The sequence below is a fragment of the Halosimplex halobium genome (assembly GCF_051414055.1).
In the GTDB taxonomy this organism is placed as follows: Archaea; Halobacteriota; Halobacteria; order Halobacteriales; family Haloarculaceae; genus Halosimplex; species Halosimplex halobium.
Genome location: NZ_JBLKNX010000009.1, coordinates 55,046 through 164,468 on the forward strand (window position 1 = coordinate 55,046; position 109,423 = coordinate 164,468).

109 protein-coding genes, 2 tRNA genes and 2 pseudogenes (1 of these 113 only partly in view) are annotated in these 109,423 nt (G+C 69.9%); 56 read left to right on the plus strand and 57 right to left on the minus strand.

The annotated features are described in order from the left end of the window. Window positions 1-172 precede the first annotated feature (172 nt). Together ACMGFG_RS10640 and ACMGFG_RS10645 are read left to right on the plus strand one after the other, a co-directional pair. On the plus strand, window positions 173-1,039 hold the full coding sequence (locus ACMGFG_RS10640; RefSeq protein WP_436930318.1) for a COX15/CtaA family protein: 867 nt from the start codon (window positions 173-175) through the stop codon (window positions 1,037-1,039). Window positions 1,040-1,106: 67 nt separating this feature from the next. Then, on the plus strand, window positions 1,107-1,412 hold the full coding sequence (locus ACMGFG_RS10645; RefSeq protein ID WP_436930319.1) for a hypothetical protein: 306 nt from the start codon (window positions 1,107-1,109) through the stop codon (window positions 1,410-1,412). Window positions 1,413-1,430: 18 nt separating this feature from the next. Here ACMGFG_RS10645 and ACMGFG_RS10650 read toward each other — a convergent pair whose 3' ends face one another. Beyond that, a complete protein-coding gene (locus ACMGFG_RS10650; protein ID WP_436930320.1) occupies window positions 1,431-2,942 on the minus strand; it encodes a replication factor C large subunit in 1,512 nt (503 codons plus the stop codon). A 130-nt stretch (window positions 2,943-3,072) separates the two neighbouring features. On the opposite strand from ACMGFG_RS10650, the gene ACMGFG_RS10655 reads away from it, so the two are divergent. Continuing rightward, window positions 3,073-4,206: a YihY/virulence factor BrkB family protein gene (locus ACMGFG_RS10655; RefSeq protein ID WP_436930321.1), complete on the plus strand. Its 1,134-nt coding sequence runs from the start codon at window positions 3,073-3,075 to the stop codon at window positions 4,204-4,206. 51 nt (window positions 4,207-4,257) lie between these two features. Here the strand turns inward: ACMGFG_RS10655 and ACMGFG_RS10660 are convergent, their stop codons facing one another. Continuing rightward, window positions 4,258-5,205: a mechanosensitive ion channel family protein gene (locus ACMGFG_RS10660; RefSeq protein ID WP_436930322.1), complete on the minus strand. Its 948-nt coding sequence runs from the start codon at window positions 5,203-5,205 to the stop codon at window positions 4,258-4,260. Between the two features lie 173 nt (window positions 5,206-5,378). On the opposite strand from ACMGFG_RS10660, the gene ACMGFG_RS10665 reads away from it, so the two are divergent. From ACMGFG_RS10665 to ACMGFG_RS10680, 4 genes are all read left to right on the plus strand, one after another. After that, entirely contained in the window at window positions 5,379-5,936 is a 558-nt protein-coding gene (locus ACMGFG_RS10665) for a DUF7978 family protein (protein WP_436930323.1), read from the plus strand. A gap of 112 nt (window positions 5,937-6,048) precedes the next feature. Further along, window positions 6,049-6,750, plus strand: coding sequence for a helix-turn-helix domain-containing protein (locus tag ACMGFG_RS10670; RefSeq protein WP_135364150.1), 702 nt, complete (start codon window positions 6,049-6,051; stop codon window positions 6,748-6,750). A gap of 97 nt (window positions 6,751-6,847) precedes the next feature. Next, on the plus strand, window positions 6,848-7,372 hold the full coding sequence (locus ACMGFG_RS10675; RefSeq protein ID WP_436930324.1) for a GNAT family N-acetyltransferase: 525 nt from the start codon (window positions 6,848-6,850) through the stop codon (window positions 7,370-7,372). Window positions 7,373-7,375: 3 nt separating this feature from the next. After that, the gene (locus ACMGFG_RS10680; protein WP_436930325.1) at window positions 7,376-7,948 is read left to right on the plus strand and encodes a GNAT family N-acetyltransferase; all 573 of its coding nucleotides are present in this window, start codon (window positions 7,376-7,378) and stop codon (window positions 7,946-7,948) included. Window positions 7,949-7,977: 29 nt separating this feature from the next. Here the strand turns inward: ACMGFG_RS10680 and ACMGFG_RS10685 are convergent, their stop codons facing one another. The 3 genes from ACMGFG_RS10685 to ACMGFG_RS10695 form a co-directional block, all read right to left on the minus strand. Next, on the minus strand, window positions 7,978-9,117 hold the full coding sequence (locus ACMGFG_RS10685) for an acyl-CoA dehydrogenase family protein (protein WP_436930326.1): 1,140 nt from the start codon (window positions 9,115-9,117) through the stop codon (window positions 7,978-7,980). 723 nt (window positions 9,118-9,840) lie between these two features. Continuing rightward, the gene (locus tag ACMGFG_RS10690; RefSeq protein WP_436930327.1) at window positions 9,841-11,127 is read right to left on the minus strand and encodes a HEAT repeat domain-containing protein; all 1,287 of its coding nucleotides are present in this window, start codon (window positions 11,125-11,127) and stop codon (window positions 9,841-9,843) included. Between the two features lie 85 nt (window positions 11,128-11,212). Further along, window positions 11,213-12,121: a M48 family metalloprotease gene (locus ACMGFG_RS10695; RefSeq protein WP_436930328.1), complete on the minus strand. Its 909-nt coding sequence runs from the start codon at window positions 12,119-12,121 to the stop codon at window positions 11,213-11,215. Between the two features lie 144 nt (window positions 12,122-12,265). On the opposite strand from ACMGFG_RS10695, the gene ACMGFG_RS10700 reads away from it, so the two are divergent. Beyond that, on the plus strand, window positions 12,266-12,640 hold the full coding sequence (locus tag ACMGFG_RS10700; RefSeq protein WP_436930329.1) for a cupin domain-containing protein: 375 nt from the start codon (window positions 12,266-12,268) through the stop codon (window positions 12,638-12,640). 9 nt (window positions 12,641-12,649) lie between these two features. Here the strand turns inward: ACMGFG_RS10700 and ACMGFG_RS10705 are convergent, their stop codons facing one another. After that, window positions 12,650-12,946, minus strand: coding sequence for a hypothetical protein (locus tag ACMGFG_RS10705; protein WP_436930330.1), 297 nt, complete (start codon window positions 12,944-12,946; stop codon window positions 12,650-12,652). 94 nt (window positions 12,947-13,040) lie between these two features. On the opposite strand from ACMGFG_RS10705, the gene ACMGFG_RS10710 reads away from it, so the two are divergent. Continuing rightward, window positions 13,041-13,553: an MOSC domain-containing protein gene (locus tag ACMGFG_RS10710; protein WP_436930331.1), complete on the plus strand. Its 513-nt coding sequence runs from the start codon at window positions 13,041-13,043 to the stop codon at window positions 13,551-13,553. Between the two features lie 15 nt (window positions 13,554-13,568). Here ACMGFG_RS10710 and ACMGFG_RS10715 read toward each other — a convergent pair whose 3' ends face one another. The 3 genes from ACMGFG_RS10715 to ACMGFG_RS10725 form a co-directional block, all read right to left on the minus strand. Beyond that, window positions 13,569-14,975 (minus strand): dihydrolipoyl dehydrogenase family protein, encoded by a 1,407-nt coding sequence (locus ACMGFG_RS10715; protein ID WP_436930332.1) that lies wholly within the window; start codon window positions 14,973-14,975, stop codon window positions 13,569-13,571. Window positions 14,976-15,057: 82 nt separating this feature from the next. Further along, window positions 15,058-17,502 (minus strand): efflux RND transporter permease subunit, encoded by a 2,445-nt coding sequence (locus tag ACMGFG_RS10720; RefSeq protein WP_436930333.1) that lies wholly within the window; start codon window positions 17,500-17,502, stop codon window positions 15,058-15,060. Continuing rightward, entirely contained in the window at window positions 17,503-19,590 is a 2,088-nt protein-coding gene (locus ACMGFG_RS10725; protein ID WP_436930334.1) for a COG1361 S-layer family protein, read from the minus strand. It lies immediately after the preceding gene. Between the two features lie 254 nt (window positions 19,591-19,844). Here ACMGFG_RS10725 and ACMGFG_RS10730 point away from each other — a divergent pair, with 254 nt between their 5' ends. Continuing rightward, window positions 19,845-19,988, plus strand: coding sequence for a DUF7331 family protein (locus tag ACMGFG_RS10730; protein WP_167837346.1), 144 nt, complete (start codon window positions 19,845-19,847; stop codon window positions 19,986-19,988). A gap of 142 nt (window positions 19,989-20,130) precedes the next feature. Here ACMGFG_RS10730 and ACMGFG_RS10735 read toward each other — a convergent pair whose 3' ends face one another. The 3 genes from ACMGFG_RS10735 to ACMGFG_RS10745 all read right to left on the minus strand — a co-directional run bounded on the left by ACMGFG_RS10735 (window position 20,131) and on the right by ACMGFG_RS10745 (window position 22,959). Continuing rightward, the gene (locus ACMGFG_RS10735) at window positions 20,131-20,487 is read right to left on the minus strand and encodes a hypothetical protein (protein WP_436930335.1); all 357 of its coding nucleotides are present in this window, start codon (window positions 20,485-20,487) and stop codon (window positions 20,131-20,133) included. A 107-nt stretch (window positions 20,488-20,594) separates the two neighbouring features. After that, window positions 20,595-21,845 (minus strand): DNA repair protein NreA, encoded by a 1,251-nt coding sequence (gene nreA / locus ACMGFG_RS10740; protein ID WP_436930442.1) that lies wholly within the window; start codon window positions 21,843-21,845, stop codon window positions 20,595-20,597. Window positions 21,846-22,026: 181 nt separating this feature from the next. Next, window positions 22,027-22,959, minus strand: coding sequence for a M48 family metallopeptidase (locus tag ACMGFG_RS10745; RefSeq protein ID WP_436930336.1), 933 nt, complete (start codon window positions 22,957-22,959; stop codon window positions 22,027-22,029). 116 nt (window positions 22,960-23,075) lie between these two features. Here ACMGFG_RS10745 and rnhA point away from each other — a divergent pair, with 116 nt between their 5' ends. Together rnhA and ACMGFG_RS10755 are read left to right on the plus strand one after the other, a co-directional pair. Then, window positions 23,076-23,669 (plus strand): ribonuclease HI, encoded by a 594-nt coding sequence (gene rnhA / locus ACMGFG_RS10750; protein ID WP_436930337.1) that lies wholly within the window; start codon window positions 23,076-23,078, stop codon window positions 23,667-23,669. Between the two features lie 26 nt (window positions 23,670-23,695). After that, window positions 23,696-24,316, plus strand: coding sequence for a DUF7108 family protein (locus ACMGFG_RS10755; RefSeq protein ID WP_436930338.1), 621 nt, complete (start codon window positions 23,696-23,698; stop codon window positions 24,314-24,316). Window position 24,317: 1 nt separating this feature from the next. Here ACMGFG_RS10755 and ACMGFG_RS10760 read toward each other — a convergent pair whose 3' ends face one another. After that, the gene (locus ACMGFG_RS10760; protein ID WP_135364137.1) at window positions 24,318-24,680 is read right to left on the minus strand and encodes a PadR family transcriptional regulator; all 363 of its coding nucleotides are present in this window, start codon (window positions 24,678-24,680) and stop codon (window positions 24,318-24,320) included. A gap of 199 nt (window positions 24,681-24,879) precedes the next feature. Between ACMGFG_RS10760 and ACMGFG_RS10765 the strand changes: the two genes are divergently transcribed. Beyond that, window positions 24,880-25,413, plus strand: a complete 534-nt coding sequence (locus tag ACMGFG_RS10765; RefSeq protein WP_135364136.1) for an inorganic diphosphatase — start codon at window positions 24,880-24,882, stop codon at window positions 25,411-25,413. Window positions 25,414-25,434: 21 nt separating this feature from the next. On the opposite strand, the gene ACMGFG_RS10770 is transcribed toward ACMGFG_RS10765, so the two are convergent. Beyond that, window positions 25,435-26,244: a helix-turn-helix transcriptional regulator gene (locus ACMGFG_RS10770; RefSeq protein ID WP_436930339.1), complete on the minus strand. Its 810-nt coding sequence runs from the start codon at window positions 26,242-26,244 to the stop codon at window positions 25,435-25,437. A 511-nt stretch (window positions 26,245-26,755) separates the two neighbouring features. Here ACMGFG_RS10770 and ACMGFG_RS10775 point away from each other — a divergent pair. From ACMGFG_RS10775 to ACMGFG_RS10800, 6 genes and pseudogenes are all read left to right on the plus strand, one after another. After that, window positions 26,756-26,926 carry a DUF7331 family protein gene (locus tag ACMGFG_RS10775; RefSeq protein WP_436930340.1) on the plus strand — a complete coding sequence of 57 codons (171 nt, stop codon included), beginning with the start codon at window positions 26,756-26,758 and terminating at the stop codon, window positions 26,924-26,926. Window positions 26,927-27,313: 387 nt separating this feature from the next. Next, window positions 27,314-28,420, plus strand: a pseudogene (locus tag ACMGFG_RS10780) (alkaline phosphatase family protein); the annotation flags it as partial. A gap of 321 nt (window positions 28,421-28,741) precedes the next feature. Continuing rightward, window positions 28,742-29,227: pseudogene (locus ACMGFG_RS10785) on the plus strand (alkaline phosphatase family protein); the annotation flags it as partial. Between the two features lie 173 nt (window positions 29,228-29,400). Continuing rightward, on the plus strand, window positions 29,401-29,925 hold the full coding sequence (locus ACMGFG_RS10790) for a DoxX family membrane protein (RefSeq protein ID WP_436930341.1): 525 nt from the start codon (window positions 29,401-29,403) through the stop codon (window positions 29,923-29,925). Between the two features lie 13 nt (window positions 29,926-29,938). Next, on the plus strand, window positions 29,939-30,238 hold the full coding sequence (locus tag ACMGFG_RS10795) for a hypothetical protein (protein ID WP_436930342.1): 300 nt from the start codon (window positions 29,939-29,941) through the stop codon (window positions 30,236-30,238). Between the two features lie 164 nt (window positions 30,239-30,402). Beyond that, window positions 30,403-31,341 (plus strand): cell division protein CdpA domain-containing protein, encoded by a 939-nt coding sequence (locus ACMGFG_RS10800; protein ID WP_436930343.1) that lies wholly within the window; start codon window positions 30,403-30,405, stop codon window positions 31,339-31,341. A gap of 92 nt (window positions 31,342-31,433) precedes the next feature. Here the strand turns inward: ACMGFG_RS10800 and ACMGFG_RS10805 are convergent, their stop codons facing one another. After that, complete coding sequence (locus ACMGFG_RS10805) at window positions 31,434-31,727, minus strand: hypothetical protein (protein WP_436930344.1); 294 nt, start codon at window positions 31,725-31,727, stop codon at window positions 31,434-31,436. A 121-nt stretch (window positions 31,728-31,848) separates the two neighbouring features. On the opposite strand from ACMGFG_RS10805, the gene ACMGFG_RS10810 reads away from it, so the two are divergent. Both ACMGFG_RS10810 and ACMGFG_RS10815 read left to right on the plus strand, forming a co-directional pair. Further along, window positions 31,849-32,175, plus strand: coding sequence for a transcription factor S (locus tag ACMGFG_RS10810; RefSeq protein WP_436930345.1), 327 nt, complete (start codon window positions 31,849-31,851; stop codon window positions 32,173-32,175). 26 nt (window positions 32,176-32,201) lie between these two features. Further along, a complete protein-coding gene (locus ACMGFG_RS10815; protein WP_436930346.1) occupies window positions 32,202-32,828 on the plus strand; it encodes a DUF6517 family protein in 627 nt (208 codons plus the stop codon). Window positions 32,829-32,900: 72 nt separating this feature from the next. Here the strand turns inward: ACMGFG_RS10815 and ACMGFG_RS10820 are convergent, their stop codons facing one another. After that, window positions 32,901-33,629, minus strand: a complete 729-nt coding sequence (locus ACMGFG_RS10820) for a methyltransferase domain-containing protein (RefSeq protein ID WP_436930347.1) — start codon at window positions 33,627-33,629, stop codon at window positions 32,901-32,903. Continuing rightward, window positions 33,626-34,024 (minus strand): nascent polypeptide-associated complex protein, encoded by a 399-nt coding sequence (locus tag ACMGFG_RS10825; protein WP_436930348.1) that lies wholly within the window; start codon window positions 34,022-34,024, stop codon window positions 33,626-33,628. The genes ACMGFG_RS10820 and ACMGFG_RS10825 overlap by 4 nt, the downstream gene beginning before the upstream one ends. Before the next feature lie 402 nt (window positions 34,025-34,426). On the opposite strand from ACMGFG_RS10825, the gene ACMGFG_RS10830 reads away from it, so the two are divergent. Then, complete coding sequence (locus ACMGFG_RS10830; RefSeq protein ID WP_436930349.1) at window positions 34,427-34,744, plus strand: cupin domain-containing protein; 318 nt, start codon at window positions 34,427-34,429, stop codon at window positions 34,742-34,744. A 449-nt stretch (window positions 34,745-35,193) separates the two neighbouring features. Further along, window positions 35,194-35,457 carry a hypothetical protein gene (locus ACMGFG_RS10835; protein ID WP_436930350.1) on the plus strand — a complete coding sequence of 88 codons (264 nt, stop codon included), beginning with the start codon at window positions 35,194-35,196 and terminating at the stop codon, window positions 35,455-35,457. A 123-nt stretch (window positions 35,458-35,580) separates the two neighbouring features. Here ACMGFG_RS10835 and ACMGFG_RS10840 read toward each other — a convergent pair whose 3' ends face one another. Continuing rightward, window positions 35,581-37,797 (minus strand): archaea-specific SMC-related protein, encoded by a 2,217-nt coding sequence (locus ACMGFG_RS10840; protein ID WP_436930351.1) that lies wholly within the window; start codon window positions 37,795-37,797, stop codon window positions 35,581-35,583. 40 nt (window positions 37,798-37,837) lie between these two features. Then, complete coding sequence (gene rdfA / locus ACMGFG_RS10845; protein WP_436930352.1) at window positions 37,838-38,464, minus strand: rod-determining factor RdfA; 627 nt, start codon at window positions 38,462-38,464, stop codon at window positions 37,838-37,840. Window positions 38,465-39,203: 739 nt separating this feature from the next. Here rdfA and ACMGFG_RS10850 point away from each other — a divergent pair. Together ACMGFG_RS10850 and ACMGFG_RS10855 are read left to right on the plus strand one after the other, a co-directional pair. After that, window positions 39,204-40,391 (plus strand): alpha-D-ribose 1-methylphosphonate 5-triphosphate diphosphatase, encoded by a 1,188-nt coding sequence (locus ACMGFG_RS10850; RefSeq protein WP_436930353.1) that lies wholly within the window; start codon window positions 39,204-39,206, stop codon window positions 40,389-40,391. Window positions 40,392-40,561: 170 nt separating this feature from the next. Next, window positions 40,562-40,759, plus strand: coding sequence for a DUF7511 domain-containing protein (locus ACMGFG_RS10855; RefSeq protein WP_436930354.1), 198 nt, complete (start codon window positions 40,562-40,564; stop codon window positions 40,757-40,759). Window positions 40,760-40,942: 183 nt separating this feature from the next. Here the strand turns inward: ACMGFG_RS10855 and ACMGFG_RS10860 are convergent, their stop codons facing one another. After that, the gene (locus ACMGFG_RS10860; protein ID WP_436930355.1) at window positions 40,943-41,563 is read right to left on the minus strand and encodes a DUF7344 domain-containing protein; all 621 of its coding nucleotides are present in this window, start codon (window positions 41,561-41,563) and stop codon (window positions 40,943-40,945) included. A 710-nt stretch (window positions 41,564-42,273) separates the two neighbouring features. On the opposite strand from ACMGFG_RS10860, the gene ACMGFG_RS10865 reads away from it, so the two are divergent. Next, window positions 42,274-42,600 carry a HalOD1 output domain-containing protein gene (locus ACMGFG_RS10865; RefSeq protein ID WP_436930356.1) on the plus strand — a complete coding sequence of 109 codons (327 nt, stop codon included), beginning with the start codon at window positions 42,274-42,276 and terminating at the stop codon, window positions 42,598-42,600. A 21-nt stretch (window positions 42,601-42,621) separates the two neighbouring features. On the opposite strand, the gene ACMGFG_RS10870 is transcribed toward ACMGFG_RS10865, so the two are convergent. Both ACMGFG_RS10870 and ACMGFG_RS10875 read right to left on the minus strand, forming a co-directional pair. Continuing rightward, window positions 42,622-43,992, minus strand: a complete 1,371-nt coding sequence (locus ACMGFG_RS10870) for a nucleotide sugar dehydrogenase (RefSeq protein WP_436930357.1) — start codon at window positions 43,990-43,992, stop codon at window positions 42,622-42,624. Next, window positions 43,989-44,972 carry a Gfo/Idh/MocA family protein gene (locus ACMGFG_RS10875; RefSeq protein ID WP_436930358.1) on the minus strand — a complete coding sequence of 328 codons (984 nt, stop codon included), beginning with the start codon at window positions 44,970-44,972 and terminating at the stop codon, window positions 43,989-43,991. The genes ACMGFG_RS10870 and ACMGFG_RS10875 overlap by 4 nt, the downstream gene beginning before the upstream one ends. A 445-nt stretch (window positions 44,973-45,417) precedes the next feature. On the opposite strand from ACMGFG_RS10875, the gene ACMGFG_RS10880 reads away from it, so the two are divergent. Beyond that, a complete protein-coding gene (locus tag ACMGFG_RS10880; RefSeq protein WP_436930359.1) occupies window positions 45,418-45,963 on the plus strand; it encodes a DUF7344 domain-containing protein in 546 nt (181 codons plus the stop codon). 1,041 nt (window positions 45,964-47,004) lie between these two features. On the opposite strand, the gene ACMGFG_RS10885 is transcribed toward ACMGFG_RS10880, so the two are convergent. Further along, window positions 47,005-47,280: a winged helix-turn-helix domain-containing protein gene (locus ACMGFG_RS10885; RefSeq protein ID WP_436930360.1), complete on the minus strand. Its 276-nt coding sequence runs from the start codon at window positions 47,278-47,280 to the stop codon at window positions 47,005-47,007. 336 nt (window positions 47,281-47,616) lie between these two features. Between ACMGFG_RS10885 and ACMGFG_RS10890 the strand changes: the two genes are divergently transcribed. The 4 genes from ACMGFG_RS10890 to ACMGFG_RS10905 all read left to right on the plus strand — a co-directional run bounded on the left by ACMGFG_RS10890 (window position 47,617) and on the right by ACMGFG_RS10905 (window position 50,597). Then, a complete protein-coding gene (locus tag ACMGFG_RS10890; RefSeq protein WP_436930361.1) occupies window positions 47,617-48,186 on the plus strand; it encodes a metal-dependent hydrolase in 570 nt (189 codons plus the stop codon). 78 nt (window positions 48,187-48,264) lie between these two features. Then, entirely contained in the window at window positions 48,265-48,744 is a 480-nt protein-coding gene (locus ACMGFG_RS10895) for a DUF7344 domain-containing protein (protein ID WP_436930362.1), read from the plus strand. 156 nt (window positions 48,745-48,900) lie between these two features. After that, a complete protein-coding gene (locus ACMGFG_RS10900; protein ID WP_436930363.1) occupies window positions 48,901-49,497 on the plus strand; it encodes an acyltransferase in 597 nt (198 codons plus the stop codon). Next, window positions 49,494-50,597 (plus strand): DegT/DnrJ/EryC1/StrS family aminotransferase, encoded by a 1,104-nt coding sequence (locus tag ACMGFG_RS10905; protein WP_436930364.1) that lies wholly within the window; start codon window positions 49,494-49,496, stop codon window positions 50,595-50,597. Before ACMGFG_RS10900 ends, ACMGFG_RS10905 begins: the two co-directional genes overlap by 4 nt. Before the next feature lie 106 nt (window positions 50,598-50,703). Here ACMGFG_RS10905 and ACMGFG_RS10910 read toward each other — a convergent pair whose 3' ends face one another. After that, window positions 50,704-52,497 (minus strand): asparagine synthetase B family protein, encoded by a 1,794-nt coding sequence (locus ACMGFG_RS10910; protein ID WP_436930365.1) that lies wholly within the window; start codon window positions 52,495-52,497, stop codon window positions 50,704-50,706. 556 nt (window positions 52,498-53,053) lie between these two features. Here ACMGFG_RS10910 and ACMGFG_RS10915 point away from each other — a divergent pair. The 4 genes from ACMGFG_RS10915 (at window position 53,054) to ACMGFG_RS10930 (ending at window position 56,838) form a co-directional block, all read left to right on the plus strand. Further along, window positions 53,054-53,974, plus strand: a complete 921-nt coding sequence (locus ACMGFG_RS10915; protein WP_436930366.1) for a polysaccharide deacetylase family protein — start codon at window positions 53,054-53,056, stop codon at window positions 53,972-53,974. A 185-nt stretch (window positions 53,975-54,159) separates the two neighbouring features. Beyond that, on the plus strand, window positions 54,160-55,119 hold the full coding sequence (locus tag ACMGFG_RS10920) for an NAD-dependent epimerase/dehydratase family protein (RefSeq protein ID WP_436930367.1): 960 nt from the start codon (window positions 54,160-54,162) through the stop codon (window positions 55,117-55,119). Window positions 55,120-55,295: 176 nt separating this feature from the next. Further along, window positions 55,296-56,303: a glycosyltransferase family 2 protein gene (locus ACMGFG_RS10925; protein ID WP_436930368.1), complete on the plus strand. Its 1,008-nt coding sequence runs from the start codon at window positions 55,296-55,298 to the stop codon at window positions 56,301-56,303. A gap of 262 nt (window positions 56,304-56,565) precedes the next feature. Continuing rightward, complete coding sequence (locus ACMGFG_RS10930; protein WP_436930369.1) at window positions 56,566-56,838, plus strand: hypothetical protein; 273 nt, start codon at window positions 56,566-56,568, stop codon at window positions 56,836-56,838. Window positions 56,839-56,892: 54 nt separating this feature from the next. Here ACMGFG_RS10930 and glmS read toward each other — a convergent pair whose 3' ends face one another. Further along, window positions 56,893-58,701 (minus strand): glutamine--fructose-6-phosphate transaminase (isomerizing), encoded by a 1,809-nt coding sequence (gene glmS / locus ACMGFG_RS10935; RefSeq protein ID WP_436930370.1) that lies wholly within the window; start codon window positions 58,699-58,701, stop codon window positions 56,893-56,895. A 227-nt stretch (window positions 58,702-58,928) separates the two neighbouring features. Then, the gene (locus ACMGFG_RS10940) at window positions 58,929-59,426 is read right to left on the minus strand and encodes an HTH domain-containing protein (protein WP_436930371.1); all 498 of its coding nucleotides are present in this window, start codon (window positions 59,424-59,426) and stop codon (window positions 58,929-58,931) included. A 395-nt stretch (window positions 59,427-59,821) separates the two neighbouring features. On the opposite strand from ACMGFG_RS10940, the gene ACMGFG_RS10945 reads away from it, so the two are divergent. Beyond that, window positions 59,822-60,487: a DUF502 domain-containing protein gene (locus ACMGFG_RS10945; RefSeq protein ID WP_436930372.1), complete on the plus strand. Its 666-nt coding sequence runs from the start codon at window positions 59,822-59,824 to the stop codon at window positions 60,485-60,487. Between the two features lie 40 nt (window positions 60,488-60,527). On the opposite strand, the gene ACMGFG_RS10950 is transcribed toward ACMGFG_RS10945, so the two are convergent. The 4 genes from ACMGFG_RS10950 to ACMGFG_RS10965 form a co-directional block, all read right to left on the minus strand. Then, window positions 60,528-61,115: a hypothetical protein gene (locus ACMGFG_RS10950; RefSeq protein WP_436930373.1), complete on the minus strand. Its 588-nt coding sequence runs from the start codon at window positions 61,113-61,115 to the stop codon at window positions 60,528-60,530. An 82-nt stretch (window positions 61,116-61,197) separates the two neighbouring features. Continuing rightward, a complete protein-coding gene (locus ACMGFG_RS10955) occupies window positions 61,198-61,482 on the minus strand; it encodes a DNA-directed RNA polymerase subunit L (RefSeq protein ID WP_135364048.1) in 285 nt (94 codons plus the stop codon). Window positions 61,483-61,597: 115 nt separating this feature from the next. Then, window positions 61,598-61,927, minus strand: coding sequence for a DUF7410 domain-containing protein (locus tag ACMGFG_RS10960; RefSeq protein WP_436930374.1), 330 nt, complete (start codon window positions 61,925-61,927; stop codon window positions 61,598-61,600). Next, window positions 61,924-63,321, minus strand: a complete 1,398-nt coding sequence (locus ACMGFG_RS10965) for a hypothetical protein (RefSeq protein WP_436930375.1) — start codon at window positions 63,319-63,321, stop codon at window positions 61,924-61,926. Before ACMGFG_RS10965 ends, ACMGFG_RS10960 begins: the two co-directional genes overlap by 4 nt. 171 nt (window positions 63,322-63,492) lie before the next feature. Here ACMGFG_RS10965 and ACMGFG_RS10970 point away from each other — a divergent pair, with 171 nt between their 5' ends. Together ACMGFG_RS10970 and ACMGFG_RS10975 are read left to right on the plus strand one after the other, a co-directional pair. Next, the gene (locus tag ACMGFG_RS10970) at window positions 63,493-64,356 is read left to right on the plus strand and encodes a cytochrome c oxidase subunit 3 (RefSeq protein ID WP_436930376.1); all 864 of its coding nucleotides are present in this window, start codon (window positions 63,493-63,495) and stop codon (window positions 64,354-64,356) included. 32 nt (window positions 64,357-64,388) lie between these two features. After that, a complete protein-coding gene (locus ACMGFG_RS10975) occupies window positions 64,389-64,631 on the plus strand; it encodes a DUF7385 family protein (RefSeq protein ID WP_436930377.1) in 243 nt (80 codons plus the stop codon). A 52-nt stretch (window positions 64,632-64,683) separates the two neighbouring features. On the opposite strand, the gene ACMGFG_RS10980 is transcribed toward ACMGFG_RS10975, so the two are convergent. The 4 genes from ACMGFG_RS10980 to ACMGFG_RS10995 all read right to left on the minus strand — a co-directional run bounded on the left by ACMGFG_RS10980 (window position 64,684) and on the right by ACMGFG_RS10995 (window position 66,513). Further along, window positions 64,684-65,037 (minus strand): hypothetical protein, encoded by a 354-nt coding sequence (locus ACMGFG_RS10980; RefSeq protein WP_436930378.1) that lies wholly within the window; start codon window positions 65,035-65,037, stop codon window positions 64,684-64,686. Window positions 65,038-65,078: 41 nt separating this feature from the next. After that, the gene (locus ACMGFG_RS10985; protein ID WP_436910105.1) at window positions 65,079-65,255 is read right to left on the minus strand and encodes a hypothetical protein; all 177 of its coding nucleotides are present in this window, start codon (window positions 65,253-65,255) and stop codon (window positions 65,079-65,081) included. A 93-nt stretch (window positions 65,256-65,348) separates the two neighbouring features. Then, window positions 65,349-65,423, minus strand: a tRNA-Thr gene (locus tag ACMGFG_RS10990). Between the two features lie 103 nt (window positions 65,424-65,526). After that, the gene (locus ACMGFG_RS10995) at window positions 65,527-66,513 is read right to left on the minus strand and encodes a class I SAM-dependent methyltransferase (RefSeq protein WP_436930379.1); all 987 of its coding nucleotides are present in this window, start codon (window positions 66,511-66,513) and stop codon (window positions 65,527-65,529) included. A 151-nt stretch (window positions 66,514-66,664) separates the two neighbouring features. On the opposite strand from ACMGFG_RS10995, the gene dph5 reads away from it, so the two are divergent. Next, window positions 66,665-67,444: a diphthine synthase gene (dph5, locus tag ACMGFG_RS11000; protein ID WP_436930380.1), complete on the plus strand. Its 780-nt coding sequence runs from the start codon at window positions 66,665-66,667 to the stop codon at window positions 67,442-67,444. Here the strand turns inward: dph5 and artA are convergent. The 5 genes from artA to ACMGFG_RS11025 form a co-directional block, all read right to left on the minus strand. Beyond that, on the minus strand, window positions 67,433-68,470 hold the full coding sequence (gene artA, locus ACMGFG_RS11005) for an archaeosortase A (RefSeq protein ID WP_436930381.1): 1,038 nt from the start codon (window positions 68,468-68,470) through the stop codon (window positions 67,433-67,435). The genes dph5 and artA overlap by 12 nt on opposite strands. Window positions 68,471-68,676: 206 nt before the next feature. Further along, window positions 68,677-71,682, minus strand: coding sequence for a DUF7282 domain-containing protein (locus ACMGFG_RS11010; RefSeq protein ID WP_436930382.1), 3,006 nt, complete (start codon window positions 71,680-71,682; stop codon window positions 68,677-68,679). 545 nt (window positions 71,683-72,227) lie between these two features. Further along, window positions 72,228-72,980, minus strand: a complete 753-nt coding sequence (locus ACMGFG_RS11015; protein ID WP_436930383.1) for a VOC family protein — start codon at window positions 72,978-72,980, stop codon at window positions 72,228-72,230. A gap of 47 nt (window positions 72,981-73,027) precedes the next feature. Further along, window positions 73,028-73,486 carry a TIGR04206 family protein gene (locus ACMGFG_RS11020; RefSeq protein WP_436930384.1) on the minus strand — a complete coding sequence of 153 codons (459 nt, stop codon included), beginning with the start codon at window positions 73,484-73,486 and terminating at the stop codon, window positions 73,028-73,030. Further along, window positions 73,483-74,592, minus strand: coding sequence for an OBG GTPase family GTP-binding protein (locus ACMGFG_RS11025; protein WP_436930385.1), 1,110 nt, complete (start codon window positions 74,590-74,592; stop codon window positions 73,483-73,485). Before ACMGFG_RS11025 ends, ACMGFG_RS11020 begins: the two co-directional genes overlap by 4 nt. A 173-nt stretch (window positions 74,593-74,765) precedes the next feature. Between ACMGFG_RS11025 and ACMGFG_RS11030 the strand changes: the two genes are divergently transcribed. Continuing rightward, entirely contained in the window at window positions 74,766-74,966 is a 201-nt protein-coding gene (locus ACMGFG_RS11030) for a VNG_1110C family protein (protein WP_135364059.1), read from the plus strand. 59 nt (window positions 74,967-75,025) lie between these two features. Here the strand turns inward: ACMGFG_RS11030 and ACMGFG_RS11035 are convergent, their stop codons facing one another. Together ACMGFG_RS11035 and ACMGFG_RS11040 are read right to left on the minus strand one after the other, a co-directional pair. Continuing rightward, window positions 75,026-75,862 carry a TrmB family transcriptional regulator gene (locus tag ACMGFG_RS11035; RefSeq protein ID WP_436930386.1) on the minus strand — a complete coding sequence of 279 codons (837 nt, stop codon included), beginning with the start codon at window positions 75,860-75,862 and terminating at the stop codon, window positions 75,026-75,028. Between the two features lie 143 nt (window positions 75,863-76,005). After that, complete coding sequence (locus ACMGFG_RS11040; protein WP_436930387.1) at window positions 76,006-76,995, minus strand: transcription initiation factor IIB; 990 nt, start codon at window positions 76,993-76,995, stop codon at window positions 76,006-76,008. Between the two features lie 302 nt (window positions 76,996-77,297). Here ACMGFG_RS11040 and ACMGFG_RS11045 point away from each other — a divergent pair, with 302 nt between their 5' ends. The 4 genes from ACMGFG_RS11045 to rpl12p all read left to right on the plus strand — a co-directional run bounded on the left by ACMGFG_RS11045 (window position 77,298) and on the right by rpl12p (window position 80,120). Continuing rightward, entirely contained in the window at window positions 77,298-77,786 is a 489-nt protein-coding gene (locus ACMGFG_RS11045; protein ID WP_436930388.1) for a 50S ribosomal protein L11, read from the plus strand. Between the two features lie 300 nt (window positions 77,787-78,086). Further along, window positions 78,087-78,725, plus strand: a complete 639-nt coding sequence (locus ACMGFG_RS11050; RefSeq protein WP_135364068.1) for a 50S ribosomal protein L1 — start codon at window positions 78,087-78,089, stop codon at window positions 78,723-78,725. Between the two features lies 1 nt (window position 78,726). After that, window positions 78,727-79,767: a 50S ribosomal protein L10 gene (locus ACMGFG_RS11055; RefSeq protein ID WP_436930389.1), complete on the plus strand. Its 1,041-nt coding sequence runs from the start codon at window positions 78,727-78,729 to the stop codon at window positions 79,765-79,767. Between the two features lie 2 nt (window positions 79,768-79,769). After that, the gene (gene rpl12p / locus ACMGFG_RS11060; RefSeq protein ID WP_436930390.1) at window positions 79,770-80,120 is read left to right on the plus strand and encodes a 50S ribosomal protein P1; all 351 of its coding nucleotides are present in this window, start codon (window positions 79,770-79,772) and stop codon (window positions 80,118-80,120) included. 99 nt (window positions 80,121-80,219) lie between these two features. Here the strand turns inward: rpl12p and ACMGFG_RS11065 are convergent, their stop codons facing one another. After that, on the minus strand, window positions 80,220-81,926 hold the full coding sequence (locus tag ACMGFG_RS11065; protein WP_436930391.1) for an ABC transporter permease: 1,707 nt from the start codon (window positions 81,924-81,926) through the stop codon (window positions 80,220-80,222). Then, window positions 81,923-83,020 (minus strand): ABC transporter ATP-binding protein, encoded by a 1,098-nt coding sequence (locus ACMGFG_RS11070; protein ID WP_436930392.1) that lies wholly within the window; start codon window positions 83,018-83,020, stop codon window positions 81,923-81,925. The genes ACMGFG_RS11065 and ACMGFG_RS11070 overlap by 4 nt, the downstream gene beginning before the upstream one ends. A gap of 217 nt (window positions 83,021-83,237) precedes the next feature. Between ACMGFG_RS11070 and ACMGFG_RS11075 the strand changes: the two genes are divergently transcribed. Further along, entirely contained in the window at window positions 83,238-84,035 is a 798-nt protein-coding gene (locus tag ACMGFG_RS11075) for an RIO1 family regulatory kinase/ATPase domain-containing protein (RefSeq protein WP_436930393.1), read from the plus strand. 9 nt (window positions 84,036-84,044) lie between these two features. On the opposite strand, the gene ACMGFG_RS11080 is transcribed toward ACMGFG_RS11075, so the two are convergent. From ACMGFG_RS11080 to ACMGFG_RS11090, 3 genes are all read right to left on the minus strand, one after another. Then, a complete protein-coding gene (locus ACMGFG_RS11080) occupies window positions 84,045-84,959 on the minus strand; it encodes a DMT family transporter (RefSeq protein ID WP_436930394.1) in 915 nt (304 codons plus the stop codon). Window positions 84,960-85,667: 708 nt separating this feature from the next. Next, window positions 85,668-86,342: a rhomboid family intramembrane serine protease gene (locus ACMGFG_RS11085; protein ID WP_436930395.1), complete on the minus strand. Its 675-nt coding sequence runs from the start codon at window positions 86,340-86,342 to the stop codon at window positions 85,668-85,670. A gap of 5 nt (window positions 86,343-86,347) precedes the next feature. Next, window positions 86,348-89,548, minus strand: coding sequence for an adenosylcobalamin-dependent ribonucleoside-diphosphate reductase (locus ACMGFG_RS11090; RefSeq protein ID WP_436930396.1), 3,201 nt, complete (start codon window positions 89,546-89,548; stop codon window positions 86,348-86,350). Between the two features lie 764 nt (window positions 89,549-90,312). Here ACMGFG_RS11090 and ACMGFG_RS11095 point away from each other — a divergent pair. From ACMGFG_RS11095 to ACMGFG_RS11105, 3 genes are all read left to right on the plus strand, one after another. Further along, complete coding sequence (locus ACMGFG_RS11095; protein WP_436930397.1) at window positions 90,313-90,585, plus strand: type II toxin-antitoxin system HicB family antitoxin; 273 nt, start codon at window positions 90,313-90,315, stop codon at window positions 90,583-90,585. Continuing rightward, window positions 90,586-90,837: a type II toxin-antitoxin system HicA family toxin gene (locus ACMGFG_RS11100; RefSeq protein WP_436930398.1), complete on the plus strand. Its 252-nt coding sequence runs from the start codon at window positions 90,586-90,588 to the stop codon at window positions 90,835-90,837. 176 nt (window positions 90,838-91,013) lie between these two features. After that, window positions 91,014-92,129, plus strand: a complete 1,116-nt coding sequence (locus ACMGFG_RS11105; RefSeq protein ID WP_436930399.1) for a type I restriction enzyme HsdR N-terminal domain-containing protein — start codon at window positions 91,014-91,016, stop codon at window positions 92,127-92,129. A gap of 219 nt (window positions 92,130-92,348) precedes the next feature. On the opposite strand, the gene ACMGFG_RS11110 is transcribed toward ACMGFG_RS11105, so the two are convergent. The 5 genes from ACMGFG_RS11110 to ACMGFG_RS11130 form a co-directional block, all read right to left on the minus strand. Then, a tRNA-Ala gene (locus tag ACMGFG_RS11110) sits at window positions 92,349-92,420 on the minus strand. Window positions 92,421-92,542: 122 nt separating this feature from the next. Next, window positions 92,543-92,851 (minus strand): 30S ribosomal protein S10, encoded by a 309-nt coding sequence (gene rpsJ / locus ACMGFG_RS11115; protein WP_135364173.1) that lies wholly within the window; start codon window positions 92,849-92,851, stop codon window positions 92,543-92,545. A gap of 3 nt (window positions 92,852-92,854) precedes the next feature. Continuing rightward, a complete protein-coding gene (gene tuf, locus ACMGFG_RS11120; RefSeq protein WP_436930400.1) occupies window positions 92,855-94,126 on the minus strand; it encodes a translation elongation factor EF-1 subunit alpha in 1,272 nt (423 codons plus the stop codon). 205 nt (window positions 94,127-94,331) lie between these two features. Beyond that, on the minus strand, window positions 94,332-95,288 hold the full coding sequence (locus ACMGFG_RS11125) for a homoserine dehydrogenase (protein WP_436930401.1): 957 nt from the start codon (window positions 95,286-95,288) through the stop codon (window positions 94,332-94,334). Continuing rightward, entirely contained in the window at window positions 95,285-95,818 is a 534-nt protein-coding gene (locus tag ACMGFG_RS11130; RefSeq protein WP_436930402.1) for an amino acid-binding protein, read from the minus strand. Before ACMGFG_RS11130 ends, ACMGFG_RS11125 begins: the two co-directional genes overlap by 4 nt. A gap of 229 nt (window positions 95,819-96,047) precedes the next feature. On the opposite strand from ACMGFG_RS11130, the gene ACMGFG_RS11135 reads away from it, so the two are divergent. From ACMGFG_RS11135 to ACMGFG_RS11150, 4 genes are all read left to right on the plus strand, one after another. Continuing rightward, entirely contained in the window at window positions 96,048-97,277 is a 1,230-nt protein-coding gene (locus ACMGFG_RS11135; RefSeq protein WP_436930403.1) for a hypothetical protein, read from the plus strand. Window positions 97,278-97,304: 27 nt separating this feature from the next. After that, a complete protein-coding gene (locus tag ACMGFG_RS11140) occupies window positions 97,305-98,375 on the plus strand; it encodes an ABC transporter permease (RefSeq protein WP_436930404.1) in 1,071 nt (356 codons plus the stop codon). Further along, window positions 98,368-99,060 carry an ATP-binding cassette domain-containing protein gene (locus tag ACMGFG_RS11145; RefSeq protein WP_436930405.1) on the plus strand — a complete coding sequence of 231 codons (693 nt, stop codon included), beginning with the start codon at window positions 98,368-98,370 and terminating at the stop codon, window positions 99,058-99,060. The genes ACMGFG_RS11140 and ACMGFG_RS11145 overlap by 8 nt, the downstream gene beginning before the upstream one ends. Window positions 99,061-99,122: 62 nt before the next feature. Continuing rightward, entirely contained in the window at window positions 99,123-99,284 is a 162-nt protein-coding gene (locus tag ACMGFG_RS11150) for a hypothetical protein (protein WP_436930406.1), read from the plus strand. Between the two features lie 148 nt (window positions 99,285-99,432). Here ACMGFG_RS11150 and ACMGFG_RS11155 read toward each other — a convergent pair whose 3' ends face one another. Further along, window positions 99,433-101,622 carry an elongation factor EF-2 gene (locus ACMGFG_RS11155; RefSeq protein ID WP_436930407.1) on the minus strand — a complete coding sequence of 730 codons (2,190 nt, stop codon included), beginning with the start codon at window positions 101,620-101,622 and terminating at the stop codon, window positions 99,433-99,435. Window positions 101,623-102,226: 604 nt separating this feature from the next. On the opposite strand from ACMGFG_RS11155, the gene ACMGFG_RS11160 reads away from it, so the two are divergent. After that, window positions 102,227-102,976, plus strand: coding sequence for a DUF5781 family protein (locus ACMGFG_RS11160; RefSeq protein ID WP_436930408.1), 750 nt, complete (start codon window positions 102,227-102,229; stop codon window positions 102,974-102,976). Window positions 102,977-103,006: 30 nt separating this feature from the next. Here ACMGFG_RS11160 and ACMGFG_RS11165 read toward each other — a convergent pair whose 3' ends face one another. Genes ACMGFG_RS11165 through ACMGFG_RS11180 form a run of 4 tightly spaced genes read right to left on the minus strand, consistent with a single transcriptional unit; the run spans window position 103,007 to window position 106,502 of the window. Continuing rightward, window positions 103,007-104,476, minus strand: a complete 1,470-nt coding sequence (locus ACMGFG_RS11165; RefSeq protein ID WP_436930409.1) for a PQQ-dependent sugar dehydrogenase — start codon at window positions 104,474-104,476, stop codon at window positions 103,007-103,009. A gap of 12 nt (window positions 104,477-104,488) precedes the next feature. Next, window positions 104,489-105,226 carry an energy-coupling factor transporter transmembrane component T family protein gene (locus ACMGFG_RS11170; protein ID WP_436930410.1) on the minus strand — a complete coding sequence of 246 codons (738 nt, stop codon included), beginning with the start codon at window positions 105,224-105,226 and terminating at the stop codon, window positions 104,489-104,491. Beyond that, window positions 105,220-105,924, minus strand: coding sequence for an energy-coupling factor ABC transporter ATP-binding protein (locus ACMGFG_RS11175; protein WP_436930411.1), 705 nt, complete (start codon window positions 105,922-105,924; stop codon window positions 105,220-105,222). Before ACMGFG_RS11175 ends, ACMGFG_RS11170 begins: the two co-directional genes overlap by 7 nt. Further along, window positions 105,921-106,502 carry a biotin transporter BioY gene (locus tag ACMGFG_RS11180; RefSeq protein WP_436930412.1) on the minus strand — a complete coding sequence of 194 codons (582 nt, stop codon included), beginning with the start codon at window positions 106,500-106,502 and terminating at the stop codon, window positions 105,921-105,923. The genes ACMGFG_RS11175 and ACMGFG_RS11180 overlap by 4 nt, the downstream gene beginning before the upstream one ends. A gap of 244 nt (window positions 106,503-106,746) precedes the next feature. On the opposite strand from ACMGFG_RS11180, the gene tnpA reads away from it, so the two are divergent. Genes tnpA through ACMGFG_RS11195 form a run of 3 tightly spaced genes read left to right on the plus strand, consistent with a single transcriptional unit; the run spans window position 106,747 to window position 109,048 of the window. Then, entirely contained in the window at window positions 106,747-107,136 is a 390-nt protein-coding gene (gene tnpA / locus ACMGFG_RS11185; RefSeq protein WP_436930413.1) for an IS200/IS605 family transposase, read from the plus strand. A gap of 2 nt (window positions 107,137-107,138) precedes the next feature. Continuing rightward, entirely contained in the window at window positions 107,139-108,293 is a 1,155-nt protein-coding gene (locus tag ACMGFG_RS11190; RefSeq protein WP_436930414.1) for an RNA-guided endonuclease TnpB family protein, read from the plus strand. 2 nt (window positions 108,294-108,295) lie between these two features. After that, on the plus strand, window positions 108,296-109,048 hold the full coding sequence (locus ACMGFG_RS11195) for an aldo/keto reductase (RefSeq protein WP_436930415.1): 753 nt from the start codon (window positions 108,296-108,298) through the stop codon (window positions 109,046-109,048). Between the two features lie 351 nt (window positions 109,049-109,399). On the opposite strand, the gene ACMGFG_RS11200 is transcribed toward ACMGFG_RS11195, so the two are convergent. Further along, window positions 109,400-109,423 carry the end of a hypothetical protein gene (locus ACMGFG_RS11200; protein ID WP_436930416.1) on the minus strand. It continues 156 nt past the right edge of the window, so only the last 24 of its 180 coding nucleotides appear in the window; the start codon falls outside the window, past its right edge; the stop codon is at window positions 109,400-109,402.

Below are 109,423 nucleotides of genomic sequence, written 5' to 3' on the forward strand. Positions count from 1 at the left end.
ACCCCGGACGCGACGGTTTTCACCGTCGAGCGGCCCTGCGGAGGCGCTCGCAGGCGAGGATCCGTTCCGTGACGGGGAACGGAGCTGGCGGGACGTTCAGCGGGGCGAGCCGGCTCTGTCGTCCGCTCCCGGCGGGCGGAGGAGCGGCGACGAAATGAGGGGAGTAAAGTCCGTGGGGACCGAAACGGCGCGCATGACCCGTCGCCTCCGGACCCTCGCGGGCGTCACGACGGCGCTGACGTTCGTCCTCATCCTGCTCGGCCTGCACACCGGCTCGACCGGCGGCGGCCTCTCCTGCGGGACCCGGTGGCCGCTGTGCAACGGCTGGCTGGGGCTGTTCCCGGCCAACTGGGCGAGCTTCTTCGAGTGGTTCCACCGCTTCGTCGCGATGGTCGTCGGTTTCCTGTTGCTGGGCTGGCTCTACGGCGTCTGGCGCTGGCAGGACGACCGCCGCGTCCGCTACGCCGTCACTGCTGCCATCGCCATCCTCCCCGCTCAGATCGTCCTCGGCGGCGTCACCACGACCGCCGGCGGCATGTTCCCCCGCGGGTTCAACCCCGTGATCATGACTGCCCACTTCACCACCGCGACCGTCATCTTCGGGCTGCTCGTCTACGCGACCGCCCGGCTGTTCGGCGCCCCCGGCTCGCACGCCGTCCGGACCGTCGTCGGCCTCGGCGGCGGCCTCGTCGCCTTCCACGCGGTCTTCGAGTTCGTCCCCGTCTTCTCCCACCCGCCGACGAACCTGGTCGCCTACTACGCCGCATCGTTCGCCCTGCTTGCGGTCCTCGTCGCCCTGCTGACCTGGAGCGAGGCCGCCGTCGACCCCGCGAACCTCCTCCGGTTCCGCGCGGTCACCGCCCTCGCCGCGACGCTGCTGTACGTCGCCATGGTCCTGAGCCGCCAGAAGTGGGGCCTCCCCGACCTCTACGGCGACGCCGCGACGATGCTCGTCGCCGCCGCCGTCGCCGGGCTCGCGGTCCTCACCAACCGCGTCGTCGCCGATACGGGTGGCTTCGGCGCCCAGCGGGCGGACTGACGGCGCCGCACCCGGACTGTCCTTTCTTTCCACAGACATTTACCGACAGCCGACCGAGACCCGCTCGATGGTCCCCGAGATCGTCGACTGCGCGCTGGTCGTCGCGTACCTCCTCCTGCTCGGACTGCTCGCGGTCCGGTATCGGCGGGGCGAGATAGCGGGCCGAAAGCTCGCGATCTCCGTCGGGATGTGTCTCACGTGGCTCGCCTACGGACTGCTTCAGGTCTCCGATGCCGCTTCGGTCCCGGACGGAACGGCGCTGTACTTCGGCCTCGTGGGGATCGCGCTCCTCTGTCTCGTCGCCGGGATCTACGTCACGTACCGGGGCTGGCGCCGCGGGGACGACGCGGACGCGGACGCGGCGAGCGGGTGACTGCCCGGGCGCAGGCGCTCACATGAAATCGGTGAGCCCCGACTGCGAGTCGTCGTCCGTGTCGGCTTTCTCGGACGCCTCGTCGTCTCCGTCGTCCTCGCCGGCCGGCTCGTTTCCGTGGGCCCCATCCAGCGCCGCCTGCGTGGGTTCGCCGCCGGCCCCGTCGTCCCCGTCCGTTTCGCCGGTCCCGCCGCCGTCACCGGCGCCGGCCTCGCCGGCGTGGGCGTCGTCGAAGGCGCCGCCCGCGTTCTCGACGGCCCGCTGTTCGCGCAGGCGTTCGGCGTCCTCGACGATCGACTGGACCTTGTTGGTGTCCTCGCCGCTGCCGGTGATAAAGGAGACGTGCTCGGCGTCCAGCTCGTACTTCGCGGCCATCGCGACGGTCAGCTCGCGGTTCTTGCAGTGGTGGGTCATCACCGAGAGGTGCGGGAGGACCTCCCGGCGGGCGGTCGACATGCTGACGCCGCCGGCCTCGGCGATCCGCCGGGCGACGTAGTCGCGCTTGTTCCGGGTGCCCCGCGAGCGGCCGAGCTTCGACCAGTAGCTCGGCGGGCCGTAGCGGGTCCACCCGCCCTTGGGCTCGCGGCGGGCCGCGGCCACACCGGCGGTCATGTTGTCGGTCGCGTAGCGCCAGAACGTGTAGTTCTGCGTCGCGCGCACGCGGCCGAGCCAGCGGTCCGCGTTCGAGAGGAAGTCGTAGGCGACCGCCAGCTCCTCGCCCTCGTAGTCCTTGGGCATGTTGTCCTCGATCCAGTTGATCAGGTCGTCGGGCGTCTCGTCCACGTCGTAGGAGGCCTTCAGCGCCTCTTCCGCGCCGGCCTCCTTGATCACCGTGTCGAGGTAGTCGAACACGCCTTCCGTCTTGTCGCGCTCGCCGGTCACCACGTCGTCGGCGCCGATGCGGTCGCGGCCCTCGGCCATCGCCTGGAGGTCCTTGATCGCGCCCCGCAGGTCGCCGCTGTTCATCTCGGCGATCTGGTCGAGCGCTTCGTCGTCGTACTCGACGCCCTCCTTGCGACAGAGGTCCCGGAGAACGGGGACGATGGAGCGCTTGGACACGTCCCGGAACTCGATCTCCCGGCAGGCGTTGCGGAGGCCCGACGACATCTCGTAGAAGTCGTTGGCGATGAGGATCATCGGCTGGCTGGCCTCCTTGACCAGCGAGGTGATCGCCGCCGACCCGCCGCGGTCGACGTTGCCGTGGAGGTTGTCGGCCTCGTCTAAGATGACGACGCGGCGGCCGGCCTCGCCGGCGGTGAGCGTCCCCGACTTCGCGGCCTCGCCGGCGACCCGCTCGATCACGTCCTTGGTCCGCGAGTCCGAGGCGTTGAGTTCGATGGTCGCCCACCCCTTGTCGCTGGCCAGGGCGTGGGCCGCGGAAGTCTTGCCGATCCCGGGCGACCCGTGGAGCACGACCGCCTCGCGGTGGTCCTCCCAGGTGTCGGCCCACTCCTGCAGGGCGTCGCGGGCCTTGTCGTTGCCGCGGATCTCGTCGAGCGACGAGGGCCGGTACTTCTCCGTCCAGTCCATTGGGAGAGCGAAGGCGTGTGAGGGGGTTAGTGGTTTCGGAGCGGCCCGCCGACCCCGATACTGGTCGCCCGAGTGGTCAGCACGCGTCCGCCGGCGCGCCGGTTTTCCGGCCGCGGGCCCAACGGGCGACATGGTCACGTTCGGCGACGCGCGCGAGTTCGGGACCCGCGTGTATCGGGACTTCTCGGAGAAGAACGTGACGTTCATGGCCGCCGGGCTGGCGTACAACGCCTTCGTCTCGCTGGCGCCGCTGTTGCTCCTGCTCTTTGTCGTGCTCTCGGTCGTCGGCGGTGGGCTGGAGGAGCGGGTCGTCGAGGCCGCGGAGGCCTGGCTCCCCGGCCCCATCGCCGACATCGTCGCCCAGCTGTTCGCGGGCGACGCCGCGGCTGGCGGCGCGTCGGTCGTCGGGCTCGTCGTCCTCGTGTGGGGGGCGCTGAAGATCTTCCGCGGGCTCGACACCGCGTTCTCGGAGATCTACGAGACGGAGTCGGACAACGGCTTCACCGACAAACTGCGCGACGGCGTCGTCGTCATGGGGGCGCTGGTCGTGGCCGTCCTCGCGACGGTCGGCGTCAGCGCCGCCGTCGCCGTGTTCTCGGACACCGTCCCGCTCCTCGGGCTGGTGACGCCGCTGGTGCTGGTCGCCGGGCTCGTTCTCGCCTTCTTCCCGATGTACTACGTCTTCCCCGACACGGACCTCGGCTGGGAGGACGTGCTGCCGGGCACCGTCTTCGCCGCCGTCGGCTGGGCGGTCTTCCAGAGCCTCTTCCAGGTGTACCTCGCCTTCAGCGACCCCGGGTCGAGCAGCTTCTTCGGCGGCGTCATCGTCGTCGTCACGTACCTCTACTTCACCGCGCTGGTACTCCTGCTCGGTGCGGTGATAAACGCCGTGCGTGGCGGCCACGCCTCGGGCCGGCCCGGCGGCGTCGGCCGGAGTGCGGGCGGCTACGAGCAGAAGCGGCGGGACTCGCTGGACCGCGCGGAGCTCGACGCCTACCTCCGCGGGCTGGACGAACAGCTCACCGCCCGCTACGAGGCCGCCCGCGCGGACTCCGACGACGAGCGCCGGCCGAAACCGAGCGGTGAGGTCGACCTGGTGGAGTACGCGACGAGCGACGGCGACCAGCGCCGGTGGACGGTCGAGCTGAGCTGGCCGGCGCCGCGGACCGGGTCCGGCGACGACCGCCCCGGTGACGACCGATCCGTCGGCGACCGGGCGGGCGGCGACGGATACGGCGGTCGACCGGACCGGGCGGACGACTGAGCACCGGTCGGCGTCGGGGCGGTGGTCGGTGGGGCGGTGTCGTGGCCGTTCTCAGCGGTCGTCGTCGACCGCGATCCGCCCGCGGAGTTCGTGTTCCGACGCGGGGCTGACGGTGATGCCGGCCTCGTCGAACCGTCGTCTGACCCGCCGGGCGAACGCGGACCTGGCCTCGAACACCGCCGGCTGGCGGGCGTCTTCGAGCCAGAAGTGGGCGCGCAGGCGGACCACCCCGTCGCCGAGTTCGTCGACGAACGCGGTCGGCTCCGGCCGGTCGGCGACGCCGTCGAGGGCGCGGGCGGCGGACTCGAGGATCTCGGTCGCCCGCTCGGGGTTGTCGTCGTAGTCGATACCGACCCGCTCGACGACGCGGTAGCGGTCGCGGCCGAACGGGCGGGTGATCGCCCCGCCCGTCAGGACGGTGTTGGGGACGGTCACGAGCGCCCCGTCGGGATTCTCGACGCGGGTGACCCGGAGCGTGATCGCCTCGACCGTCCCTTCGCCGCCCTCCCACTCGATGTAGTTGCCGACGCTGAACTCGGGGTCGAACACGAGGACGAGCCCGCTGACGAGCGAGCCGACGATGGTCTGTGCGGCGACGCCGACCGCGAGCGTCGCCGCCGCGACGACCAGCGCCGAACTCGTGAGGACCGTCGTGAGCCCGGCCATCCCGGCGCCGACGACGGCCGCGACGACGAGGACGAACACGCGAACGTAGCTGGTGATCGCGTCCTGCAACGTGGGGTTGCCGCGGTTGCGACGCCGGACGGCGCGGCTGACCGCCGGTTCGACGAGGAACCACCCGACGATGACGACGACGGTCGCCCCGAGGAGGAACCAGGCGGCGCGGACGACCGTCGGCGCGAGTTCGGCGAGTTCCTCCGGGCCGACCCCCGGTGTCGGCGTCGGCGTTCCGGGCGTCGGTGTCGGCGTTCCGGGTGTCGGCGTTCCCGGTGTCGGCGTCTCGGCCTGGCGAGGTGCGGGCGCGGCGGGCGCGACCATGGCAGTCCCGCGCGCGCCACGCCCAAAGGTAGCCGCCGCGTACCGCGGTTCGCCCGCGAAACTCCAGCGGCGCAGGCGGTCGGGAGACGGTCCGCGGGCCGCCAGCGGATCGTCCGGACGGCCGCCGGTCGCTCCAGAAAGCATTTTCCGCGGGGCCCTGACGGTGACGGTGTATGGTAGACACGGATGCGAAACGAGCGGCCGGACGCGGGCTGGCAGGGGGAGTCGCCGCCTGGATACTGGGGTACCTGGCCGTGTACGTGCTACACGGCACCAACATCGAGAACTCGCTGGGGTCGCAGATCCTGGAGTTCCTGACCGGCGACGCCGTGACCTGGAAGCTCGTCGGCTGGCTGTTCTTCAACGCACACAACGTCACCGTGACCGTCCCGGGGTTCCTCGGCGAGAGCGCCTGGAACTTCGTCGCACAGTCCGACGAGGCGGCGCTGACCGCCCTGTTCGTCCTTCCGCCGGTCCTGCTGGTCCTGGCCGGGTTCGCGGCGGCCTGGAACGCCGCGGACGCGCCGACGACCGCGGCGCGGAACGGCGCGGCGGTCGTGCTCGGCTACTTCCCGCTGTCGGTCGCCGGCGCCGTCCTGTTCACGATCGGGAACGAGGACGCCACCGCCGGACCGACGCTGGTGACCGCCGTCCTGCTCGCCGGGACGGTGTATCCGCTGCTGTTCGGCGCGGCCGGCGGGCTCGCGGGCGGGCACCTCTCGGCCGACTAGGGGGACGGGCCGCCCGCGGAGTCGGTGACCGACCGCGGACGGCGTCGGCGACGGACGGGCCGCGTTCGCCGGTTCGACACGCTTTTATCGTCAGTCGTCGATGCTCGGGCAAATGGGAGAGCGCCGCGAACTGGCGGAGAAGATCGCGGGCGAGATCGCGCTGAGCGACGACCCCGGCGGCACCCTCCGGAAGTGGCGCACCGACTTCGAGGTGGCCCAGACGGAGCTGGCCGACGAGCTCGGCGTCTCGCCCTCGGTGGTGTCGGACTACGAGAGCGGCCGCCGCGAGAGCCCGGGCATCGGCGTCGTCAAGCGCACCGTCGAGGCGTTGCTCGACATCGACGAACGTCGCGGCGGCAGCCACATCCGCCAGCACGCCCGCGTTCTCTCGGCCGGGTTCGACGCCGACATCGTCCACGACCTCCGGGAGTACTCCGCCGCCGTCCCGATCGACGACTTCTACGAGGCCATCGGCGCCACCGAGATCGTCTCCGGCGCCCAGGAGAGCGTCGCCGGCCACACCGTCATCGACAGCATCCAGGCCATCTCCCGGCTGTCCTCCGAGGAGTTCTACCGCCTCTACGGCCAGTCGACCAACCGTGCGCTCGTGTTCACCAACGTCACCAGCGGCGAGGGTGCCATGGTCGCCCTCCGCGTGCTGAACCCGACGCCCAACGCCGTCGTCCTCCAGGGCCTCGACGACGAGAGCGTCTGGGAACACGCCGGTGACCTCGCCCGCATGGACGGCTACTCGCTGGCCGCCTGTCCGACCGACTTGGACGAGATGCTCGCCCGCGTGCGCGAACTGCCGTAGCGCGAACGTGCGGACCGTGCCCGTGAGTTCGAACGGGTGTGCCATCTACACTCATGCCGGAGGAACGCTGAAGGCGCTCGCCGGAGTCCCCGCAGGCATGAGCGGACCGGTGTTCATGGCGGCCGACCGGGTGACGTTCCACCCCGTCGAGGAGGCGGACCTGGAGTTCTTCCGCGACCTGATCAACCATCCCGAGGTGCGAGAGGGGCTGGCGGCGGCGGAGCCGCGCAACATGGCCGACGAGCGCGAGTGGTTCGAGTCGCTCGGCGACGACGGCGTCCAGTTCTGCCTGCGGGTCGAGGGCGAACGCGTCGGCACGGTCAGCTTCCGGCAGTTCAGCGAGCAGTGGGGGACGACCGAACTCGCCTACTTCCTCCACCCGGACCACTGGGGGAACGGCTACGCGACCGAGGCCGTCCGGCGGATGACGACCTACGGTTTCGAGGAGCGCCGCCTCGGGAAGGTCTGGGCGCGGGTGCTCGCGTTCAACGACGCCTCGACCCGCGTGCTGGAGAAGGCCGGCTTCGAGCACGAGGCCACCCTCCGCGACCAGGCGTTCGCCCGCGGCGAGCGCGTCGACGTCGAGCGGTACGGCGCGCTCGCCGACGAGTGGGAGGGGTGACCCGTGTCCGGGCCGGCCTTCCTCCGCGGCGACGGCGTGACCCTCCACCCGACCGAGGACGAGGACGCCGAGTTCTGCGTGAACCTGGTCAACGACCCGCGCGTCCGTCACGGCCTCTCGGTCGCCCGCCCGAAGTGGACGGACGAGGAGCGCGAGTTCCGGGTCGAGAGCGACGAGGACGTGATCCCGTTCGTCGTCCGCGCGGCGGACGACCGCGGCGGCGCGGGCGGCTCCGGCGACGAGGACAGCCACGGCGACGAGGGCGATCGGATCGGCGTCGTCGACCTGGTCGACGTCGACGAGCAGTTCGGGAAGGCCGAGGTCGGCTACTTCTTCGCGCCCGAAGCGTGGGGCAACGGGTACGCGACGGCCGCCCTCGAGCGGGTCGTCGAGTACGCCTTCCGGGAGTTGCGCCTGCACCGCGTCCACGCCCGTGTCTTCGCGTTCAACGAGGGGTCGGCCCGGGTGCTGGAGAGGGTCGGCTTCGAGCGCGAGGGCGTCCTCCGGGAGGCCGCGTACATGCACGGGGAGTACGTCGACGAACTCCGCTACGGCCTGCTCGAATCGGAGCGGTAGCGCGGGACAGACCGCCGACAGTCGGATCGCTACAGCCCGAGTTCCCGGCCGAGGACGAGCCGCTGGATCTCGCTGGTCCCTTCGCCGATCTCCATGAGCTTCGCGTCGCGGAAGAACCGCTGGGGCGCGAAGTCCGTGGTGTAGCCGTAGCCGCCGAGCACCTGGACGGCGTCCTCGGCGACCTCCCGCGAGATCTCGGAGGCGTCGAGCTTCGCCATCGACGAGAGGCGGGTCACGTCCTCGCCCTCGTCGTAGGCCACGGCCGCCTTGTGGGTCAGCAGCCGCGCCCGCTCGATCTTGCGGTCCATCGCGACGAGCATGTCCCGGACGGCGTCGAACTCGCCGATCGGCTGGCCGAACTGCTCGCGCTCCTTCGCGTACTCCAGGGCGGCCTCGAAGGCCCCCTGCGCGAGCCCCACGGAGAGGGCGGCGATGGAGATGCGGCCGCCGTCCAGCGTCTTCTTCGTCTGGTCCCAGCCGTCGCCGGGGTCGCCGAGCAGGCGGTCCTCGGGGACGCGCACGTCCGACAGCTGGAGTTCGCAGGTCGGCGAGGCGTTCAGGCCCATCTTGTCCCACACCGTCGTCACCTCGAAGCCGTCGTCCCCGGGGTCGACGACGAACGTCGAGATACCGTCGTAGCCCGCCCCCGGCTCCGTCACGGCCTTGACGAGCACCGAGCCGGCGACGTTCGCGTTCGTGATGAACTGCTTCGTCCCGTTCAGCACCCACTCGTCGCCCTCGCGCTCCGCGGTGGTGTCCATGTCCGAGGCGTCCGACCCTGATCCGGGCTCGGTCAGCGCCCACGCGCCCAGGTGTTCGCCGGTCGCGAGCGGTTCGAGCCACCGCTCCTTCTGGGCCTCGGTCCCGAACAGCTCGATGGGTTTGCTCCCCAGCGAGACGTGCGCGGCGTAGGAGAGCCCGATCGACCCCGACACTCGCCCCAGTTCCTCCGTGACGAGCGCGTACATCAGCTGGTCGCCGCCGAGGCCGCCGTACTCCTCGGAGACGGGGACGCCCATCACGTCCAGCTTCGCGAGTTCGTCGAACACCTCCGCCGGGAACCGGTGGTCGTCCTCGATCTCCTGGGCGATGGGTTCGATCTCCTCGTCGCAGAACTCCCGCACCGTCTCGCGGATCATCCGGTGCTCGTCCGGGAGGGTGAAGTCCATACGCAAATATTGCCGGCGGCGAGAATAAAGGCTGTGTCGGGGGGAGTGCGGTGTCCGTTCGATGTCGGGGTGCTGTTGCGGAACGCGGGCGCGGTGCGGTCGGCGCGCGCTGTCGCGAGTCTCGTCTCGCGACAGCATCGCGCGAGGTCTTCGTGAACGTGTGAACGAAGGCTTGTCAGAGCTTGCTCTGACAGTGGATGAGGGAGCGAGCGGAGCGAGTGAGCGAATCGGCTGGGGAGGTACGTGGCCGTCTGCGGTGCTGTGCGGGGCGGTGCGGTGTCGTGCGGTTGCGGTCCTGGCGTCCGCGCGAACGTGTGAGCGCGGGCTCGGGAGAGCTTGCTCTCCCGGTGGACTGAAAGGGCGAGGCGCGCTCGCGTTCATGTAGTCGTCTGAGCGGGCCACTATCCGCGCGGGCGGTGCCGAGAGCGCGGATATCCCGCTCAGCGACCGCGAGCGCGTCGAGGGCTTTCAGCGCTCACCGTCAAGTGCAGTTGCGCCTGCTACTAGCGAGCGGGCCGAGGGCTTTCAACGCCTGCTGTCGAGTGCTATCGATCCTCTTCAGAACGAGCGCGCCGAGGACGTTCAGCGCTCACCGTCGAGTGCGGTCGCTGTCGTGCCCGTTTCCCACACAGGAACAACCGGAAACAACTGACGCACTCGCACATCGAACAGAACGTCGACCTCCAACGGCAACGACACGGGAGAACGGAACGAACCCGGACCTCAGACGGCCTTCTCGGCCTCGGACTGGACGAGGTAGGCGCGGTCGTCGGTGTAGTCGGCGACCACGTCGAGCGCCCGTTCGGTGCCGATCTGGTTGAGCGCCCAGGCGGCGCTGGCCCGGACCTCGTTGGCCTCGTCGTCTTCGAGCACGTCGGCGAGCGGTTCGATGGCGCGGGTGTCGCCGAGCAGGCCGAGCGAGCGGGCCGCCGCCGAGCGGACCTCGTAGTTGTCGGCGTCGAGGCGCTGGGCGACCGGCTCGACCGACTCCTCGCTGCCGATCTCGCCGAGCGCGCGCAGCGTGACCTTCTGGAGGGCGGCGTCGCCGTCGCCGTCGATGAAGTCGTGGAGCGTCTCGGCGGCGTCCTCGTTACCGATCTTCCCGAGGATCTGGACCGGGCGCTTGTTGCGCTTCTGGGCGCGCTGGTGGACGGCGTCGTAGGCCTCCTCGGGGCCCATCCGCCAGAGCGTGTCGAGGACGTTCTCCTCCATGAAGTCGGAGTCGAACGTCTCCAGCGCCTTGACGATGGGCTCGACCTCGCCGAGCTCCTCGTAGACCTTCACCGCGTTCCACTCGGCGGGGAAGTCCTTGCGGTTCTCCGACTCGAGCACGTCGTAGAACCCCTCGGCGTCCAGCTGCTCCCGAACCGTCAGATCGTCCCACTCCTCGGCGGCCTCCAGGTCGTCCTGCAGGGTCTCGGCGCCGTCCAGAAGGGCGGCGATGGTCTCGGCGTCCTCGTCGGGGTCGAGCGCGCTGCCCTCGACGACCTGGGCGGCCTGGTCGACGGCGTCGGCCAGGGCCTCGGGGTCGTCGCTCTCGGCCGAGAGGTCGGTGTCGAGCTGCTCGGCCGTGGTGCCGAGATACGACTGGACCGCGGTGACCACGTCGGGCCGACCCGCTTCGGTCCAGCGGGTGTCGGTGATCGTCGACTGGGCCTCCTCGAGGGCGGCGACCACGTCGTCGGCGTAGGGCCCGCGCTGGTCCTCCAGCTGGTCGCGCAGGTCCGCGATGCGGTCTTCGAGTTCGGCCGCCGGGTCCTCCGCATCCTCGTCGTCCTCGTCGGGCTCGGGCAGGTCCGCGGCCTCCAGGTCGGCCTCGATCTCGTTCAGCTGTTCCTCGACCTCGTCGAGGTCGGCCTCGGTCTCGGCGGCCTCGAGGGCCTCCCCGGCGTCGTCGAGGCGCTGGTCGAGCGTGTCGGCCGACAGCGCCGTCTCCTCGCTTTCGCCCGCGTCGGCTTGCTCGTCGGCGGCCTCGGCGTCGTCGGCCGCTTCGTCGTCCCCGTTGCTCATACCCCGAAATGCGACTGTCCGGGCCAAAGGCGTTTCCATTCGGCGACTCGGGGCGTCCCGCCGTTCGCCCGGGGAACCCCGCCCGTCAGTCCTCGAACTCGCCGGCCAGCCGGGAGAGCCGCTCGACGCGCTTCTCGGGGTCGGGGTGGGTCTCCATGGCCTTCACGAGCCGCGATTTCGCCTCCGCCGGGACGATAAAGAGGGCGTTCAGGTCGGCGTGGTCGCGCAGGTCCCGCTCGGGCGTCGCGGCCATCTCCGCGGAGATGGTCTCGATGGCGGCGGCCATCGCCGCGGGCTTGCCCGTGATGACGGCGGCGCCGCGGTCGGCCGCGTACTCGCGGTGCCGGGAGATGGCCCGCGAGACGAGGTAGCCGCCGAGCCACGCGACCGCCGAGACGGCGACGAATGCCCAGAGCCAGGGCATCCCGCCGTCGCCGCCGCCGGCGTCGCCGCCGCCGTCGCCGAACCACCAGAAGTTCCGCACGACCATCGCGGCGACGGTCACGAGGAACGTGACGACCGACATCACGAGCGCGTCGCGGTGTTTCACGTGGGCGATCTCGTGGGCGAGCACGGCGTCGAGTTCCTCGCCCTGGAGCGTGTCGAGCAGTCCCTCCGTGACCGCGACGACCGCGTCGTCCCGTCCCTTCGCGGTCGCGAAGGCGTTGGGCTGGGACTGGGGCGCGACGGCCACGTCGGGCTCGGGCACGCCCGCCTGGTTGGCGAGGCGACCCACGCGTGCGTGGAGGTCGGGGCACTCGGCCTCCGTGACTCGGTCGGCGTCGAGCGCCTTCAGCGCGGCGTCGGGCGCGTACTTGTACTGGAGGGCGACGAGCACGCCCGCGACCCCGACGACGAGGAAGAGGCCGGCGCTCCCGAGGGCGTCGGTCGCCCACCACGCGGCGACGCCGACGAACGCGGCGTAGAGGGCGGCCATCCCGGCCATCGCCGCGAGCATCCGAACCCGGAGGGACCAGTCGGGCCTGGGCTGCATGTGCGACCCTAGCCGTCGCGGACCCATAGATGTTACTCCGACGCCATCTTCGTGGGGGCCTCCCGCGCGGTTCGCGCCCGCTCCATCCTCGTCCGCGACGGCGTCCGGCGAACGTTTACGACTCCGGCGGGCGACGGTCGACCCATGGGATACCACGTCGTCGACCCGGCGGACCTGGAGCCGGAACCGGACCGCCCGTCCGAGATGCGCTACGTCAGCGAGGCCGCGGGGATGGAGCGGCTCGGGCTGCGGACCTACGCGGTCGAACCGGGCAAGGAGATCCCCCTCTCGGGGATGCACTACCACGACGAACAGGAGGAGGCGTTCTACGTGATCTCGGGGACGCTCAGCGTCGAGACGCCCGACGAGACCTACCGGGTCGCGGCCGACCAGTTCTTCGTCGCCGAGCCGGGGAGCCCCCACCGCGCGCACGTGGCCGACGAGGCGGACGAAGCGGCCCGGGTGATCGGCGTCGGTGCCCCGCCGGTCAGCGACGGCCACAGCTACGAGGGGGAGTAACGGAGTCGGTCACGCCAGGACGTGATCGACCAGCAGCACTGTCCCGACGAATCCCACGCCGAGACCGCCGACGATCGACGCGTTCGAGACGAAACGGAGCAGACGCCCCTGTGTCGGCGTGACATCCAGCGGTATTCGACCCGATAGCTGGAGCGCACCCAGTGCGAACGAGGCCGCGGCCAGGAACGCCGTCGTCCACGCCCCCACCGGATCGGCGCCGGAACCGAGGTAGTTCGAGATCGCGAGCACCGCCTGACCGACGCCCAGCGAGCAGAGCCCGAGGCCGAACCGTCGTTCGAGAGACACGTTCCGAGTGGCGTCCGCTCGCCCTAAATCGGTTTCGCGGGACCCCCGGCCGGACCGACGGAACCGTTTTGCTCCTCTGGTCCGGAGCGCGCCCATGCCCAGCCTCGAACAGATCTGGACCGCGCCCGAGGGGGGCGCGCCGATGGAGGCCAGCGAACGCGTCCGTGCGGTCGCCGACGGCGGACTGGCCGGCGACCGCTACTGCCACGGCCGCGGCTACTACTCGCCGTACGACGTGTGCCAGGTCACGCTCGTCGATAGCGGGGCGCTCGAAACGGTCCGCGAGCGCTACGACATCGACCTCTCGGACGGCCGCCACCGCCGGAACCTCGTGGTCGACTGCGACGTGGTCGACCTGCTCGACACCCGCTTTTCGGTCGGCGAGGCCGTCTTCGAGGGGACCCGCCGACGGCCGCCCTGCGCCCACGTCGAGGAGGTGGCCGGCGAGGAGGGGCTTGCGGACGCGCTCTCCGAGGAACGCGGGGGGATCTGCGCCGACGTGGTCGAGGGCGGCGAAGTCGCCGTCGGCGACGAACTGGCAGTCGTCGAGCGGCTGGACGACCCCGACTCGCTGGCCGCCGCGATCCGCGAGCGACACGAGAGATGAGGACGAAACGATTCGCTACGCCGCCAGTTCGTCGGTCGCGTCCCGGAGCAGTCCGTCGATGATCTCTGGGGTCGTCGGGTGGTAGGCGCGGTCGGGCACCTCCCGCACGTCGAGTTCCATCTCGACGACGACCTGCATCGTCTTGGCCATCACGTCGGCGTGATAGTGCAGGCCCTGCCAGCCAAGCACCGTCGCCGACTCGCGGTCGACGACGAGTTTGGCGACGCCCTCGGGGGTGTCCTTGGCCTCGAACACGCCGTCGTCGCTGGCCCGCCGCTTCGCGACGGCCACGTCGTAGCCCGCGTCGCGGGCCTCCCGTTCGGTCATGCCGACGCGGGCGTAGGGGTAGACGCCCAGCCCGGAGAAGATGACGTGGTGGGTGACGTTCTCGTAGGCCTCCAGAGGTTCGCCCCGTTCGCGCCGGAGGATGTTCTCGGCGGCGGTGAACCCCTGCTCCTTGGCGACGTGGAGGATCGGCTCCTTGCCGTTGGCGTCGCCGACGACGAACACCCGGTCGTCGTCGCGGGCCTGCATCGTGTCGAGCACCCAGTCCGGCCCCGGCTCCAGCGCGGAGTTCTTCAGCCCGAGCCGCCCCAGGCACGGCCGCCGGCCGGTGAACAGGTAGAGCTCGTCGGCCTCGACCACCTCGTCGTCGCCGTCGGCGCCTTCGAGGTACAGGCGGACGCCGCCGTCGTCGGTCGGCTCGACGCGCTTCTCGTAGCACTCCGTGGGGATGGTCACGTCGAACGCCTCGCGGTAGAGGTCGAGGACCGTGTCGCCGAACTCCGGGTCGGCCTCGTCGATGGGCCGCTCGTCGTGCTCGACGACGGTCACGTCTGTCCCGCCCACCTCGCTGAGGTACGGGACCATCTCCAGGCCGATGTAGCCCAGCCCCATCACGACCGCCGAGTCCGGGAGCTCGGTGGCGTCGAGCAGGTCCGCGCTCGTCTGGTGGGGCACGTCGTCGATCCCGGGGAGGTCGGGGATGTTGACGGCCGACCCCGTCGCGATCACCACGTAGTCGCCGGTGATCTCGCGACCGCCCGCGACGACCGTGTGGTCGTCGACGAAGCGGGCGGTGTCGTGGACGAACTCCACGTCCGACCGCTCGGCGATCTCGTGGATCGACTCCCGGCGGTGTTCGGCCCACCCGAGCGTGTGGTCGTCCTTGCGCTCGATGGTGCGGTCGAGGTCGACCTCGTGGGGGTCGCCGAGCAACCGCTCGTCGTGGCGGGCCTGGAAGCGGTGGGCGCCGGCCGACAGCACCTCCTTGGAGGGCATACAGCCCCGCAGGATGCAGAGGCCCCCACCGGGGTCGCCGTCGTCGATCAGCGTCAGCTCCACGTCCGGTTCCTCGGCGAGCGAGTTCGCGACCGCCGCGCCGGCGCTGCCGTAGGCGCCGACGATGACCACGTGAACCATAGCCTCGATTTCGCGGACCAGCCCTAAAGCGTTCAGGGGGTGTGCGCGGAAGACGGGAGCGCGACGGCGACCGCCGACGCGGTCACTCCTCGACTGCTGTCTCCGGAGTGGGGTTGCTGCCGCGCCCGTAGAGCAACTTGGCCGCCCGCGAGTGGTTGACGACCCGGTCCCACAGCACCAGCGTCGACGGGAGGACGAGGATCGAGGCGATGTAGGCGTAGACGACCGACAGCGCGGTCAGGACGCCGAACGCGCCGATCGCGGGGTTGAGCGCGAAGACGAGCATGCCCATGCCGGCGACGGTGGTGAGCATGCTGCCGGTGAGCGCGCCGCCGGTGCCCCGGATCGCCCTGTCGAGGGCCGTCTCGATGCCGTGGTCCTCGAACTCGTCGGCGAAGCGGTGGACGACGTGGACGGAGTAGTCGATGCCGAGACCGATCGTCAGCGAGAGGATCACCCCGTTGATCGCGTTGAAGTCGATACCGAGATACCGCATCGACGCGACGACGAAGGTCACCGTCAGCGCGATCGGGACGACGTTGGCGACGCCGAGCGACGCGCGCCCCTCCAGCACGTGGTAGACGACGATCAGGAACGCCGACGCGCCGACGAGCGTGATGACCAGGCTGGTGATCACCGTGCTGAGGATGAGCTCGGAGGCCTCCTCGAAGATGATAGCGTTGCCCGTCGGCGTCGCGTCGAGCGAGGTCTCCGCGGCGATTGCCTCGGCGTCGGCCGCGATCTCGCCGTTGGTCGCGTCGGCGTCGACCGAGTAGGTGACGAGCGTGCTCCGCCGATCCTCGGAGAGGACGCCACTCACGCCGGAGGCCGGCGCGGATTCGAGCGAGTCGTACACCTCGCGGAGGTTCTGCTCGGGCACGCCGTCGTCGTCGGGGTCGTTACGCGCCACCAGGTCGGCGAACTCCGGGTTCCGGTCGGCGTACGACCGGACGACCGTGACGACCGACTGACTCTCGGCGTGGCGACCCTCGCGGAGGACGGTCGGCGGCGGGTCATCGCCCATCCGGTAGACCTGATCGAGCGCCGCCTCGCGGTGCATCCGCGTCTCGACGAACAGCAGGACCGAACTGCTCTGTGGGAAGTTGTCCTCGATGTAGTTGGTCTTCGAGACGTAGCTGTACTCCGGCGGGCTGAACGGCCCCGGAAGCTCCTTCTGCCAGTCGGGGATCTCCTCGTACTCCGGCGGCAGGAAGTCGTCCTGGCTGAAGCCGGTGCCGACGCCGGTCGCGTAGACGCCCGCGGCGCCGCTCGCGACCAGGATTACGAGCATGAACAGCGCCGGCGCGCGCTGGGCGATGACGACGCCGCCGCCGAGCGCGCGACCGAGCAGCGACCCCTCCGACCCGAGCGGGCGCTCGCTCATCGTCGGGATGGGGTACCTCGCGCGCAGGCGGTCGGTCTTGACCTTCGCGGCCGGGAGGAAGATCCCGAAGATCAGGAAGGTGAAACAGATGCCGATGGCCGCGACGAAGCCGAAGTCGCGGATGGGCGCGAGCGCGCTCGGCAGGTTCGACAGGAAGCCGATGACGGTCGTCCCCATCACGATGAAGAACGCGACCAGCAGCTGGTCGGTGGTGACCGCCATCGCCGTGCCGACGGGCTGGTCGCGCTCGCGCTCCTCGCGGTAGCGGTTGACGGCGTGGATCCCGAAGTCGATGCCGACCGCGATCAACAGCGGCGGCACCGCGACCAGCAACGGGTTGAACGCGATATCGGCCAGTCCGAGGAACCCGAACGTCCACAAAAGCGTCATCAGGATCGCGACGACGCCCAGGATCAGGTCGACCAGGTCGCGGTAGGCGACGACCAGGAAACCGACGATGAGGACGAACGCCGCCGGGAGCACGAGCGCCAGCGACGACCCGATCGTGTTCGGGGCGCTCCCGACGATGTCGATGTCGCCGCCGACGGTCCCGACCACCTGCTCGACGCGCTCCTCGCGGGCGTCCACGTCGCGGTCGTGGGTGACCGACGCCTGCGCCGCGCGCGCGGCCGCGCTCTCGGTGTCGAAGTCCTCGCTGACCTGCGAACGGAACCCGGGCGTCTCCGCCGCCCGCCGGACCGCCCGGTCGATCTCCGTCGCCGTGGCCGCCTCGACGGCGTCGATCTGCGCCTCGACCGTCGTCGCCTCCGGGTCGAGCTGCTGTGCGACGGTCCGGGCGGGGCTGGAGACGCCCGTCACGCGCAGGCCGTCGTGGTCCTGCAACCGCTCCTGGGCCCGCAACATCCGCAGCATGCTCGTCCGCGAGAGGACGTTCGCCTCGCGCTGGAGCAGCTGCGTGCTCGTCGAACCCCCGCCGAAGCCCGTGCTGAACTCCCGCTGGATGTCCTCGAACGCCTCGAACGAGTCGAGGTCCTCGACGAACTGGTTGCTCCCGCTCTCGGTCTCGACGTTGCCGAGACCGGCGACGAAGACGGCGGTCAGCAGGAGGAAGGCGAGGCTGATCCGCCCCGGGTAGGAGGCGATGGCGTCGCCGACTTCGTCGGTGAACCACTCGAAGACCATCTACCTGTACCAGAGGTATCCGGCGACGAGGGCGAGGGCGACGACGACTCCGGCGACGACGGGCACCGGGAGGCCGCCCCCGCCGCCGTCCTCGGGCTCGGTCACGTCGACGGCGAAGGTGTAGCCGCTGGAGAGGGTCGTGTCGCCGTCGGCCTCGTCGTACTGGAAGTCCATCTCGACGGGGTAGGACTTCGTCAAGGCGCCGGACCCGGTGCTGACCTCGAAGACGAGCGTCTCCGACTCGCCGGCCGGGATCTCGTCGGCGTAGGCCTCGGCGTCGTCGACGCTGATCGGGTCGTCGGCGTACATCGCCGCCGACACGTCGGTGACGGGCTCCTCGCCGACGTTCGTGACCGTCACTTCGAGGACGCGGCCGGCGCCGCGCTCGACGGTCCCGTTGGCGACCGACACGTCGAAGGCGTCGCGCTGCTGGCGGACGCGCAGACGTGTGTCGAAGCTCTCCGCCTGGCGGCGCTCGTCGTCGGCGTTCCGGTAGGTCGGCCGCAGCGTGAACTGCTTCGGGCCGGCCTCGCCCGCCTCGCTGACCTCCACGTCGAAGGTGAACTCCTTGGACTGGTTGACCCGGAGGTTGCCGACCGAGTACTCGCGTTCGAGCGGCGAGACGCTCTGGCTCTCGGACTCGAAGACGACCACGACGCTGTCGGCCCGCGCGTCGCCGACGTTGGTGATCGTGCCCGACAGCGTCCCCTCCTCGCCGACCCGCAGCGACGAGCTCAGGTTGCTCGCCGCGAACTCGTACTCGACCTCGGGGTCGGGGCGGACGCCGAACTGGAGCGTCCCGGACTCGCCGGGGTCGCCCTCGCTGTCCTCGTAGCTCACCGAGGCCTGCAGGGAGTAGCTGCGCGACTCGGCCTCCGGCGTCGCGGTCGCCTCGACGGTTATCTCCCGGGTCTCGTTCGCCGCCCAGACCCCGACGTACTCGCTGGCGGAGGTCGACCCGCCGAAGGTGAGCGCGGGGCTGGTCGAGCTGACTGACACCGACGCGTCGCGCACGTCGACCGGGCCGTCGTTACGGACGGTGAGGGTCACGGGCCCGTCGTCGTCGACGGCGAGGTCGCTCTCGGTGTCGACGATGGTGAACGTCTGCTCGCGGGCGGGCGTGACGCCCAGCGAGAGGCTGCTTGATTGCAGCGGCGTGCTGTCCTCGTCCTCGTAGTTGACGGTCGCGCCGAAGGCGTAGCGCTGCTGGCTCGCCGTCCCGGCGGCGCTGACGCGGTAGGAGACGGTCCGCGTCTCGCCGGGCGCCCAGGCGCCGCCGACGTAGCGGGTCGACGACGACGAGGCGCCGAACGTCAGGTCGGCGTTCTGCGAGGTGAGCGCGACCGAGGCGTTGCGGGCGACCGCCGTCCCGGTGTTGCGCACCGTCAGGTCGACGGTGCCGGTGGCGCCGATGCGGGCCGTCGACTCCACGTCGGTCACGCGGAACTGCGCGGCCTCCTCGATCGTCACGTCCACCGTGAAGTTCTTCGTCGTGCTCGTGCGGTTGTACTCGCTCGTCCGCGGGTTCACCGACTGCGTGTAGTTGTACGAGACGTTGATCGGCAGCTCGTAGGTGCCCGGCTGGGCGGACCGGTCGATATCGATCCGGAACTCGACCGGCGCGGAGGAGCCGTCGGGGAGGCGCGCGACGGCGCGCTCGTTGGTGTTGACCGTCAGCGGCGCGTCGTGCTCGCCGACGCTCGCCCGGACCGCCCGGGCGGTGGTCACCTCCTGTTCGAGCCCCGGGTTCGACAGCGACCCGTTCGTGACGTTGCCGTCGTTCAGCAGGACGACCCGCAGCGCGGTCTGTGTCCCGGGGGCGAAGTCGGTGTCGGGCACCGACACGTCGATCCCGGGGTTGCCGGTGACGTTGTCCTGCTGCTGTCGCTGCTGGGCCAGCGGCGTCGATACGTCTGCCGGTCCGGCCGCCCCCGTCGGACCGGGCGCGTCGGCCGAACCGGGTGCCTCCGCCGACGGCGCGTCCACTCCATCGGCGCCGACATCGTGGTCAGTGACCGCGCCGGCGACCGGCGACGCGGCGAACAACAGTGCGACTGCGGCGACTATCAGGACCTGTGTCCGTTGCATGGGTTCTCGTTGTCCACCCACCGTGCCGCGGGGACCAACGGCGGCGACGCAGGTGTCGTCGCGTGGTTGCCGCCCGAACCCTGTCAATCATTGTAAACAGGAAGGAACTTTCCGGGCGTTTATCGCGCCCGCACCGACCACCGTCGCCCGACCGGCGGTCAGTATCCGATCCATTGGTAACATTTAACAAGGTATAGGGCGTAGCTACCGATAGCGTCGAACCGACAGACAGCGACGGAACGTAGACCACAACAATGGCAACCAACGAAACTCGCTCCGAGACGAGCCGCTACGACGAACTCGAGATCGCGAACGGCGACATCGTGATCTACGACGTCGACAACCACCGGGCGTGGATCCAGTCGGACGAGACAGTAACCGGCGACGAGATAGCCTGAACGGCTCGGAGCGACCGCTCCACCCCTGGCCCCGGGGTGGTCGACCGCCCCCGCACCGCCCTCGCATCGATCTTTTCCGCATCCGCCGGCCAGCTCCGCGATCGCCGGTCAGCCGCGCTACCGACGCCACCCTGGGAGAGTCCTACCCGCCGTCGCGGTCGGCGGCACCGCCGCTGTCGCGGTCGGTGTGGCCGCCGTCGTCGTCGGACTCACCGTCGTCGTGCTCGGTCGAGCGGCCGCCGTCGGTCGGGCGGTCGCCGGTCGCGTCGGCGTCGGCGAACTCGTCGGCGGTGGCGCCGCCGTCGTCGCCGACCTGCGCCTGGAGGCGGGCGATCTCAGTCTCCAGCTCCCGGATGCGCTCGTCGTAGTCGTCGTCCGAGCGCAGCCACAGCGCGCCGACGACGGCGATGAGGACCAGCGGGAGTCCGAACACGATCAGCGCCACCACGAGGACGACGAGCAGTTCGATACCGCCGGGCATCCCCATCTGGGCGAGCATACCCGCGGTTACGTCCGTACGCGCGAAAACCCTTCCGACGTGACACTCCCGCGGTCACGCGGCTGCCCGTCGGGCGTCCCGCCGAGGTCCGTCCGGGCGGCCGCCGCTCAGAAGTCGGAGATCGACGTTTGCAGTCCCGCGACGAGGTTGGACTTGCGGCGGAGCCGGCCCAGCGGGACCGGGACCGCCGGGAGCACCGCGTCGAGCGCGTCCCGGAAGCTCTCGGCCACCCCGTGTTCCCCGTCGAAGGCGTGGCGGACCCCCTCCCGGACCTGCCAGACGCCCACCGGCGCCCAGTACTCGTCGGTGACCTCCCGCAACACGAGGGCCTTGGCCTGGCGCTCGCGCTCGTGGAGGTGCTCCAGAACCGCCAGCCGGGAGGCGTAGTAGGCGCCGGCGGTCTCCTCGACGTACCCCGTGCGACCCTCCCAGCCCTCGTGGGCGCTGGCGAGGTAGTAGTCGTCGGCCGCGGGGTTCCAGACGCTCTCGGGCGCCTTCATCTCGACGAGTTCGAACTCCCACTGGCCCGGGGCGAGGATCACCCAGTAGCGGTTGCCCATGTACTCGTTGGTCCACACCGACACCTCGTCGACGGTGTCGCTGTGCTGGAGGCCGCCCCGCAGGTACTTCCCGACGGTGTCGTCGACGGCGGTGATCGACCACCGCGTCGGAACGAGCCTGCGGTTGTGCCCCTGGCCCAGCGCGCCCGCTGAGAGGATCGTGTTGATGTCGTACACGTCGAACCCGCGCCGATACAGATAGGTCATCGCCCCCTCGGCGGCCCAGTCGTCGTCCTCCAGGGTCTTCTCGACCGGCCGGGGCACGTGGGGGTTCTCCGCCAGGTCGGCGTTCGTGGCGCGGGCCCGGGGCCCCGTCGGCGTCGAGATGTCGTCCAGCGAGAGGTCGATGTCCGGCGTCCCGTCGAGGCCGACCTCCACGTCGACGGGGTGGTCGGCGATGGCGACCTCCCGCTGGGTGCCGACGAACCCGTCCCACACGTCCGACACGTCCACTTTGGCCGACCGCGTGGAGTTGAGCATCCCCGTCCGCCGCTGGAGCACGTCGTCGATCCCGTAGCCCTGGCTGTACCAGTCGCCGCTGGTCGCGAAGTCGGCGGCGTCGGCGTCGCCGCCCATCGGCGAGAGCACACCCGTCGACACGTCCGGGTAGCCCGACCGCCCGACGAACACCTCTGGAGCTGTGGACCCGAACATCGAGTCGCCCTGCACCGCCTGCTGGAACTCCCGCTCGACGTCGTCGAGGTACTCCGTGATCTCGTAGGACTTCTCCTCGGCCAGCCGGCGCTTCTCCGCGGCCTCGTCGCGCTGGAAGTCCTCGATGAAGTCGTCGAGGCGCATGCCCGCCATTCGCCCGACCCTACCGTCCCCACGGGCTTGAATTGGTCGGTGCCGGAGCCCGTGACCGGGGTCGGGACCGGACCGACCGCGACGGGCCGGTCGGCCGCCGGTCGCTGCCCGCTGGTCGGCGGTCGGTCGCTGGCCGATCGTCCCCCGTCGCTGGCCGAGCGCCCGCCGTCCGTCAGTCGTCGGCCGCCCGTCCGGTCGGTGCGCGCTCGGCCACGTCGTCGGGGGCGAGCCCGAACCTGGCCAGTCTTGACTCGACGGTGGGATGGTCGGCCGTCACCCGTTCCAGCCGCGTCCGGCGCGCGCCGAACGGGGAGCGGCCGGCGACGGCGTCGTCGGCGTCGCCGAACTGTCCGACTGCGTAGAGCCCGGTGCAGAAGTCGGCCGCGCTCGTCGCCCGGACGGCAACGTCGTCGGCGTGGTACTCCTCCAGGCGGTTCGCGCGGGCCGCGAGCGCCCCGACGACGAGGACGGTCCCGGCGCTGGCGAGGACGTACAGCAGGCGGTTGAACTCGTTCGAGCGAGCGACGCCGGCGGCGAGGAAGGCGCCGCCGCAGAGCGCGGCGACCGCCGGGGGAAGGTGGCGGAGGGCCACGAGCCAGCAGGCCGCCAGGCCGACGGCGTGGGTGGCGCCCTCGCGGAGGGGCACCCGGCGGACGTGGCCCAGCGAGAGGTGGGCGAGTTCGTGGGCGACGACAGCCCGGAGCGCCGCGTTGTCGAGGCGCTCGGCCAGCGGCGCCGAGACGACGACGGCCGCGCGGTCGCCGTCGCCGAGGACCGACACGCCGCCGGCGCTCTCGCGGTCGACGACCACCGACGGCGTCGACACCCCCAGGTCGGCGGCCACCGCCGCAACGGTCCGGCGCAACCGCGGCGGCGCCTCGTCGGCCAGTTCGAGCCCGCGGAACAGGCCGTCGGTGACGACTCGCCCGACGGCGAACTCCAGCCCGAAGCTCGCGAGCGCGAGTGCCGCGACCGTCGCCGGCGCCATCCCGACCGCGTAGCAGGCGGCCAGCGCCGCGGCCAGGACGGCGAGCAGCGCCGCGTCGACCAGCCGGTAGGCCGCGGGCAGGCCGGCCTCGCGGGCGAGTCTGCGCGTCGGCGACACGATACCGGTCGTTCGGTCCGGTGGGTCAAAAGGAGTCGGTGCGGGGTGTAGCATCGGCCGCAGCCGGTCCGAGCGGATCCGAACCCATATGGCCGCCGGCCGGCGAGGTGTAGGCGATGCCGACAGTCGACTGTGACGTGGCGGCGGCGCGCGAGCGGCTGGAGGAGGCGGGCGTCGAGGTCGAGCCGGGCAACACCGACCACGAGCGCTGGCGCGCCGAGCGGGGCGACGCGACCGCCGTCGCCTACGACGACAAGGTCGTGATCCAGGGGGCCAACCCCGCGGACCTCGAAGGGTTGATCCGCGAGGGCGGCGGGCGCGCGCACGTCTACTTCGACGGCGCCTGCCGCGGCAACCCCGGCCCCTCGGCGGTGGGCTGGGTCGTCGTCAGCGGCGACGGGATCGTCGCCGAGGGCGGCCACACCATCGGGCGCGCCACCAACAACCAGGCCGAGTACGAGGCGCTCATCGAGGGGCTGCGCGTTGCGAGCGACTACGGCTTCGACGAGGTCGACGTGCGCGGCGACTCCGAGCTGATCGTCAAGCAGGTCCGCGGGGAGTGGGACACCAACGACCCCGACCTGCGGGAGTACCGCGTCACCGTCCGGGAGCTGCTGACCGGCTTCGACGAGTGGTCGCTCGAACACGTTCCGCGGGAGATAAACGACCGCGCCGACGAACTCGCCAACGAGGCGCTCGACGAGGCCTGACCGGGCCGCCGAGCCGGACATTCACCATGCCCGACGAGACACCCGACCCCAGCGAAGCGCCGGACGTACTGGCCGACGAGGAGAGCGACCCCGACGACCTCCCGCCCGAATCGGTCGTCGACGAGGCCGAACGGCTCACGAAACTGGCCAGGGAGGCCGCCGTCGACGCGGAGGCGGCCGCCTACCGGAGCGACCGCGACGAGCGGCTCGCCGACCACGACTACACCGCCCGCGTCCGCGAGGACGAGACCCGCGACGTGCTCGTGCTCCACCCCGAGGAGTGGGTCGAGGACGGCGAGATCCGGACCGAACGGATCGAGGAGATCGACCGGGGGATCGAGATCCCCCTCTCGGGCCCGGGAGAGGGCGACGACTGGGCGGAGATCGACGAGTACAACCGCGAGGTCGTCGCGGACGTGCGCGCGGAACACGGCGACGACCACGCGGCCAACGTCGCGGCGCTCGCCGACTTCATGGGCAACCACTACGCCAAGCCGGTCCACGACGCGACGGCCGACGAACTGGAGGAGTTCCTCGCGGACTACTACAAGCGTAACGCGTGGCCGACGGCTGCCCAGCGCGAGGTCGTCGAAAAATCGGTTCGGGTCGCGTTCGCGGTCGCGGACGAGCGCTGTCCGCTGGAATAACCTATTCCTGAACGGCGTCGACGAGTTCGCGGAGGTCGTCGGCGCGGTCCTCGCTCGTGACGAGCTTCGAGAACTCCCAGGAGAGCTGGTCGAGCACCGTCTCGTAGCCCTCGTCGGTCAGCGCGTACTGGTTGGTCCGCTTGTCGAGTTCGCTCTTCTCGACGAGACCCATCTCGACGAGGTCGTCGAGGTTCGGGTAGAGTCGACCGTGGTTGACTTCGTCGTCGTAGTAGTCCTCGAGTTCACGTTTGATAGCCAGTCCGTACCGGGGCTCCTCCCCGAGGATGACGAGGATGTTCTGCTGGAACGCGGTCAGTTCGCGTGCGATTCCGGGGCTGTCAGTCACCGATTGTGCCTCTGACATGGTTAGTGGAATGTCATCTGGCTATTTAACACTTGTTAACTTTCTTCCGTTATCCGTGAGGATACCCCCCGCGTCAGCCGCTTATCCGGGTGATATCACCCAATGATAATCCTACCGCTACCCGAGAGTTCGTCCGGATCCGGGCGGCGAGCGGACGAAACGGAAAGGCCTTTGCCGGCGCCAGGCGAACTCGCGGGTGATGTCGAACCTCTGGGAAGACCTCGAGACGGGGCCGAACCCGCCCGAGGAGATCTACGCAGTCGTCGAGTGCCTCAAAGGCGAGCGCAACAAGTACGAGTACGACAAGGACATCCCCGGCGTCGTCCTCGACCGCGTGCTCCACAGCAACGTCCACTACCCCTCCGACTACGGGTTCATCCCGCAGTCGTACTACGACGACGAGGACCCCTTCGACGTGCTCGTGCTCGTCGAGGACCAGACGTTCCCCGGCTGCGTCATCGAGGCCCGCCCCGTCGCGCTCATGAAGATGGACGACGACGGCGAGCAGGACGACAAGGTCATCGCCGTCCCCAGCGAGGACCCCCGCTGGGACCATATCGAGGACCTCGAGGACATCCCCCAGCAGACCCTCGACGAGATCGACGAGTTCTTCGCGACCTACAAGAACCTCGAGGAGGGCAAGGAGGTCGAGACGCTGGGCTGGGAGGACCGCCAATCCGCCTACGACGCCATCGAGCACGCGCAGGACCTCTACGACGAGGAGTTCGCCTGACGCTCCGACCGGTTTTCGCGGTCAGCCGTCGATCCGCTCGGCCCGCTCCACGTAGCGGCCGATGTAGGACTCGGCCCACTCGCGGACGACCGGGTCGTCCGTCTCGAGGACCGCGTCCGGGCGCCCGTCCATGCCGCCCGAGACGAGCGCCACCGTCTCGTCCATCACGCTCACGGGGAGTTCGAACGGCTCGGGCGTCAGGTACAGGGCGACCTCCTCCGCGGCGGCGACCGCCTCGTGGGCGGCCGCGTACTGGTCCTCGGACTCGGCGGTCTCCAGCGACGCCGGCGTGAGGACGACCTCGATCTCGACGTCCTCGCCGGCCTCGACGCGGTCGGCGATCTGCTCGACGCTGCGGCGCTCGACGCCGGGGGCGAGTTCGCGGATCCGCGACGCCCCCCGCCGGAGTTCGAGCGTCCGGTCGAGCGGGGCGTAGGAGCCGCCGGGCGTCGCCGCCGTCACCTCGGCGTCGGCGAGCCGCGCGAGGTCGAAGTCGACGACGCCCGCCGGGACCGCCGCGAGGAACGACGCGACCGGCGCCACGGCGTCCAGTCCGTCGACGGCCGCGGCGTACTGGTCGTGGACGTGCGCGCCGAGCGCGGTGAGGCGGTAGCCGTCGTCGGTCTCGCGGAGGTAGCCGCGGTCGGACAGCTCGTTCACGACGCGCAACACCGTCCGCCGCGACGCGTCGACGGCCGACTCCAGGTCGTAGCGGTCCCGCGGGGCGCCGTCGGACAGTGCCGCCAGCACTCCCACGCGGTTCTCGGACTGGGAGAGAAACGCGAGAGCGCCGTGCGGACCGTCCCCAGACTCGTCGGTACCCGGGTACATCGTCCCCCACACTCGACGCCAGCGGCAAAAATCCTCGCCGACCCGCGGAGACGCGCGGCTGTCGACGCCGCGAGGGGGAGGGGCGCTTCGGGGAGCGCCCGCGCCCGTCCGAACTGACAGGCCCGCGGCCGCCGGACCGCCACCGCGCCCGCCGCGCCAGCCCGGACCCGTTCGGCCCGCGCGTCCACCCACCCGAGCCGGCTGTCAGAGGCTGTCGGTCACACGTCCCTGTCGGTCGCGAGCACCGCGGTCGCCGGTCGTCCGGTCCGGCGGCCCTGGTTGCCTGTCGCCCGATCGATCCGCGCGATGGGTAATAGTGTCACGCGCCGTCGGGACGACACGCCGTGTCGTGGCGCGGCCGGCAGGTGGGGGCGCGTAAAGCGTTTAATCGCGGGACAGCGAGGCGGTATGAACGGTCGTGAAACGACCTGAAGCGGGGTGAACTCACGTACGAGGTCGACCCCCTATATGGCCCGTCGGGTCCAAGTCGTACCCGTCCGAGGTGACCCCGATGCAGAACTCAGACCCTCCCTCCGCGGAAGCGTTGCGCGAACAGGTCTCGGCCGTCTCCGAACGCTACGTCGCCGTCGAGTGCGACGACGAGACGGTCGTCTTCGACACCAGCGAACCCGACGGCTGGATCGTCTCCGACAGCGCCGTCGACCGCGAGGCGATGCGCTGAGCCGTCGACGACCGTCGCTCCGGTCCGCCGGGCCTCGCCGTCTTCCGCCGACGGGCCACCCCGCCGATATGCCTCCCGCGCATCCGACCCCGCTCGCCCCATGAATTATGAGCATGGGTAATTACTTGGGGACGGCGCGCGTACGTCGACGTGTATGGCGACCAGAACACCGACGTCCGGGATGGCGCACCTGACGGTCGTGCCCGAGAACTTCGCGGCCGGCGACGAGCCCGAGGAGCGCGGCGAGCGCGACGAGGCGACGGTCGACCGGTCGGTCGGCGACAGCGCGGAGTGACGGCCGGAAGCGGCGGCTGAGCGCGTCACCGACGCCCCCCGAGCCTGTCCGCGAAAAGAAGCTTCTTGTGCCCCACCGCGGTATCGGGAGGTATGGGACTGTTCGACCGTATCCGCGGCGGCGACGACGAGCCGCGGGTCGCTTTCTTCGGCATCGACGGCGTGCCGTATAGCCTCATCGCCGACAACCGGGAGAAATTCCCGAACCTCTCGCGGCTCGTCGACGAGGGGTCCGCCGGCGCCATCGACAGCATCGTCCCGCCCGAGTCCTCGGCCTGCTGGCCGGCGCTGACCTCGGGGAAGAACCCCGGCGAGACGGGCGTCTACGGCTTCCAGGACCGCGAGAACGGCTCCTACGAGACGTACGTCCCGATGCGCCGGGACGTCCAGACGAAGCGGGTCTGGGACCGCGTCCACGAGGCGGGCCGCGACGCCACCGTCATGAACGTCGTCACCACGTTCCCGCCCCAGCGCGACGTTCAGCGGATGGTCTCGGGGTTCCTCTCGCCAGGCGTCGAGAAGTCCGCCTACCCCGACGACTTTCGCGACTACCTCCAGTCGATCGACTACCGCATCGACACCAACGCCAGCCTCGGCCACACCGACAAGGGCGAGTTCATGGAGGACGCCCACGCGACGCTCGACGCCCGCCAGGAGGCGTTCAGACACTACGTCGAGGAGGACGACTGGGACCTCTTTTTCGGCGTCTTCATGGCGACCGACCGGGTCAACCACTTCCTGTTCCGCGACTACGAAGAGGACGGCGAGTACAGCGAGGAGTTCGTCGAGTTCTACCAGAAGGTCGACGAGTACCTCGGCGAACTGCGCGAGCTGCTGCCCGACGACGTGACCATGATGGTCGCCTCCGACCACGGGTTCACCTCCCTCGACTACGAGGTCAACTGCAACGCCTGGCTGCGCGAGAACGGCTGGCTGTCCTACGAGGGGGACAGCGACTACACGTTCCAGCTGGGCGCCTGGCTCCGCGAGGGCGACCACCTGGAGTTCGACGCCGACTACGCCGGCGACCTCGACGAACTGGTCGACCCCGCGACGCTGGCGGCCGAACTCGAGGACGGCCGGCTGGTCGCCGACGACGAGGACGCCCGCGACGAGGCCGTCGCCGCCATCCACGACGCTACCCCCGCCGTGGTCGACGAGGGCGAGGAACGCGCCGTCGTCGTCGACGCCGACGACGTGGACGTCGACACCCACGTCGTCGACGAGGGCGAGGACGAACAGTTCCACGTCGAGGCGGACCTGGTCCGCGCCGAGGGCGACGCCTACCCGCAGGACGGGTCCGTCGTCGCGCTCACCGAGGACGCCCGCGAGTACGTCCTCGAGGAGCTCTCCGGGGTGACCCCCAAGTCGCTCGGCGCCGACAAGGCCGACACCACCGAACTCTTCGAGGACGTGTCCGTCGACGACTCGGACGGTGGGTTCCGTATCTCCGTCACCGCCGCCGAGGGCGTCGACCTCGGGACGGACCTGGACCCCGACCGCGAGGTGCTGGAGTACACCCACACCGAACTCCCGGACATCGCCGACGACGCGAAAGCGTACTCACTGATCCCCGGTCGCTTCTATCTCAACCTCGAAGGCCGCGAGCCCCGTGGGACCGTCCCCGACGAGGAGTACGAGGAGGTCCGTGCCGAGCTGAAAGAGGAGCTCGAGCAGCTCGAGGGGCCGAACGGCGAGCCCGTCGCCGACCGCGTGGTCACCAAGGAGGACGCCTTCCGCGGCGACCACGACGACATCGCGCCGGACCTGACCATCGTCCCGAACCACGGCTTCGACCTGAAGGCCGGCTTCAAGGGCCGCAAGGACCCCTTCGTCGAGTTCGGAGCCCGCAACGGGATGCACAGCTTCGACAACGCCACCCTCCTGATCGACGACGAGGAGGCCCGCATCTCCGACGTGGATCTCTTCGACATCGCGCCGACCATCCTCGACCTGATGGACATCGACTACGAGCGCGGCGAGTTCGACGGCTCCTCGCTGGTCTGAGCTGACTCGCGGCCGTCCCGAGGACTGACCGGCCGCTTTCGACCTCCGTTCGACGGGGTCTTTATCCGTCGTCTCCCACCGTAGCCGCGCCGTCCCGGAATTTTCAGACCCCGGGAACGCGCTCCCGTTTATATGCACTCTCACCCGCAAGCTGCACATGTGAGGTGACGACCATGGCAACCAACACGGCGAACCCGCTGGGCGAGGAGTTCGCGTTCGACATCGGTGGCCCGGTCGCGAAGTACTGGGTCGCGATGCTCAGAGTCATCGTCGGCTGGTGGTTCTTCCACGCCGGCGTGACGAAGCTCATCGAGCACGGGCTGGCCTACGGCTACGGGCCGGCGTACCTGCAGGAGATGACCGGCACGGCGCTGGGTCCCATCCCGGTGTTGATGGGCGAGCACCTCGCGTGGCTGATCAAGCCGGGCGTCCCGCTGTTCGAGATGCTCATCGGCCTCGGGATCATGTTCGGGGTCCTCACCCGGCTGGCCGCCTTCGGCGGGGCCTTCTTCATGACCCTGTTCTGGGTCGGCAACGCCGGCTACGGCCACGGGCTCGTGACGGGCGACTTCATGGGCCTGCTGCTGATGATCACGATGGCCGCGCTGGCCGCCGGCCGGTACTACGGCGGCGACGCCATCATCGAACAGACCGGGTTCGTCGAACGGCACCCGAAGCTCAAGTACATCCTCGGCTGACGAGGTGAGACCAATGAGAGAAACCATCATCACCACGGTCGACAGAGCGGCGATGGCACTCGGTGCCGGGCTGATCCTGCTGGGGGTCGTCGGCCTCGGCATCGTCGAGATACTCGCGGGGCCACCCTACGGCGCGGCGCCCACGACCAACGACGCCGGTGAAGTGATCGCGACGCCGATGGTCGACGCCAACCTCAGGGTCCTGCTGGTCGTCACCGGCCTGGCGGTCCTGCTGCTCTGGCAGGTCTACCGCATGGCCGCCGTGCCCGGGGGTACGGACACCGCCCAGCGCGTCGAGATGACCGCGGACTAGCTCCCCCCGTTCCCCCGCTCCGTTTCTGCGCGAGCCCTTCACGGTTTCCCGTTCACGTCTCCGCGTAGGTTCCCGGCGCCGGCCAGTTGCCACACCGGCCGACGACTCCCCCGTCGGACGCGCGTCTGACGGGTCGTTATGGTCTCTCACGGAGACGGTCACGTATGGCAAGCCTGACCGAAGTGTACGAGGGGCACCTGCGGACGGTGACGACCTCTCGTCGGTTCTACGCGGGGGCGACGCTCTTCGGGGCGGGCGCGGCGATGGTCGTCGCGAGCATCGTCGTCGCGACGACGGACGTGGGGGCAACGCTGGGACTCGACCGCATCGCGGCGCGCACGCTCGCCGGCACGCTCGCCGGCCTCGGCCTCCCGGCCACCTTCCTCGGCGTGTTCGCCGTCCTCCCGGCCGGGCGGGCGACCCGCGCGGCCTCGGTCATCGGCGCCAGCGTCGCCGTCCTCGGCGTCGCCCTGTTCCGGGTCGCCTACCCGGACCAGTGGTTCGGCGCCGGCGACCCGCTCGGGCTCGCGGCCGTCGTCGTCTACTTCGCCGGCGCGCTGGTGTCGCTCACCTGCCTGTTCGCCGGCCTCGCCACGTTCAAGACGCGCAACGACCCCGGCGGCACCGCGCGCATGGAGATCACCGAAGAGGGCAACATCCGCCTCGTCGACGACGCCGAGCCCGCCGGCGGCTTCGGCTCCGTCGGCCTGTTCGGGAAAGAACCCCAGGGCGAGGTCCGCACCCAGACCAACCGCGACCAGCCGCCGAGTTCCGAGCCGACCGGCCACGGCCGGGACGCCGAGATCCTCGCCGACGCCACGGGCGACCGGTCCGGTCCCGCCGGCCAGTCCGGCGCCGCCGCCGACGGTGGCTCCGCGACCGTCGAGAACGGCGGCGGGGACGCCGGCCCCCAGGACGGCGAGTTCACCGACGCCGAGTTCGTCGAGGCCGCGAGCGAACGGGGTCGTCCCGACGCCTACTGCGGCAACTGCGCCCACTTCGAGTACGTCAAGGTCGACGGGAAGATCACCCCCTACTGCGGGCTCAGCGACGAACTCATGGAGGACATGGACGCCTGCGACGAGTGGTCCGAAGCGAACTGAGAGCCGGACCGGCGCGCGAACCCCGCGGTGTGTCACTGCTTCTCCGTATCGTTGCTTCCCCGTATCGCTCCCGTCCGGGGACGAGCCGGGCGTCACCCAAACGCGAGGAACGAGGCGACGCCGACCGCGAGCATCACGAGCCCCAGCGCGACCGCGAGGACCGCACCGCCCCAGTTGCCCAGGCGGTACGCCAGCGAGTGGTCACGGTCGAAGTCCTCCCGGTCGAAGAGATTGACGAGGCCGAGGACGAGGCCGATCGTCGACGCGAGTGCGACACCGCCCGTCGCCGGTGAGCCGGCGAGCGCCAGGCCGGCGGCGGTCGCAACGCTCCCGACCAGCCCCAGTCCGATGCCGACCGCGTACACGTGGCGGACGCCCGTCGTCACACTGAACCGACAGTACGGCGATCGGCCGGATGTATCTGTCGGCCGGCCCCACCGTCGTCGCGCCGGGCGTCCGATACCGCGAAACGGGGGATTTTTCAGTCGGTGGCCCGCTACGGCGGGTATGAAGTTCTGCGACGAATGCGGCTCGATGATGAAGACGGAGGGGGACGCCTGGGTCTGTGGCAGTTGCGGCTACGAGGAACTGCGCGACGAGGCCGAAGAGGCCGAGACCGCCGTCACGACGCAGGGCCAGGAGGAGACCGAGGTCATCGACACCTCCGAGGTCGACGCCGAGGACATGGGCGCGACCACGGAGATCCGGTGTCCCGAGTGCGGGAACGACCGCGCGTTCTGGGAGATGAAACAGATCCGCGCGGCCGACGAGAGCGAGACGCGCTTTTTCACCTGCACCGAGTGCGAGCACAAGTGGCGCGAGGACGACCACTGAAGTACCCCCGGTTCTGAGGGGCGGACGTGCCACGCGCTCCCGACGACGGCGACGAGGTGCCCGCGCCCGCCGTCCCCGTCGACCGCCTCGACGGGGCCTGGGAGCGCGTCGAGGACGCGACGGAGACGCTGTTCGGCGTCGAGGGCGCCGACGTACGCGGCCACACGGTCGTCTACGAGGACACCGCCCTCCGGGCGGCCGTCCGCGAGGCGACCGGCGGCGGCGTCGACCAGTCCTGGCGGTTCTTCTTCGCGACGCGGCTCGCCTTCCGCCCGCCGCTGGCGCCGGGGATCGGCCCCGCGATGGTGCTCCCGTCGGTGAAGACCGAAGCAGTCCGGCGGTTCGCCGACGACCTGGCCGACCGCGGCGTCGTCGGCGTCGAGCGGGGCCGCCGCGAGCGGATCCGCACCGAGGACCGCTCCCGGATCGCGCTCCGACAGGTTACCGGCGAGGTGCCGCTGCCCGAGAACGACCCCGTCCCCGTCGAAGGGTGGGTCGGCGCCTGGGCCGACGACGCCATCCGCCTCGCCGGCGGTGCCTACCCCCGTTCGTCGCTCGCCCGCCGGCTCCCGGACGCCGCGGACCCAACGCTCGACGGATCGACCGGCGACTACCGCGAAGAACTGTTCGACCTCGTGCGAGCGACCGGATGACCGCCGGTCGACGACGACCCGTCTGCCGACCGGCGGGTCGTGAAAAGGGAGTCGTCGACCCCCGGCCGCCCGCTACACCCGCCGCGCGAAGGTGAGGTAGCCGGTGTGGCCGACGCCCGCGGTCGACGGCCGCGAGCCGCGGTCGTCGAAGTCCATCTCGCGCTGGATCGTCTCCAGCGTCTCGACCTCACCGAGCCCGACCTCGTGGGCGGCCGAGACGGCCTCGCGAGTCGCCTCGACGAACGGCGAGTACACCGCGACGTAGCCGCCGTCGCGGAGCAGGTTGGGCGTCCGCTCGACCATCGTCGGCGCGTCCTCGGTGTCGAGCGTCACCACGTCGTACCGGTCGAGGTCGCCCAGCTGGTCGGTCACGTCGCCGGTCCGCACGTCCACGCGGTCGCCCACGCCGGCCAGTTCCATGTTCTCCCGGGCCACCTCGGCGAACTCCGGGTCCCGTTCGTAGGTGGTCACCGACGCGCCGCAGCGGCCGAGATACGCCGCCAGCACGCCCGTCCCGGTGCCGGCGTCGAGCACGTCGTCCGCGCCGGAGACGCCCGTGTGGCCCACGATGAGCCCGATGTCGCGTGGCATCATCGGCGCGCCGGTCCGCTCGAAGTGGTTGAAGAGATCCGGCCCGCGCAGCTTCCGCGCGGTGAACGCCTCGCCGATGTGGGTCTCGACGACCTCGCCGGGCTCCACGTCGTCGGGCACCTCCAGCACGCCGAGGTCGCACTCCAGCGTCTCGCCCGGCGACAGCAGGTACTCGCGGCCCTCCGCCTCGTGGACGAACAGCAGGCTCACTCTAACCGCTCGATGGCCGCCGCCAGGTCGCCGCTGGTCTCCTCCAGCGCCTCGCGGGCCTCGTCCTCGCTCGCGCCCGCTCGCGTCGCGACCAGTTCCACGTCCTCGTCGGGGATCTCCGCTGGTCCGCCGTCGCCCTCGCTCTCCTCGATGGCCGGCTCGTCGCTCCCGCCGCCGCCCTCGCCGCGCTCGTGGGACTCGGGCTCGCCGACGATGGTGTAGGTCTGCTGGCCCTGGGCGTCCATCCGCTGGACGTCCGCGTCGGTGAAGACGAGCTCCTCGTCGGGCGTCCGGATGACGACCTCCTCGGCGTCGAGGTCGGTCATGTCGATGCCCATCTGCTTCATCATCTGCTGCATCTTGCGGTCGTCCATGCCGCCGCCTCCTGGGAACATACCCCCACCTCCGTCGCCCGGCGCAAAAAGCCTTAACAACCACCTTTTTGCCGACCGGGGTTCCTCGCGCGTCGAAGGCGCGCTGCGGGGACCCCGGCCGGCAAGAACGTAGGCAAAAAAGGCCGGACGACTCGGTCGCTCCGCTCCCTCGCGTCCGGTGTCTGCGGGAGTGAGCCCCGCGAACGACCCCGGGCTCGTCAGAGCTGTGCTCTCGCCCGATCCCGGAAACCTTCGATTTCCGGTGACAGAGTCCCTGAGCGCGGCGAGAGGTTTCAGCGCTTGCTGTCCTCCGGGTGCTGACCCCAACTAGCGCGCCCTCCCGTTTCAACGCTCACAATCGGGGACAGCGATTCCGGACGAGCGGCACAGAGAACTTGAGGACGGTGGCCGTACGTACCGGCGATGTCGACGAAAGTCAACTACGAGGAGGTGGAGGCCGTCGGCGGCGGGCTCCACTTCCTCCGCGACGAACTGGACTGCGAGAACCTCGGGGTGTCCGTCCTGGAGTGCGAACCGGGCTGGACCGGCAAACCGCACGACCACGCCGACGACGGACAGGAGGAGGTGTACGTCCTCGTCGAGGGCGCGGCCACCGTCACCGTCGCCGGCGACGAGGTCCCGATGGAGCCCGGCGACGCCCTCCGCATCGACCCCGACGAGCGCCGACAGATCGAGAACGGCGACGCCGAGAGCACGTTCGTCCTGGTCGGCGCACCCTGAACGCACCCCGACCGAAACCAATTCGGTATTTCTACCGTTTTCGAATGTATACCAGATATTGAATCATAGTTCCTACGTTATTATAGGAGCTCAAAATAATCCGGTTTGAGCGATTGAGAACTAATTCTATAGAAGCCGAAGATCTTGAACAACCGGATATCATCCGTAAAATCCGGCACGAAGCCACTCTAACCGCATTTATCTCCGAACAGGGGCAGAAATATAAATATAAATATAAAGACTGGATACTATACAGAATATAGTAAATAGACGAACCGAGCGCGACCGTCGGGCCAGCCGGTGACGGCCGCCGCGGTAGGCGGGTCTTACCGGCGGGGTCGTCGAGCGGGACGGTCGCAACGGTGGGGGTGCCGCGGCGGGACGGGGTTCCGGATTTATACTCGGACCGCGGCTAGAGGGAAGCGCATCCTCACGGGTGGCCGACACACATGAGACGGAACTTCCAGGGAACCGACAGGGGAAAGCGAGTCGTGGCCGACGACGGGACGGCGGTCGGGACGATCGTGCGGACCGACGGCGACCGCGCGCACGTCCTCCTGGACCCCGGCCGGTCGAAACCGGGCGACCCGACCGCCGAGGCCGGGTCGCGGACGACCGTCACGATCGACCGCAGGGGCGTCGCCGAGAGCACGAACGACCGCGTCCAGCTCTCGGAGGGGATCGACCCGACCGACGCACGGAAGCACGCGTGACGGACCCGGACCGTCCCTCGGAGACGCGCCTGGCGGACTCTCACTGATCCCAGCGGGCGCGTGGGGCCGACTCCAGCGGACACACGGACGACGAAGCCTATCGACCACCGTGGGACGGGCCGTCTAGATCCCCGTGACGCGGTCGTGGGCCGTCTCGACGGCGGCCGCGTCCTCCTCCAGCAGCGCGACGACGAGGTAGTCGGCGTAGTCGGCGAAGTAGTCGACCAGGTCGGCGATCCGCTCGGCGTCGATGGCCTCCAGCGAGTCCAGCAGGAGGAACGGACACTGCCGGTGGACGTCGTGGACGAGGTAGCCGGCCAGCGCCAGGACCAGCCCGACCACCTCCCGCTCGCTCTCGCTCAGGTTGGCCGGCGAGTCTTCGAAGCCGCCAGCCTCCCCGTCGCGGACGACGCGGAGCTCGAAGGTTCCCACGTCGGCGCCCGACCGGTCGGTGCCGGTCGTCCGCGTCAGGCGCACGCGGGCGACGTTCCCGTAATCGAGCGCGTCGACGAGGGCGTCGGCGTGCTCGTTGAACGTCTCGACCGCCTCGGCCGCCGTCCGGTCGAGCCGCGTCCGGCACTCGACGAGGTCGGACTGCAGCTCCTCGCGGCGTGCCTCGAGGCGGTCGCGCTCCTCGCGGCACTCGTCGAGGGCGGCCAGCTCGGACTCGACGGCCGCCAGGTCCGACCGCCGCTGTTCGAGTTCGACCTGGCGCTCGTTGGCCCGCCGGTGGAGGTCGAGCAGGTCCGCGTAGTCGTCGGTCCGCAGGTCCTCGACCGCCGCCTCCAGCTCCTGGACGCGCTCGTTGAGCTCCCGGCGGCGCCGTTCGAGGTCGCCGATCCGACCCTCGCGGCGCTGGAGTTCCGACTCGACGCGGTCGCGTTCGGTGCGCAGGTCCGCCCGCCGCGACCGCCGCTCCTCCAGGCGCTCGCGGCGGGCGTCGAGCCTGTCGATCCGCTCGGTGAGGTCGCGCCGCCGCGCGAGCGTCCGCTCCCTGAGGTCGCGCAACCGGTCGAGCGTCCCCTCGATCGCCGCCCGGTCGACCGTCGACCCGCACGTCCAGCAGGTGACCCGCTCGGCCCCGGACAGCTGGTCGGTCAGGTGTCCCTCCTCGTCGCCCTCCACAGGGCTCCCGACTGAGTCGTCGACCTGACCGCCGCTCCCCTCGCCTCCGTCCCCGTCCCGGGGCTCCCCGCCCTGTGCCAGTTCGTCCCGGTCGACCCCGGCGAGTTCGTCGAGGCGGCCCTCCTCGAGCTGTTGCTCGTTGAACCGGACGATCCCCTGGAGGGCGCTCACGTCGCCGTCGAGCCGGCGCTTGCGCTCGCGCAGCGCGCCCACGTCCTCTGCGAGGGCCTCGATCTCGGCCTCGTCGACCGGCGACACCCCCGCGAGGTCCGCCTCGATCTCGTCGCGCTCGCGCTCGACCGCCGCGAGCGTGTCCCGCTCGGCGTTCAGGTCCTCGATCACCGACTCGAGCTCCGTCCGCGCCTCGCGCAGCTCGTCGAGCCGCGCCTCCAGGCGCTCGTCGCGCTCGATGCCGTCCGCCAGCGATGCGTCGGCCGCCTCGATCCGGTCCTCCAGGTCGGCGAGCTCCGATTCGAGCTCGTCGATCTCCCCCTCGAGGCGGCGCCGCTCGCCCGCGAGCTCCGCCCGCTCGTCGTCGACGCCGTCCAGCTCGCGCAGCTCCTCGTCGACCCGCCGCTTCTCGGCGGTCAGCCGCTCGATCTCCGCCTCGACCGCGTCGGTGTCGACCGGCCGCATGACCACGTCGGCGAGGTCGCCGCCGGCCCTGACCGCCCGACGGGCGTCGTTGTCCTCGAGCAGGACGGCGTAGGTCTCCGCCGGCACCGGGTCGTCGAGGTACGGGTCGCCCGACGCGACCACGCCGCCGTCCGTCCGTTCGAGGTGTCTGGTGTAGGTCTCCCCGCCGAGCGACAGCTCGACGCTCCCCGTGTCGGCCCCGCGTCGCAGCGGTGTCGCGTCGCCGCCCAGCACCGCCCGGACCGCCCGGAGGAACGATGTCCTGTTCGTCGCGTTGCGCCCGGCCAGCACCGTCACGCCGCGGTCGAGTGCGACCGTCGTCTCGCGGATGCCACCGACGTTCCTCACCGAGACCGTCGCGGTCCCTGCCCCTGGGTCGTCCCCTGGGCCGTCGCCGGTCGCCGAGCCGTCGCGGTCGACCAGTTCCTCGTTCGCCGGGTCGTCCGCCGGACCGTCGCAGTCCGCGTCGTTCCCCCCGGCCGACTCCCGGGCGCCGGGGCCGCCGCTGTCGAAGGCGGCGCCGTCGGGGTCGGCACCGTCGAGGTCAGCGTCGTCCGAGTCGTCCGCCCCACCGTCCATGTTCGACCCCGGGAGCGGCGGCCCTAAATGCGTTCGTGTGTCACCGAGCGCGGTCGTCGTCGCACGCACAGCCCCCGTCGCGGAGCAGCGAGACCGCGTCCCGGTCGGCGCCGCAGTCGTGACAGAGCACGCGCAGGTCGAGGAACACGTCGAACTCCCCGAGGGTCACGCGGTCGGCGTCGCGGTGGCGGGCGAGCGTGCCCTGCGCGACGGTGGTCGTCCGCCCGACGAGCCGCTGGAGCGTCTCCACGTCGGTCGCGACCGGGTCGGTCGTCGACTCCGGCGGGGTCGCGTCCCTGACCTCCGTGAGGTAGGTGTGGACCGCCTGGTGGGAGACGAAGTCGTCGCGGAGCGCGTCCACGTCGACGCCGGCCCGCGAGAGGTCGTTGCGCAACTCGGCCTTGCGCCCCTCGCTCGCGTCGTCGTCGGCCAGCGTCTCGTAGGCCTCGGCGACCGCGTGTTCGGTCGGGTTGCGGCCGGCCCGCCGCAGCGCCGCCCGCAGGAGCGCCCTGTTGAACTCGTCGGCCAGGTCCCTGAGACTCGTCCGCGACCCCTCCGGGCCCGTCCAGCTGTCGACGAGCTCGTCGCCCATCCCGTCGAGCCCGTACGCCGCGACCAGCCGTTCGACTTTGGACCGCCGACCCTCGACCGCGTCCTCCGAACCCATGGGCGGCCCTCGTCGGCCGGGACCGTATACCTGTCGGTGGTCGGAGAATACTCGTAACGCGGTCACACCGGGCGTGCCGCCGGCCCTCGGGTCACGGGCTGGGTAGCCGGCGGCGCGCCGCGGACCGCTGGTAGACGAAGCCGTCTTCCCGCGTAGCGCCCCGGGCGGGGGCACCACACCGAAGGAGCGGCCGACCGGTGGGCTGGAAGCCGACGGGAACGGGAGCCGCGTCGGCGATGCACAGGGGTTCGGGCGTGTCAGGTGGTGCCGGTCGATGGGTCGACGGCAACCGGAGAGTGGGGTGTGAGACTGTTAAACGGGTCCAATCGTTCACGGCGGTACGCACCGGGTAACCGCCCGAGACGGCCGGTAACCGGCGAGTTCGACCCTCGACCGAGGAACGACCTGCTTCCCCGCGCCCGCGGCCGACCGCCGAACCGCACGGGGCGAGCGCCGCCGCTCCGTTCGGGTGGTGGGGGCGGTCGAGATGCCGACGGTGTCGACCGTATCGGACCCGAAACCGGTCGTATGGGGAGTATAACCAAGTGTGATCCGTCGCTGCCGCCACGTGGGGGTCGGGGGAAGACCCTGCCACCGCCGATTCGCCGCGCGGACGCCCGCGGGCCCGGTGCCCGTCCCGGACGCCCGCGGGCCCTCGCCTGATTCCCCGCTCCATTCTTTGGCGCCGCCGGCGTAGCCGACCCATTACTATCCGGTCCGCCGCCCTGACGGACTGGCAATGAGCGAACGGACCGAGCGACTCGTCGTCGAGGGCGGGACCGTCGTCACGCCCGACAGCACGCTCGACGGCGGCCGCGTCGTCGTCGAGGGCGAGCGGATCACCGCGGTCGAACCGACCGATCCCCCCGACGGCGCCGACGACCGGGGAACCGACGGCGCCGGGAGCGCGGCCGAACGGCGGATCGACGCCGGCGGCCGGGTCGTTCTCCCGGGGCTGGTCGACCTGCACGGCGACGAGGTCGAGCGCTACCGCTTCCCGCGGTCGGGCGAGCGCGTCGACGCGGCGACCGCGCTGGCGACGGCCGACCGGCTGGCGCTGGCCGCGGGCGTGACCACCAAGTTCGACGCCATCGCCTTCGAGGACGCCCCGGAGAAGAACAGGTCGATCGAGGGGGCGACCGAGCTCCTGGAGGCCGTCGCCGCGGGCGCGGACCTGGTGGCCGACCACCGCGTCCACGCCCGCTGCGAGCTCACCGACCCCGCCTCCGTCGCGGCGGTCGGCGACCTCGTCGAGCGGCCGGTCGTCGATATCGCGTCGCTGATGGCCCACGCGCCCGGCCGCGGCCAGTTCGAGGACGAGGAGGCGTTCGCCAGCCGCTACGCCGACGGGCGCGGGGCCGCCGCCGACGAGGCCGCCCGCGCCGGACGCGAGCGACGGGGCGTCCCCGAGACGACCGTCCGCGAGCGGGTCGCGGACCTGGCCGAGGAGCTGTCGGCGGCGGACGTACTGGTCGCCTCCCACGACGACGCGGACCCCGCGGCCGTCGACCACGCCGTCGAGCACGGCGTCGATCTGTGCGAGTACCCCGTCTCGCTCGCGGCCGCCCGCCGTGCGCACGAGCGCGGCGCCGCGACCGCGATGGGCGCGCCGAACCTCGTCCGCGGCGGGAGCCTCTGGGGCAACCTCGACGCGCGCGAGGCCGTCGACGCCGGCGTCGTCGACCTGCTGTGTTCGGACTACCGCCCCCAGGCCCTGCTGGCCTCGGTGTTCGTCGACACCGGCGAGCCGCTCGCCCGCCGCGTCGCCCGCGTGACCAGCGAGCCCGCCCGCGTCGCCGGCCTCGACGACCGCGGGCGACTCGCGCCCGGCGCCCGCGCCGACCTGGTCGTCGTCGACCCCGACCCGACGCCGACGGTGACCCGCGCCGTCGTCGCCGGCCGGGAGGTCTACCGCTGCGGGCGGTAGCCGTTCGGGCGGTCTATCCTGCGGGGGAGACCGCCGCGAGCGCCGACCCGTCACCGAACGTGACGGTTGCGACCGTTTCCGACATTTCTGCGGTTTTAACTTCTCTATACGGGATTTTCCGCCCCTGTAGACGACCAATTACAATAGGTCGGGGAGCCGTCCGGGACGATATGTCGACGGACACGACGCCGCGGAGTCAGGGCGAGCCCGAGGCGCCGACCCGGGAGCTGCGTGCGGTCGTCGAGCGCTACGAGGACGCCCCCGACGAGTGCACCATCTACCCGAGGGGAGTCGACGAACACACGCGCATGGCGACCTGGATCTCGGCGACCGCGCCCGCGTTCGTCGAACTGGACGCGGTCCGCTAGGACCGGCTCGCCGGCCCGCCGACCCGGTCCGAACCGGTCCCGTTTTTCGACGCGTGTCCGGCGGACTCGACCGATAGCCGCCGCTGTCGACCGTCGATCCGACTTCTCACGGCCGCGCGACCGACGACTCGCTCGGAGAGCCGTCGCTTGTCGGCGCGAAAGAACGGAGAAGATGGACGCGACTCAGTCGTCGCGGTGGTCGAGCGTCTGTGCGGCGGCGACGCCGGCGATCCCGAGGAGCGCGACCGTCGCGACGACGGTCGGCGTCAGGCCGACGGCGGCGGCGCCGAGCTGGCTCGCGACCAGCCCGAGGACGCCGGCGCCCGTGAGCGACCCGTAGTAGAGCGGCCACGGACGGTCGGTGCCGTCGGACTCCTCCAGGTACTCGTACAGCTGGACCGCGTTGGGGCCCAGCGAGATCCGGCCGCGGTTCTGGTTGAACTCGACGATGTCCATGTCGTCCATCTTCGGCAGGTGGCACTGGTAGAGTCCGACGTACACGCACTTGCGCTCGTTGGACGTCACCTGTGCGACGGTCGTGCCGTTCTCGACGGCGGCGACGTGCTCCGCGAGCTCCCCCAGCGAGACAGTCCCCCCGTGTTCCTGCAGGTAGTGGAGCACCGTGCGGCGCCGTTCGTTCTTGAGGATCTCGAAGACGTGGTCGAGCGGCAGGTCGGCGACCGCCTCGGAGTCGGCCTCCTCCTCCGGGACGGATTCGGTCTCGTCGACCGCCTCCGGCTCGGGGTCGTCGGCCTCCTCGGAGAGGAGGTCGCCTTCGCTCGCGCGCTGTGACGACGACGCCATCAGGCGTTCACCTCCCGATACCCGCGTCTCCGGTCCCCGGACACGCCCCGGGCGACGGGCGCTCGTGAGCGGTCACTCATGAGTCGCCCGCCGGCGCGTGTCCGTGGCAGTTCGCGTTCGATTCGTGATTCCGTGGGATATGTCGGCGTTCATGTGTCCGTACCCCCGGCGCTGGAGACCCCTCCACAGAGTGCGTTGCGCCGTGTGTGCGTGATGGCGTACGCCCACTTAATCTTTCTTGATTGAACAATCAGCAGCGGGCGCATAACGCGGCGATTACTCCGGTCGGTCACGGGGCCCCGCGAGTACGGAGGGGATTACGAACGAACCGGCGACGGTATGGGTCTCGTTCGTATCGTAAGGGGGTGGTTTCCGCGTGTCTCAGCGCGTGAGACTGATGAATCGGAACCGTTCGAGCGTGCGAGGGTGAGCGCCGGGGACCGGCCGGCCCGCCGTCGTTCGGGAGGGGTTACGCCCTGCGTCCCCCCCGCTTACCCCGGTCGCGGCTCCGGGCGCGATTTTCTGTCCGGTACGCGACCATTTTTCGGCGGCCCCGTCCGGACGGAACCGACGCGTGGGTCCGCGGGTGACGGCGTCGCCCGGGTCGAAGCGCCCTGATCCCGAAGATTCTTTGTGAAGGGGCCGAAGATTCAGGGCAGTACTGGAATGGTGTCCGAAACGACTGCTGGACGACGCAGGGAGGGGTGAGGATGGCGGAACGAACCACCGACAGAGAGGGCGGCGCGACCGCTCCGGAAGGGGGTGCCAGCGTGGTCCACTCCAGGGCCGCCGACAGGCCGGCCGGGACGGACCTGAGTATCGCCGTGGTCGAGGCGGTCGCCGAGGCGAAGGGCGTCGCGCCGACCGAGATGGAGGAGACGCTGTACGACGCCGTCGACCCGGACGCGCTCGACCGGCTGTTCACGGACCGCGAGACCGGCGAGCTCGCCGGGCGCGTCGTGTTCGAACTCGACGCCCACGAGGTCACGGTACAGTCCAACGGGGATATCCTCGTCAGGCAGACCGGGCCGCGATAATCGTCCGCCGCCCGACCCGCGCTAGTTCTCCGCCGACCCGTCGCCCAGCCGGGCGACCGGGTGCGGGACGGTTTCGGGGTCCAGTTGCCGCCGACCGTCGAGGACGACCAGGTCGTCGAACGCCGCCCAGGGCACCGACTCGAAGGCCTCGTGGGCCGTGGCGATCACCGCCAGGTCGAGCTCCCGCGCGCCGATGTCGTCCAGCCCGACGCGCTCGACGCCCGCCGGCGGCGAGTCCGTACAGACCGGGTCGACCGCGTACACCGTCTCCGCGCGGTCTGCCAGCAGCTCGGCCACGTCGACCCCCGGGGAGGCGCGCGTCTCGTCGACGCCCGGGCGGTAGGTAAGCCCGAACACCGCCGCGGTGGCCCCGGCCAGGTTCCGCCCCTCGGCGGCCAGCGCGTCGGCCGACCGCTCGACGGTGTACTCCGGCATGGACTCGTTGACGCCGCGGGCCGTCTCCAGCAGCGGCGTCGCCCCGTCGACCTCGGAGATGACGAAGTACGGGTAGTAGGGGATGCAGTGGCCGCCGACGCCCGGCCCGGGGTCGTGGATGTCACAGAACGGCTGGGTGTTGGCCACCCCGATGGCCTCGGGCACGTCTACCCCGAACTCCCCCGCCAGCGTCGCCAGTTCGTTCGCCAGCGCGATGTTCACGTCGCGGTACAGCCCCTCGAACACCTTCACGCACTCCGCCGTCGTGGGGTCGCTCACCGCGTAGATCTCCGCGTCTGTGACCTCCCCGTAGACCAGCTCGGCGACCCGCCGGCTCTCGGCGTCGGCGCCGCCGACGACCTTCGGGTGGGCGCCCCGGATGTCCTCGAGCGCGCGGCCGCTCATCGTCCGCTCGGGGCAGAACGCGAGGCCGAACTCCCCGGGTTCGAGGCCGCTCTCGGCCTCGAGCCACGGGACCACGCGGTCGCGACAGGTCCGCGGGGGCACCGTCGACTCGACGACCACGGTGTCCCCGGGGTCGAGCCCCTCGCCGACCGACCGGACAGCCGCCTCCAGCGCCGACAGGTCCGGCCGGTCGTCCGCGACGAGCGTCGGGACGATGATAACGTGGACGCTCGCGTCGGCGGCGGCGCCGGCCGCGTCGGTCGTCGCCGACAGGGACCCGTCGGCGACCAGCCGCTCGACGAGCGCCGGGAGTCCGGGTTCGCCCCCGACGTGGCACTCGCCGGCGTCGACGGCGCGGGCGACCTCGGGGTCGATGTCGACGCCCGTCACCGCCCCGGTCACGTCGGCGTAGACGGCCGCGAGCGGCAGTCCCATCTTCCCGAGGCCGTAGACGGCCACGGGGACGGATCCCCCGGTGAACGCGCGGCGCTGGTCGGATTCGCCGGCCTCAGCACCGTAGAGAGCGGTCGGTTCGGGGCGCTGGCTGCTCACGGGCTGGACACCTCCGCGGGCGTCACGTCGGCGTCGCGCGCGATGGCCGCCTCGATCCGTTCGGCCAGTTCGACCGCGCGGATGCCGTCCTCGCCGGTCGTCTCCGGCTCGGTCCGCTCGCGGACCGCGTCGGCGAACGAGGACAGCTCGTTTTTCAGCGGCTCGCCCGTCTCGACGGTCGGCCGCTCGATGACGCTCTCGTGGCGGTAGCGCACGTCGCCGTCGGCCGCGACGTACTCCGGCAGCGAGTGGCGGTGGATCTCGACGGACTGGTCGATGTAGTCGACCTCGACGTGGCAGTCCTCGGCGGTCACCGCCAGGTCGCGGACCCGCTCCTGGGTGACGCGGCTGGCGGTCAGCGACGCGACGCGGCCGTCGGCGAACTGGAGCTGCGCGACGACGTGGCCGCCGTCGGCCGCGCCGGCTGCCGCCACGTCGGTCACGGGCTCGTCGGTCAGCGAGCAGATCACGTCGATGTCGTGGATCATCAGGTCGAAGACGACGCTGTCGACGCTGTCGCGGTCGACCGGCGGCCCCTGGCGGCGGGCGGCGAAGGCGATCGGGTCGGCCTCGACCATCACGTCCCGCAGGGCGACGACCGCGGGGTTGTACCGCTCGACGTGCCCGACGCCGACGAGGCAGTCGGCCTCGCGTGCGTCGGCGAGGATGTCCCGGCCCACCTCGGGGTCGGTGACGAACGGTTTCTCGACGAGGATGTCGGTCCCGGCGTCGATGGCCGCCCGCGCGACCGCCTCGTGGAACCGCGTCGGGACCGCCACGGAGACGGCGTCCGCCCGGGCGAGCAGCGCGTCGCGGTCGCGGGCCGTCGTGTCGAACTCCGCGGCGACCTCGGCGGCGCGGTCGGGGTCGGCGTCGGCGACGCCCACCAGCTCGACCCCGGGGAGCTCGCTGTAGACCCGCGCGTGGTGGCGCCCCATGTTCCCGACGCCGACGACGCCGGCGCGGACCCGCTCGCTCATGACTGCCCTCCGTCCCCGGCGCCGACGCTGCGACGCGGCGGGAACGGCGCGGCCGGCCCCGACCGCCGCTGGACCTGCGCGAGGGCGTCGTTCGACCCGCTCCGACCGTGATTACACAACGGGGACCTGACCGCCGGCGGCGACCGTCCGTGCTTCATGAATCACCCGGGGGTAGCGCCGAGCGTCGGCTTTGTTATGCGTTTCCTTTGACTGGTAGCCGGTCGATACGGGTCAACCCGGGGGACGAGCCGCCCCCGGTATCCCCGGAACGGACGGTAGATCGGCCCCATCGGGCGATCCGTGGCACCCGGGCGGGCGGGGTCGAAGTAACCGGTTCGTAACAAAGTGAGACCCACTAAACTCCCCGGTTGTGTCGAGATACGACAATGGGGTGGCTGCCAGTAGTGCCAGTACCCCGACAGACCGACGCGGGGGTTGCTGATGGATGTCGACGGACGAGGAGACGCTCACCCAGGACGTCGTCTTCGACATCCTCAGTAGCGCCAGACGCCGCTACGTGCTCTACCTGCTCCGCACCGAGGACGCGCCGGTCGAACTGACGGAGCTCGCGGAGGACGTGGCGGCCTGGGAGAACGACACGACTGTCGAAGAACTGACGAAACAACAGCGCAAGCGGGTCTACGTCTCGCTGTATCAGACCCACGTCCCCAAACTCGAGGACGCCGGGCTGGTCCGGTACGACCAGGACACCGGCGAGGTCGAGCTGACGCCGGCGGCCAACGACGTCGACCAGTACCTGAACCCGGGCGAGCGGGAGGTGCCCTGGCAGTACCTGTACCTCCCGCTCGCGCTGCTCGGGATCGCCCTGGTCGCCCTGTCGAACCTGAACGTGTGGATCTTCGCGGACATGACCGAGGTCACCCTCGGGGTCATCATCTTCTCGGGCTTCCTCCTCACGGTCAGCGCGCACGTCGTCGTGTGGACCATGAACCGCCGGCAGGTCCCCGACGACCTCCGCCGGCACCCCTGAGTTCGGGGAGCCACCGTCCGGCCGAGTTGCCGCGGACGGCCAGTGTCCGTCGTCGCCCGGAGCCGAACCGCTGTTCGTCACGGTCGGTGACCACCGGGCCCGACCTCCGTCGTGGTCGGGCCGCGCTCGCGAGCGCACACGTGCGCCTCGACGGCGACAGCGAACCGGGAAGGCCGCCGGTGACCGGCCGACGCACGCCTGCACAGAGCCGCCGGTCCGGTGCGTCGGCCGGCACAGCACCGGCCGGGGTCGGTCCGGCCGCGCCGCCGGTCGAACGGCAGTCCGGCCGCGCCGCTGGTCGAGCGGAACGAGGCCGGCAGAAGACGGCGGTCACGTGACGAGGACCCGGCTGCGACGGCCGGTGGCTACCCCTCCTCGATGTCCTCGGGCAGCAGCTGCTCGGGTTCGCGCTCGTAGGCCGGCGTATCCACGAACTGGGCGATCCGCTCCAGGTCGCTGTCGGAGAGGTGTTCTGTCATCGGCTGTGATCCCGTCCTATCGACCGATAGTAATCCGGGCCCTAAAGCCACTTCGCGCCGCGTGACCGTCGGACGGCGTCGTGGCACGCGACCCGCAGGCACTCGCTAGCCACCGGGTCGCCACGCCGCGAGACCGCGGAGCCGACCCGCACGGTGTCCGCATCCAGCACGCACGGACTCGACACGCGGTGCGGTTCGCGCGCGCTCGACGCCGCCGAACGGTCGACCGGGCCGTCACCGAAACGGCTCCGAATGGACCGTATTCCGACCCGCCCGCCGCCGAACGGATCCCCTACCGGCGGGGTATCCATTACAAACCTATGTCTGTAAAGCCAGTCGCGATCACAGAGATTCACGGACGCGAAACGGGGCGGTAGCGTGCGAACGGGACGGGAATAAGGTGACCGTACTCGGCGGTCGGACGAACGACCGAGGGAGATGCAGCAGGACGAACGAGCGTCCCCGGATGTGACGGGGACGGACCGCTCCGGACGGGACGGCGGAGAGCGGCGGCCTGTCAGCGGCCGACAGCTGCGCCGCGGGCCGGCGGGCGGCGGGGGTGTCAGACCATGTTCTCGGCCTCGATCTTCTCCCACACGTCGCGGCCCTGTTCCGTGAGACCGTAGACGCGGCCTTTCTTGCGGTCGTCGGAGACCAGGAGATCCACGAGCGACCGTTCCCGGAGGCGCTGGAGCGCCCGCGAGACGTGTGCGATGCCCACGTCCTCGTCGGAGGCGATCTGCGACGGCGTCGAGGGGCCGTCTGCGAGTCGCTTGAGGACCGCGACGCGATACCGCGAACTGATGACGAAGCTGACGTCGTCCCAATCTGTGCTCATTGTTGCGATGTAGTGTCGGACGGGTGCGTCCTGCTGCCGGTCTGTGACCGGGAACTCACGCGGAGATTGCCGTCGGGACCCGCTTGTGTCCCACTTTCCGCTGTACTCACACCGAGTCGGCTACCACGTAAAGAGGTTTCGACGCTCCAGAAATTTCGCTCTCCGTACTGCGATTCCGTCGGTTCGAACGGTCGGCCTGATCCGCGAGTCCTGGCCGTAACCTCGCCATAACAATCCCGCTGGCTCGCGCGGCCCCGCGCATGAACGGTTCACCCAGAGTGTCGCTCGCCCCGCGCCCGCCGGACGACCGCGCCCGACCGGCCGGCGGGCGATAGCATGTGGCCGTGGGAACACCTCGCCGTCGGCTACCTCGCCTACGCCGTCGTCGGGCGGTTCGTCTGGCGCGAGCCGCCGACGGGGGCGACCGCCGCCGCCGTCACCCTCGGGACGCAGTTCCCCGACCTCGTCGACAAGCCGCTGGGCTGGTGGCTCGGCGTGCTCCCCGGCGGGACGACGCTCGCCCACTCGCTTCTGACCGCGGTCCCGCTCTCGCTGGCCGTCCTGGCGGTCGGCGCCGCTGTCGGCCGCGAGCGACCCGCCCTCGCGTTCGCCGTCGGCTACCTGAGCCACCTCCCCGGCGACGTGGTCTACCCGATAGTCCTCGGCGGGGACGCCAAACTGTGGTTCCTGCTGTGGCCCCTCCGGGCCGCGCCCGGCGACGGCCCCGCACACACCGCGGCGTACGTGCTGGCGCTCGTCGAGCAGTTCGTCGCCTTCCTCGCGACGCCGCTGGGACTGGCGTACCTGGTCGCCGAGCTCCTCCTGCTGGCCCTCGCGGGGTGGGTCTGGACGGTCGACGGGCGGCCGGGTCTCCCCCGTCCGCCCCGGCCCGACCGCGCACGGTGACCGCGCGTCCAGCTATCGGGCCGACAACCCCGTGGTAGGGGGCGAGAATATATAACAGCGGGGTGAGAAGTAGTGAGTATGGGGTCAGAGCAGCCACCGGAGAGCCGGTCGAGTGACAACCACCGGGGAGCCGGCGATCCGAGCGAATCCCGGGGGGAGAGTGAGGCGTCCGGCGGGGGCGCGCCAGATACGACACCCGAACGGGGGGACAGTGACGCCGCCCGCGAGAGCGACGTCTCGGTCGACGACCTGTTCGAGTTGCTGGCCCGGCCCGGCAACCGCTACGCGCTAGCGTACCTGCACCGGGCCGACGGGCCGGTCCCCTTCGAGGAGCTCGTCGAGAACGTCGTCGACGGGGCGGCGGTGCCGGACGGCCTCTCGACGGCGGAGTTCCGCGACCGCGTCGCGACCAGGCTCGTCCACTCGAACCTCCCGAAGCTCGACGACGCGGGGCTCGTCGAGTACGACCGCGAGGCGGGGCTCGTCCGCCCGACCGGGGCGACCGCGGTCGCGGTCCCGTACCTCGAACTCGCGATGGACCAGTTCTCCGCGGAGTGACGGGAGCCGACGGACCGACCGGCACGACGCGCGGCGACCGGCGACTGGCGACGTTCGGCGGCCACAGCCACGCGGTGCCCGGGAGCGTGTCGCGACGACGGCCCCCCGCAAGCGCTCCATAACAAAGGTCGCACGGTGCCGACCGTCGACCGTCACATGAGCGAGCACGACCTCCCGACCGTCCGGACCGGCGACGACTGCGAGATCGCCGAGACGGCGGTCGTCGGCGAGCCCGGGGGCCCGGGCGACGCACCGACCCGCATCGGCGACGGCGCGACGGTCCGCGGCGGCACCGTCGTCTACACCGACGTCGAGATCGGCGACGGCTTCTCGACCGGCCACCACGCGCTGGTCCGCGGCGGGACCACCGTCGGCGACGACGTTCTCGTCGGGAGCCACGCGGTCCTCGACGGCGACGTGGCCCTCGGGTCGCGGGTCAGCTGCCAGACCGGCGTCTACCTCCCGCCGGAGACCGTCGTCGGCGACGACGTGTTCCTCGGCCCCCACGCGGTCGTCACGAACGACCCGTACCCGGTCCGCGAGACGAGCGAACTCGTCGGAGCCACCCTCGAATCCGACGTTTCGGTCGGCGCGAACGCGACGATCCTCCCCGGCGTGACCGTCGGCGAGGGGTCGTTCGTCGCCGCCGGCGCGGTCGTCACCGAGGACGTGCCGCCCGGGACGCTGGCGATGGGCAACCCCGTGCGCCACGAACCCCTGCCCGACGAGCTGGACGGGGGGAACGAGCTGTGAGCCTCGAGGACCACCGACAGATCCCCATCGCCGAGCCCGCCCTGGGCGCCGAGGAGCGCGAACGGGTCGGGGAAGTGCTGGACAGCGGGATGATCGCCGACGGCGAGGAGGTCCGCGCGTTCGAGCGGGAGTTCGCCACCGCCTGCCACGTCGACCACGGCGTCGCCACCTCGAACGGGACGACGGCGCTGCACACCGCCCTGCGCGCCTGCGGGGTCGGCGAGGGCGACACCGTCGTCACGACGCCGTTCTCGTTCGTCGCGACCGCCAACGCCGTCCGCTTCTGCGGCGCCGAACCCGTCTTCGCCGACATCGAGCCCGAGACCTACAACCTCGACCCCGCGGCCGTCCGTGAGACCATTGAGGTCCGGAACGGTGACGTGGACGCCATCCTCCCGGTCCACCTCTACGGCCTGCCCGCGCCGATGGAGGAGCTGACGGCGATCGCCGCGGAGTACGACGCCGCCGTCGTCGAGGACGCGGCCCAGGCCCACGGCGCCCGCTACCGCGGCGAGCCGGTCGGGTCGCTGGGCGACGCCGCCGCCTTCTCGTTCTACCCGACGAAGAACATGACCACCGGCGAGGGCGGGATGGTCGTCACCGACGACGAGTCGGTCGCCGACCGCGCCGCGCGGTTCGTCAACCACGGCCGGAACGACCAGTACGACCACGTCGAACTCGGCCACAACTTCCGGATGACCAACATCGCCGCCGCCATCGGGCGCGTCCAGCTCAAGCGCCTCTCGCGGTTCGTCCGGGCTCGCCGGGACAACGCCGCCGCGCTCACCGGGGCGCTGGCCGACGCGCCCGTCGACCCGCCGACGGTCCCCGACGGCGTCGAGCACGCCTTCCACCAGTACACCGTCCGGACGCCCGACCGCGAGCGGCTGGTCGCCCACCTCGACGACCACGGGGTCGATACCGGCGTCTACTACCCGACGCCGATCCACGAACAGCCGGCCTACGACGGCGTCGACGAGCGGTTCCCCGTCGCCGAGCGCGCCGCCGACGAGGTCGTCTCCCTGCCCGTCCACCCCGGCGTCTCGGAGGGCGACCGCGAGGCGATCGCCGACGCGCTCGCGCTCTACCAGCCCCAGTAGCGAGAAGGAGTCCCGACCGCGACCGACCGCTTCCTTTCGGATACCGACCGCCGACCGACCGTTCTCAGTCCTCGACCGACCGCCGACTCGGGTTTCGACCGCCGACTCAGGCCTCGACCGTCGACCGCTCGCGAGTAGCGGCGTCGTCGAGGTGCCGACGCGCCCACAGTTCCAGCCCCGTCAGCGCCGCGACCGGCGTGAACGTCGCCAGTTCGCCCGCCGCGAGGCGGTCCCGGAGCGCAGCCACGGCCTCGCCGTCGAGCGGGTTGCGGTCGGCGACGCCGTCGAGGAGGTCGTCGACGAACCGCCGGAAGCGGTCGTCGGTCGCGTACCGGCGGACGTAGGCGTCACCGGTCGTCACGTCGGGCGTCGCGTCGGGTACCTCCCCGGAGCCGTCGCTCCCGGGCGCGGACCCGTCCGCCGGTCCGGCACCGACCGGGCCGGCCGGGAGCCCCGCCAGGTCGGCGTCGAGCCGCTCGACGACCGCCCGCCGGATGGGTGGGGCGCCCGCGCCGACCGGCGCCGAGATGGGGCGCGTCCCGACCCGGTAGGCGGCGGGCATCCGCGCGGCGGTGTCCAGTAGCGGGCCGCTCGCGAGCGACCTGGTCCCGACCTGCGCGCGCTGGACCGCACGACCCCGCAGTTCGGTCGCCGCCCGCACGCGCGCGGCGGCGTCGACCGCCGTCCGCTCGGGCGGGCCGTCGACGCTGGTCTCGACGAGCGCGTCGACGGCGGCCAGCGGATCCACGTCGGCGGCGAGCAGGTCCCGCACCGCGTCGGCGGGGCAGACGCGCTCGTTCTCGTAGAGCGCGCCGGCGACCGAATCGTCGGCGCCGACCGCGCCGGCCCACGTCGCCGCGTCGAGTGCGGCGTCGCCGTGGACGAGCACGTCGGCGTCCGCGTGGAGCCGGTCGGTCACGTACGGGAGCGCGTCGACCGTCGACCACGCGACCATCGCGTCGGTCGCCGCCACCGCGTCCGCGACGGCGTCGACGAGGTGGTGGTCCGGGTCGCCGTGGGCCTGCGTGTTCGGCGCCCCGAGCGACGCGGCGACCTGTGCGGCCGCCTCCCTGTCCCCCCTCGACTGGGTCCCCGCGGTCAGCGTCCGGACCGGCGGCGACCGGTCGGCCAGCACCGCCGCTGCGATCCGGCTGTCGGCGTCGCCGGGGAACCACAGCGAGGGGTCGCCGGCCGTCGTCACGGCGTCCGCGAGCGCGCGCCGGTAGTCGCCGAGCCACCGGTCGGGGTACCCGGACGGCGCCAGCCCCGGCGACGCCGGCTCCCAGTAGCGCTCGGTCGACACCCCGTCGTCGACGGTCACCCGTGTCGCCGGCGGGAGGCTCCCGACCCCCTCGACGAGCGTCCGCTCGCCGACGACGCCGCCGAACAGCAGCAGGTCGCTCACCGCGCGGGCGTCGAGCGCCGGCTCCGCCCGCTCGGTGACCAGCGGGCCGAGTTCCGAGGCGAAGGTGACCGCGGGTGCGTCGGTGTCGTCGTTGACCTCCCCTCTGTCGTCGACCGCGTAGTAGAGCGGGCGCGTCCCGGCCCTGTCGGTCGCCAGGTGGACCGCGCCCGCGCGGGTGTCGATACAGGCGAGCGCGAACGGCCCGTCGAGCCGGGAGAGGGTGTCCCGCGAGTCGTCGGCGACCCCCCGGAAGAGGTCCGCCCACGACAGCGCGAGCCGGTCGCGGTTCGACACGACGCCGTAGACGACGCCCAGCAGGCCGTCGCCCCGCCAGACGACGTTCGCGTCCGGGTCCCGGGTCCCGTGTTCGAGCACGCCGGCGGCCGCCGCTCCCTCCCGTACGCTGTCGAGTTCGTACCAGTCCTCGCTCGCCATCGTCCCGGCCAGCTCGTCCAGCCGTTCGCCGCCGGCCGACCGTCCGATGAGTCCCGTCATGGCCCCGACGTGACCGCATCCGGGTATTGTTATGTGGCCCCTGAACGCCCCCGTCCGTCGATATCGGTCGCGATACCGGTCCCCGGCGTCCGGGAACCGAACTTCGACTCCGCACTTCCGGCGCCTCCGTAAAACATCAGAATCACGTGTCGAAACTCGAAAGATAAGAATTAGTATATTTACCAGGCCTCGATCGGCAATTCGGACTGAGTATCCGATATAACCCACTAAACTCTCTTTCAGCGGGTATCTACGCTCGGACCGGCGCTCCCCAGGTGAAACGAATCAGCCACTGCTCCACGAATGGAATCGCAGTATTTGGGCCATTAGAGACGAAAAACCGCGATCTCCGGGAGGTACTGAGTCGAGGTCAACTATCGTAGATTCACTTGTATATTTTTTCTATTATAAATACTGAAACGGTATATCGGTGCGTCGGCGTAGTGGTCGCGCCGGCGAGCGCTCGGTGGGTCCGGACGGGAGTTCGGCGGGGTAGTCGTGCCATTACAATCAGCGTGTGGGGCCTCCGGAGGGGCATGAAGGGGAGTCGAGACGCGTGGGATCGGTAGTCCTGTCCGTGGACGCGGAGCTGGCCTGGGGGTTCGTCGACTACGACGAGCCGCCGGGCGACAGGGTCGAGAGCGGCCGGTCGGGGTGGCGGACTCTCCGGCGGCTCTGCGAGACCTACGACGTGCCGGCGACCTGGGCGGTCGTCACCCACCTCCTCGAGGACGACTGCGACGGGCGCCACGCCGACCACCCGGTCGGCCCCGGCTGGTTCGCCCGCGAGCGCGGTGAGTGGGCCGACCGGCCGGACCTGACGCGAGGCCCCGAGCTCGTCGAGGAGCTCCGTGACTCGCCCGTCGACCACGATATCGGCTGTCACACGTACGCGCACGTCGAGTTCGGCGCGCCGGGGACGACCCGCGCGATGGCGGCCGGCGAACTCGCGCGCAGCCGGGCGCTGCTGGACGAGTGGGGGATCGACGGCCGGTCGTTCGTCTTCCCGCGGAACAACGTCGGCCACGCCGACCTCCTGCCCGAGTACGGCTTCGATGTCTACCGCGGCCGTCGCCCCGTCGAGCGGCGGTCGCTCCCGGAGAAGCTGCGGACCGTCGCCCTCGGGGACGGGCGCCCGCCGCTCGTCCAGCCGACGGTCGAAGCGAACGGCCTCGTGAACCTGCCCGCGTCGCTGTTCCTCTACAGTTTCGAGGGGCTGGCGCTGCGGGCGACGAAGCGGTTCGTCGGCGACCCCGTCGTCGAACTCGTCGAGCGTGGGCTGGACGCCGCGGCGGAGGGCGAGGGCGTGCTCCACCTCTGGCTGCACCCGAACAACCTGGTCGACGACGCGGCGGTCGACCGGATCGAGGCGGTCCTGCGGGCGATCGACGACCGCCGCGACGCCGTCCCCGTCGAGACGATGGCGGAGGTCGCGGCCCGGCGCCGCCCGCGGGTGGAGTCGGGAACCGACGACTGAACTCGCGAAGGCGGTGGATAACCGCCGGTTCAGGCGACGTATAACTATGCGGACGGCGCGTCGACACGGGGCAATGCGTCTCAGTCACGGACCGGGCGGGCCGGGCGTCGCGGCCCCGCACAGCGGGGAACGGTATCGAATCGGCGGGTCGACCGAACGGATCCACGGCGCGGGGGTGACCCGGCGTGGGGAGTGACCCGGCGAGCGGCCTCGACGGGGCGTCGGTCCTCGTAACGGGCGGGGCGGGCTTCGTCGGGAGCCACCTCGCGGCCGCGCTGACCGACCGCTGCGAGGTCACTGTGCTGGACGACTGCTCGACGGGCGACCCGGCGCGCGTGCCCGATGGCGCGGACCTTCTCAGGGGCGACGTGCGCGACCCGACCGACCTCGGGCCGGCGATGCGCGGTGTCGACGTGGTCTTCCACCAGGCGGCGCTCTCCGACCCCCGCGCGTCGGCCCGGTCGCCGGTCGAGGGCCACCGCCGGACGGCGTCGGGGACGGTGAAGGTCCTCGACGCGGCCCGACGCGAGGGCGCCCGCGTCGTCACCGCCTCCGACGCCGCGGTGTACGGCCGGCCCGACACGCTCCCGGTCCGCGAGTCCGACCGGAAGACGCCCCTGTCGCCGTACGGGATCGACAGACTGGCCGCCGACCAGTACACCCGCCAGTTCGCCGACCGCTACGGGATGGAGACGGTCGCACTCCGGTACTTCGAGGTCTACGGGCCGGACCTGACGGACGACCGCGGCGACACGACCGGGGCCGACGGGGTCGTCGGCACCTTCCTGGACCGTGCGCGCTCGGGGCGCGTGCTCCCGGTCGAGGGCGACGGGACGCGGACGCGCGATCTCGTCCACGTCGACGACGTGGTCCGGGCCAACCTCCTGGCGGCGACGACCGACGCGACCGGGCGGGCCTACAACGTCGGGACCGGGACCGGGATCCCCGTCGGGGAGGTCGCCCAGCGGGTCGTCGATCTTGTCGATTCGGACAGCGAAGTCGTCCACGTCGACCCGCGGGAGGACGCGGTCACACACAGGCGAGCGGCGCTCGGCCGCGCGCGGAGTCGGCTGGGGTACGAGCCGACCTGCGACTTCTCGGAAGGGCTGGCGACGCTGGTCGACCGGGCGGCCGTCCCGAGCTGACCGGCCGTCTGCTCCGAGCCGGCCAGCCGACTCCCCCCGAGGGACCAGCCGACTGTTCCGAACTGGCCGGGCGTCCGCCTGGGGCTCGCCCGCCGGTTCCGGCCGCCTCGGGCGCCGTATGAGAACCATAACAAAACCCGCGGTTCGCCTAGGACCGACCGGCGACACCCACGCACATGTATCAGGACACGACAATCGGCGTCGTCGTGCCGGCGTACAACGAGGCGGGCTTCGTCGGCGACGTCATCGACTCGATCCCGGCGTTCGTCGACCGCATCTACCCCGTCGACGACGCCTCCACGGACGGGACCTGGGCGGAGATCCGCGAACACGCACAGCGACAGAACGCGCCGACGCCCGAGCTGGTCGGCGACGGCGGGACCATGCGGCGCGTCGTCCCGATCCAGCACAGCGAGAACAGGGGCGTCGGCGGCGCGATCAAGACCGGCTACCAGCGCGCGGTGGCCGACGGGGTCGAGGTCGTCACCGTCATGGGCGGCGACGGCCAGATGGACCCCGACATCATCGAGCGCATCATCGACCCGGTCGTCGACGGCCGGGCCGACTACGCCAAGGGCAACCGCCTCCTGCTGGGCGACCACGCCGACTCGATGCCCGCCTTCCGCTACGTCGGCAACGTCACGCTCACCTACCTCACGCGCATCGCCAGCGGCTACTGGGAGATCGGCGACCCCCAGAACGGCTACACCGCCATCTCGGCCGCGGCCATCGAGGCCGCCGGCGTCGACGAGATGTACGAGTTCTACGGCTACTGCAACGACCTGCTCGTCCGACTCAACGTCGCCGACATGCGCGTCGTGGACGTGCCGACCCCCGCCGTCTACGGCGACGAGGAGAGCCACATCGACTACTCGACGTACATCCCCCGGGTGTCGGGCATGCTGCTGCGGAACTTCCTGTGGCGGCTGCGCGCCAAGTACCTCTCCGGCCGCCCCCACCCGGTCGCCCTGTGTTACCTGCTCGGGGCCGGCGGCGTCGCGACCGGCGTCGGCGCCGGCCTCCTGGCCCTCCTCGGGGGAGCGGTCGTCCCCGCCGTCGCCGCGGTCGTGTTCGGACTGCTCTTTCTCGTCCTCGCGATGGTTCTGGACAGGCGGTCGAACGATCACCTCACGAACGTCGTCTCGCCGACACGCGCCGACGCCCCCGGCCCGACAGCGGAGTAAGCGACACCTACAGCTCGGAGCGGTCGCTGCGAGCGAGGCCTGATTCGGCGGGTCCACCGGTTCCGCGCCGGTAGCCTCGGTCTATGGTAGCAGTTCTCAGTGTTACCACGTGGTACGTATCCCGCAGTTGACCCGCAACCGTCTCTCGGACAAGTCATCTCAAACGGACAGTAGCGTTATACGAGTAGGTGGGCACTACCGCAAGTGTGACCCCCGAGTCGTGGCGGGCGCGGCCGCCACCGGGACGAGCCACGGAGCAAGCATGACCGAAGACAACGAGAACGCAGACGTGTGGACGGACGGACAGACCAAGTCGCGGGGCGAGCGGTCCCTCCCGACCGACTGGCTCGACCAGCCGGTCGACCCCGACCTCGAAGAGAACCTCGGCTACGAGCTGGTCGCGTGGGAGAAGATCAACGTCGTCGACGACCCGGACCAGGTCATCTTCCTGCCGGATTCAGAAGAGCAGCTGCGGGACGACGCCTTTATCGTCTCCTCGGAGAGTGCGGTGTGTGACCTGACGGACAAGCGATGAGCCGCCGGGCGACGATGGCTCGCGGCTTCGGTCAGCGCGACGAGTAGCGACGGGTCACTCCACCGTGACGCTCTTGGCCAGGTTGCGCGGTTTGTCGACGGGTCGGTCCAGCAAGGTCGCGGTGTGATAGGACAGCAGCTGGAGCTGGACGTTCGCCAGGACGCCGACGAGCTCGGGATGGGTTTCTGGCACCCACAGCACGTCGTCGGCGGCCTCGGCGACCGCCCGCTCCGAGCGCGGGGCCACCGCCACGACCGGCGCGCCCCGCGCGCTCACTTCCTCGATGCTCCCGACGAGTTTCTCGGTGTGTTGCCCGGTGCAGACCGCGAACACCGGGGTCGACGGCGTCACGAGCGCGAGCGGCCCGTGTTTGAGTTCGCCGGCGGGGAACCCCTCGGCGTGTTCGTAGGAGATCTCCTTGAGTTTCAGCGCGCCCTCCAGCGCGACCGGGTGGGCCGTCCCGCGGCCGATGAAGAAGTACGCGTCGCTGTCGTCGTAGCGGTCGGCCAGCGCGCTCGCCGAGGAGTCGGCCAGGATCGTCTCGACCCCGTCGGGCACGTCCTCGAGCGCCGCCGGCAGGCCAGGGGGCGCCGAGCCCGACCCACCGGTCTCCGTCGCGATCCGCTCGGCGAGCAGGCCGAGCGTCGCCACCTGCGAGGAGAAGGTCTTCGTCGCGGCGACGCCGATCTCCGGGCCCGCCCGGATCAGGACGGTGTCGTCGCACTCGCGGGCTGCCGTCGACCCGACGACGTTCGTGACTGCGAGCGTCCGCAGACCCTCCGAGGCCCCCTCGCGCAGCGCCGCGAGCGTGTCGGCGGTCTCGCCGCTCTGGGTGACCCCCACGAGGACTGTCCCGTCCTCCGTCGGCGGCGCCGTCACCGCGTACTCGCTGGCGAGGTACGCCCGCGCGGGGACGCCCCGCTCGCGCAGCAGTTGCGCGCCGTACAGCGCCGCGTGGTAGGAGGTCCCGCAGGCGACGAAGTGGACCCGGTCCACGTCGGCGAAGGCCCCGTCGGACAGCGACTCGAAGGTCACCTCGTCGCCGTCGGCGCGGCCCCGCACCGCCTGGGCGATGGCCGTCGGCTGCTCGTCGATCTCCTTGCGCATGTAGTGGTCGAACGCCCCCTTCTCCACGTCCTCGGAGGTCCACTCGACCGTCTCGACGGGGCGGTCGACGGCCCGGCCGTCGGTGTCGGTGACCTCGTAGCCGTCGGGCGTGACCCGGACCACGTCGCCGTCCTCGAGGTACACCACGTCGTCGGTGAACTCCAGGAACGCGGGCACGTCGCTGGCGAGGTAGTAGGCGTCCTCGCCGACACCGAAGACCAGCGGCGAGCCCTGGCGGGCGGCGTAGACGGTCTCCTCGTCCTCGTGGACCATGGCGATCGCGTAGCTCCCCGAGAGGTCGTCGACGGCCTGCCGGAAGGCGGTTTCGACGCTCGCCCCCTCGTCGACGTAGGCCTCGACGAGGTGGGGGACCACCTCCGTGTCCGTGTCGCTGGAGAAGGTGTGACCCATCTCGGCGAGGCGGTCGCGCAGCTCGCCGTGGTTCTCGATGATCCCGTTGTGGACGACAGCCAGGTCGCCGTAGCAGTCGGTGTGAGGGTGGGCGTTAGCGTTCGTGGGCGGGCCGTGCGTGCTCCAGCGGGTGTGTCCGAGCCCGACGCGGCCGGCGACCGAGCTGCGCGAGAGCAGGTCGGCGAGCTCTTCGACCTTCCCCTCGCGCTTGACGACCTCGACCCCGGCGCCGTTCGCGACGGCGACCCCCGCCGAGTCGTACCCTCTGTATTCGAGGTTCTCGAGGCCAGTCAACAGGGTCGACACCGCGTCGTCGGCGCCGACCGCGGCGGTGATCCCGCACATCAGGACCACCCCGCCGAGGGCGGCGCTGCTCCGTCGGTTCCGGTCCGGTCGGTTCGGGCGACAGGCGACTCTGCCATGCCTCCGCGTAACCGAGAACGTGACATTGTTATGTATCGACTTGCGCACGCCTGCGCGGGGTAGGCGGTCGATACGCACGTCGGCCGACGAGGCGCCGGATCCGGTGACGGCCCGGCGATAGCTCTCTACGGGTCGGCGACGGTCCGGCGTCAGCGCTCGACGACGAGCTGGCGCTCCCCGGCGAAGCTGTCGAGCGCGTCGACGAGGTCGGTGACCGCGCACTCGCGGCCCCCGATCCGGCAGGGGAAGACGCCGGCGAGCGCGTCGTCGCAGTAGAGCGCGGCGCTCACCCGCGGCGGGACGAGCGCGCGGGCGGTCTCGCCGGCGATCGAGGAGTCGAGTTCCCGCGTCTCGAAGAAGGGGCTGGCGGTCGCGTCGTACTCGTCGCCCCACTCGTCGAGCTCGGCGACCCGGTCGATGAGGTCGCCGCCGGCGTCGGTCGCCGAGCAGGTGTCACACAGACAGAGGCGGTTCCCGGTGACCGTCAGGGAGACGGCGTCGAGCGCCGATCCCTCGGCCAGTTCGTCGAGCCGCGCGATCAGCTCCTCCTGTCGCGACTTGGCGCCCAGCGGCGGGAGCATCGACCGGACGAACACCTCCACCCGGCGCTCGTCGGCGGCCGCGAACCGGTCGGCCGTCGCGTCCATCCACGCCCGGAACCCGGGACGAGCGGTCGGCTCCGCTGTCTCCGTCGAATGCGTGCGGTCTCGTGTCACAGTCGAGTCGGACAAGCCGCCGGACCCCCTTGAACGGCCCCGACTGTTCACTCCGGAACGCCGAGTAAGCGGCACGAACGGCGCGGTAACGGCCTCTGGATGGGCGAGTAACCGGACCAGTATCGCTCGACCGCCACGCCGTTTCGACCGTTCGCGCGCTCCCGGGACCGACCGCCGACGCGCCCCACGGACGCCGACCGCTCGGTCACGCCCGGGTCGAGGCCGGAGGGACGGGCCCGAAGGGCCGGTATCGACCGGCTACCGTCCGGTAACGCTCTCCTTCCCGACCCCACATAGCTTTCCGTCCGGACGCCCCACCGGAGCGTATGCCACTGACCAGCCGTCTGAAGGAGAGCTTCGTGGCCGGGCTCATCCTCGTCGCGCCGCTGGCGATCACCCTCTACATTCTGCAGATCCTCGTCTCCTTCTCCCTGCAGTTCGTCAACCCGCTGGTCGACAGGTTCGGCCTCATCGAGACGGCCGCGAACGTCGAACTCGCCGCACAGGTGCTCGCAGTCGTCCTGATCGTCGCGGTGGTGACCGGGCTCGGCCTGGTCGCCCAGTGGTCGATCGGGCGCCACCTGTTCGGCAACCTCGGGCGGACGATCAACATCGTCCCCCTGGTCAGCACCATCTACGGCGGCGTCCGGCAGGTCGCGACCTCCCTGGTCGACACCGGCTCGCAGTTCGAGCGGACGGTGCTGGTCGAGTACCCCCGCGAGGACCTCTACTCGATCGGCTTCGTCACCGGCGAGGGCGCCGAGGCCTTCGACGAGGCCACCGGCGACCGGGCCCACTCGGTGTTTCTCCCCAACAGTCCCAACCCCACCGCCGGCCGGCTCGTGATGGTCCCCGAGTCGGAGATCCACGAGACGGACATGAGCGTCCGCCAGGGGATGCGGATGATCGTCACCACCGGCATCGGCAGCGAGGCCGAACAGGTCGACGCCTACGACGACTACGCCGTCCCGGAGCCCGAGCGGGCGGACTGACCGCCCGACGGGCCGATACCCCCACTGCTCCCGCGACTTGCTACTCCGGCAACACGTCGCCCAGCGACGCGCCGACGGCCATCACGACCGCGGTCACGAGACACTGGGCGGCGGCCACGTCCGGCTGGCTCCAGTCGACCCGGCGCCACAGCGTCATGAGTCCGACGGCCATCCCCGCGGAGATGCCGAGGATGCCGACCAGCCGCCGCGGGACGACGCCGGCGATCAGGTCCGCCTCGACCGCCTCGAACCGGGCGGCGTGGAGGATCCCCAGCACGACGAGGAAGCCGAGGGCGGCGGTCAGCGCGACGGCGACCGGCGAGTCCTCGATGGCCACGCCGATCTCCTGGGTGCCGCCCTCGACGACCATGGGGATCCCAAAGAGGAAGGCGCCGACGACCGCCTCGCCGGCGTCCCGCAGGTCGAAGGCGTCGCGGATGCGCCCGACGACGCGGGGCCTGTTCGCCCGGCGGGCCGTGCGCATCGCCTCGCGGACCCGCTCGCGCTCCTCCGGCCGGTCGACCAGGTCCTCCAGTTCCTCCAGGTCGTCGAGCACGTCGTCGATATCCGGGTCCGGGTCGCGGTCCCGGTCCGGGTCGTCGCCCGCGGCCCCGTCGCGGTCGGTCATGACTCGGCCATCGGCGGACCGCTTCAAAAGCGTGTGGCCGCGGCTGTCGGGTCGCGTCGACGGGAGAGGAGGAGGTCCGCGCTCAGGCGGCGGCCTCGAAGGCCTCGCGGAAGTCGTCGGACTTCTCGATGACCCGCTCGGCGCCGGTCTCCAGGGCGTCCAGCGCGTCGGTGTTCTCGTCGGTCTTGATGGTCAGCACAGGGTCGGTCTGGCCCCCGGACTGCTCGGGGTTGACGTCGTAGGTCGCCGCCGTGATCCCCTCGGTCTCCAGCAGCGCGCCCTTCAGCACGTTCATGAACGTGTGGTCCTCGCCCGCGATCTCGATAGAGATCATCGTCGGCTCTTTCTCGATGACCCGCAGTTCCATACACGTGTCCAGCCCCCTCGCGCGCATGAAACTTACGTTCCGGGCGCCCGAGCCCCGCTCCCGCCACCTCGGGAGGAGCCCGAACACACGTTCCCGGCCCCGCCGACGGGAGCGGTCAGACCACAGCGTACACCATCAGCAGGCCGAAGTACAGCAACACCAGGATCGCCAGCGCCTTCAGCCGGAAGCGCCCGAGCTGACCGGACTCGGCCTCGTAGGCCTCCTCGTAGGCCGCCCGTTCGTCGTCGGTGATCGCCGCCTCGTGGGCTCGCCCGCGGTGCAGCGCGAGCAGCCCCTCGGACTCGAAGGGGCGCCCGCAGTACTCGCACTCGGCGGCCGTCTCGTCCGGCGGCACCTCGTATGCGATATCGTCGGCTTCGGGACCGTCCGGTACCTGGGTATCATCGCTCGCCCCGGCGGCGTCGGTGGGTGGTTGCTCGGTCATGTGAGGTAGGGGAGCGGCACGTCCGGTCGGGTGACGATCCAGAGGCTGGCCATCGTGTAGAAGACCATGACGGCGATGAACGGGTACTGGCTGCGGATCGCCTGCAGGCGACCCGGGAACAGGTCGAAGGCGGTGACGTGGGCGGCGAGGATGGCCAGGAGGTGACCGCCGAGCACGCCGGCGATGGCGACGCCGCCGAACCAGCCGGGGACGACGACCAGCGGGGGGTTCACCGTCGCCGTCGGCGCGGTCACCGCTGCCACCAGAGCGGGGATCAGCGAGAGGAAATAACCCAGGAAGTGCGCGACGTGGTAGCCGGCGGCGATGGCCAGCAGCGGCGGGGCGAACCGGCGAGCGAGCGTCTCGCTCGCGACGTACGTGGGCGCCGTGCGGCGGGCCAGCCGGGCGGCGAGCAGGTAGACGCCGAGGAAGAGGACGAACCCGACGACCATCGCGCCGGGGTACAGCAGCGGGATGGGGTAGCCCAGGTTCACCAGCGAGCGGGCGAGCCACCGCCAGGCCGGCGTCGCGACGAAGCCGTCGAAGGTGGTCACCCAGAGGACGGCGACGACGAACGCCGCCTCGTCGACGCCCGCCAGCCGGTCGCTCGTCAGCGCCGCGCCGGGGACGCGCAGGGAGAGCGACCCGTCGGCGTCCCGGCCGACCGGCGCGACGGCGCCGTAGTAGCGGAACACCCGCGAGACGGGGTCGGCCTCGCGGAACCACGTCTCGGTCCCGTAGACGACCGCACCCGCGAGCGTCACGACGGAGTAGGCGACGACCGTAATCGCGAGGACGCGCGGCTCGTCGGCCAGCGGGCTCACGACCTCGACCCAGACGAGCGCGAGCAGGCCCGCGACGCTCGGCCAGGCGCCCAGCGTCCAGCGGTACTCCCGACCCAGGTCCGGCAGCGGCCCGGCGATCGCCCGCCAGGGGTTGACGGCCGGCCAGGTGTTGCCGACGAGGTACGTGCTCATCGCGAAGCCGGCCCACCACCCCGCCCAGACGATCACCACCGCGGGGTTCGAGAGGGGGTCGGTCGGGCCGACGAACCCGGTGACGACGATCCCGGCCAGCGCCGCGACGCCCAGCGCCCCGGCGGCCCACCGGAGCGCGGTCGGCGCCGGGAGCGCGAACCGCTTGCGGGTGTCGACCAGCCAGTCCAGCGCCGACCGGTCGGTCGCGAACGACGCTAGCAGGAACGAGGCGCCGACGACCGCGCCGCCGGTCGCCAGCATCAGCCACGTCGGCACGGTCAGCGACTCGCGGGCCGACCCGCCCAGCGACCCGCCGTGGGCCAGCACCGGCCGCGCAGCGAGCGCCACCGCGAGCGCGCCGGCCAGCGCGAGCGCGGCCGCACGGACGGCATCGGTCGTCGGAGTCCGTCGGTCCATCCGTCGGGAGTTAGACCCCCCTCCCGGTCAAAGTATCGAAGCCCGGCCGGGCGGGCGGCCCTGCCCGCGACCCGCGACGAACACGTTCGGAGGGCGCGTGAGATCCGCTGGACGCCGGTGGGCTGGGACGGTTTGGGAGGCTTTTTGGTGCTGCTGGCGCAAGCCGGTAGTATGAGTCTCGCGGACGATACGTCAGAGGACCACGGGGACCACGGCGGGCACCACCTGCCGGCGGTCGAGGACTGGCCGCGCGGGTTCGGCGAGGCCAGCTGGTGGCCGTTCGTCACCGCCGTCGGCGCGGCGGGCATCTACGTCGCCGCCGCGCTGTTCGTCCTCGGTCGCGGTCAGGAACCGCTCGTCGACCCGATCTACGGCCCGGCGGCCACCGTCGCCAGCGTCGGCCTGTTCCTCGTCGGTCTCTACGGCTGGCTGTACCACGCGTTCGTCGTCAACTTCTGGGAGAAGGGGACGGACGAACACGGCGCCGGGACGCTCCGGCTCGCGATGATACTGTTCCTCGGGTCGGAGATCGCCACCTTCGGCGCCGGGTTCGTCTACTACTTCTTCATCCGCGTCGGCACCTGGTCGACGGACACCTTCCCCGACCTGGTCGGGAGCCTCGTCCTGGTCAACACGGCCATCCTGATCGTCAGCAGCTTCACGCTGCACTTCGCACACACCGCGCTCCGGAAGGGCAACCGGACCCGGTTCCTGCAGCTGCTGGGGCTGACCCTGCTTCTGGGCGTCGTGTTCATCGGCGGCCAGGTCTACGAGTACTACGAGTTCATCGTCCACAAGGGCTTCACCCTCACCGGCGGCGCCTTCGGTTCGGCGTTCTACGGACTGACCGGCCTCCACGGCCTCCACGTCTCGCTCGGGGCCGTCCTGCTGGGCATCGTCTTCGTCCGCGCGCTCAAGGGCCAGTACTCCGCCGATCGACACACCTCCGTCAGCACCGCCTCGATGTACTGGCACTTCGTCGACGTGGTCTGGATCTTCCTCGTCGTCGTCCTCTACGTCGGCGCCGAGATCTAGAGTTTCAAGACCGTTTCTCCCCATCACGGGATATGGAGCCGCTCGACGTCGAGGACAGTTTCGACGTACACGAGTACCGCCACGGCCTGAAACTGAAGAGTCAGGACCGGGCGACGATGCACCTCGAAAACCGCGAGGGGTTCGCCTGCCCGGCCTGCGGCGACGCCTTCGAGGCGCTGTTCGTCTCCGAGAAGCGCGAGAACACGTTCGGGAACCCCGGCGGCCCGTTCTGCGTCGTCCGCACCGACGACCAGGTGCTGTTGCTCACGCACTGACGGCGGTGTGGTTCGTCCCCGGCTACGCTGACGCCGGTGTGTCTGGTCCCGGCTACGCCGGCTTCGGCTCCCAGACGCCAGCGACCAGCAGCGCCAGCAGGACGAAGTACGTCGCCAGTCCCCAGCAGGCCGCCGCGACGAGCCACGCGCCGGCGGTCCACACCGCGAGCGCGGCGCCGGCGACGAGCGCGAGGGCGCTGCCGACCTGCACCGCGGGCCGCTCCCACAGGTCCGTGGCGGGCGTGTCGGCGACGAACAGCGCTTCGACGGCCAGCGCAGCACCGATACCCGTCGCGACGGCTGCAGGTCGAGTCAGCAGCGGCAGCGACCCCGTAGCCGCGAGGACGGCGAGCAGGACGGCGGCGCTCGCCGCGGCGAGCAACGCGTCGCGTGTCGTCGACTGCACGGGCGATCCGCGGGGTCGGGGAGAGATAGGGATTGCGCCGCTCAGGTCGTGAACCCGGACTCGGCGTCGTGTTCTTCGAGCACCCACTCCAGTTCCTCGATGGCCCGGAGGATCGCGACCTCCGCCTCGTCCTCCAGCTCCGAGGTCGGCGGGTCCGTCCTGTCGTACGCCTCTTCGAGTTCGGCGATCCGTTCCCGGATGTCGTCCTCTGACCGCATATCCCGATCCACCGACCCTACCCGCTTGATGCTACCGGTCGATCGGTCCGACCCGGCGGAGTCACGACTCGCCGGCCTGCGTCCGAGAGAAAGAGCCGGTGGAGGGATTTGAACCCTCGACCTAATCCTTACGAAGGATTCGCTCTAGCCAGTCTGAGCTACACCGGCGCGTTCGGTGGCTCCGTTTCAACGTACCGCCGATAACCGCAATAAGGATTGCGAATCGGGCCGGCTCTGTGAGGCAGTCACTCGGGCCGGCTCTGTGAGGCAGTCACTCGGGGCGGCGCAGTCGCACGTCCAGACAGATGTTCAGCTCGTGCGGGGCGTACGACCGCACCGTGTGGCGCCGCTCGACGGTCACCTCGTACTCCGGTTCGGCCGCCTCGCGGACGGCGCGCTCGCCGGGGCCGTAGGGGTCGTCCTCGTGCTGGATGTCGTAGTAGTGGACCACGCAGTCGTCGCCGGCCAGTTCGACGGCGGTGTCCAGAAACTCGTCGGCGCTGTGGGGCAGGTTCATGACGAGCCGGTCGGCCCAGTCCGCGTACTCGCCCGCCACCTCGCGCACGTCCCCGCAGATCGCCGTCACGCGGTCCGCGACGCCGTTGCGGCGGGCGTTCTCACGCAGGTACTCGATAGCGTCCTCGTTGATATCGACGCCCACCGCGGTCGCGCCGCGCTTCGCGAAGGGGACGACGAAGGGGCCGACCCCGGCGAACATGTCGAGGGCCCGTTCCCCCTCCCGGACCTGTTCGGCGACGCGGTGGCGCTCGGTCGCCAGCCGCGGCGAGAAGTACACCGTCGCCAGGTCCAGGGCGAACTCGCAGCCGTACTCGCGGTGGACTGCCTCGGTGCTCTCGCCGGCCAGGACCTCCCAGTCGCGGACCCGCTCGGTCCCCTTGACCTTCGAGGCGCGATTCACGACCGTCTTCACCGGCAGCGCCGACTCGACGACGGCGTCGGCCAGCGCCCGCGCGCGCTCGGGGTCGTCCTCGTCGACGATGACCACGTCGCCCAGCCGCTCGTATGAGGGGTCGAACGCCAGCAGGTCGGCGGGCATCGTCTGCGTCTCCCGCGCCTCGACCTCCCGCGTGACGACTTCGAACTCCTCCGGGACTGCCGCGGCGTCGGTGACCGGCACGTAGAGGGAGCCGTCGGCGACCTCGATCTCGTAGTCCTCGGCGACCAGGTCGGCATCGGCCAGCCGGCGGCGCGTCGCCTCGCCGTCCTCGCGCGGGACCCGAACGCAGGGGACTTCCATACCCCCGGTAGGTCGCCGTCGCGCGGTAAGCCTGACGCTTCCGTCGTCGCCGTCCGCCGTCCCGGGCCGCCGGGACCGTCCGCCGCGGGGGTCGCCGGCTCGCCCCGCGCCGCTTCGCGGGACTTAATCGGTTCGCCGCCGGAGGGGCCGTATGCTCACCTTCGTCGGACTCGGCCTCTACGACGAGCGGTCGGTCACCGTCGCGGGCCGCGACGCCATCCGGTCGGCCGACCGCGTCGTCGCCGAGTTCTACACCAGCAAGCTCGCCGGGGCCACGATCGAGGCCCTCGAAGCCGCCCACGACACCGAGATCGAAGTGCGGGACCGCGCCGGCGTCGAGCAGTCGCCCGACGACATTCTCGACGACGCCGCCGACTCCGAGGTGGTGTTCTGCACTGCCGGCGACACGATGATCTCGACGACCCACACGGACCTGCGGCTGCGCGCCCACGAGCGGGACATCGAGACGCGCGTCGTCCACGGGACGACCGCCCAGGCGGCCGCGAGTTCGCTCACCGGGCTCCAGAACTACCGCTTCGGCAAGGCGACGACGCTCCCTTTCGAGCGTTCCCACGCCGGCGACGACCTCCCGGCGAGCGTCGTCGACACGGTCGAGGCGAACCGCGAGCGGGGACTCCACACGCTCGTCTTCCTCGACATCGACGCCGCGAACGAGGACTACATGCCCGCCGACCGGGCGGCCGCCCGCCTGGCCGACGCCTACGAGGACACGCTCGGCGTCGTCGTCGCCCGCGCGGGCAGTCCCGACCCCGTCGTCCGCGCCGACCGGCTCTCGACGCTCGCCGGGGAGTCGTTCGGCGACCCGCTGCACCTGCTGGTCGTTCCCGGCGACCTCCACCTCATGGAACGGGACGCCCTCGCCGCGGTCGGCGGCGCGCCCGACGCGCTTCTCGAAGAACTAGTCGTCTGAGCGGGTGCCCGCCCCCGCACCGACCTCCGGGTCCCCCTCGGCGACGGCCGGGTCGAGGTCCAGCGCGGCCCGCAGGTCGTACTCCGACCCCGTCACGACGAACAGCAGGTCCTCGACGACGGTCAGCACCTCCGGGAGCTCGCGGACGACGAGGTAGGTGATCCCGACCAGCGCGACCACCGACAGGCTCTGGGCGACGATGCGGTCGATGACGATGTACGAGACCTGCCGCGGGTCCGACAGCCCGAAGACCGACATGATCAGCTCCGGGAACAGGTGGAAGCGCTGTTCGCCGAACCCGACGGCGATCATGACGTTGCGGCCCAGGTTCAGGGCGTAGATGACCGGCAGCGACACCGCGAGCGCGCGGAGTTTCCGGGCCAGCGGCGCCTCGACGGCCGCGATCAGTCCGGCGAAGATCGCCATGCTCCCGATCCCCGTGCAGGCGATGACGATCGTGTAGAAGATCGGGCTCTCCCCGTCCGCGAAGACGAACGTGTTCTCGTAGAGGTGATGCTTCTCGCCGACGATGTAGCCGTCGTACGCGATGACCTGCTGCCCGTCGACGACTGTCTCGTATCCCGTGACGAGCTCCGGGTTCGATCCGACCAGCGAGATCAGGACCGCCGTCTGGTCGGTGACCGTCTCGACCAGGAACTGCCGCAGTACGGGGATCGACTCGAACGGGAAGAAGACCACCCCCATCAGGAGGATGGCCCGCGAGAGGACAAAGAGCGAGTCGCGGCCGGACCACAGCAGGTAGCCGACGTAGAGGGAGGCGGGGACGGCGACGAGCGTCCCGACCCCCTCGATGACGCTCCGCTGGACGACGGCGAAGTGGTAGATGAGCGTGAACCAGAAGACGCCGAACAGCACCCAGGCCGCGACCCCCGCCAGCCGGGCGTGCTCGCGCCGGTCGGTCGCCTCCAGGACGGCCGTCACGAGAAACGCCCCGAGGACGAGCCACGCGAGCGGGTCCGAGAAGCGCGTGGCCCAGTCCAGCCCCGAGAGAACGGCGTCGAGCATCGGTTGCTCCAACGTAACGGTATCGGGAGTATATGCTTTGTCGTTGCGTGCCCGGCGCGCACACGGGCGGTCGCGGGCTCGGAGTGTGCCCGGAGCGTCTGCGACGGACTCCAGACCGGCGAGCGGGACGGAGCTGTCGCTGACCGGGTAGCGTCCGAAAAAATGTCGAGCGGTTAGGGGTCGGGCGTCAGCCCGATAGTGCTACCTTATTCGCGACGGCGCGCCGCGAGGAGCGCAGCCGCGAGCAGGGCGATGAGCGAGACGGCGACACCGAAGCCAGCACCGTCACCGGTGGTGGTCGGCGACGGGGTGTCCTCACCGTCACCGCCGTCGGCCGGCTCGTCCGTCGGCGTGGCCGTCGGCGTGGCCGTCGGCGTAGCCGTCGGCGTCGGCGTGGCCGTCGGCGTGGCCGTCGGCGTAGCCGTCGGCGTCGGCGTAGCCGTCGGCGTGGCCGTCGGCGTAGCCGTCTCGATGTCCAGCGAGACCTCGGCGCTGTCGGTCACTGCGCTACCGTCGGCAGTGTACGGCGCGTCGGCCTCGGGGAAGTCGTACAGGTTGTTGGAGTTGTCGTCGAGGTGCGGCATCGCGACCAGCGTGGTGGTCCCGTTGACCGGCTCCTCGAGGTCGACCCGCACGTCGGAGTGCTGGCCGGCCTGGAGGTAGCCGCTCACGCCGATCACGTCGCCGCTGGCACTACCCTCGTGGATGGCGATGAAGCCACCGTCCGAGAGCGTGACGGAGTCGACGACGACTTCCTGGTTGCCCTCAGCGACGGCCTGGTCACTGAAGGTGACCGAGGCGGTCGGCTGGGCCAGGATGACACCGCTGTAGGTGCCGTCACTGATGCGCTCGCCACCGCGGCGGACCGCGACAGTGAAGTTGATGTCCGAACCGCGCTCGCTGAAGTCACCCGTCGCCGCGAACGTGCGGTCCTCGGTGACGTGGGTGTTCAGCGTGGTCAGGAACGGACTCGTGTCCGACTGACTGTTGATGCGGAGGCCGAGCTCCGTGCCCGGGGCGACGTTCGTGTCGCCGCGGATGGTCTGACCGACCTGGTTGCGGATGACGACCTCGTCGTCCGCGTTGGTGTCGAGCGTCGCCTCGGCGAGCTCGTACGTCCAGTCGGAGCCGACGGTGCCGGAACCGTCGCCGCCGATCTGCGGACCGACCGAGCTGTAGCTCCGGAAGCGGAACGAGGCGTTGTACTCGATACCGTCCTCGAGCTTGTTCTCGTCGACACCGCTCAGATCGACTGCGATGTAGTAGGTGTCGTTCTGGTAGTCCGGGAGGACGACCGTGTTAGTCGTATCCAGGTCGAACCGTTCGCGCGGCTGGTTCGGGCCGGGGTTCAGCTCGGCGAAGCTGGCGTTGAAGACGCCGTCAGGGCCGACCTCGCTGAGGAAGGCGGCCGTCTCGTTCGCACCACCGGCGGTGCGGTTCTTGAGGACGCCTTCCAGACCGGACGCGCTGATCTGGTGGACGATCAGCTCGTTGCTGGCCACCAGGTCGGACTGCGTGAGGTTCCCGTCGATCGGGTCCTCGTTGTTGTCGGTGTTCTCGTCGATGAACGTGAGGTCGACCTCGTCCTTCTTGCCGGACGGGACGACCCACACGTTGCTGCTCTCGGTCGCGCGGGCGTTGATCGACACCGCGCCGACCGCGTCAGCGTCGACTTCGGTGAAGTTGAACTCGCCGTCGTTGATGAGTTCGGACTGGTCCTCGTCGTTCGCGACGACCGAAAGGTCGTACGACGCGGGGTCGAGGATGCCGTTACCCGCGAACTCGAGGCTGGAAGCGTTGGGCGCTTCCGTATCGTTCTCGAAGACACGGACGGCCTCGACGAAGGAGCCACTCTCGCCACCGAAGTTGGTGACGTTGTCATCACCCTGCGCGGTGAAGATGTGGTCGCTCTCGCCGGTGCCGGCCATGTAGGTGTTCCATTCGAGGACGACCTCACCGTCACCGTCCTCGTCGGCGACCGTCACGTTCGTGACGTAGCCGGTCTCGGATTTGTCACCGATGGCGACCGTCGCCAGAGCGCCCTCCTGACTGTCGCTCAGCTGGATGGGGATCTCGACGACGTCACCGCGTTCCTCCTCGAAGACGCCGCCACCGAAGGAGGCGGAGTCAGCGGTCGGGAACTCGTCGACGGAGAACTCGCCGGCGGTGACGTCGATGCCGGTCTGGACGTCGGTGACCGTCACCGTGTAGTCACCGGCGTCGAGGGAACCGGCGTCGTAGCTGTAGTCGGCGTTGACGATCTCGCCAGCGTTGTCGAGGCTGGCGCTCTGGTACTGGGTCGAGGGACCGTCGACGGTGACGGCCAGTCGCGAGTTACCGCGGATGGCGTCACCGCTGACGTCGACCTCGACGTCCTCGTTGTGCTCGAAGAGGTTACCGTCCTGCTCGAGCGATGCCGAGAGGTCGAGCGAGTCGATCGTGATGTACCGGACCTTGCGGTCGCCGGTGGCCGGGACGTTCTGAGCCTGGCTGGTCGGGTTGTACACCAGTCGGTAGGTGGTACCCGAAGACAGGCGGTCCGTGTTGAAGACGTACCGCGAAGTGTCCTCACCGGTCGACCCTTCCAGGATCGTCTGGTTCGTGTCGGCGTTCTGGAAGAGGAACGGCGTGTTCTCGCCGGAGTTCGAGGCGTCGATGGTTATCGGCGTCCCGGCGTAGACACGCTGGGCGGTGTCCTCGGAGTTGTAGGCGTTCCCGCTGTGCTGGAGAACGGCCGCCGAGAGGTCAACCGTGATGTTCCCGGTGTCGTACCGGAGGTCGTCCGATTCCGGACTCGAGAGGTTCTGGATGTTGACCTTCACCTCGTCGGCGGGACTGAGGTCCTCCCATCCGTTACTGGCGGGGAGGACGATCTCGCCGGCGGTACTGCTGTCGACCGTGGCGAGGTCGTTGTCAGCGGCCGAGTCCGTGCTGTAGTTGACGAACTCGGAGTCACCGGCCGTCCGGACGTAGACTTCGACGTCCTCCGGTCGGATGGCACCGGTGGAGTTGTCCGCTCGAACCGTTTCTATCGTGCTACTCGTGTTGAACTCGACTGTGATGTCGTCGAGGGACTCCGTAGCGCTCGTTACGCCAGGGTCCGTATTCGCCGCAGCAGCCGTTCCCGCGAACGCGATGGAGCCTCCGAACACGGAGACGACCATCAGCATCGTCAGGAACAAGCTACGCAGCTTGTCGTTGGTTCCTGTCATAGTTTGTTGGATCTTCTGTCAGCGGCCACAGCAGCTTTCCGACCACGCGGACACGCGACCATCAGTCGGCCGCGCCGAACCGCCAGTGGTGTACTCAATACTGCAGCCATGGGTAGGGGTACGGTAGGAACCACCGGCGGATGTAATAAATGCTTTGTGGTCATAGCCGAGGGAGGAACGACCCCCTCACGCCGCATATCGGCCCGCAGAACCCGTTTGTGACTGTTTCACGTGCCCTCGGCACGTGTCAGACGCCTGTCCCACAGGCCGCCGACGAGGGGGTGTATTAAATACCGAAATACGGGAGTACGCCGTGCTTACCGCGCCGGAGCGCGGCGCGGTCGCCGCCGCTGTCGGCCGACGGGTCCCTGCGACGTGACGATCTCGACTTCGTGACCGTCCGGATCCTTCGTGAACGCGTAGTTGTCGTGCGCCCACCTTTTCCCCTCGGGTGTCCTCGCTCGCGCGGCTCGCTCCGGGCACCGCTCGCGGCAAAAGATGGGGCAAAAAGCGGCCGATCACTCCGTTCGCGGCCGTACTGCCGTCTACGACGTGACGATCTCGACCTCGTGACCGTCCGGATCCTTCGTGAACGCGTAGTTGTTGTCGCAGCTCTCGGGGTCGCGGTAGTCCTCGGCCTCGCGGGTCATCAGCTGGTCCCACCCCTCGTCAAGGTCGTCGACGCGGACGGCGAGGTGCCCCCAGGCGTCGCCCAGTTCGTACGTGCGCCCGTCGTAGTTGTAGGTGAGTTCGACGGCCATCGCCTCCTCGGCGGCGCCCTCGGGCTTGACGAAGTAGTTGGCGAAGCTGTCGGCCTCCCAGCGGCCGGTGTGCTCGTACTCGAACTTCCGGGTCCACCAGCCGAGGTGTTCGTCGGCGTCCTCGACGCGGATCATCGTGTGGTCGATGCTCCAGCGGGCGCCGAAGTCGCGCTCGACGATCTCGATCTCGTGGCCGTCCGGGTCTTTCACGAAGGCGTAGCCGGGGTTGTCCTCCGGCCGGCGGTAGTCCTCGACGCCCTCGTCCATCAGCTCGTAGTAGGCGTCGTGGACGTCCTCGACGCGGACGGCGATGTGGCCCCAGCCGTCGCCCATCGTGTACGAGCGGCCGTCGTGGTTGTAGGTGAGTTCCAGCAGCGCGCCCTCCTCGTGTACGTCCACGGGGCCGAGGAAGACGTTGGTGAACGTGTCGGCCTCCCAGCGGCCCTTCTCCTCGTAGTCGAGGTGTGTGGTGTACCACTCGAGTGACTCCTCCAGGTCTTCGACGCGCATCATCGTGTGATCGAGCGTTCCGTCCATACGCGATCGGTGGGAAGCCAGCTAGAAGAGGATACCGAACCCGGCACTCAGGGCCGACTCGTCCAGGCCGCGAGCGCGAGGAACGCGGCCCCGAGCGGGTAGGCGACCGTCCGCAGCCGCGGCGAGGAGAACCCGACTGCGGCGTAGCACACGTCGAACGCCGCCAGCGCGAACAGCCCCGCGGTGACGCGGCGGTCCTCCCGGTCGATCCGGGCGAGCGCGGCGCTCGCGACCCCGGTACCGTACAGGAGCGAGGCCGTCGGCCAGGCCAGCAGCGCGGTCGGGATGTCGCGCGTGTACACGAAGACGTAGTGGTAGACCGACGTGACGGCGCCGGTCCCGGGGGAGACCAGCGCGAGGGAGTGGACGAGGCTGACGCCGCCCTCGTAGGGGATCACGAGCCACGGGACGAGCCCGGCGGCCAGGACGGCGAGCCCGCGGCGGTACCGGAGGAGCGCGCGCCGGTGGCGGGCGAACGGCGCGACAGCCCCGGTGCGTTCGGTCATCGCGTGGTGAGGATGCGGAGCACGTCCTCGTCGGCGAGTTCGTGGTCCTTGCCGACCTGCTGGTCGTCGTGTTTGGCGCTGGAGCCGGAGACGCGGGCGAAGCGGAACCGCTCCTCGAACTCGCCGCCGAGCTTCTCGCAGGCGTCCGCGACGGTGTCGCCCTCCCGGAGGATGAGCGGCTCCTCGTAGTCGACGCCGCGGCCCGGTTTGTCCATGTAGATCCGGATGAGTCCCAGCTCCTCCCAGATCGTTTCCTTGAGCGCGTCGAGGCCCTTCCCCTCCTCGGCGCTGATGAAGATCGCCTCCTCGGGGTCGATGTCGTACTCGCGCAGCTGGTCGTGGACGGTGTCGAGGTAGTCGGGCTCGATGAGGTCCGCCTTGTTGACGGTGACCAGGGAGGGGAGGTACTCGCGGTTGTCCATCACGCCGTCGAGCAGGCGGTCGATGTCGACCTGCTCGCCGATGTTGACGTTGGCGTTGACGTACCCGCGCTCGCGCAGGACGCTCTTGATGGTCTGCTCGTCGAGGTCCAGGTCGACGCTGGACGTGACGCTGATGCCGTCCTTGTGTTTCTTCCGGACGGAGACGTTGGGGGGCTCGGTGTCGAGGCGGACCTTGTTGTTGTACAGTTCGTCGTAGAGACGCTGGTACTGGTCGATCTCGAACACCGAGAGAACGAACACGACCAGGTCGGCGGTCCGGACGACCGAGAGGACGGCCTGGCCGCCGCCGCGCCCGTCGGCGGCGCCCTCGATGAGCCCGGGCACGTCGAGGATCTGGATGTTCGCGCCGTTGTACTTGAGCATCCCCGGGTTCACGTCGAGCGTGGTGAACTCGTAGGAGCCGACCTCGCTCTCGGCGTTGGTGAGGGCGTTCAGCAGCGTCGACTTGCCGACGCTGGGGAAGCCGACCAGCGCGACGGTGGCGTCGCCGGTCTTCTCGACGGCGTAGCCCCCGCCGCCGCCGGCGGAGGTCTGGTTCTCCAGCTTCTCCTTTTTCTCCGCGAGCTTGGCCTTCAGCCGACCGATGTGCTCCTCCGTCGACTTGTTGTAGGGCGTCTCGGCGATCTCCTCCTCGATCTCGCGGATCTCCTCTTCGAGCCCCATTACCTGTGGGTCGGCAACCGGAACCGAAAAAGGTGTTCTTCCGCCCCGGTGGCGACCGGCCGGCGACGACGTGCAAGTCGAGCCGCCGGGTCCCTGTCATATATAAATGTTCACGGTCCGGAATGAATCGTGTTTCGACACACTAATACCGCGAGCGTCGAACAACATCGATCATGTCCGAACCGGCCCGACTCCGTGACAGTACGGAGATCCTCCTGCCAGCGGACGCCATCGAGGGGGTCCGCGAGGACCTCGAACGGCAGTTCACCGTCACTATCCGACGGGAGGAGTGCCGGGTGCGGATCATCGGCAGTCCGGTCGAGATCAAAAGCGCCAGCGACTTCCTCGCGCGCAACGGGATCTCCGTCGCCTGACGGCGACACCGGAAGCAGAACAGCGGTCGGTCCTCGACGATATCGGATTCTCGCCGGAACTACGCCGACCCGCGAGCGGACGGCCCCGAGCGGATCGCCTCGGCGAGCAGCGGTCGCATCAGCCCGACGAGGGGGGCGCGTTCGTCGTCGGTCCAGACGGCGCTGTGGCGGTCGACGCCCGGGAGGTCGGTCTCCAGGTCGGAGCTGACGATCAGTTCGCGGCCGTCGGCCATGAGGATCGAGCTGATCTCGCCGGCGCGGATGGGGTAGTCCTCCCACCAGGTCCAGGTCTCGACGACGGCGGCGTCGGGCGCGGCGTCGGCGACGGCCGCGCGGATCTCGGGGCTCGGCGAGCCGACGGTGACGTCGACGCCGCGGTCGGTCGCCTCGGCCAGCGCCGCGCGGACCTCCCCGGTGAGCAGGCTCTCGACGGCGACGACGACGAGCAGTTCCTCGCCGGCGTCGTCGGCCAGCGCGGCCAGCCGATCGCTGACGGCGTCGTCGCCCTCGACGACCCAGACGCCGGCCCGCTCCTCGCGGGGTTCGGGCGACTGGAGCCGCGGGAGCAGCCCCTCCAGGCGGTCGAGCCGTTCGCCGTACTCGCGGCGGATGGTCTCGACGGCGTCGCGCGGTTCGGGGGCGCGAAAGCGGCGCGGCTGGGCGTCCTGTACGTCGGCGAGTCCGCGCTCGGCCAGCGACTCGACGCTGTCGTAGACCCGGGGGCGGGGCACGTCGGCCACCTCCGCGATCTCGCGGGCGGTGCCGTGGCCGATCCGGGTCAGCGCGACGAAACACTTCGCCTCGTAGCTCGTCAGCCCGAACGTCTCCAGCAGCGACGCGGTCTCGGCGACCAGGTCGTCTTCGTCGGGACCGACGGCGGACTCGTCGTTGGACATGCGGGTTCTCTCAGAGGACATTGCGCGGTCGAGGGTATAACGGTGGTCGTTCGCGACGCCGCGCTGTGAGCCATCTCTCGGTCGGCGGACGGTCAGGATATCGAGCGGCGTCGGATCGGGCGCCTGTCGGCACGGTCGTCACCTCAGGCGACCTGGTCGTCGGCGTCGAGCAGTTCCGTGTAGCGGTCGCGGATAGTCACCGCCGACACGTCGGCGGCGTCGGCGACCTCGTGTTGGGTCACCTCGACGTTGGTGAGCCGGCCGGCCGCGTAGATGGCCGCCGCGGCGAGGCCGACCGGGTTCTTCCCGGAGTGGACCGCCTCGCGCTTGCCGGCCTCCAGCAGCTCGACCGCCCGCTGTTTGGTCTCCTCGGGCAGGTCCAGGTCCGAGACCAGCCGCGGGACGTACTGCTCGGGGTCGGTCGGCTCCATCGCGAGTTCGAGCTCGCGGGCGATGTATCTGTACGCGCGCGCGAACTCCTTGCGGTCGACGCGACTGACGGTCGCCAGCTCGTCGAGCGTGCGCGGGACGCCCGCCTGGCGGGCGCCGGCGTACAGCGACCCGGTGGCCATCGCCTCGATGGACCGGCCGGGGATGAGCTCCTCGTCGAGCGCCCGCCGGTAGATGACGCTCGCCGTCTCGCGGGCGTCCTTCGGGATGCCCAGCGCGCTCGCCATGCGGTCGATCTCGCCGAGCGCCTGTTTGAGATTGCGGTCCTGGGCGCTCTGGGAGCGGAACCGCTCGTCCCAGGTGCGCAGCCGGGACATCTGCTCGCGCTTCTTCGCCGAGAGGGTCTGGCCGTGGGCGTCCTTGTTCTGCCAGTCGATGACCGACGACAGCCCCTTGTCGTGGAGCATCTCCGTCGTCGGCGAGCCGACGCGGCTCTTCTCGGCCTTGTCGCGGGCGTCGAACGACCGCCACTCGGGGCCGCGGTCGACGACGTCCTCCTCCAGCACGACGCCGCACTCCTGGCAGACCGTCTCTCCCCGTTTCTCGTCGGTGACCCCCGACGCGCCGCACTCCGGGCACTCGTCGCGCTCGCGCTCCGACTCGGTCTCCGGGTCGGTCTCCTCGTCCGTGCGTTCGATGGGCTGGACGTGACGGCCCGTGACTCGCTGGTTCGTGCTTGTCATTGTGTTTCCGGACCGACGGTGTGTCGCCGCCGACCCGTGGTTCGCATCCGATCCTTCGTGCTACTAACGTAAATAGTTACTGCTGCGTTGTTACTGTAGTAGTTACAGAATGGAGCGGGTTGCTCTCCGGTGATCTCGGGCGACCGCCGGGAGCGGAGTCGGGTCCGGATCCGGAGGGGTGCGTGACACTGGACTGACGTTGTGGGGGCGTGGGCTTGGGTACCGTACCCAACATGTGTCGGTCCCGCACGCGTCGTCCGGGAAAAGCAATTCTTAAACCCGCCCCGCCGGTTTCGTCGTGTATGGCTGGAACTATCGAAGTGCTCGTCCCGGGCGGGCAGGCCGACCCTGGCCCGCCGCTGGGGCCGGAGCTGGGCCCGACGCCCGTCGACGTGCAGGCAGTCGTCCAGGAGATCAACGACCAGACCGCGGCCTTCGACGGCACCGAGGTCCCCGTCACCGTCGAGTACGACGACGACGGGAGCTTCGAGATCGAGGTCGGCGTCCCGCCGACGGCCGAGCTCATCAAGGACGAGGCCGGCTTCGAGACGGGCAGCGGCGAACCCCAGGAGACGTTCGTCGCCGACCTCTCGGTCGACCAGATCAAGCAGATCGCCGAGCAGAAACACCCCGACCTGCTCGCCTACGACCTGAAGAACGCCGCGAAGGAGGTCGTCGGCACCTGCACCTCGCTGGGCGTCACCATCGAGGGCAACGACCCCCGCGAGTTCAAGGAGCGCATCGACGAGGGCGAGTACGACGACGTATTTGCCGAGGAAGCGACGGCGTAAGCCGTCGCAACGAGGCGAAGGCTCGTCAGAGCGTCTCTGACGGTGTGTTTGCGGACGAAGCGGCTGCGTAGGCGGCTTCGTGACCGCGCTTCGGTTTCTCCCACGACTCTCCACTCGCTGACCGCGTCGACGACTGCGAGGAGTCCCGCGTCTCGGCTCGTCGACCGCCGAGTGCCAAGGCGTGACGCTACGGAGCGGGTTCGACGACTTTAAGTGTCGCATCGGCGTTCGCCGAGATGAGACAGGCTTCGCCTGTTTCACTGACCCGTAGGAGCCGCTGGCGCACTACGGAGGTGAACAATGGCAGATCAGGAAATAGAGAACGCAGTTTCTCGCGCACTCGAGGACGCCCCGCCCCGGAACTTCCGGGAGACGGTCGACCTCGCGATCAACTTGCGCGACATCGACCTAGACGACCCGTCGAACCGCGTCGACCAGGACGTGGTCCTCCCGTCCGGCACCGGACAGGAGACCCAGATCGTCGTGTTCGCGGAGGGCGAGACAGCCCTGCGCGCCGAGGACGTCGCCGAAGAGGTCCTCGACAGCGACGATCTCGCCGACCTGGGCGACAACGACAACGAGGCCAAGGACCTGGCCGACGAGACCGACTTCTTCCTCGCGGAGGAGTCGCTGATGCAGGACATCGGCCGCTACCTGGGGACCGTGCTCGGTCCGCGGGGGAAGATGCCCGACCCCATCGCGCCGGACGACGACGTGGTGGAGATGGTCGAGCGGCTGAAAAACTCCGTCACCATCCGGAGCGGCGACCGGCGCACCTTCCACACCCGCGTCGGCGCGGAGGACATGGACGCCGAGGACATCGGCGACAACATCGACGTCATCCTCCGTCGCCTGCACGCAGACCTCGAGAAGGGTCCGCTCAACATCGACTCCATCTACGTGAAGACGACGATGGGGCCGGCAGTGGAGGTCGCCTGATATGAGCGCCGAACGCAAGACCGAGACCATCCCGCAGTGGAAGCAGGAGGAGGTCGCCGACGTCGTCGAGATGATCGAGTCCTACGACAGCGTCGGCATCGTCGACATCACCGGCATCCCATCCCGACAGCTCCAGGAGATGCGCCGGGACCTGTACGGGACGGCCGAACTGCGCGTCTCGCGCAACACGCTCATCGAGCGCGCGCTCGAGGAGGTCGACGAGGGTCTCGAGGACCTGACCGACTACGTGTCGGGTCAGGTCGGCCTCATCGGCACCAACGACAACCCCTTCGGGCTCTACCAGCAGCTGGAGGCCTCGAAGACGCCGGCGCCGATCAACGCCGGCGAGGTCGCCCCCAACGACATCGTCATCCCGGAGGGCGACACGGGCGTCGACCCCGGGCCGTTCGTCGGCGACCTCCAGCAGGTCGGCGCGGACGCCCGCATCCAGGACGGGTCGATCCAGGTGCTCTCGGACTCCACAGTACTGGACGCGGGCGAGGAGGTCTCGGACGACCTCGCCAACGTCCTCAGCGAGCTCGGCATCGAGCCCAAGGAGGTCGGGCTGGACCTGCGCGCCGTCCACGCCGACGGCGTGCTCTTCGAGCCCGAGGAGCTCGAACTGGACGTCGAGGAGTACCGGGCCGACATCGAGGCGGCGGCCGCCCGCGGTCGCAACCTCGCCGTCAACGCCAGCTACCCGACGACCCAGACCGCCCCGACCCTGCTCCAGAAGGCTCGCGGCGACGCCAAGAGCCTCGCCCTGCAGGGCGCCATCGAGAGCCCCGGGGTCATGGACGACCTCGTCTCGAAGGCCGACGGGCAGGTCCGGGCGCTCGCGGCGCAGGTCGACGACCCCGAGGCTCTCCCGGAGGAGCTCCAGGACGTCGACCAGCCCGCGGCTGACGCACAGGCAGACGACCAGACCGAAACCGACGACGACGCCGACGAGTCCGACGACGAGGAAGCCGAGGCCGAGGAGGCCGACGACGATGACGACGACGACGAGGACGTCGGCGACGCCATGGGAGCCATGTTTTAACAATGGAATACGTTTACGCAGCACTCATCCTGAACGAGACCGGCGAAGAGATCAACGAAGCAAACCTGACCGACGTACTCGAGGCCGCGGGCGTCGACGTGGAGGAGTCCCGCGTCAAGGCGCTCGTCGCGGCGCTCGAAGACGTCGACATCGACGACGCCGTCGAGCAGGCCGCCGCAGTCCCCGCCGCGACCGGTGGGACCGCGGGCGGCGCCGGCGGCGACGACGAGTCCGCCGACGAGGGCGGCGACGACGACGACGACGACGAGGAAGCCGACGCCGACGAGGGCGGCGACGACGACGACGAGGACGAGGAGGCCAGCGGCGAGGGCCTCGGCGAGCTGTTCGGCTGATCCCGGCCACACCTTCCTTCGATTTATTCGCCCGGCCAGCCGCGGCGCTCGCAGTCGTGTCGACGGAGAACGGGTTCCAGCGGGACCGACGGCGACCGCTCAGGGGCGGCGCCGGCCGACGACGGCGACGCCGAGACAGCCGACCGCGAGCGCCGCGTAGGCGGCCGTCCGCGCGGGGTCGGTCGCGGTGGCGCCGACGAAGTCCAGCGGCGTGACGGCCTGGAGCGGGCCGAGGTACCACGCCAGCAGGTAGACGGTGTCGAACGCGCGAGCGGTCCCGAGCCAGGCGCCGGCGGCGAGCGCGAACGCGGGTGCGGCCGCGAGTCCGGCGAGCAGGGCGGCGAACGCGGCGGCGTCGCTGGCGAGACCGACCCGGGCGGCGTAGCCGGCGACAGCGAGGAGGCCGACGGCGACGCCGCCGAGCCAGACGGCGATAGTCTGGCCCGCCGGTCGAGGTGCGGTGAACACGAGCGCCTCGGTGCGGTGGCGCCGTTCGCGGACGCCGAGGCCGGACCACACCGAGAGCGGGAGCAGCAGGGCCAGCGGGGCGACCAGCCCCCGGGCAGTGTCGAGCGGCGCGACGACCTGGGCGACGAGCGCGACGACGAGGGCGAGGTACCACAGCTTGCGGTGCCCCCGGAGGGCGAGGCGGAGTTCCGCGAGGGTGACGCGCGGGTCGAGGAGCCGGGGCGTCGCCGGGTCGACCCGGTCGAGTCGGTCGAGCGCCGTCCCTGCGGAGTCGTCGGTGGTGGCGGAGTCGTCGGTGGTGGTGGAGCCCCCGGTAGTGGAGTCGTCGGCGCTGGCCGGCCGAGCGGCGGTATCGTCCCCGGATTCGGCGGGGGAGTCGCCTCGGGCGGAAGCGAGCGGGTTCGGGAGTCGGGCCGCCAGTCCGGCGTCGGCGCGCAGGCGGTCGAACGCGACCGTCGCGACCCCGAGGGCCAGGGCGGCCGCGACCAGGATCGGCAGTCGGGACCCGAGTTCGGCGACCCCCCAGTCCATGCCGTGGTAGGTGAACGTCGTCGCCCGCTCGGGGGGCGCGATCCGGAAGGTGAGCCGTTCGAGGCCGGATACGTCGGCGGGGAGGTCCGCCAGCATGCTGTCGCGGACGACGACGATCCCCAGGAAGTCGAAGACCGGCACCGGCAGGAGGGAGGCGACGGACATCGCCGTCATCACGCCGAAGACGTAGACCGCCGTGCCGAGCGTCCGGGCGAGCGGCGCGACCGCCTCGAAACAGACGGCGACAGCGGCGACGAGCGCCATCGTCGGCAGGGTGATCAGCGCGAACGGGGCGACCAGATCCCAGAGGGCGAGGGGGCCGACACCGTGGAGGAGGAATCCGGCGACGGTCGCGAGCGCGAGGGCAGCGGTGACGGCAGCGAGGACGGCGAAATAGCCGAGCCAGCGGCCGAGGAGGTAGGTCGCATCGCCGACCGGCGAGGTGGTGACCAGCGGGGCGATCCCCTCGGCGCGGTCGCGCGTGATCGGGCCGCGGACCAGCGCGAAGCCGCCGAAGACCAGCAGCGTCGTCGCGACGACGGCCGCGAAAGCGCCGAACCACGCGGCGGTCGGCCGGCCGGTGTAGCCGCCGCCGACGAACAGCCGCACGTCGCCGGCCGTGAGGATCTGTGCGAGGTACGCGACGAGCAGCGCCACGGCGAGATACTTCGGCGAGCGCGACCGCTGGCGGAGGTCCGACCGGGCGATCGCGAGGACGGTGTCGAGCCGGGAGCCGTCGGTCGGGACCCGCGCGTCCGCGCCGACGGCGGGGCGACTCGACCCCGACTCGGCGCTACGCTCGCTCACGGTCGCTCACCCCCGCCCGAGTCGTTCCCCTCCAGCAGCGCGAGGTAGGCGTCTTCGAGCGTCGGGTCGACGGGCGCGGCATCGTCGGTCGGCGGGTCGTCGGCGACGGCGCGGACGTGTCGGCCGTCACTGCGGCGGGCCGTGTTGGTGACGAGGTGGTCCGGAGCCAGGGGCGCGTCGTCGCCGACCACGCACTCCCAGACTCGGCCCTCGACGGTCCCGATCAGCGTCTCTGGGTCGGTGTGGGTCCGGAGACGGCCGTCGACGAGGACGGCCACCTCGCTCGCGGTCGCCTCCACGTCGGAGACGATGTGCGTCGAGAGGACGACTACGCGGTCGCGCGCGAGTTCGGCGAGGACAGCCCGGCAGCGCGCCCGCTCGGTCGGGTCGAGGCCGACCGTGGGCTCGTCGACGACGAGCACGTCCGGGTCCGAGAGGAGGGCCTGGGCGATGCCCACCCGTTGGACCATCCCGCCGGAGAAGGTGTCGAGCCGACGGTCGGCGGCGTCGGCGAGGTTCACCACCGCCAGCAGGTCCGCCGCGCGCTCGCGGGCGGTCGCGCGGTCGAGCCCCCGGAGCGCCCCGAGGTACTCGAGGAACTCTCTGGCGGTCAGGTCGGGGTAGACGCCGAACTCCTGGGGGAGATAGCCCAGGCGCGAGCGGACAGCAGTCGGGTCCTCGCTCACGTCGACCCCGTCGACGGTAACCGTGCCCTCGGTGGGTGCCGTGAACGTCGTCAGGATCCCCAGCAGCGTCGACTTGCCTGCGCCGTTGGGCCCGAGCAGGCCCACGACCCCGGAGTCGAGGTCGAGGGTCACGTCCCGGAGCGCCCACTCGTCGCCGTAGCGCTTGCCGACGCCGTCGATTCGGACGCGGGGACCGTCGCCCGATCCGGACGGTCGGTCGGCGTCGGCGGTCGATCGGTTCGCACGGCCCAGGTCGCTCCGGAAGATGGCGTCGCCGGCCCGTCGTTCGGTCGAGCGGTCGCCGCTCGCCGATCCGCCGGTCGCCGGTCCGTCGGCGGTCGACCGGTCGGTCGCCGGTTCGTCGGTCGTCGACTCGTCCGTGGGTCCGTCACGCGTGGAGGGCGTCATCGCTGGTTCGAGCGACGACACCCACGCAAAAGGGCCCCGGTCCAGGGGTGCCCGGCGGGAAACTCGCCGAAACGAATAAGTATCAGTTCGTCAACTGGCGGGTTCGACCCGGGACAGTCTCGCCGGGTCCGCAGCGGCGTGCGCTCGGGCGGCGGCCAGGCGACGGTTCGGACGGTGACCGAACCACTAAACCCGTGGGGCGCGACTCGGCGAACGGATGGCGTTCCGGCGATTTCTCAGGGGGACGGTCCCCTGGCCGACGCTCGAGGGGGCGGTCCGAGAGGTGATGGACCGCTACGACCTGGAGGCGGCCAGAGTCGTCTTCCTCGACGCGGACAACTGGCTGTCGACCCCCTGCGTCGTCAACGACGAGCTGTTCGTCAAGGTCGTCACCGAGCAGAACTCGCTGGTCCACGCGCTGCTGACGGCGGGACGCAACCTCGGGGCCTTCTCCTCGGGGACGGAGGGCTTCTTCGAGCGGTTCGACGCGCCCATCGAGATGGCCGAGCACGAGCTGGAGGCCAACGAGCGGATGCGCGAGATCGGAGTCAGCGCGCCCGAGCCGAAGGAGGCCTTCGAGTACGACGACGTGGCCGTCATGGTCCTCGAGTACCTCCCCGACTTCCGGTCGCTGGACGAGCTGCCGCCCGACGAGGTACGGGGCCACGCCGTCGAGCTGTTCGAGGCGCTGGAGCGGATGCACGACAACAACCTCGCCCACGGCGACCTCCAGCGGGAGAACGTCCTCGTCTCCGGGGGCGAACTCTACTTCATCGACGCGACGAAGGTCCGCGAGGGCGCGATCGAGGACGCCCGCGCCTACGACACCGCTTGCGCGCTGGGCGCGCTGGAGCCGCTGGTCGGCGCCCGCGACGCCGTCGCCGCCGCGCTCGAGGTCCACGACACCGACGAGCTCATGGCCGCCCGCGAGTTCCTCGACTTCGTCAACATCCGCCCCGAACACGACTTCGACGGCGCCGCCGTCAAGGGCGAGATCGAGAAGCACGCCGCGTGAGCGCGGGCGCTACGGATCCGACTCCCGCGCGCTCGCGGTCAGGTAGATGCCGCCGAGGACGACCGCGCCGCCCGTCACGGTCCAGCGGCCCGGCACCTCCGCGAGCAGGAGGAGCGCGAGTACGGTGCTCCCGACGGGTTCGCCCAGCAGCGAGACGCTGACGACCGACGACTCGACGTGTTCGAGCGCCCAGTTGATCACCGTGTGGCCGAAGATGCCGGGACCGACGGCCATCCCGAGAAAGAGGAGCCACTCGTGAGCGGCGTACCCCCCGAGCGGGTCGCCTTGCGCGACGACGATACCCCCGAGGACGGCCGCGCAGACCGCGTAGACGACGGTGACGTACGGGACGAGCGCGACCCGGGCGCGCAGCGAGCGCCCCGCCAGCACGTAGACGGCCATCATCACCGCACCCAGCAGTGCGAGGCCGTTGCCCGCCAGCGGGTGCGGGCCGACCGCGGTCCCCGCGAGGAACTCGCCGACGGACATGACTCCCGCGCCTGCGACCGCCAGCACGATCCCGCCGACCTTCGGGAGCGTCAGGCGTTCGTCGAGCAGGGCGGCCGCGCCCAGGGCCACGAAGAGGGGCTGGGCCTGTACGAGCGTCACCGAGGCGGCGACGCTCGTCCACTCGACCGACTGGAACCACGCCGCGAAGTGGACCGCCAGCGCGACCCCCGTTGCCCCCGCCGCCAGCGCGTCGCCCCGGCCCAGCGACCGCAGTGTCTCGCCGTACCGCGAGGCGGCCAGCGGCGCCAGCAGCCCGACCGTGAACAGGACCCGGTAGAACGCCGCCACCGTCGGCGGCGCCGAACTCCAGCGGATCAGGATGGCGCTGGTCGACACCGCGAGGATGGCCACGACCAGCGCCGCCGCCGGCGACACGCGCCCCTCCAGCCGCCGCGACAGCGTCTCACCGGCCATTGGCGACCCTTTCGGGAGCGATCCCTTTCGTCTTGCGGTGGGGGAGTGAGGGGATCGGGCCGCAGTGATCCGGTCTGCGGTGCGGTCGGCGCGCGCTGTCGAGCGTGCCCGTCTCCTGGGGGGCGCCCGAAACAGCCGCGCGCGGTCTGCGGGCGACCCCCGGGTCGCCCGCATGGTCCGAGGGACCGGCGGTCCCTCGCTGTCTTCGGGAGTCTGCGACCGAAGGCTCGTCGGAGCGTGCTCCGACGGTGGATTCGCGACTCGCGTGTCGCGAATCGGCTGGGGAGGGTCGTGGCCGTCTGCGCTGCTGTGCGGGCAGTGCTGTGTGGGATGTTTGCGGTGCCGTGCGGTCCCTGGTGTCCGCGCGAACGTGTGAGCGCGGGCTCGGGAGAGCGTGCTCTCCCGGTGGACTGAACGGGCGAGGCGCGCTCGCGCGCAGTTCAGTCGCCTGAGCGGGCAACGTATCCGCGCGGGCGGCGCCGAGAGCGCGGATATCCCGCCTGGTTCGGGAGAGCGTCGCTCTCCCGTCACTGTCTGGGGAGCTGTGCGCTCGCCCGATCCCGGAGGTCTTCGATTTCCGGTGACAGCGACCGCGAGCGGGCCGAGAGCTTTCGTCGCCTGTTGTCTCCTGCAGTCGAGTCAACTCGGAGAGGGCATTCCGGGGACTTTCAGCAGTCGGTGAACCGACGACCCACCCGACGAGCCCCCTCAAGACCGATAGCGGGCGTCGTCGGAGCGGAGAACGGCGCCGGTCGGGCGAGCCAGCCCGACGCCGAGGCCGATCACGACGCCGGTCAGGTGGCCGACGACGCCCACCTGCGCGGCCCCGGCGACGAGCGCCAGCAGGCCGAAGACGGCCTGGCCGGCGATGACGGCGCCGAAGAGGACCCACAGCGGGGTGAACTCGCCGTGCCAGCCGCCCGTCGCGACCCGGTAGCGGACGCTGTCGACGACGACGAGCGCGGTCATCGCGAGGACGACCCCACTGGCGCCGAGCGTCCCGGCCACGCGACCCGACGCGCCGAGCGCGACGTACCACGCGACCTGCGCGCCCGTCGTCGCCAGCCCGGACACCGCGGCGAGCGCGAGAAACCGGCGGCGGCCCAGGCGACGTTCGACGACGCCGCCGAACAGGAGCAACTGGACGATACTCGAGACGAGGTGGCGCGGGTCCGTCGGCAGGTGCGCCAGCGGCGCGAGCAGCCACCCGACAGAGGGCTGGGGCGTCGCGATGAACAGCGTGACGAACGTCGCGTAGCCGAACCGCTCCCAGACGTACCACTCGGCGGCGAAGACGAGAACGAAGAGAGCGCAGAGAGAGACGGTCGCCGGCACGGTCCGCAGCCAGCGGAGGCCCCGCGACAGCGCGGAGGCCTCGTCCATCTACCTCAACACTCCGACCAGCCGCAGGACTCGCAGGTCTTGCAGCCCTCGGAGTAGTACAGCGACATCGAACCGCACTCCGGACACTCCGGACTCTCGCCGGCGTCGATCAGCTCCTGCTGGTCGCCCCCGGCGGACTGCCCTGCTTCCGGGCCGGACTCGCCGGCGTCACTCGGTCCGGCACCCATCGAGACGGAGGCGCCGCCGTCCGTCTCCGGCTCGACGGCCCCCACGTCCTGGTTGGGGTTGCTGTCGTCCTCGCCCGCGCTCTCGGCGGCGCGTCGCGCCTCGCGTTCCTCGGCGGTCTCCTCCAGCGTCTGCTGCTGGGGGTAGCCCTTGTCGATCTCGTCGTCGAGATAGCGCCGCAGGGCCGTGCCGATGGCGTCCGGGATGGACTGGATCTGCTCGCCCTTGTCCCAGGCGACCTTCGGACTGCGGATGCCCTGCAGTTCGTCGGCGATCTCGCGGGGGTCGACGCCCGCGCGCAGCGCCGTCGAGATGGTCTTGGCCAGCGCCTCGGTGAACGAAGCCGTGAACCCGCCCGAGTTGCCGATGTTGGCGAACAGCTCGAACGGCCGCTCGGCCTCGGGGTCCTCGTTGATGTTGACGTAGAGTTTCCCGTAGCCGGTGTCGATGCGCTGGGTGACGCCGTGGAGCACGTCCGGCCGCGAGCGCTTCTGTGCGTAGTCGGGCCGCTCGCCGTCGGCGGCGCCGAGGATCTCCTCGGTCTCCGATTCGATGGCCGCCTGGACGGCGTCCTCCTCGAGGAAGGCGTCGAAGCCGCCGAAGACCTCCTCGATCTGGGCGACGACCTCCTCGGCGTCCATGTCGGCGAACTCCGTGTTCTGGGCGCGCGTGGTGAGCACCTGCTTGCTGCGGGTGCCGTCGCGGTAGTAGGTGACGCCCTTGCCGCCGTGGTCGTAGATGTACTCGAAGACCTCCTGTGCGTCCTCGACGGTGGAGTCGTTGGGCGCGTTGACCGTCTTCGAGATGGCGGAGTCGACGCCCTCCTGGCAGGCGACCTGGATCCCCGCGTGTTCCTTCGCGGAGAGGTCACCCGTCGTGACGAACAGTTCCCCGACCGCGTCGGGCACCGTCGAGAGGCCGTCGACGCCGTCGAACTCGTTTTCGGCCATCTGCTCCTGGGCCTCCGCCTTGACGGCCTCGATGTCGAGGTCGTTCTCCTCCAGCACGCGGAGGAAGTAGTCGTCGAACTCGACGAGCATCTCGTCGCCCTGCACGTCGTCGGAGACGTTCTTGTAGTAGGCGACGTTGTAGATGGGCTCGCAGCCGCCGGTGGTGTTGCCGACCATCGAGGTCGTGCCGGTGGGCGCGATGGTCGTCGTGTTGTGGTTGCGCAGCGCGAAGCCGTCGGCCCACTCGTCGGCGTCGAGGCCGGTCTGCTTCTCGAACCACTCGCGGTACTCCGTGGGGTTCGCGAACTTCGAGTTGTCCCACTCCTCGAAGGTGCCCCTGTCCTGGGCGAGCTCGTGGCTGGCCCACTTGGACTCGTGGTTGATGTGGCGCATCAGCTGACGGGCGACCTCGTTGGACACGTCGTCGCCGTACTGCATGCCGAGCTGGATGTACAGCTGCGCCAGGCCCATGATGCCGAGGCCGATCTTGCGCATCTCCCGGACCGTCTCCTCGATCTTCGGCACCGGGAAGTCCGACATCGTGACCACGTTCTCGAGGAAGCGGGTCCCCATCTCGATGCGGTGGTCGAACGCCTCGAAGTCGATGGCCTCCTGCAGGAACGCGTCGACCGCGTCCTCCAGCGAGTCGTACTCGTCGGCGTGTTCGGCCGACCAGACGCGCCAGTCGGGCGCGTCCCGGGCCGCGAGCGTCGAGAGGTTGATGTGGCCGAGGTTACAGGCCTCGTACTCCTCCAGGGGCTGCTCGCCGCAGGGGTTCGTCGCGAGGATGCGGTGGTCGGGGTGTTCCTCCACGTCGAAGGAGTGCTCCTTGTTGACGCGTTCGAGGTAGATGACGCCCGGTTCGCCGTTCTCGTGGGCGCCGTCGACGATACGCTCCCAGATCTTTCGAGCGGGAACGGACAGCACCTCGCCGACCTCGACGTGCTCGCCGAGATCGAACATCTCGTACAGCTCCTTCGTCTCCTCGGTGGCGACGTGGGGCTCGTCGGTCCGCGGGTTCGTGAAGGTGTACTCCTCGTCGTTTTTCACCGCGTCCATGAAGTCGTCGGTGATCCCCACCGAGATGTTGAAGTTCGAGAGGTGGCCCTCGACGGCGTTGCGGAGGTGTTTCGGCACCTTGCCGTCCTCGTCGATGAGCTCGCGTGCCTCCTCCAGGGCGTCGGCGAAGGAGTTGTGCGTGAAGTCGTCCGGGTCGTTCAGCCGGAGCGTGTGCGCGAGTGAAACGTCCTTGTTCTTGGCGTGGATGAACTGGATCACGTCCGGGTGCGAGACGCGCATGACGCCCATCTGCGCGCCCCGGCGGGCGCCCCCCTGCGCGATGGTCTCGCACATCTGGTCGAACGTCCGCATGAACGTGATCGGGCCGGAGGCGATGCCCCCTGTCGAGCCGACTGCGTCCCCGTAGGGTCGCAGCCGCCAGAAGGCGTAGCCCATGCCGCCGCCGCTCTGGAAGACCTGCGCGGCCTCCTTTGCGGTCTGGTGGATGTCGTCGATGTCGTCCTCCGGCGAGTCGACGAAACAGGCCGACAGCTGCTGGAGTTCGTCGCCGGCGTTCATCAGCGTCGGCGAGTTCGGCATGAAGGACAGATCCTCCATCAGCCGCTGGAACTCGTCGGCCGTCGCCTCGACGTGGTCCCGTACCTCCCCGGGCAGCTCCGGGACGACCGTCTCGTAGGCGAACTTGTTGACGTTGTACTGGTCGAGGGTGGTCTCGGCGTCGTCCTCGGCCGTGGTGCCCTTGCCGAAGACCTCCTCCGCCAGTTCGTCCCGGCGCGGATGGTCGGGCTTGAGCTGGTCGGGCGTGACCGTGACCTCGACGCCCTGTTTCTCGGCCTCGTAGACGGCCTCCGCGAGCGCGATGTTCTTCGCGACGCGGTCGAAGAGATCCTCCTGCTCCTCGATCAGTTCCCCGTCGGCGCCCTTGCGAAGATAGCGCGCGGGCAGAATGTTGTGGTACGCGTTCCCCGTGAGCCGCTCCTCCAGTGTCTCCCCCTCGGTGCGCTTGATCGGCAGGTCGATGTCGTCGACCCCGAGATCGCCGCTACTCATGTGTCGCGCCCCTCCCACGAACGATACCGGCGCCGGATCGAGAGCGTGTCCGCTGTGGCCTCATACCTATCATCTGTGACGGAAATTCTGTTTGTCTGGGTCCCAAATAACCCTTTGGTTTGCGGGTATTCGTCGTTCGATTCATGTGTCCGAAACCGGAGAAGTCGCGTCGCTACGTGCCTCTCCGGCGATGTAACCGCGCGTTCCGTGTCATACGGCGAGTCCCTCTTAAACGTAGGTGGACCGAAGTGAAAGTAGTTCCGTCCGTCCCCAAACCGGGTGATGGCGGCCGGATCTGCAGTGGAAGTGATCGGGGGTTTCGGCTGGAGATCGGGGTTGCCCGCCTCTGATCGTCGTCGACCGCGAGTTCGGGTTCATGTGTATAATTGTTCTTATATAATCGGGTAGGTGGTGTCGGTGCGGGCTCCGGTCCGGTGATTCGGGAACGGGTCGATTATTTATATAAGAATTCTGGTTATTCTGGAGATCGGCGGGCGCGTGGCCGGGAGGGCGGAGGGATCAGCCGCGCGGGACCGAACGACGGATGTGACAAGCGGGTGGGGCGTACTCGGGACCGAACCGGCAACCCAGATCGGGATCCTGAGTCACTTCGTTGTCCCAGAGAGAAACCGTCCGGTGAACCACCGGCTTGCGAGGAAGCCCCGTCCGGAAAGACAGGTGGGTCCGCAGACCGGGGTGACCTGAATCCGTTGAATGGGTCACCCCCGAACGCTTATTCGGCAGTGCGCGTTACCATCGTTCACATGGCTAGTTCCACGCGCGACGGCGATCTCGACCGGGAAGACGAGATCCGGATGTGGCGCGAGGACGACGGGTGGGTCATCACCGACGTAGAGACGGGAGTGACCACCCAGGGTGAGACCCGGGAGCACGCACTGGAGATGCTCGACGAAGCGGTCGCGCTCCACAAAGGGGAGATCGGGCGTGAACCGACCGACGACGAACTCCGAGAGTTGGGTATCGATCCGGAAGACAACACCACCGGCGACGAAGAACTGCCGGAGTTCATGCAGTAGATGGGTCGGCGGACTTTCTCCGGGATGGAAGTCGTGAAAGTGCTGGTCAACGTCGGTGATTTCGAATGGCGTCGAACGGTCGGCGACCACGCACAGCTCTACTACGAACACCCCACCAACGAAGACGACAGGCGCCAGGTCACGGTCCCAGTCCACGACGAACTCAGGGTCGGAACGCTTCGAGACGTTGCCAGCGACGCGGGTGCGGAGGACTTCGACGCGTTCTGCGACTGGATCGATCGCAACCCATAGTTCGATCCTGTCACCGCTGCGGTCGTTACCTTCAGTTACCATCTCGTTACCGCCGCTTGCGAGAATATTCGAATTAGACCTCGAACAATCGATAAATCAAAGACGGTTCGGAGGGTCCACTGGAGTTCGTGCGGGTTGCGCCATTTTAAATAGGGCCGGATACAGACAGTGTGACAATGGACCGGGACGAAATTGATGAGTACGTCCAGCGGTGTCAGCAGCTCATCGAGTCTTCACCGCAAATGGACGAGGAGAACACGAAGGTCAAACTTGTCCAGCCGTTTCTCGAACTACTCGGCTGGAATCTATACTCTACTGAGGTTGCCCTGGAATACACGATTCCGATGGCTTCGGGAAGTACTCACGTGGACTACGCCCTTCTCGTCGGTGAATCGCCGGTTGTCTTCGTCGAAGCCAAACCGGTCCGCTCCTCGCTTACGGATACCGAAGTTCAGCAGCTCCGGAGCTATATGCGACAAGAACTCGATGTGGACTGGGGAATCTTGACGAACGGAAAATCGTTCGAGGTTTTGACCAAGAACCACCACCAAAACGGGGGCGAAGAAGTGTCCGTCGTTCAGTTTGACCTCGATGACCTCGCGGAGAATCCCGAAGTACTGGAACTACTTACGAAGGAGTCGATTCGTTCAGGCAAATCTGACGAGATCGCTGAACAGGTCGCAGAGACAAACCGAGCGATTCGCTATCTACAGGAAAACGAGGACAGCGTCACTGAGTCGATCTCCAAGGCCGTGGAAAATGAAGTGGGCGAACTCACAATCGACGTTGAGGAACAGTCCCGGGAGTTTGTACAAAGTCTTGTTTCTGTGCTTCAGGAGCAACGTCAGTTCGTTGGTGAGCCTTCACAGTCAGACTCTCCAGGCACAGAGCAACGAGAGAACAACAACCAGTCTACCACGGATAGTGTAGAGAAAGAACTGAGAAGGGAAGGATACGTGATACGATTTTCGGACGGCAAGGTGATCCCAGACTCCGGTGATCAAACACACACGCAACAGAAGCAGAATATGGGGGAGGCAATCGACTATCTGATCGAGGAATACGATTTGATTGATGAAATCGATATTCCGCATTTTCCGCCCCATGCGCAGAAAAATTGCTCCATCAACACTGAGCCAGTGCATCCAAATGGAGAGGACATGAGGATACCGTACGAACTGTCCAACGGATATCATCTCCACACGTCACTCAATGTCCGAGCGAAAAAGAGCCGTATTCGTGATCTTGCAGACTATGTCGGACTGTCCGTTGAATTCCTTGGGAACTGGTAGCTCCGAAATTTATTTGCTATGTCCGCGCACCGGAGGCGCGCGGTTCACCGGACGCGAGGGAGAGAAGCGACCGACGCGTCCGGCCTATCTCGTGAGCAGAGCGAACGAGACCTCGTCAGAGCTTGCTCTGACGGTGTTTTCACCCATGTTTTTGCGGGCGGGGTTCCCCGCAGCGAGCCGGAGGCTCGCGAGGAAACCCCGTCCGGAAAAAGATGGTAGTGGACTCGCGGGGATTTGAACCCCGGGCCTCTTCCTTGCGAAGGAAGCGATCTGCCACTGATCTACGAGCCCGCGTGTATCGCTCGCAGCGCAGAGGGGATAAGTCCTGCGCGTGAGAGCGGCTTCGGGAGACAGTCACACGGCGGCGCCGCGTGGCGGCCGGGTGACTGCGACGGCGACGGCCGTCGCCCCCTCTAGTCCTCGAGGACGATCTCGATGGAGACGTCGTTCGGGACCTGGATCCGCATCAGCTGGCGCAGCGCGCGTTCGTCGGCGTCGATGTCGATGAGCCGCTTGTGGACGCGCATCTCCCAGTGTTCCCACGTGGCCGTCCCCTCGCCGTCGGGGGACTTGCGGGTTGGGACCTCGAGCGTCTTGGTCGGCAGCGGGATCGGCCCCGACAGCTCGACGCCGGTCTTGTTGGCGATGTCGCGGACCTCGCCGCAGATCGAGTCGAGGTCTTCGGGGCTGGTGCCGGCCAGCCTGACGCGTGCTTGCTGCATGAGTTACTCGCGCTCGTTGACCTGCATGACCTGGCCGGCCGCGATGGTCTGACCCATGTCGCGGATGGCGAAGCTGCCCAGCTCGGGGATCTCGTTGGCCGACTCGATGCTGAGCGGCTTCTGCGGGCGGATGGTGACGACGGCGGCGTCGCCGTTCTGGATGAAGTCCGGGTTCTCCTCCTCGGCCTCGCCCGTCGCGGGGTCGATCTTCTGGTCGATGGACTCGATGGTACACGCGACCTGGGCCGTGTGGGCGTGGAAGACCGGGGTGTAGCCGGCGGTGATGACCGACGGGTGCTGCATCACGACGATGCGAGCCTGGAAGGTCTCGGCGACCGACGGCGGGTCGTCGGCGGGGCCACAGACGTCACCGCGGCGGATGTCGTCCTGGCCGATGCCGCGGACGTTGAACCCGACGTTGTCGCCGGGGCCGGCCTGCGGGACCTCCTCGTGGTGCATCTCGATGGTCTTGACCTCGCCGCCCACGTCGGAGGGCTGGAAGCTCACGTTGTCGCCCGTGTTGAGCATGCCCGTCTCGACGCGTCCGACCGGGACGGTCCCGATACCGGAGATGGTGTAGACGTCCTGGATGGGGAGTCGGAGCGGCGCGTCCGTCGGCGGCTCCGGCTCCGGCAGCTCGTTGAGCGCCTCCAGGAGGATCTCGTCGTCGTACCAGTCCATGTTGTCGGAGCGCTCGGCGACGTTGTCGCCCTCGAAGGCCGAGACCGGGATGAACTTCGCGTCCTCGGTGTCGAAGCGGACCTGGTTGAGCAGGTCCTCGACCTCCTCGACGACCTCGTGGTAGCGGCCCTCCTCGTAGTCGGCGAGGTCCATCTTGTTGACGGCGACGATCATCTCGCCGATGCCCAGCGTGCGGGCCAGGAAGACGTGCTCCTGGGTCTGGGGCTGGACGCCGTCGTCCGCGGCGACCACGAGCACGGCGTTGTCCGCCTGGGACGCGCCCGTGATCATGTTCTTGACGAAGTCGCGGTGCCCCGGACAGTCGACGATGGTGAAGAAGTACTCGTCGGTGTCGAACTCCTGGTGGGCGATGTCGATGGTGACCCCGCGCTCGCGCTCCTCGGCGAGGTTGTCCATGACGTAGGCGAACTCGAAGCCGCCCTTGCCCTTCTCCTCGGCTTCTTCCTTGTGCTGTTCGATGACGTGCTCGGGGACGCTGCCGGTCTCGTACAGCAGTCGCCCGACCAGTGTGCTCTTCCCGTGGTCTACGTGGCCGATGATGGCCAGGTTCTGGTGCGGTTTGTCCTCACTCATTGTATCTCACGCGCAGAGGCGCTATGTGGGAAGCCTTTGGCGGTTAGTGTTAAAACCATTTCGATAGCGACTCCACGCGATCCCGGCGCTGTCTTGCGATTTGCCAACCGCTCCCACGGACCGCGAGCGGTCGACGGACGACCGGTGACCGGAAGCCGTGCGGTCGGGACTGTCCCGGCCGGGCCGAAAAGAGAGCGGGTGCGGTTCAGTCGCCGTCCAGCCGACCCACGTCGGCCAGCACCGCGCTCGCCGTCTCGGGGCCGCCCGCACCGCGCCCGGAGATGTTGAGCCGGCCGGCGTGTTCGGTCTCCAGCTGGACGATGTTCTCGGTGCCTGTCACGGCGAGCGTGCCGTTCTCGGGGACGAGCCGCGGGCCGACGCGTACCTCGCCGTCGGACGTGACCTCGCCGATGAGCCGGACGGTCCGGCCGTCCTCGGTCGCCAGGTCCAGGGCGCTCCCGGGGATTTCCTTGATCCCCTCCACCTCGGCGTCCGCCAGCGTGTACTCGCGGTCGTCGCCCGCGAGGACGTTCGCGACGATGACGCACTTCAGCGCCGCGTCGGTCCCCTCCACGTCGAAGGCCGGGTCCGCCTCGGCGACGCCCAGGTCCTGGGCCTCCGCGAGGACGTGCTCGTAGTCGAGCCCCTCGGCGGCCATCCGCGTGAGGATGAAGTTCGCCGTCCCGTTGAGGACGCCGCGGGCGGCCGTGATGTGGTCGGGGTCGAAGTCGGCGATCGTCGAGAGGACGGGCATCGCGCCGCCGACGGTCGCCTCGAAGAGCACCTGGCCCTCGCTCGCCCGTTCGAGGTCGCGCACCTCCCCGTAGCGTTCGGCGACCGGCCCCTTGTTGGCGAGGACGACGTGGCGGTCTCGCTCCAGGGCGGTCCGGACGTGGCCGAAGCCCGGCTGGGCGTCGCCCAGCGTCGTCGGCGTCGCCTCGACGAGCGCGTCGTACGCGCCGTCCAGCGCGTCCTCGGGGTCGTCGCTCCCGACCGCGCCGTCGGTCCGCTTGGACTCCAGGGCGGTCGCCACGTCGATCCCCTCGGGGTCGACGGCGGCCGACGAGGAGTCGGCCAGCGCGGTGACGGTGTGGCCGTAGTCGGCGGCCAGCTCCGCGACGGAGGCGCCGACGGCGCCGGCGCCCAGCACGGCGAGTCTCACGCCGCATCACCCGCCGTGAGCGGCTCGACCAGCCGCAGGTCCTTCTCCGCGGCGATCTCGCGCAGCGCCGCCAGGGTCGACTCGGTCTCCCCCTCCTCGGTGGCCAGCCGCAGGCGCGCGCTGGAGACATCCTCGGTCCCCTCGGGCGCCGACAGCGAGAGGTCGGTCACCGTCGCCTCCGTCGTCTCGCGGATGCGCGAGAGGGTGTGGGAGAGGTCGCTGTCGACGATGTGCCCCGAGAGGACGATCGTCACCGACTCGCTGTAGTGTTGCGTGCCGGCCTGGATGACGTTGATGCCGGCGTCGCGGAGCGCGTCGACGATCTCGTCGAACCGTTCGGGCGTCGCCTCCAGGTCGACCTCGACGGGGATGTGACCTCTCGGCGTGAGGTTGCCCCGCTCGTGGAAGATCGAGAGGAGGTTCCCGCCGTTGTCGGCGATCGGGTGCAGCGCCCGCAGGAGCTCGCCCGGCTCGTCGACGAGTTCGAGCCGAACTGTGTAGGCCCGTACCTCGTCGGTCGAGTCGCTCATCGCCCGATCACCTCCCTGGTGCGCTCGCGTGCGCTCATTAGGGGAACGTCACAGGGGGCGGCTATATCAATCCGGTCATTCCGGTCGTCCGTCGCGGACGTTCCCGGCCGTATTGCGAGCCCGGCCGCGTCGCGCTCCCGGTCCGGTCGCGGGCCGTCGCGGACGAGTGGCCCGCCGCTCGCGGGCGACCGATACTTATTACTGACATGTCCGTGTAGACGACGATGGAATGCCCTCCATACCGACAGGCACACTGAGTAGTACAGCGGCCAAGGCGGTCGTCGTCGTCGCGTTCCTCGCGGTCGGCGGCGTCGCCGCGGCACAGATGGGCGCGATCGACGGGATCACGGACTCGCGGGACTCCGCCCTGCTGGAGCCGGTCCCCGACGGCGTCGACAGCGTCGCCGTCTTCGACGCGAGCGTCATCGAGTCCGACACCGCCGAACGGCTCTACGCGACCGGCTACAACGCCACCGTCGGCTCGGTCAACCAGTCGGCGCCCGCCGGCGACGACGGGGCGATGGACGACGGGATGACCACCGCGCCCTCGCCGGTCGAGATGGTCCCGGCGAACCTGACGGGCGCGTTCGACCAGGTCGAGAACGAGACCGGCCTCGACCCGCGTGCGGCCGAGCAGGTCATCGTCTACAGCCAGCGCCAGGCGAACTTCACGTCGCCGCCCTACCAGGGCGCAATCGTCGAGGCCGACTGGGCGAAGTCCGACGTGGTCGCCGCGGTCGAGGAGGAGGCCAACCGGTCGTACCGCAACACGACCGTCGACGGCGTGACCGTCTACAAGCCCGAACCGCGCGAGGAGGAGAACGTCACGACGTTCGGGCCGCCCGAGCCCGACCAGTGGGTCGCCGTCCTCGGTGACGGCGAGTACGTCTTCGGGACCGAGCAGGCCGTCGCCGATGCGGTCGACGTGGAGGTCGGCGACGCCGACCCCGTCGACGGCGACCTCCGCCGCGCGTTCGACAGCACCCGCGACGGCTACCTCCGCTACGCCCAGACCTCCCAGAACGTCAACGTCACGCGGATCAACGAGACGATGGGCCAGTCGACCGGCCTGAACGTCACCGCGTACGCCGAGGCGTACAACGACCTCCACATCACCTCGGGGACCTACTACATCGCCGACGACGGCGAGACGCTGGGTACCGAGTCGCGCATCCTGACCAACTCGACGGACACCGCCCGGGACGTGAAGGACCTCGCGCAGGGGTTCATCTCCATCCAGGCCGGTGCCATCCAGAACGAGACGCTCGAGTCCGAGCTCCGCGCGACCGAGGTGACCCGTGACGGCACGACAGTCACCGTCTCGCGCCAGACGGACATCGAGACGGCCGAGACGCTCATCCGCTGGTACGCGGACATCCTGACCGGCGGCCAGGGCGGCGCGGCGACCGGCGTCGCGTCGGGGACGACCACCGCCGCGGCCGCGGCACAGAGCGCTTAAGACGGCCCCCCGTCTCGCTCTTCCCGAATGGTCGCACCGCTCCTCGAGAAGGAACTGTTCTGGCTCCGCCGCAACTGGCGAGCCGTCGCCGTCGTCTTCCTGCTGGCGCCGGCCCTGTTCGGCGTCGCCACCGCGTCGTTCGACCGCACCGTCCCGCAGGACGTGCCGGTCGCGGTCGCACCCGCCGACGACGCCGTGACGGAGGACGAACTGCAGGCCGTCGCCGGGCTCGCGCGGACGGTCTCGGCGCCCAGGCAGTTCGACTCGCCGGAGGCGGCGACGACCGCGCTCCACCGCGAGCGGGTCTACGGCGTCCTCACCGTCGGCCACGGCCTCTACGAGTCGAGCGCGAACGTCACGCTCTCGCTGGCCGTCGACGGCGGGATGGTGACCTACGTCGAGCCCTCCCGGGCGGTGACGGGGACGCTCCGCGAGCGGGCGGGCGTGTTCCCGTCGACCGTCACCGTCGAGCGGCGGGTCGTCGGCGCCGAGCGGACACTCCCCGAGTTCCTCTTCGCGACCGGACTGGTCTACCTGCTCGCCATCTACGCCTTCACCTACGTCCCCTACCACCTCGCCCGCGAGCGGCGCGTGTTCGACCGCGTGCGCGTGGAGTCGTCGCTGTGGGCGCTGCTCGCCGCGAAGGCCGCGCTGTTCGCCGCGCTCGGCGCCGCCGCGCTCGCGAGCATGGGGCTGGCCGGCGTCGCCCTCGGGTATCGAGTCGCTCTCCTCGACCCGGCGGCGCTCGGCGTCCTCGGGCTGGTCGGCGCCACGCTCGTCGCGGTGAGTCTCGGCGTCTCCTTCGCCACCCGCTTCTCCGTCGCCGGCCGGTTCGTCAACGTCGCGCTGCTGGGGGCGGTCGTCGCCTTCTCGAACCCCGTCTACCCGACAGGGTTCTTCTCGGCGGTCCGCCGGACTATCGCGGGCTGGAGCCCCGTCTACCACACGACGGTCGTCGTCCGGGCGCTCGTCCTGAAAGGGCTGTCGCCCGGGTTGTTCACCGACCGCCTGCTCCTGCTCGGCGGCGTCGCCGCGGCGGCGGCCTGCTGGCTCGCGGCCAGCGTCGTCGCCTACGAACGGGGGGGTCGCGATGGGTGACGGCGTCGAGGGAGTCGACCGCGACCCCGACCGCGAGATCCGTCTCGACGGTGTCGTCAGGCGCTACGACGGCGTCACGGCGCTCGCGGGCGTCGACCTGCGGATCGCGGCCGGCGACCTGCACGCGCTGGCCGGTCCGAACGGCTCGGGCAAGTCCACACTGCTATCGCTCGTGCTCGGCCTCGACCGACCGACCTCGGGGACGATCACCCGCCCGGAGGGCCGGATCGGCTGTGGCTTCCAGACCCCCAGCGTCTACCCCGACCTGACCGTCGACGAGAACCTGCGCGTGTTCGCTAGCATGGACGAGGCCGGCGACGAGTGGCTCGCCACCGTTCGTTCGGAGCTGGGGCTGGACGAAGTGCGCGACCGCGTCGCCGGCGACCTCTCCGGCGGCTACCAGCGCCTGCTCGACGTGGCCCTGGCGTTCGTCCGCCGCCCCGCGTTCGTCCTGCTCGACGAGCCGCTGGACGAGCTCGACGACGCCGCTCGCGAACGCGTGGTCGAGTTCGTCGCCGACTACTGCGGGGACGACCGGACCGTGGTCGTCTCGACGCACCACCTCGGCGCCTTCGGCCCCTCGCTCGACCGGCTGACCGTCCTCGCCGACGGGGACGTGCGCTTCGACGAGCGCGTCGACGGGACCGACGACTACCGGGCGGTCTATCGCGACCTGGTCGAGTGACCCCGGGCGGCTCCTCGGCCGTTCGCGAAATCCTCTTCAAACGCGTGCGCCGCCCCGGAGGCATGGGGGTGCTCTCGAAGCTGAAGAAACTCCTCGGCCTCGCGGAGAAACACGACGACAGGATCGCGAGGGCGGTCAGCAAGCGCACCGACAGGGTCGACGAGAGCCAGGTGAGAGACGCGGTGAACACCGCGGCGTCGAAGGCCCGAGAGAAAGACGAGTAGGGCGCCGACGGAGAGCCGTCCCTGTGGCAAGTCGTTGAGTGCACAGAAGAGACGGAGAAAGCAGAGAGGCGGAAGAACGTCCGCGCGCCGCAGGCGCGCGGAGCGCGCCGAGGAAACCCGGGCGGGAAAAAGATGGAAACTAGATGGTCTAGAAGTAGTCGACGGCCTCGGGCAGTTCCTGCTTCATGCCCTTGCGCTCGCGGATCTCCATGATGGTCTCGCGCTGGAGGTTGTCGGCCATGACCTGGAAGCCGGCGTTCTCGGTGTTCCAGGAGGCGCGGCCCTCGGTGGCGCTCCGGATGTCGCTGGAGAAGCCGATCATCTCGTCGACGGGCGCGACGCCCTCGACGACCATCAGGTCGCCTTCCTGGTACATGTCGTCGACGCGGCCGCGGCGGCCCTGGATCTCGCCGGAGGCGGCGCCCATGTGGTCGTTGGGCACGTCGATGCGGACCTCCTGGATCGGCTCCAGCAGGCGCACCTCGGCGTCGATGAGGGCGTTGTGGATGGCCTGGCGGGTCGCCGGGATGACCTGGGCCGGGCCGCGGTGGATGGCGTCCTCGTGGAGCCGCGCGTCGTGGAGGCGGATGAGCGAGCCCTGGACCGGCTCGGCGGCCAGCGGGCCGTCGTTCAGGGCCTCCTCCATCCCTTCGAGGACCAGCTCCATCGTCTCGTTGAGGTGCTGGATACCCTTCGTGTCGTCGATGATGACGTTGGTGTTGTGGATGTGCTCGACGTTCTGGGAGGTGTCCTTGTCCATGCCGGCCTCCTGAAGCGCCTCGCGGCGTTCCAGCTCGGGCATGTCCATGGAGGCCTCGCCGTGCTGGATGGCCTCGACGATGTCCTCGTCGAGCGGCGTCACGGTGATGTAGAAGCGGTTGTGACGGTTCGGGGAGATCCCTTCGACCTCGCGGCTGCTCTCCTGGGGGGCCTCGCGGAAGACGACGATCGGTTCGCCGGTGTTGATCGGGATGCCCTGGTTGCGCTCGATGCGCTGGCCGATGACTTCGAGGTGGAGCTCACCCTGGCCGGAGATGAGGTGTTCGCCGGTGTCCTCGTTGATCTCGATCTGGATGGTCGGGTCCTCCTTGGCGACCTGCTGGAGCGTCTCGATGAGCTTCGGCAGGTCGTCCATGTTCTGGGCCTCGACGGACTTCGTGATGACCGGCTCCGAGATGTGCTCGATGGACTCGAAGGGGGTCATCTCGACCGAGGAGACCGTCGAGCCGGCGATGGCGTCCTTGAGGCCGGTGACGGCGGCGATGTTCCCGGCGGGGACGCGGTCGACCTCCTCGCGCTCGCCGCCCATGTAGATACCGACGGACTGGACGCGGTTGGTCCCGGCGGTCCCGGAGACGTACAGCTCCTGGCCCTTCTCGAGCGTGCCCGAGAAGACGCGGCCGGCGGCGATCTCGCCGGCGTGGGGGTCGATCCCGATGTCGGTGACCATCAGGACGACCTCGCCGTCCTCGTCGACCAGCTGCATCGTCTCGGCCACGTCGGAGTCGGCGTCGCCGCGCCAGATGCGCGGGATACGGCGGGGCTGGGCGTCGATGGGGTTCGGGAAGTGCTCACAGACCATGTCGAGCACCACGTCGGCCAGCGGCGTCCGCTCGTGGAGCTCCTGGCGCTTGTCCGCGCGTTCGAGCTCCATGATCTCGCCGAAGTCCATGCCCGTCCGCTGCATCGAGGGCATCGAGACGCCCCACTTGTACAGCGCCGAGCCGAAGCCGACGGTCCCCTCCTCGACGGAGACCGTCCAGTCCTCGTCGATGTCCTCCATCTCCTCGGTCATCCCGCGGATGAGTTCGTTCACGTCGCGGATGACCGAGAGCAGGCGCTCCTGCATCTCCTCGGGCCCCTCCTGGAGCTCGGAGATGAGGCGGTCGACCTTGTTGATGAACAGGGTCGGCTTGACGCCTTCACGGAGCGCCTGCCGCAGGACGGTCTCGGTCTGGGGCATCGCGCCCTCGACCGCGTCGACGACCACCAAGGCGCCGTCGACGGCGCGCATCGCGCGGGTCACGTCACCGCCGAAGTCGACGTGGCCCGGCGTGTCGATGAGGTTGATGAGGTGGTTGGTGCCCTCGTACTCGTGGGTCATCGAGACGTTGGCGGCGTCGATGGTGATGCCGCGCTCCTGCTCGTCCTCCTCGGTGTCCATCGCGAGCTGCTCGCCCGCGGTGTCGTCGGAGATCATGCCCGCGCCGGCGAGCAGGTTGTCCGTCAGTGTCGTCTTCCCGTGGTCGACGTGAGCCGCGATGGCGATGTTCCGGATGTTCTCCGGCTTGTCCATCAGCGTCTCACATTCCTGTACGATTTTCTTACGTCGGCCCATTATACGGCACTCTATCAATGGGGGCGTCAAAAGGGTGCTGTTTCAGTTTGCGTGCGACAGGATGGAGCACGCAAACCGAAGCACGTGAGAGGACGACCGGAGGGAGGACTCTCCCGGCGTTTCCACGTGAGCGTGGCACCACCACGCGAACACGGAAGCTCGACAGACGGCGGCCATCGGGGAGCCGTCTGCGGTGTTTCCACGTGAGAGTGTCACAGACATCCGAACGTGGAAGGTCAGCAGTCTCGATAGCGGCGGTAGTGGTGAATTCGTCGTCTGTCGTAGTAAGGTATAAAGATCGTCGAACCAAACGGGATGATGATGGCCGACGCTCGCTACAAATGTCCCGAATGTGGCACGGAACTGAGTTACCAGACGACCAAGCACAACGGCTGTTCCGGGTGCGGATTCGTTCCGGCCCACGGCGCGGAGTAATCGACCCGGCGTCCGGACCGACGCGTTCGACCAGCGACGAACGGGGCCGGTGCTCACACTCGTCTCCGCCTCCGTGACCGGCCCCGCTCACCGGCCCACGGAGAGTCGGGCGTAGACCACAGTAACTGCCCGCAAGAGTCATACGCCAGTAACCCCTGCCTACGTGCGTATGGACGTGCGAGTGCGCGGCCCCGGCCCGGAGGGTCCGATTCTCGGGGCGCGCGACCTGTTCGAGACCGAACGGACGCTGGAGCGACCGGTCACCGTCGAGATACGCGAGGACCCCGACGAGCGGACGCGCGTGAGCCACGACGAGGAGGGCCACCTGTTCGTCATCTCGCGGCAGGCGGCCACGTCGGCGATGGCGCGGGAACTCGCCCTCCACGAGTTCGCCCACATGCACCACTACGAACGGGACCACCCCTCCCACACCCAGTCGATGGAGGAGGTGATCTTCCTCGCGCTGGCCGGCCGGTCGGTCGAGCGCCGGAAGCTCACCCACTGCTACCAGATCGCCAACCATATGAAGGACATCTACGCCGACGACGTGTGGCTGGAGGTCGCCCCGGCCGACAAGCTCGTGGCCTTCCTCGAATCCAGCCTCGCCGCCGCCGTCGCGGACCGACCGCGGGACCCGCCCGCGTGGGACCGGCTTACCCCGGCGGCCGACCCGGACATCACCGCGGTCAACGCCGCCTTCGCGCTGGGGCTGGTCGAACGCCACGACCTGGTCGACGACGACCACCGGATCTACGACCTGGCGCACGCTGCCGCACAGGACGCCCCGGAGATCGACGTGGCGGCGTTCACCCGCCAGTTCCGGACGCTCGCCCGCGACCCCGACGACAGCGAGTACCGGAAGGCGCTGGTCGACGTGACCCGCGCCTACGCGACCGGCGGCGAGCGGGCCGCGGACTGACCGGAGACCGGAGCGGCTCGACGCCGATATCTACTCCTGAGTCAACCGGACGAGCACGTCGTCGCGCTCGCGGGGGAACTCACCCTTCGCGCGGCCGTCGCGGTTGGAGGTGATGACGTAGACGTCCCCGTCGGGTGACTGTTCGACGTGGCGGATCCGGCCGAGTTCGTTCTTCATCGTGGTGTGGACCGTCGCGGTGTATGCCTGGTCGGCCCAGTCGCCGGTGACCTGGGCGTAGGCGTTCTCGGCCGGCGGGAGCTCGCCGCCCTCGGGGGTCAGCGTCGTGACGACCAGCTGCTGGCTGATGAGTCCGCCTGTGACCATCCGGTTCCGCAGGGCGGGCACTTTGTCGCCGGTGTAGAACAGCGAGCCCGTGGGTGCGAAGCTCGTGGCACGGGTGTTGAACAGCGGCGGGTGGAAGCCGCTGCCGGGGTAGTTGTCGGGCTTGAACACCTCGGGCCAGCTGTAGTTGTCGCCGGCGACGAGCCGGTTGAACTCGTCGCGACCCGTGGGCCCGTGCTCGGAGTTGACCGGCGTGCCGTCGGGGAGCCAGACGATCCCCTGGGGGTTGCGGTGACCGTAGGTGAACACCCGCGGGTCGGCGCCGTCGCCCAGGTCGGGGTTGTCCGGCGCGGGGTCGCCCGAGGGGGTCACGCGGAGGATCTTCCCGGCAAGGGTCCCGGGGTCCTGGGCGTCCTCGGGCTGGCCGCCGTCGCCGCAGGTGATCCAGAGGTAGTTGCGCGGGCCGAAGGTGATCCGCCCGCCGTTGTGGTAGTTGTTCGCCGGGATCTCGTCGACGACCGTCCTGACCGGCTCGCCCGGAGCCTCCGACTCGACGTCGAAGGCGGCCACCTTGTTGTACTTCGTCCCCTCGTCGTTCGTGTACGTGTAGTAGACGAAGATGTGCGAGGGGTTCGGGAAGGTAGGGTGGACCGCGATACCGAGGGTCCCGCCCTCGCCGCCCTTGACCCACCAGGGTCGCTTGTCCGACCCGGGTTCGATGGAGCCGGCGTCGATGGCCCCGGCCGGCTCCGCGACTGTGCGCACGTCCTCGCCGTCGAACCGCAGGACGCGACCGACCCGCTCGGTGACGAACATGTCACTGTCGGGCGTGAACGCGATGTCCCAGGGGATCTCCAGGTTCTCGACGAGGACCTCCGTCCCCAGGGACGCCTCCAGCGGCGAACTCCTCGGCGCCTCCCACTCGGGGTCGTAGCCCGACCACTCCTCGATCGGGCGGCCGACGACCGGCTCCGGCGTGGCCGTGTCGCCGGTCGAGCCGTCCCCCGCGTCGCCGTCGGATCCGTCGCTACCGTCCGCACCGCTGTCGCTGCCATCGCCGCCATCGTCGCCGTCGCGGCCGCTTCCGCCGTCGGTCGGCGTCGCCGTCTCGGTCGAACAGCCCGCCAGGCCGGCGACGCCGGCGGCGGTCAGGGCGAGAAAGCCGCGCCGGGAACGGGGAGGGGCCGCCGCGTCGCGCTCGGTCGAGTCGGGGTTCATACCCGGTTCCTATTACGCGACCGGAATGAATCTTCCGGGAAGGCGGGCGACCAGCGGCCAGGCCGCGAGCGCGACGCCCAGGGCGGTCGCGAGGTAGTCCCGCCGCCGGAGCGCCAGCGCGGGTAGCGTCGGGTTCCAGGCGAAACAGCGCGCCCGCAGCGCGAGCGTCAGCCGGTCGGCACGCAGAAAGGATCGCTGGAGGCTCCGGGTCAGGATCCGCTCGACCCGGTCGCGGAGCGGCCGGCGCTCGCCCGCCCGCGCGTGGACCGCCTGCCGGGTCGCCCGCACGTCACGAAGGACCACCGGGAAGAAGCGGAAGACCAGCCCGACGCCGACGCCGAACAGTCGGCCGACCTTCCCCGGGACCGTCAGCTGGATGGCCGCTCGCGTCTCGCGGACGGGCGTCGTCCGCACGTAGACGGCGCTGGCGAACACCACCGGGACGACCCGGGCGACCGACCGCAGCGACTCGACGGCCGGCCCGACCCGGAACCACGGCTCGCCCAGGGCCACGCCGCCGACGAGCGGTCCGACCGAGAGAAACAGGAAGACCGGCCAGTAGGCGCGGACGACCCGCAGGGGGGAGAGCCGGCCGGCCGCGAGCGCGGTCAGGGCGACCGCGCTGCCGACGGCGAACCCCCGCACGGTCGGGTCGCCGAACACGGCGATAGCGAGCCCGAACTGGACGGCGAGTTTCGCCCGCGGGTCGAGCCCGTGGGCGAGCGAGTCGCCCGGCTCGTAGGTCAGCATCGCGGGTCGCGAACCCCGACCTCGTCCAGCCGGTCCAGCGCCGCCGGCGTCGGTTCGTCCAGCACCAGCCGGCCGTCGGCCATCCCGACCACGCGGTCGACCAGCCCGACCACGTCGCGCAGGTCGTGGGTGACCACGACGAGCCCGGTCCCGTCTGCCGACAGCGTTTCGAGGCGGGCCAGCACCGACTCGCGGGCCGACCGGTCGAGCCCGACCAGCGGCTCGTCCAGCACGAGGTGGTCGGGGTCCATCGCCAGCGCGCCCGCGATGGCGACTCTCGCCTGTTCGCCCCCGGAGAGGCGGTCGATCCGCTCGTCGCCGCGGCCGCCCATGTCGACCGATTCGAGCGCCTCGTCGACCCGCCGGTCGATCTCAGCCCGGTCGAGGCCGAGGTTCTCCGGGCCGAACGCCACGTCGGCGCCGACCGTCCCGGCGACGAACTGGTCGCGGGGGTTCTGGAACACCATCCCCACGCGCGTCCGGGCGTAGACGGGCTCGTCGGTCACGTCCCGGCCGTCGACGCGGACGGCCCCCTCGTCGGGTTCCAGCAGCGCGTCGAAGTGTCTGACCAGCGTGGTCTTGCCGCTGCCGTTGGCGCCGACGACCGCGAGGGCCTCGCCGTCGGCGACCGATAGCGAGACGCCGTCGACGGCCGCGACATCGCCGTAGCGGTGGACGAGCCCCTCGGTCTCGATCATTCCCGGAGGGCGACGGCGCCGCCCTCGACGACGGCGACGGCGACGAACACCTTCACCACGTCCGGCGGGACGAACGGCGCCATGATCCCGGCGGCCGCGCCGATCGAAACCCCCAGCACCTCGGCCATCCACGGGAGCCCGACCGCGTAGACGACGACCAGCCCCGCGAACACGGCGGCGAGTTCGACCGGCACCGACAGCTCGGAGACGGGCCGCGGCTCGACCCCACGGTGGGCGATGGCCCCGACGACGACCGCCGAGATCGCGAACCCGACGAGGAAGCCCCCGGTCCGGCCGCCGAAGTAGCCGATACCCGCCGCGCCGTTGGCGAACACCGGCGCGCCCGCCGCGCCCGCGACCAGGTACAGCGCCATCGCGAACCCGCCCCACAGCGGCCCGAGCAGCAGTCCCGCGAAGAAAGGGCCGAACGGCTGCAGCGAGAACGGCACCCCGACGCTCGGGATCGGGATCGACAACTGGGCGAGCGCCGCCGTCAGCGCCGCCAGCACGGCCGCTCCCGCCAGGTTCCGCACCGTGTTGTCGTCCACCAGATCGACTGATTCGTACTCCTGTGCCATACCTCTCCGTGCCCCGTCAACCGGTAAATAGACACTGGTTTACGACACATCGGATACGTTCGGTTCGGACCGGGATCGGTTCCGGCCGCCGCGAGCGGGGGATTTACAGCGGTTGCGAGGCGAAAGCCCACCCGTTCACGGGTGGGATGAAGCCGACAGCTGGGAATCTCTCCACGATCGTAGCTACGGCCGGGTTTGGATGCCTACATAACATCTTTAGGTGAGTGTCTTCTATATACTGACGATGCCTCGTGGGTTCGACAGGGAGCGTACCACCGTCCACAAACTCCAGTACCACTTCATCTGGTGTCCGAAGTACCGCAAGTCGGTGCTCGAAGGCGAGGTACGCGACCGTCTCGAAGAACTCATCGAGGAGAAGGCCGACGAACTCGGCTTAGAGATACTGGAGTTGGCGATTCGCCCCGACCACGTACACTTGTTCATCACGGGCGACCCGACGCTCGCCCCGAATAAGATAATGCAACAGGTCAAGGGATACTCCTCGCGCAACCTCCGCGACGAGTTCGACTTCGGCTTGCCGTCGCTGTGGACGCGCTCATACTTCGTTTCAAGCGCAGGCGACGTATCCAGCGAGGTTATCGAGGAGTACATCGACGCCCAAGCGGGTGAATAGCCATGCAACGGACCGTCTCGACTACAGTGCGGGTCAAACTCCACTCACTGACCAACAGGAAAGCCGACCTGCTCGCCCGTGAATACGAGGCGTTCCAAACCGAGGTACACGGCGGAGACGCCGACCTCTACTCCGCAACCGACCAACAGGCGTCGAAAGTCCAGCGACAGAAAGACCCAAATCCTGACACGGAACAACCCGTCGTTCTCCGCAACGACGTGTTCGACGTGTCCTACGACGAGGAAACCGTTCTCTCGTCGTGGTGGGTGAAAGTCCCTGTCTACGACCCCGAGCGTGGGCGGGGCAACTCCATCTGGTGCCCCGCCCACGTCCCGCGAAAGGACGCACAACTCGTCCGCGAGGGCGATATTCGGGACAGCGAACTGGTGTGCCGTGACGGTGACTGGTACGTCCATCTCGTCGTCAAACGGTCTGTGACCGTCCAAGACGAGTACGACGACGTGCTGGCCATCGACATGGGCGCACGGTGGGTCACTACCTGCGCGTTCCTCTCCGACCGCAAGACCACCTTCTACGGCGAGGAAGTTCGTCGCATCCGCGAACACTACAAGCAACTCCGAAAGTCCATCGGGAAAGCCAAACCCCGACAGGGACAGCAGGTGGTCGAACGTATCGGTGACGCGGAAGCACGGAAGGTGAACGACCGCCTCCACAAGATTGCTCGCCAAATCGTGGAGGATGCTGAGGAACGGAACGCGATCATCGTTGTGGGCGACCTGGGTGGGATTCGCAAAGACAACGACAAGGGGCGGTACGTCAACGACAAGACCCACAAGATGCCGTTCGCCCGTCTGCTAAACTACATCGAGTACAAGGCCCACGACGCGGGCATCGACGTGCAGTTGGTCGAAGAATACGACACGTCGCAAACGTGCAACCGCTGTGCCTGCGAGGGCGTCCGTGAGACGCAAGGACGCTTCAAGTGTCCCGAATGTGGGCTGGACGACAACGCGGACAAGAACGGTGCGCTGAACATCGGCAAACGAGCCTTGGGCAAGTTCTCGAAACCGCTGTCCGAGGCGGGGGCTGGACTGGCACAGCCCGAAACGCAGGTCATCGTCCACCGTGACGACGAACCTGCGAACTTCCCGCTACTCGTGGATTCAACCCCCAGTGGGGGAACCCCACGGCTTTAGCCGTGGGAGGATGTCAGGAGACGGTCTCGGCCGCGCTCGAACTCGGCTACCGGCACGTCGACACCGCCCAGATGTACGACAACGAGAAGCAGGTGGGCCGCGCCATCGCCGACTCGGACGTGGACCGCGACGACGTGTGGGTCACGACGAAGGTCACGCCGGGCAACGCCCGCCGGGCGGACGTGGTCGAGAGCACGAAGGCGAGCCTCGACAGGCTGGGGACGGACTACGTCGATCTGCTCCTGCTCCACTGGCCGAATCCCCTCGTCTCCTTCCGCGACACCGCCCGCGGCATGGCCGAACTCCGCGACGACGGCCGCATCCGCCACGCCGGCGTCAGCAACTTCCGCCGCTGGCGCCTGCGCCGCGCCCGCGAGAACTCGACCGTCCCCATCCTCGCCGACCAGGTGCGCTTCCACCCCTTCTACTCCCACGGCGCCCTCCGGGAGTACTGCGGGAAGGTCGATACCATGCTGACCGCCTACAGCCCGCTCGCCCACGGCGGCCTGCTCGACGACCCCGTCCTCGCCGAGATCGGCGAGCGCTACGACAAGACCCCCGCCCAGGTCGCGCTCCGCTGGGCCACCGGGTTCGAGAACGTCTGCGTCATCCCCAAGACCACCTCCCGCGAACACCTCCGGCAGAACGCCGCTATCTTCGATTTCGAACTCACCGACGACGAGCGCGACCGGATCACCCGCCCCTCCTATCTGAAGTCCACCGGACTGTTCCTCCGCAACGAGATGGGTTTCTGAGGGCGATAGACCGGAGTTCTCTGCGGTGGCGCGCGCTGGAGCGCGCTTTTGTGCGCGCGACGATAGCCGCGCGAGGGATGAGCAGCGCAGTTTGCGAGCAGCGCAATCGGCTGGGGAGGTTCGTGGTCGTCTGCGGTTGCTGTGCAGGGCGTTGCGGTCGCGGTGCTCTCCTGGCGGACTGAAAGGGCGAGGCGCGCTCGCGCCGAACGGGGAGTCGCTGGGCGGGTACTACCCGAGCGTAGCGAGGGTATCCCGCCCAGCGACCGCGAGCGCGTCGAGGGCTTTCAGCGCTCACCGTCGAGTGCAGTCGGGTCGGTACAGCGCTCACCGGCGAGTGTGTCACCGGTCGGATCACTCCCGTTCGGACTCCAACTC

Excerpts from the sequence above, each read along its gene's own strand:
- ACMGFG_RS11075 (WP_436930393.1), top strand. The coding sequence starts at position 83,238 with ATGGCGTTCCGGCGATTTCTCAGGGGGACGGTCCCCTGGCCGACGCTC.
- ACMGFG_RS10650 (WP_436930320.1), bottom strand. The coding sequence starts at position 2,942 with ATGGACTGGACGGAGAAGTACCGGCCCTCGTCGCTCGACGAGATCCGC.
- ACMGFG_RS11100 (WP_436930398.1), top strand. The coding sequence starts at position 90,586 with ATGGGTCGGCGGACTTTCTCCGGGATGGAAGTCGTGAAAGTGCTGGTC.
- ACMGFG_RS11010 (WP_436930382.1), bottom strand. The coding sequence starts at position 71,682 with ATGACAGGAACCAACGACAAGCTGCGTAGCTTGTTCCTGACGATGCTG.
- ACMGFG_RS10690 (WP_436930327.1), bottom strand. The coding sequence starts at position 11,127 with ATGAGCAACGGGGACGACGAAGCGGCCGACGACGCCGAGGCCGCCGAC.
- ACMGFG_RS11025 (WP_436930385.1), bottom strand. The coding sequence starts at position 74,592 with ATGGGGCTCGAAGAGGAGATCCGCGAGATCGAGGAGGAGATCGCCGAG.
- ACMGFG_RS11160 (WP_436930408.1), top strand. The coding sequence starts at position 102,227 with ATGGACGTGCGAGTGCGCGGCCCCGGCCCGGAGGGTCCGATTCTCGGG.
- ACMGFG_RS10835 (WP_436930350.1), top strand. The coding sequence starts at position 35,194 with ATGAGACGGAACTTCCAGGGAACCGACAGGGGAAAGCGAGTCGTGGCC.
- ACMGFG_RS10930 (WP_436930369.1), top strand. The coding sequence starts at position 56,566 with ATGACCGAAGACAACGAGAACGCAGACGTGTGGACGGACGGACAGACC.
- ACMGFG_RS10735 (WP_436930335.1), bottom strand. The coding sequence starts at position 20,487 with ATGCTCGCCCAGATGGGGATGCCCGGCGGTATCGAACTGCTCGTCGTC.
- ACMGFG_RS10645 (WP_436930319.1), top strand. The coding sequence starts at position 1,107 with ATGGTCCCCGAGATCGTCGACTGCGCGCTGGTCGTCGCGTACCTCCTC.
- ACMGFG_RS10825 (WP_436930348.1), bottom strand. The coding sequence starts at position 34,024 with ATGTTCCCAGGAGGCGGCGGCATGGACGACCGCAAGATGCAGCAGATG.
- ACMGFG_RS10975 (WP_436930377.1), top strand. The coding sequence starts at position 64,389 with ATGGAGCCGCTCGACGTCGAGGACAGTTTCGACGTACACGAGTACCGC.
- ACMGFG_RS11030 (WP_135364059.1), top strand. The coding sequence starts at position 74,766 with ATGTCCGAACCGGCCCGACTCCGTGACAGTACGGAGATCCTCCTGCCA.
- ACMGFG_RS11130 (WP_436930402.1), bottom strand. The coding sequence starts at position 95,818 with ATGAGCGACTCGACCGACGAGGTACGGGCCTACACAGTTCGGCTCGAA.
- ACMGFG_RS10760 (WP_135364137.1), bottom strand. The coding sequence starts at position 24,680 with ATGTCAGAGGCACAATCGGTGACTGACAGCCCCGGAATCGCACGCGAA.
- ACMGFG_RS10850 (WP_436930353.1), top strand. The coding sequence starts at position 39,204 with ATGAGCGAACGGACCGAGCGACTCGTCGTCGAGGGCGGGACCGTCGTC.
- ACMGFG_RS10720 (WP_436930333.1), bottom strand. The coding sequence starts at position 17,502 with ATGGTCTTCGAGTGGTTCACCGACGAAGTCGGCGACGCCATCGCCTCC.
- ACMGFG_RS10800 (WP_436930343.1), top strand. The coding sequence starts at position 30,403 with ATGGCAAGCCTGACCGAAGTGTACGAGGGGCACCTGCGGACGGTGACG.
- ACMGFG_RS11070 (WP_436930392.1), bottom strand. The coding sequence starts at position 83,020 with ATGACGCCCTCCACGCGTGACGGACCCACGGACGAGTCGACGACCGAC.
- nreA (WP_436930442.1), bottom strand. The coding sequence starts at position 21,845 with ATGCGCCTCGACGACTTCATCGAGGACTTCCAGCGCGACGAGGCCGCG.
- tuf (WP_436930400.1), bottom strand. The coding sequence starts at position 94,126 with ATGAGTGAGGACAAACCGCACCAGAACCTGGCCATCATCGGCCACGTA.
- ACMGFG_RS10895 (WP_436930362.1), top strand. The coding sequence starts at position 48,265 with ATGGGGTCAGAGCAGCCACCGGAGAGCCGGTCGAGTGACAACCACCGG.
- ACMGFG_RS10670 (WP_135364150.1), top strand. The coding sequence starts at position 6,049 with ATGGGAGAGCGCCGCGAACTGGCGGAGAAGATCGCGGGCGAGATCGCG.
- ACMGFG_RS11080 (WP_436930394.1), bottom strand. The coding sequence starts at position 84,959 with ATGGCCGGTGAGACGCTGTCGCGGCGGCTGGAGGGGCGCGTGTCGCCG.
- dph5 (WP_436930380.1), top strand. The coding sequence starts at position 66,665 with ATGCTCACCTTCGTCGGACTCGGCCTCTACGACGAGCGGTCGGTCACC.
- ACMGFG_RS11035 (WP_436930386.1), bottom strand. The coding sequence starts at position 75,862 with ATGTCCAACGACGAGTCCGCCGTCGGTCCCGACGAAGACGACCTGGTC.
- ACMGFG_RS10885 (WP_436930360.1), bottom strand. The coding sequence starts at position 47,280 with ATGAGCACAGATTGGGACGACGTCAGCTTCGTCATCAGTTCGCGGTAT.
- ACMGFG_RS10890 (WP_436930361.1), top strand. The coding sequence starts at position 47,617 with ATGTGGCCGTGGGAACACCTCGCCGTCGGCTACCTCGCCTACGCCGTC.
- ACMGFG_RS10710 (WP_436930331.1), top strand. The coding sequence starts at position 13,041 with ATGCCCAGCCTCGAACAGATCTGGACCGCGCCCGAGGGGGGCGCGCCG.
- ACMGFG_RS10675 (WP_436930324.1), top strand. The coding sequence starts at position 6,848 with ATGAGCGGACCGGTGTTCATGGCGGCCGACCGGGTGACGTTCCACCCC.
- ACMGFG_RS10950 (WP_436930373.1), bottom strand. The coding sequence starts at position 61,115 with ATGACCGACCGCGACGGGGCCGCGGGCGACGACCCGGACCGGGACCGC.
- ACMGFG_RS10665 (WP_436930323.1), top strand. The coding sequence starts at position 5,379 with ATGGTAGACACGGATGCGAAACGAGCGGCCGGACGCGGGCTGGCAGGG.
- ACMGFG_RS10865 (WP_436930356.1), top strand. The coding sequence starts at position 42,274 with ATGGCGGAACGAACCACCGACAGAGAGGGCGGCGCGACCGCTCCGGAA.
- ACMGFG_RS10755 (WP_436930338.1), top strand. The coding sequence starts at position 23,696 with ATGCCCGACGAGACACCCGACCCCAGCGAAGCGCCGGACGTACTGGCC.
- ACMGFG_RS10655 (WP_436930321.1), top strand. The coding sequence starts at position 3,073 with ATGGTCACGTTCGGCGACGCGCGCGAGTTCGGGACCCGCGTGTATCGG.
- ACMGFG_RS10965 (WP_436930375.1), bottom strand. The coding sequence starts at position 63,321 with ATGGACCGACGGACTCCGACGACCGATGCCGTCCGTGCGGCCGCGCTC.
- ACMGFG_RS11140 (WP_436930404.1), top strand. The coding sequence starts at position 97,305 with ATGGTCGCACCGCTCCTCGAGAAGGAACTGTTCTGGCTCCGCCGCAAC.
- ACMGFG_RS11015 (WP_436930383.1), bottom strand. The coding sequence starts at position 72,980 with ATGGACGGAACGCTCGATCACACGATGATGCGCGTCGAAGACCTGGAG.
- ACMGFG_RS11050 (WP_135364068.1), top strand. The coding sequence starts at position 78,087 with ATGGCAGATCAGGAAATAGAGAACGCAGTTTCTCGCGCACTCGAGGAC.
- ACMGFG_RS10695 (WP_436930328.1), bottom strand. The coding sequence starts at position 12,121 with ATGCAGCCCAGGCCCGACTGGTCCCTCCGGGTTCGGATGCTCGCGGCG.
- ACMGFG_RS10940 (WP_436930371.1), bottom strand. The coding sequence starts at position 59,426 with ATGGACGCGACGGCCGACCGGTTCGCGGCCGCCGACGAGCGCCGGGTG.
- ACMGFG_RS10840 (WP_436930351.1), bottom strand. The coding sequence starts at position 37,797 with ATGGACGGTGGGGCGGACGACTCGGACGACGCTGACCTCGACGGTGCC.
- ACMGFG_RS10880 (WP_436930359.1), top strand. The coding sequence starts at position 45,418 with ATGTCGACGGACGAGGAGACGCTCACCCAGGACGTCGTCTTCGACATC.
- ACMGFG_RS11150 (WP_436930406.1), top strand. The coding sequence starts at position 99,123 with ATGGGGGTGCTCTCGAAGCTGAAGAAACTCCTCGGCCTCGCGGAGAAA.
- ACMGFG_RS10660 (WP_436930322.1), bottom strand. The coding sequence starts at position 5,205 with ATGGTCGCGCCCGCCGCGCCCGCACCTCGCCAGGCCGAGACGCCGACA.
- ACMGFG_RS10685 (WP_436930326.1), bottom strand. The coding sequence starts at position 9,117 with ATGGACTTCACCCTCCCGGACGAGCACCGGATGATCCGCGAGACGGTG.
- rpl12p (WP_436930390.1), top strand. The coding sequence starts at position 79,770 with ATGGAATACGTTTACGCAGCACTCATCCTGAACGAGACCGGCGAAGAG.
- ACMGFG_RS11045 (WP_436930388.1), top strand. The coding sequence starts at position 77,298 with ATGGCTGGAACTATCGAAGTGCTCGTCCCGGGCGGGCAGGCCGACCCT.
- ACMGFG_RS11020 (WP_436930384.1), bottom strand. The coding sequence starts at position 73,486 with ATGACCGAACGCACCGGGGCTGTCGCGCCGTTCGCCCGCCACCGGCGC.
- ACMGFG_RS10860 (WP_436930355.1), bottom strand. The coding sequence starts at position 41,563 with ATGGCGTCGTCGTCACAGCGCGCGAGCGAAGGCGACCTCCTCTCCGAG.
- ACMGFG_RS10900 (WP_436930363.1), top strand. The coding sequence starts at position 48,901 with ATGAGCGAGCACGACCTCCCGACCGTCCGGACCGGCGACGACTGCGAG.
- ACMGFG_RS10715 (WP_436930332.1), bottom strand. The coding sequence starts at position 14,975 with ATGGTTCACGTGGTCATCGTCGGCGCCTACGGCAGCGCCGGCGCGGCG.
- ACMGFG_RS10985 (WP_436910105.1), bottom strand. The coding sequence starts at position 65,255 with ATGCGGTCAGAGGACGACATCCGGGAACGGATCGCCGAACTCGAAGAG.
- glmS (WP_436930370.1), bottom strand. The coding sequence starts at position 58,701 with ATGTGCGGGATCACCGCCGCGGTCGGCGCCGACGACGCGGTGTCGACC.
- rpsJ (WP_135364173.1), bottom strand. The coding sequence starts at position 92,851 with ATGCAGCAAGCACGCGTCAGGCTGGCCGGCACCAGCCCCGAAGACCTC.
- ACMGFG_RS11175 (WP_436930411.1), bottom strand. The coding sequence starts at position 105,924 with ATGATCGAGACCGAGGGGCTCGTCCACCGCTACGGCGATGTCGCGGCC.
- artA (WP_436930381.1), bottom strand. The coding sequence starts at position 68,470 with ATGCTCGACGCCGTTCTCTCGGGGCTGGACTGGGCCACGCGCTTCTCG.
- ACMGFG_RS10775 (WP_436930340.1), top strand. The coding sequence starts at position 26,756 with ATGCAGAACTCAGACCCTCCCTCCGCGGAAGCGTTGCGCGAACAGGTC.
- ACMGFG_RS10810 (WP_436930345.1), top strand. The coding sequence starts at position 31,849 with ATGAAGTTCTGCGACGAATGCGGCTCGATGATGAAGACGGAGGGGGAC.
- ACMGFG_RS10830 (WP_436930349.1), top strand. The coding sequence starts at position 34,427 with ATGTCGACGAAAGTCAACTACGAGGAGGTGGAGGCCGTCGGCGGCGGG.
- ACMGFG_RS10910 (WP_436930365.1), bottom strand. The coding sequence starts at position 52,497 with ATGACGGGACTCATCGGACGGTCGGCCGGCGGCGAACGGCTGGACGAG.
- ACMGFG_RS10765 (WP_135364136.1), top strand. The coding sequence starts at position 24,880 with ATGTCGAACCTCTGGGAAGACCTCGAGACGGGGCCGAACCCGCCCGAG.
- ACMGFG_RS11170 (WP_436930410.1), bottom strand. The coding sequence starts at position 105,226 with ATGCTGACCTACGAGCCGGGCGACTCGCTCGCCCACGGGCTCGACCCG.
- ACMGFG_RS11105 (WP_436930399.1), top strand. The coding sequence starts at position 91,014 with ATGGACCGGGACGAAATTGATGAGTACGTCCAGCGGTGTCAGCAGCTC.
- ACMGFG_RS11190 (WP_436930414.1), top strand. The coding sequence starts at position 107,139 with ATGCAACGGACCGTCTCGACTACAGTGCGGGTCAAACTCCACTCACTG.
- tnpA (WP_436930413.1), top strand. The coding sequence starts at position 106,747 with ATGCCTCGTGGGTTCGACAGGGAGCGTACCACCGTCCACAAACTCCAG.
- ACMGFG_RS10995 (WP_436930379.1), bottom strand. The coding sequence starts at position 66,513 with ATGGAAGTCCCCTGCGTTCGGGTCCCGCGCGAGGACGGCGAGGCGACG.
- ACMGFG_RS10730 (WP_167837346.1), top strand. The coding sequence starts at position 19,845 with ATGGCAACCAACGAAACTCGCTCCGAGACGAGCCGCTACGACGAACTC.
- ACMGFG_RS10770 (WP_436930339.1), bottom strand. The coding sequence starts at position 26,244 with ATGTACCCGGGTACCGACGAGTCTGGGGACGGTCCGCACGGCGCTCTC.
- ACMGFG_RS10855 (WP_436930354.1), top strand. The coding sequence starts at position 40,562 with ATGTCGACGGACACGACGCCGCGGAGTCAGGGCGAGCCCGAGGCGCCG.
- ACMGFG_RS10795 (WP_436930342.1), top strand. The coding sequence starts at position 29,939 with ATGAGAGAAACCATCATCACCACGGTCGACAGAGCGGCGATGGCACTC.
- ACMGFG_RS11135 (WP_436930403.1), top strand. The coding sequence starts at position 96,048 with ATGCCCTCCATACCGACAGGCACACTGAGTAGTACAGCGGCCAAGGCG.
- ACMGFG_RS11090 (WP_436930396.1), bottom strand. The coding sequence starts at position 89,548 with ATGAGTAGCGGCGATCTCGGGGTCGACGACATCGACCTGCCGATCAAG.
- ACMGFG_RS10955 (WP_135364048.1), bottom strand. The coding sequence starts at position 61,482 with ATGGAACTGCGGGTCATCGAGAAAGAGCCGACGATGATCTCTATCGAG.
- ACMGFG_RS10970 (WP_436930376.1), top strand. The coding sequence starts at position 63,493 with ATGAGTCTCGCGGACGATACGTCAGAGGACCACGGGGACCACGGCGGG.
- ACMGFG_RS10960 (WP_436930374.1), bottom strand. The coding sequence starts at position 61,927 with ATGACCGAGCAACCACCCACCGACGCCGCCGGGGCGAGCGATGATACC.
- ACMGFG_RS11180 (WP_436930412.1), bottom strand. The coding sequence starts at position 106,502 with ATGGCACAGGAGTACGAATCAGTCGATCTGGTGGACGACAACACGGTG.
- ACMGFG_RS10790 (WP_436930341.1), top strand. The coding sequence starts at position 29,401 with ATGGCAACCAACACGGCGAACCCGCTGGGCGAGGAGTTCGCGTTCGAC.
- ACMGFG_RS10725 (WP_436930334.1), bottom strand. The coding sequence starts at position 19,590 with ATGCAACGGACACAGGTCCTGATAGTCGCCGCAGTCGCACTGTTGTTC.
- rdfA (WP_436930352.1), bottom strand. The coding sequence starts at position 38,464 with ATGGGTTCGGAGGACGCGGTCGAGGGTCGGCGGTCCAAAGTCGAACGG.
- ACMGFG_RS10700 (WP_436930329.1), top strand. The coding sequence starts at position 12,266 with ATGGGATACCACGTCGTCGACCCGGCGGACCTGGAGCCGGAACCGGAC.
- ACMGFG_RS10925 (WP_436930368.1), top strand. The coding sequence starts at position 55,296 with ATGTATCAGGACACGACAATCGGCGTCGTCGTGCCGGCGTACAACGAG.
- ACMGFG_RS11040 (WP_436930387.1), bottom strand. The coding sequence starts at position 76,995 with ATGACAAGCACGAACCAGCGAGTCACGGGCCGTCACGTCCAGCCCATC.
- ACMGFG_RS11155 (WP_436930407.1), bottom strand. The coding sequence starts at position 101,622 with ATGGGCCGACGTAAGAAAATCGTACAGGAATGTGAGACGCTGATGGAC.
- ACMGFG_RS10945 (WP_436930372.1), top strand. The coding sequence starts at position 59,822 with ATGCCACTGACCAGCCGTCTGAAGGAGAGCTTCGTGGCCGGGCTCATC.
- rnhA (WP_436930337.1), top strand. The coding sequence starts at position 23,076 with ATGCCGACAGTCGACTGTGACGTGGCGGCGGCGCGCGAGCGGCTGGAG.
- ACMGFG_RS11145 (WP_436930405.1), top strand. The coding sequence starts at position 98,368 with ATGGGTGACGGCGTCGAGGGAGTCGACCGCGACCCCGACCGCGAGATC.
- ACMGFG_RS11055 (WP_436930389.1), top strand. The coding sequence starts at position 78,727 with ATGAGCGCCGAACGCAAGACCGAGACCATCCCGCAGTGGAAGCAGGAG.
- ACMGFG_RS11085 (WP_436930395.1), bottom strand. The coding sequence starts at position 86,342 with ATGGACGAGGCCTCCGCGCTGTCGCGGGGCCTCCGCTGGCTGCGGACC.
- ACMGFG_RS11095 (WP_436930397.1), top strand. The coding sequence starts at position 90,313 with ATGGCTAGTTCCACGCGCGACGGCGATCTCGACCGGGAAGACGAGATC.
- ACMGFG_RS11165 (WP_436930409.1), bottom strand. The coding sequence starts at position 104,476 with ATGAACCCCGACTCGACCGAGCGCGACGCGGCGGCCCCTCCCCGTTCC.
- ACMGFG_RS10875 (WP_436930358.1), bottom strand. The coding sequence starts at position 44,972 with ATGAGCGAGCGGGTCCGCGCCGGCGTCGTCGGCGTCGGGAACATGGGG.